Source organism: Streptomyces fulvoviolaceus (genome assembly GCF_000718165.1).
Classification (GTDB): domain Bacteria; phylum Actinomycetota; class Actinomycetes; order Streptomycetales; family Streptomycetaceae; genus Streptomyces; species Streptomyces fulvoviolaceus.
In genome coordinates, this window is sequence record NZ_JOEY01000013.1 from 115,343 (window position 1) to 199,955 (window position 84,613).

The window sequence follows — 84,613 nt, forward strand, 5'->3', positions numbered from 1 at the left end:
CACCTGGGCGATGTTGCGCACCTGGGAAGTGAGGTTCGACGCCATGAAGTTGACGTTGTCGGTGAGGTCCTTCCAGACGCCCGACACGCCCCGCACCTGAGCGCGGCCGCCCAGCTGGCCCTCGGTGCCGACCTCGCGGGCCACCCGGGTCACCTCGTCGGCGAAGGCGGAGAGCTGGTCGACCATCGTGTTCACGGTCAGCTTCAGTTCGAGCAGCTCGCCGGTCGCCTCGACCGTGACCGTGCGGGTCAGGTCACCGCGGGCCACCGCCGTGGTCACCAGGGCGATGTCACGCACCTGGGCGGTCAGCCGGGACGCCATGGTGTTGACCGCCTCGGTCACATCCCGCCAACTGCCCGACAGGCCCGTCACCTTGGCCCGCCCGCCGAGCCGTCCCTCGGTACCGACCTCGCGCGCGACCCGGGTCACCTCGCCGGTGAACAGGGACAGCTGGTCGACCATCTTGTTCACGGCCCGGCCGAGGCGCCGTAGATCACCGCGCAACTGCCGGCTGCCGTCGTGCAGGTCGACCCGTTGGGTCAGGTCGCCGCCGGCCACCGCGTCGAGCACGCGCGTCGCGTTCGCGGCCGGGGCCACCAGGGCGTCGAGCAGCTGGTTCACGTCGTTGACCCGGGAGGTCCAGCCGCCCTGGCCCGGGCTCGCCGAGAGGCGTTCGTCGAGCCGGCCGTGTCGCACCAACTCCCGCTTCACGCGCTGCACTTCCGAGTTGAAGTGCGTACTGCGGTCTATGACCTGGTTGAAGACCGCGGTCAGTTCGGCCACCAGACCGTGCCCCGTCTCGGGCACCTTCGCGAAGTCGCCGTCGCGGGCGGCGGTCATCGCGGCGAGCAGGGGACGGAGATCCGATGCTCGAATATGGGCGTCTTTGTGTCCCTCTTCGAGCACACGCGTAGCACTGTTCTCACTCATGGCGGCCCACTTCGGTAACTCGGCGCTTATGGGCGTGGCCAGTCTGTCACTCTGTCCGCATCGACTGAGGCCTATTCGTCCGAACTGCGCGGGGAGCTTGACATGGGGGCCATTCCGACGCAACGGGAGACCATCTCCCGTGCTTCTGATGCGCCTGTGCACGAGGACACGGCGTCTGTGCACGAGAACAGCCCGCCCGCCGGCGCACCCCCGCACGCCCGGGCGCACGCCACCCTCGCCGGCACCCCCCTCGCGCCGAGCGCCGCCCGCGCGCTGGCACGGGCCGCGTTCACCGAATGGGCCGAACTCGGCCTGCCCGGCACCGAGTACCTCACCGACCGGCTGGCCGACGACGCCGTGGTCGTCGTCAGCGAACTCGTCACGAACGCCGTGGTGCACGCGGGCACCGAGGTCGAGCTGGCCTGCCGGCTGGAGGCGGAGACCGGCGCGCTCGTCGTCGAGGTCCTCGACCACCATCCCTCGCGCGCCCCGCGCGACGGCGCCCCCGAACCGCCGTACGGGACACCGGAGTACGGGCGCGGGCTCCGGCTCGTCGCCGCCCTCGCCGAGTCCTGGGGCATCACCTACCGCACGGGCGCCAAGACGGTGTGGGCGCGACTGCCGGCCGAGGGGAAGGAGGTCGTCGACGGGATGCAGGCGTACGCCGGGGAGCGCGCACACGAACGCGGCCTGCGCGTCGCCTCGATACTGGCCCCCGAACCACAGCGCCCCGAGCAGGACCGGGAGTGGCTCAACCGCGGCGCCCTGTCCTTCCTCGCCGAGGCCTCCGACCTGCTCGCCGGGCAGCTCGACGAGAACCTGGTGGCCGCGCTCGCCGGACAGCTGATCGTGCCGCGGCTGGCCGACTGGTGCGCGGTGTGGCTGGAGGACGAGGTCGCGGGGCACGGCGGCTGGGGCGACGGCGCCACCTTCGGCCCCGGACCGCGGCTGGCCCGGGTGTGGCACGGCAGCGAGAACCGCATCGAGGAGCTGCGCCGGGCCCTGGAGAAGGAGCCGCCGCACCTGTCCGACGCGGAACGATCCGGGCCCGTCCCGTTCAACTGGCCCGGCGAGGCGCTGGGCCCGCGCGCGGCACACGGCTCGGCGCTCGCCTACCGGCTGACCGCCGGCGGCCGCCCGCTGGGCACCCTCGTCATCGGCCGGGCCGGGCTGCTGACCTTCCCCGACGAGATCACCGGGCTGGTCGAGGACCTCAGCCGCCGGGTGGCGCTCGCCATCGGCGCGGCCCGCCAGTACGCCCGGCAGGCCACCATCAGCGCCGTCCTGCAGCGCGGCCTGCTGCCCGGCGCGGTCGCCGAGATCCCCGGCGTGAGCAGCGCCCTGGTGTACGAACCGCGCGACAAGGGCGGTCCCAGCGGCGACTTCTACGATCTCTTCCCGGCCGGCGACGGCCGCTGGTGCTTCGCCCTCGGCGACGTCCAGGGCAAGGGCCCCGAGGCCGCCGTCGTCATCGGCCTGGCCCGGCCCTGGCTGCGGCTGCTGGCCCGCGAGGGCTACGGCGTCGGCGACGTCCTCGACCGCCTCAACCAGCTGCTCCTCGACGACGCCACGGAGGCCGCGGACGCCGCCGCCCGCGCGCTGACCGCCGCGAACGGCCGGCCCCTCGCCCCCGGCGACGGCCCGCAGACCCGCTTTCTCTCCCTCCTCTACGGCGAGCTCGCCCCCTTCGACGGCGGCGTGCGCTGCACCCTCGCCTCCGCCGGCCATCCGCTGCCGCTGCTCCTCGGGGCGGGCGGCGAGGTCCGTACGGCCGCGCATCCGCAGACCCTCCTCGGGGTCGTCGAGGACGCGACGTACACCAGCGAGACCTTCGAACTGCGCTCCGGCGACAGCCTGTTGTGCGTCACGGACGGCGTGACGGAGCGCCGTTGCGGCTCGCGCCAGTTCGACGACGAGGACGGGCTCGCCGACGCGCTGGAGGGGTGCGCGGGGCTCGACGTCGAGCTGATCGCGGAGCGGATCAAACGGCTGGTGCACGAGTTCGGGGAGGGGCCGCCGGAGGACGACCTGGCGCTGTTGGTCCTGCAGGCGGAGTGACCGCCGTGGTGCCGGCCAGGTGATCGTGCCGGTGCGGGCCGAGTGATCGTCCCGCGTGCGGGACAATGGAGGACATGCCTTCCGCACTCCCCGACGGCGAGCCCGTCCCCGACGACGGCGCACTGCCCGCGTCCGCGCTCGCCGGGGCCGCCGACCGCCCGCTCGGCTTCTACCTGCACGTTCCGTACTGCGCGACCCGCTGCGGCTACTGCGACTTCAACACCTACACGGCGACCGAGCTGCGCGGCACCGGCGGCGTCCTCGCCTCCCGCGACAACTACGCCGACACCCTGATCGACGAGATCCGGCTGGCCCGCAAGGTCCTGGGCGACGACCCGCGCCCGGTCCGCACGGTCTTCGTCGGCGGCGGCACGCCCACCCTGCTGGCCGCGGGCGATCTCGTACGGATGCTGGGGGCGATCCGCGACGAGTTCGGGCTGGCCGAGGACGCCGAGGTGACGACGGAGGCGAACCCGGAATCGGTGAATCCGGCGTACCTGGCCACCCTCCGCCAGGGCGGCTTCAACCGGATCTCCTTCGGCATGCAGAGCGCGAAGCAGCACGTGCTGCGCGTGCTGGACCGGACGCACACGCCGGGGCGGCCCGAGGCGTGCGTCGCGGAGGCCCGTGCGGCCGGGTTCGAGCACGTCAACCTCGACCTGATCTACGGCACACCGGGCGAGTCCGACGACGACTGGCGGGCGTCCCTGGAGGCCGCCCTCGGCGCCGGGCCCGACCACATCTCCGCGTACGCCCTGATCGTCGAGGAGGGCACCCAGCTGGCCCGCCGGATCCGCCGGGGCGAGGTCCCGATGACGGACGACGACGTGCACGCGGACCGGTACCTGATCGCGGAGTCGGCGATGTCGGAGGCGGGCTTCGACTGGTACGAGGTGTCCAACTGGGCCACCTCGGAAGCGGGCCGCTGCCTCCACAACGAGCTGTACTGGCGCGGCGCCGACTGGTGGGGCGCGGGACCGGGCGCGCACAGCCACGTGGGCGGCGTGCGCTGGTGGAACGTGAAGCATCCGGGGGCGTACGCGGCCGCGCTGGCGGCGGGGCGGTCGCCGGGGGCGGGGCGGGAGCTGCTGTCCGCGGAGGACCGGCGGGTGGAGCGGATCCTGCTGGAGCTGCGGTTGCGGGAGGGGGTGCCGTTGTCGCTGCTGCGGGAGGAGGGGCTTGTGGCTTCGCGCCGGGCGCTGGGGGACGGGCTGCTGGACGGCGGGCCGTACGAGGAGGGGCGCGCGGTGTTGACCCTGCGGGGGCGGTTGCTGGCGGACGCGGTGGTGCGGGACCTGGTGGACTGAGGGGCCGGCGCTGGTTTTGCGCCCCCGCCGCCCCTTCCCGTCCCGTCCCTGGGGGCTGCGCCCCCAGACCCCCGCTGTCGGCCTGGACGGCCTCGTCCTCAAACGCCGGACGGGCTGAAACAACTCAGCCTCTCCGGCGTTTGAGGAGCGGGGTCTGGGGCGGAGCCCCAGAAGGATGGGACGGGTAGGGGCGGCGGGGGCGAAAAACCAGCCCGTCAGTGCTCACCCGGCGCCGTGACGAAGTCGATCAGTTCCTCCACGCGCCCCAGCAGCTCCGGCTCCAGGTCCTTGTAGGACCCCACCCTCTTCAGGATCGCCTGCCACACCGCCCCGGTGTTCTCGGAGGGCCAGCCGAGCGCCCGGCACACGCCGGTCTTCCAGTCCTGGCCGTGCGGGACGCGGGGCCACGCCTCGATGCCCAGGGCCGACGGCTTCACCGCCTCCCAGATGTCGATGTACGGGTGACCGACGACGAGCGCGTGTTCGCTGGTCACCGCCTCGGCGATCCGGAATTCCTTGCTGCCCGGCACCAGGTGGTCCACCAGGACGCCCAGGCGCGCGTCCGGACCGGGGGCGAACTCGGCCACGATCGCCGGCAGGTCGTCCACACCCTCCAGGTACTCCACGACCACGCCCTCGATGCGCAGGTCGTCGCCCCACACCTTCTCGACGAGCTCGGCGTCGTGCCGGCCCTCGACATAGATGCGCCCGGCGCGGGCCACACGCGCGCGTGCGCCGGGGACGGCGACCGAACCGGATGCCGTACGGGTGGGACGTACCGGAGCCTGGCCGGTGGGCCGTACGAGGGTCACCACCCGGCCCTCCAGCAGGAAGCCCCGCGGCTCCAGCGGGAACACGCGGTGCTTGCCGAAGCGGTCCTCCAGGGTGACCGTGCCCGCCTCGCAGCGGATCACCGCGCCGCAGAAACCGGTCCCCGCCTCCTCGACCACCAGGCCGGGCTCCGCCGGGACCTCGGGGACGGGCTTGGGCTTCTTCCACGGCGGGGTCAGGTCCGGAGAGTACTGGCGCATTCGAACGACGATAGGAGAAGCACCCCGGCGCTCAGTGCGACACGCCGAAACGAGCCGCCAACGCGTCCCGCTGCGCCCGGACGAACGCCGCGTCCACCACCGCTCCGTGACCGGGCACGTACAGCGCGTCCTCGCCGCCCAGGTCGAGCAGCCGGTCGAGGGCGGCCGGCCAGTGCGACGGTACGGCGTCGGGGCCGGCCTGGGGATCGCCGGACTCCTCGACCAGGTCGCCGCAGAAGACGACCTCCGGGTCGCCCGGGACCAGGACCACGAGGTCGTGGCCGGTGTGGCCGGGGCCGATGTTCGCCAGCAGGACCTGCCGACCGCCGCCGAGGTCGAGCGTCCACTCGCCGGAGACGTGATGGCGGGGCCGTACCAGCGCGTCGACCGCCTCGTCGGCCACGCGCGCGTGCAGGCCGTTGCGCACCGCGTCCGCGCGCAGCTCCTCGCGCGCCTGGTGCTGGTCGAACAGCGCGTCCACGCCCACCGCGCCGTACACCTCCGTGTCCGCGAACGCAGGCGCCCCGAAGACATGGTCGAAGTGGGGATGGGTAAGCGCGAGATGGGTCACACGGTGACCGGCGAGCGCCTGCGCCTGCGTCCGCAACCGCGCGCCCTCCTCGAGACCCGACCCGGCGTCGATCAAGAGTGCCGTGTTTTCCCCGACCACCAGCCCCGCCGTGCAGTCCCACACCGGCAGCCGGCACCGCCCGACCCCGGCCGCCACCCTCTCCCACCCCAGCTCTTCCCAAGTCACCGTCATACGGCGACGCTAACGGTGACACCCTCGTACAGCACGACGTCGCAGGACCGGCCTTGCCCGGGGCGTACCCCACGGCCGTACACTGGGCCGGGGAACGCTGGCACTCGGATGTGAAGAGTGCCAGGTGAAGCACCCAGGAGACTGGGGGACGACTTCTGGAGGTGTGCGCGGATGCTGAGTGAACGCAGGCTTCAGGTGCTGCGCGCCATCGTCCAGGACTACGTCGGCACCGAGGAGCCCGTCGGCTCCAAGGCGCTGACCGAGCGGCACAGCCTCGGCGTCTCCCCGGCGACCGTCCGTAACGACATGGCCGCCCTGGAGGACGAGGGGTTCATCGCCCAGCCGCACACCAGTGCCGGGCGCATCCCCACCGACAAGGGCTACCGGCTGTTCGTCGACAAGCTGGCGGGCGTCAAGCCGATGACCGCGCCCGAGCGGCGCGCGATTCAGAACTTCCTCGACGGCGCCGTAGATCTTGATGATGTGGTGGCGCGGACCGTACGACTGCTCGCCCAGCTCACCCGGCAGGTGGCCGTCGTCCAGTACCCGTCGCTCACCCGCTCCACCGTGCGGCACGTGGAACTGCTCTCGCTCGCCCCCGCGCGCGTGATGCTCGTGCTGATCACGGACACGGGCCGGGTCGAGCAGCGCATGGTCGACTGCCCGGCGCCCTTCGGGGAGGCCTCGCTCGCCGATCTGCGGGCCCGGCTCAACAGCCGGGTCGCGGGCCGCCGTTTCGCGGACGTCCCTCAGCTCGTGGAAGACCTGCCCGAGGGCTTCGACATCGAGGACCGGGGTACCGTCACGACGGTGCTCTCCACCCTCCTGGAGACGCTCGTCGAGGAGAACGAGGAGCGGCTGATGATCGGCGGCACCGCCAATCTCACCCGCTTCGGACATGACTTTCCCCTCACGATCCGACCCGTCCTCGAGGCGCTGGAGGAGCAGGTCGTGCTCCTCAAGTTGCTTGGTGAGGCGGGGGATTCGGGCATGACGGTGCGCATCGGGCACGAGAACGCCTACGAGGGACTCAACTCCACGTCCGTCGTGTCGGTCGGCTACGGTTCGGGCGGCGAGGCAGTCGCCAAGCTCGGCGTGGTCGGACCGACCCGCATGGATTACCCGGGAACGATGGGAGCGGTACGCGCAGTGGCGAGGTACGTCGGACAGATCCTGGCGGAGTCGTAAGTGGCCACGGACTACTACGCCGTTCTCGGCGTGCGCCGCGACGCGTCGCAGGAAGAGATCAAGAAGGCCTTCCGGCGGCTCGCACGCGAGCTGCACCCGGACGTCAACCCGGATCCGAAGACCCAGGAGCGGTTCAAGGAGATCAACGCCGCTTACGAGGTGCTGTCGGACCCGCAGAAGAAGCAGGTCTACGACCTCGGTGGCGACCCCCTCTCGCAGGCGGGCGGCGCCGGTGGCGCGGGCGGCTTCGGCGCGGGCGGCTTCGGGAACTTCTCGGACATCATGGACGCGTTCTTCGGGACGGCGTCACAGCGGGGTCCGCGTTCGCGCACGCGGCGTGGCCAGGACGCGATGATCCGGCTGGAGGTCGAGCTCGACGAGGCGGCCTTCGGCACCACGAAGGACATCCAGGTCGACACGGCGATCGTCTGCACCACGTGCAGTGGTGAGGGCGCTGCGCCGGGGACCTCCGCGCAGACCTGCGACATGTGCCGCGGGCGCGGTGAGGTGTCGCAGGTGACGCGGTCCTTCCTGGGGCAGGTCATGACCTCGCGTCCGTGCCCGCAGTGCCAGGGGTTCGGGACGGTCGTTCCCACGCCGTGCCCGGAGTGTGCCGGTGACGGGCGGGTGCGGTCGCGGCGGACGCTGACCGTCAAGATCCCCGCCGGTGTCGACAACGGCACGCGGATCCAGCTCGCCGGTGAGGGTGAGGTCGGGCCCGGTGGCGGTCCCGCCGGTGACCTCTACGTCGAGATCCACGAGCTGCCGCACTCGACCTTCCAGCGGCGCGGCGACGACCTGCACTGCACGGTCACGCTCCCGATGACGGCGGCGTCCCTCGGCACGAAGGTGCCGCTGGAGACGCTGGACGGCATGGAGGAGGTCGACATCCGGCCCGGTACCCAGTCCGGGCAGTCGATTCCGCTGCACGGTCGTGGTGTCACGCATCTGCGGGGCGGGGGCCGAGGCGACCTCATCGTGCACGTCGAGGTCCAGACCCCGTCGAAGCTCGACCCCGAGCAGGAGCGGTTGCTGCGGGAGCTGGCCAAACTGCGGGGCGAGGAGCGGCCGACGGGGCAGTTCCAGCCGGGGCAGCAGGGGTTGTTCTCGCGGTTGAAGGATGCGTTCAACGGTCGCTGAGTGGGGTGGGTGGGGGTGGCTGCGGGGTTTTGTTCTCGCCCCCGCCGCCCCTTCCCGTCCCTGGGGCTGCGCCCCCAGACCCCCCTTTCGGCCTGAACGGCCTCGTCCTCAAACGCCGGACGGGCTGGATTCGCTGGTCGAAGTCCATGGATGCCGGTGGCCTATGCCAGGCGGAAGGCCGGATTCGGACTTGTTCGAGGGACGTGACAACATGCCGTCATGTCCTCCGCGCTGACCGATCTCTTCCCGTATCCGATCGTGCAGGCCCCCATGGCGGGCGGCGTCTCCGTCCCGATGCTCGCCGCCGCCGTGTCCGAGGCCGGCGGGCTGGGGTTCCTCGCCGCCGGGTACAAAACGGCCGACGGCCTGTACCAGGAGATCAAGCAGCTGCGGAGCCTGACGAGCCGCCCCTTCGGTGTGAACCTCTTCATGCCGCAGCCCGAGTACGCCGACCCCGCGACCGTGGACGTCTACGCCCACCAGCTCGCCGGCGAGGCCGCCTGGTACGAGACCGAGCTCGGCGACCCGGAGAGCGGCCGCGACGACGGCTACGAGGCCAAGCTCGCCGTCCTGCTCGACAACCCGGTGCCGGTGGTCTCCTTCCACTTCGGCGTCCCGACCCGGAACGTCCTCGACTCCCTCCGTCGCGCCGGGACCTTCACACTCGTCACCGCGACCTCCGCCGAGGAGGCCCTCGCCGTACAGCGGGCGGGCGCCGACGCGGTGATCGCGCAGGGCGTGGAGGCGGGCGGCCACCAGGGCACGCACCGGGACGTCCCGGAACACGACCGTGCCGGCATCGGACTCCTCTCGCTCATCGCCCAGGTGCGCGAGACGGTGAGCATCCCGATCGTCGCCGCCGGCGGCATCATGCGCGGCGGCCAGATCGCCGCGGTCCTCGGCGCGGGCGCGAGCGCGGCCCAGCTCGGCACCGCGTTCCTCGCCACCCCCGAGTCCGGCGCGAGCACCGTGCACAAGCAGGCGCTGACCAACCCCCTGTTCGTCCGTACGGAGTTGACGCGCGCCTTCTCCGGCCGCCCGGCCCGCGGACTGGTCAACCGCTTCATGCGCGAGCACGGTCCGTACGCGCCCGCCGCCTACCCGGAGATCCACCACCTCACCTCGCCCCTGCGCAAGGCGGCCGCGAAGGCGGGCGACGCGCAGGGCATGGCGCTGTGGGCGGGACAGGGGCACCGGATGGCACGCGAGCTGCCCGCCGGTCAGCTGGTGGAGGTGCTGGCGGCCGAACTCACCGAGGCCGCGACAGCGTTGTCGGTCAGGGGTGGGTCGCGATGACGGCCCCGGTGTTCGTCGTCGAGCACCTCGACGCGGGCGGCGGGGGACAGTATGTCCTCGACGGTCCCGAGGGGCGGCACGCGGTCTCCGTGAAGCGGCTCCAGCCCGGGGAGGAGGTCGTCCTCACCGACGGCGCCGGGCGCTACGCGGTGTGCGACGTGGTCGCCGCCGAGGGCAAGGACCGCCTGATCGTCCACCTGACCTCGGTGTCCGAGGAGGCGGAGCCCTCGCCCCGTATCACCGTCGTCCAGGCCCTCCCCAAGGGCGACCGGGGCGAGTTGGCCGTGGAAACCATGACCGAGGTCGGCGTCGACGCGATCGTGCCGTGGCAGGCCGCCCGGTGCATCACCCAGTGGAAGGGCGACCGGGGTCTGAAGGCGCTCGGCAAGTGGCGGGCGACCGCACGCGAGGCGGGCAAGCAGTCCCGCCGGGTCCGCTTTCCGGAGGTCGCGGACGCGGCAACCACCAAGCAGGTTGCGGCACTTCTCGCCAAAGCCGACTTCGCCGCCGTACTGCACTCCGACTTCGAGCACGGCAGCGAAGCCCTCGCCACCGCCGAACTCCCCGCCGAGGGTGAGATCGTGCTGGTCGTCGGCCCCGAAGGGGGCGTTTCCAAGGACGAGTTGGCGCTCTTCGAGGAGGCGGGTGCGAAGGCCTTCGTGCTGGGGCCTACGGTTTTGCGTACGTCGACCGCCGGCACCGCGGCCACCGCCCTGCTCCTCGGCCGCACGGGACGCTGGGCCTGACAGACAGCCCGACCGACAGGGAGAACACGGTGGAACTCGCCCAAGTAAGGCTCCTCGTCACCGACTTCGCCACGTGTTACCGCTTCTACGCCGAAGTCCTGGGCCTGAAGCCCCAGTCGGGGGCGACGGAGGGCCCGTACGAGAAGTTCAGCCCCACCACCGGCTCGGCGGGCATCGCCCTCCAGGACCGCGCGATGATGGCCGAGATGCTGGGCGAACTCGGTGACGCGGCCACCGGCCACCGCTCCCTGGTGGTCCTGCGCGTGGACGACCTGGACACCTATTGCGAGCAGGTCGCCGCCCGTGGCGCCACCTTCCTGCACGACCCCACCCCCATGACCGACCGCATGCGCGTCGCCCATCTCAAGGACCCGGAGGGGAACCTGGTGGAACTCCAGGAGTGGCTCCTGTTGCGGGGCTGACACCGAGAGCGCGCGGGCGGCACCGACGGCGCGCGGGTGGCCGTATGCGCCCTTCCACACGCGGCGGGTCAGTGGCAGGCTGCCCTCCATGGGGGCGTTGAGGCGGATCTGGCGTCGGCCGCGAGGGCCGCGAGTGGCGGCCGTGGCGGTGTTCGCCGTCGTGGCCGTGGGCGGGGTGGCCGCCTGTGATCCGAACGGTGCGGTCAGTTCCGCGACCGTGGCCTACACGACCGATCAGGTCGCCACCAAGGAACTGGAGCGGCAGAACGCCGACGTGCGGTGGCTGACCTGTACGGCCTCCTACGACGACGGCGGGTCCACGCCGACGTCCAGTGCGAACACCGTCGCCACCGTCGACTGCAACGGGGAGACGGACGACGGGCAGGACATCAAGGTCAAGGGCAAGATCACCCGGACCGTCAGCGGCGCCTGCGTGCGCGGGGACCTGACCGCCACGATCGGCGGCAAGCAGTGGTTCCACGTGGAGGGGCTGGGGAACTGCGACGCCACCACGCCGCCCGTCAACAACCCCGAGCCGAACGGGGACACCGTCACCGTGACCGTCACGAAGACCATCTGGTGCCAGGGCGACCCCCAGTGCTGGCCCGACGGCAAGTGACCTGCCGGGGCAAGTGATCCAAACCTCTGTGCGTGGGCGCCGCCCGTGCATAGGGTGATCGGGTGACACAGCCTGCGACGTCTGCATATCTCCGGTTTCCGCATCTGCAGGGCGAGTTGGTCGCCTTCACCGCCGAGGACGACGTGTGGCTCGTCCCGCTCGACGGCGGGCGCGCCTGGCGGGTGAGCGCCGACAACGTCCCGGTCACCCTGCCCCGCATCTCGCCCGACGGCACGACCGTCGCCTGGACCTCCACCCGCGACGGCGCCCCCGAGGTGCACATCGCCCCGGTGGACGGAGGCCCGGCCAAGAGGCTGACGCACTGGGGCAGTTCGCGTACCCAGGTACGCGGCTGGACCCCGGACGGACAGGTCCTCGCGATCAGCACCCACGGCCAGGCGAGCCTCCGCCGCAGCTGGGCGCACTCCGTCCCGCTCGACGGCGGACCGTCGACCGTCCTGCCGCACGGGCCCGTCGGCCATGTCGCCTACGGAGACCCGGGGACCGTCCTGCTCTCCGCTCCCATGGGACGCGAGGCCGCCTGGTGGAAGCGCTACCGGGGCGGTACGGCGGGCAAGTTGTGGATCGACCGAGAAGGCGACGGGGAGTTCGTACGGCTGCACGCGGACCTGGACGGGAACATCGAGTACCCGGTGTGGACGGGAGAGCGCATCGCCTTCCTGTCCGACCACGAGGGCGTCGGCGCCCTCTACTCCTCCCTCAGCGACGGCTCCGACCTCCGCCGGCACACCCCCCTCGACGGCTACTACGCCCGGCACGCCTCCGGAGACGGCACCCGTGTCGTCTACACCTCCGCCGGTGAACTCTGGGTCCTCGACGACCTCGACGGCGCCGAACCGCGCCGCCTCGACATCCGGCTCGGCGGCCAGCGCACCGACCGCCAGCCGTTCGCCGTGAACGCCACCCGCTGGTTCGGGTCCGCCGCCCCCGACCACACCGCGCGCGGCAGCGCGGTCGCCGTGCGCGGTGCGATCCACTGGGTCACCCACCGTTCGGGACCGGCCCGCGCGCTCGCCGTCGAGCCCGGTGTACGGGCCCGGCTGCCGCGCACCTTCCGCGCCGAGGGCGAGGAGTGGGTGGTGTGGGTGACGGACGCGGAGGGCGACGACGCCCTGGAGTTCGCGCCCGCCACCGGCCTCGCACCGGGCGCCACCCCCCGCCGCCTCGCCGCCGGACAGCTCGGCCGCGTCCTGGGCCTCGCCATGGCCCCCGACGGCAGCCGGGCCGCGGTCGCCGCGCACGACGGCCGCGTCCTGCTCGTCGAGCGGGAGACCGGCGAGGTGCGCGAGGTCGACCGCAGCGAGGACGGGGACGTCTCCGGGCTGACCTTCTCGCCCGACTCGGCCTGGCTCGCCTGGTCGCACCCCGGCCCGGGCCCGCTGGCCCAGCTCCGGCTCGCCAACACCACCGACCTCTCGGTCACCGAGGCGACCCCGCTCCGCTTCCAGGACTACGCCCCGGCCTTCACCCTCGACGGCAAGCACCTGGCCTTCCTCTCCAACCGTTCCTTCGACCCGGTCTACGACGAGCACGTCTTCGACCTCGCCTTCGTGGTCGGCGACCGCCCGCACCTGATCACCCTGGCCGCGACCACCCCGTCCCCCTTCGGCCCGCAGCGGCACGGCCGCCCCTTCGAGGCCCCCGACAAGGACGAGACGCCCGACAGCGAGGGCACCCCGGCCACCCGGATCGACCTCGAAGGCCTCGCCGACCGGATCGTGCCGTTCCCGGTCGAGGCCGCCCGCTACTCGAACCTGCGGGCCGCGAAGGACGGCGTCCTGTGGCTCAGGCACCCGGTGCAGGGCGTCCTCGGCTCTTCCCGGGCCACCCCGGACGACCCCGACCCCAAGACCGAGCTGGAGCGCTACGACCTCGCCCAGCAGCGCCTCGAGCACCTCGCCGCCGACGCCGACCACTTCCGTGTCAGCGGCGACGGCAAGCGCGTCCTGCTGTGGACCGACGGCCGGCTGAAGGTCGTACCGAGCGACCGGCGCGCCTCCAACGACGACGACAGCGACACCAACGTCACCATCGACCTCACCCGGGTCCGGCAGACCGTCGACCCGTCGGCCGAGTGGCGCCAGATGTACGAGGAGACCGGCCGCATCATGCGGGACCACTTCTGGCGGCCCGACATGAACGGCGTCGACTGGTCCGGCGTACTCGACCGCTACCGGCCGGTGGTCGACCGCGTCGCCACCCACGACGACCTCGTCGACCTCCTCTGGGAGGTCCAGGGCGAGCTCGGCACCTCGCACGCTTACGTCATGCCGCGCGGCGGACACGGCAGCGGGCCCCGGCAGGGCCTGCTCGGCGCCGACATCTCCCGCCATACGAACGACAGTTGGCGCATCGACCGCATCCTGCCGACCGAGACCTCCGACCCCGACGCCCGCTCCCCGCTCGCCGCACCGGGCGTCGCGGTGCGCGCCGGCGACGCGATCGTCGCGGTGGGCGGGCACCCGGTCGACCCGGTCACCGGCCCCGGACCGCTCCTCGTCGGTACGGCGGGCAAGGCCATCGAGCTGACCATCTCCCCGTCCGGCGGCGGCGACCTGCGCCACGCCGTCGTCGTCCCCATCTCCGACGAGGAGCCGCTGCGCTACCACGCCTGGGTCGCCGACCGGCGGGCCTACGTCCACGAGAAGTCCGGCGGGCGCCTCGGCTACCTCCACGTCCCCGACATGCAGGCCCCCGGCTGGGCCCAGATCCACCGTGACCTGCGCGTCGAGGTGGCCCGGGAGGGCCTCGTCGTCGACGTCCGCGAGAACCGGGGCGGCCACACCTCCCAGCTGGTCGTCGAGAAGCTGGCGCGGCGGATCGTCGGCTGGGCGCTGCCGCGCGGGATGCGGGCGTACAGCTATCCGCGGGACGCTCCGCGGGGGCCCGTGGTCGCCGTCGCGAACGAGTTCTCGGGTTCGGACGGGGACATCGTCAACGCGGCGATCAAGGCGTTGGGGATCGGCCCGGTGGTGGGTACGCGGACGTGGGGTGGGGTGATCGGGATCGACAGTCGGTACCGGTTGGTCGACGGCACGCTGATTACGCAGCCCAAGTACGCGTTCTGGCTCGAGGGTTACGAGTGGGGCGTGGAGAACCACGGGGTGGACCCGGACGTGGAGGTGGTGCAGCGGCCGCAGGATTACGCGGCGGGGAAGGACGTACAGCTGGACGAGGCGGTGCGGATAGCGCTGGAGGCGCTGGAGACCAGCCCGGCGAAAACACCGCCGACTCTGCCCACCTCGTAGGGGCGCGGGGCTGTATCGATCTGCGGCTCCGCCGCGTGGGCGTGACCAGCCACAAGGCACCTGCAGCCCGCGACGATACGATGCCCCCACACCCAACCCGGAGGGAACCACATGCCAGGGGAACCGCAGGACGACTGCCTGTTCTGCAAGATCGTCGCGGGCCAGATCCCGGCAACGATCGTGCGGGAGACAGAGACGACCATCGCGTTCCGGGACATCAATCCCCAGGCGCCCACCCACGTCCTGGTGATCCCCAAGGTGCACTACCGGGACGCCGCCTCGCTGGCCGCCGCCGAACCCGTGATCACCGCGGACGTCCTCCGCGAGGCACAGGCGGTCGCGGACGAGGACAAGCTCGAAAGCTACCGCATCGTCTTCAACACAGGCGCCGGCGCAGGCCAGACCGTCTGGCACGCCCACGCCCATGTGCTCGGCGGCCGCGGCCTCCAGTGGCCCCCCGGGTAACTCGCCGTGTCCGTACGTGAATTGGTGGTCCTCGGCACCGCCAGCCAGGTCCCGACCCGGCACCGCAACCACAACGGCTACCTGCTGCGCTGGGACGGCGAGGGCATCCTCTTCGACCCCGGCGAGGGCACGCAGCGCCAGATGCTGCGCGCCGGAGTCGCCGCGCACGACCTCAACCGGATCTGCGTCACGCACTTCCACGGCGACCACTCGCTCGGCCTCGCCGGAGTCATTCAGCGCATCAACCTCGACCGGGTCCCGCACGAGATCACCGCCCACTACCCGAAGTCGGGGCAGCGCTTCTTCGACCGGCTGCGGTACGCGACGGCGTACCGGGAGACGGTCCAGCTCGTCGAGGCGCCGGTCGCTTCCGACGGCGACCTCGCGGTGACCCCGTCGTACACGCTGGAAGCCCGGCGGCTCTCCCACCCCGTCGAGTCCTACGGCTACCGCCTCACCGAACCCGACGGCCGCCGTATGCTGCCCGACCGCCTCGCCGCGCACGGCATCAAGGGCCCGGATGTCGGCCGTATCCAACGCGAGGGCTCTCTCGGCGACGTCTCCCTCGACGACGTCAGCGAGGTGCGCCGCGGGCAGCGGTTCGCGTTCGTCATGGACACCCGGCTGTGCGACGGCGTGAACGCCCTGGCGGAGGGCTGCGACATGCTCGTCATCGAGTCGACGTTCCTCGATGAGGACGAGCAACTCGCGGTCGACCACGGCCATTTGACGGCTGGTCAGGCTGCCCGTGCCGCGCGGGACGCCGGCGTACGGCACCTCGTGCTCACCCACTTCAGCCAGCGCTACTCCGAGCCGGACGAGTTCGAGCGGCAGGCGCGGGCGGCGGGGTACGAGGGGGAGCTGACCGTCGCCCATGACCTCCTGCGGGTGCCGGTTCCGAAACGGCGATAAAACACCCGTACGATGCTGCGATGCCCCTCCCCAAAGCTGAACTGCACCTCCACATCGAAGGCACCCTGGAGCCGGAGCTCGCCTTCGAGCTCGCCGCCCGCAACGGCGTCGAGCTGCCGTACGCCGACACCGACGCGCTCCGCAAGGCGTACCAGTTCGAGGACCTCCAGTCCTTCCTGAACCTGTACTACGAGCTCATGGCCGTGCTCCGCACCGAGCGGGACTTCGAGGACCTCGCCAACGCCTATCTCGCCCGCGCCGCCGCGCAGGGCGTGCGGCACGCGGAGATCTTCTTCGACCCGCAGGCCCATATCGCCCGGGGCGTCGACATGGGCACGGTGGTGGAAGGGCTGTGGCGGGCGCTCGGCAGCAGCGACGCGAACCACGGCGTCTCCACCCAGCTGATTCTCTGCTTCCTGCGGGACGAGTCCGCCGAGTCGGCCCTGGAGACGCTGGAGGCCGCGAAGCCGTACCTCGACCGGATCGTCGGCATCGGCCTCGACTCGGCCGAGGTCGGGCACCCGCCGGTGAAGTTCCGCGAGGTGTACGAGGCCGCCGCCGCGCTCGGTCTGCGGCGCGTGGCGCACGCCGGTGAGGAGGGGCCGCCGGAGTACATCACCGAGGCGCTGGACATCCTCGGCGTCGAGCGGATCGACCACGGGCTGCGGTGCATGGAGTCCCCCGAGCTGGTCGAGCGGCTCGTCCGCGACCGCGTCCCGCTGACCCTGTGCCCGCTCTCCAACGTCCGGCTCCGCACGGTCGACGTCCTCGGCGACCACCCGCTGCCGGCCATGCTCGACGCCGGGCTGCTGTGCACGGTCAACTCCGACGACCCGGCCTACTTCGGCGGGTACGCGGGCGACAACTTCGACGCGGTGCGCTTGGCGCTGGGCCTGAGCGAGGGTCGGCTGCGGGAGCTGGCCCGGAATTCCTTCGTCGCGTCCTTCCTGGAGCACGACGAGGAGCGGCGGGCGCGGTATCTCGCCGAGGTGGAGGCGTACGAGTTCTCGTAGGTGAGAAATGATGCTGCGGGCCGGTGGGGGCTGGTCGCGCCCACGCGGCGGAGCCGCAGATCGATACAGCCCCGCGCCCCTAAAGGGGCGCGATGCCCGCCGTGTCGTAGGCGCGTTGCGTCGGGACAGCCGGGGCCTCGACGGTGATCTCGACGACCGGTTGCAGCAGGCGTCGCCCGCCGGTGTGCAGGGCGACCGCCGTCATCGGTACCGCCACCACCAGTAGGCCCACGGCGAGGACCAGGCCCATGACCGGGAAGCCGGCCTGCGCTGCCAGCAGGCTGCCGGTCAGCGGGCCCGCCGCCGTGCCGAGGGAGGACGCGGAGCCGACCAGGACCGCCCAGCGGCCGCGCGGGTCGAGGGAGGCGGCGAGGCCGATGACGTACGACAGGACGATCGGGTAGATCGTGTTCCACGCGATCTCGCCGCTCGCGAAGGTCGCCAGGTCGGTCGCGGACGCGCTGAGCGCGATGCAGGCCGAGATCAGCACCGTACCCGCGCCGATGGGCAGCGCGAGGCCGAGCCGCGGTCCGAGCGCGCCCGCGCCCACGACGCCCAGCAGTCCCGCGCCGAGCGCCACCGCGAAGACCGCGCCGACCGTGGTCTCGGAGAGGTGCGCCTGGGTGAGGCCGATGCGGCCGCTGACGCCCCAGAGGGAGTTCTGGGCGAGGGACCAGCACAACAGGGTGGCGGCGAGGACCAGCCCCGAGCGGAGGTGGGGGAGCGGGGCTGTCGTGTGCCGGGTCTGCGGGGCGGTCGTACGGACCGGGAGACGGCCCGTCAGGGGCCAGACCGCGAGAGCGGTGAGGGCGATCGCGGCCAGGGGCCGGCCGTGCCCGGCGCCGAGGTGCGGGACCGTCAGATAGACCGTGCCCGCGAGCGCGGAGACGCTCAGCAGGCCCAGGGTGGTCAACCGGTGCGGATCCTGCCGGCCGGCGATCCCGGTGGCGGCCACCGTCGTCGCCGTACCGGAGCCGAAGCCGCCGACCAGCGCGCCCGCGACGACGGCCGGGACGCAGGTGGTGAGGGCCGCGGTGCCGTAGCCGAGGACGGCGAGGGTGAGGCCGATACGGGCGAGTGTGCGGGGGCCGACGCGGTCGACGCGGGAGGCGAGCAGGAAGCCCGCCGCCGCCGAACTCAGCAGCAGCGCACTGCCGATGGCACCCGCCTGCGTGGCGGTGAGCGGAAGCCCCGAGTCGAGCCTGCCGACGGTGGTCGGGAGGAGGTACGGGGCGAGGTACCCGGCCGTGAAAAGGGCAACGAGGGGCCAGGGCGTGGTGGTGCGGGCGAACACGGGCGTTCCCAGGGCATGCGAAAGAAGCGGCTCAAAAAGGGGATTGGGCGACGACCGTCGACGGACAGGAACGCGCGGCCAATTTGTATCAAGCACGCGGTTGCAGAAAAAGAGTGGGGGGTGTGATGTGGGGCACGTTGTGTTTGGGGTGGAGGGGGTCGGGTACACGAGGCCGATTTCTATCCGCTGCGGCGCCGGCCCGTCCGGCGCGTGATGTTTTTCGCCCCCGCCGCCCCTTCCCGTCCCATCCCCGGGGGCGGAGCCCCCGGGGATGGGACGGGAAGGGGCGGCGGGGGCGAGACCAACCGACGTCAACGCCACTGCGCCGCCCCGCCGGCCGCAGGCGCCACCGCCTCGATCTTGCCCCTGATCTCCCGCATCACCGCGACGATCTGCGCCTCGTGCTCCGGCGTCAGCCGGACCACCGGTACCGAGCAGCTGATGGCGTCCTGGGCGGGGGAGTCGTAGCGCAGCGCGAAGCCGAAGCCGACGATGCCGAGGACGCCCTCCTCGCGGTCGATCGAGTAGCCGCGCGCCCGCACCTCGGTGAGGTCCTCCAGGAGGGACTCCCGGGTGGTGCGGGTGTTGGGGGTGAGTGCCTCGTACGGCCCCTCGGGCAGCTCGGCGTCGGGCCGCTCGGCCAGCAGCGCCTTGCCCAGCGCGCCCACGTGGGCCGGCAGTCGCCGTCCGACCCGGCTGATGGTCCGCAGGTACTCGTGCGACTCGCGCGTCGCCAGATACGCCACGCCCCGGCCGTCCAGACGCCCCATGTGGATCGTCTCGCCGAGCGCCTGGGACGCCTCGTCGAGATACGGGCGTACGACGCGCACACACGGGTCGGAGTCGAGGTAGCTCGTGCCGGTGAGCAGGGCGTGGATGCCGATGCCGTAGAGGGAGCCGGTGACGTCGGTGCGGACCCAGCCGCGCGTGATCAGGGTCTGGAGCAGCGCGTACATGGAGCTGCGCGGCACGCCCAGCTCGTCCGCGAGCTCCTGGAGGCGGGCCGGGCGGTCGCCGCGTGCGGCCAGTACTTCCAGCAGCTCGACCGTGCGCGCCGCGGACTTCACCTCGCGGACGCCACCCGCCTCCGGGCGGACGCCCCCTGTCTCTGACATGTGCCGATCGTAATCCGGACCGGCCGACCCATTGACGGTCGCGGTTCGCATATCTAATCTCCATCTTCATACGTAGATAACGTCTACATAGGGAGATGAACGAGGGTGAGCCTCGTAACGGACACGGCCCGGCGACTGCGGGAGGGCATGGCGAGCGGTGTGCTGTCGTTCCCGCTGACCAGCTTCCACGACGACGGCTCGCTCGACCCGGACGGCTTCCGCGCGCATGTCGCGGCCCAGATCGCCACCGCCCCCGGCGCCGTCTTCCCCGCCTGCGGGACCGGCGAGTTCTTCTCGCTGGACGAGGACGAGTACCGGCAGGTCGTGACGATCGCGGTCGAGGAGGCCGGCGGGCGCGTGCCCGTCGTCGCCGGGATCGGATACGGCTGGGCGCAGGCCGTCCGCTTCGCCCGCATCGCCGAGGAGGCCGGCGCCGACGCGCTTCTCGTGCTGCCGCACTACCTGGTCGCCGCCCCGCAGGACGGGCTGGTCGCCCAGCTGGAGCAGATCGCCTCGAGGACCCGGCTGCCGCTGATCGCCTACCAGCGCGGCCAAGTCGCCTTCACGGCAGCCTCGTTGAAGCGCATCGCCGCCATCCCCGGCGTCATCGGCCTCAAGGACGGTCACAGCGACCTCGACCGGCTGCAACGCCTCACGCTCGCCGCCCCCGAGGGCTTCCTGTTCTTCAACGGCGCCTCCACCGCCGAGGTCCAGGCCCGCGCCTACGCCACCGTCGGCATCCCCGCCTACTCCTCCGCCGTCCACGCCTTCGCCCCCGAGATCGCGAACGCCTTCTTCGGCGCGCTGAAGGACGGCGACGACGGCACGGTCGAGAAGCTGCTGCGCGACTTCTACGTCCCGCTCGTCGAACTCCGCGACCGGGTCCCCGGATACGCCGTGTCACTGGTGAAGGCGGCGGCCCGGCTGCGCGGCCGTCCGGTGGGACCCGTACGCGCCCCGCTCACCGATCCGTCGGCCGCCGACCTGGCCGACCTCAAGCTGCTGCTGTCCACCGGACTCGACCTCGTAGGAGCCTCCCTGTGAACCTCACCATCACGGACGTACGGCTGACGCCGATCCTGGTCGCCGACCCGCCGCTGCTGAACACGCAGGGCGTCCACCAGCCCTACACGCCCCGGCTGATCGTCGAGGTCGTGACGGCGGACGGGATCACGGGTGTCGGCGAGACGTACGGCGACACCAAGTACCTGGAGCTGGCGCGGCCGTTCGCCCAGAAGCTCGTCGGCCGCCAAGTGTCCGATCTGAACGGCCTGTTCGTCGTCGCGGACGAGGTGGCCGTCGACAGCTCCCGCGTCTCCGGCCAGGTCGACGTCGGTGGGCTGCGCGGCGTCCAGACCGCCGACAAGCTGCGGCTGTCCGTCGTCTCCGGCTTCGAGGTCGCCTGCCTCGACGCGCTGGGCAAGGCGCTCGGGCTGCCCGTGCACGCGCTGCTCGGCGGGAAGCTGCGGGACGCGGTCGAGTACAGCGCGTACCTCTTCTACAAGTGGGCCGACCATCCGGAGGGCGTGGCCTGCGAGAAGGACGACTGGGGTGCGGCCGTCGACCCGGCCGGGGTCGTGGAGCAGGCGCGGCTGTTCAAGGAGCGGTACGGCTTCACGTCCTTCAAGCTCAAGGGCGGTGTCTTCCCGCCGGACGAGGAGATCGCGGCCGTACGGGCGCTGGCCGAGGCGTTCCCCGGACATCCCCTCCGTCTCGACCCCAACGGCGCCTGGAGCGTGGAGACTTCGCTGAAGGTCGCCAAGGAGATCGGGGACGTCCTCGAGTACCTGGAGGACCCGGCCCTCGGTACGCCCGCCATGGCCGAGGTCTCCGCCGCCACCGACGTGCCGCTCGCCACCAACATGTGCGTGACGACCTTCGCCGAGATCAAGGAGGCGTTCACGAAGGACGCCGTCCAGGTCGTCCTCTCCGACCACCACTACTGGGGCGGGCTGCGCAACACCCAGCAACTCGCCGCGATCTGCCGCACGTTCGGCGTCGGCATCTCCATGCACTCCAACACCCACCTGGGCATTTCGCTCGCCGCCATGACCCACGTGGCGTCCACCGTCCCCAACCTCCACCACGCCTGCGACTCCCACTACCCCTGGCAGTCGGAGGACGTCCTCACCGAGCGGCTCACCTTCGAGAACGGGGCCGTGCAGGTCTCCGACGCGCCCGGCCTCGGCGTCGAACTCGACCGCGAGAAGCTGCAGTTCCTGCACCGGCGGTGGCTCGACGACGACGGTGCGCTGCGTGAGCGGGACGACGCGGCCGCCATGCGGGTCGCCGAGCCGGGGTGGGTGACGCCGGCCGTGCCTCGCTGGTAGCCGTCAGTCCCCCCACACATCCGCAACCAACAGTTGAGGAACCCCATCGGCGAGCAACCACCTCCGCGAGAGCGGCGGCGGTTTAGCCGCACAAAGGAGTGCCGCTCGTGTCTGCAGTCGTCCCCGAAATACACCCGCCCGCCGTCCAGTCCGCCATCCGCAAGATCTTCCGCCGCGTCGTCCCGCTGTTCTTCGTCATGTTCGTCGCGAACTACATGGACCGCGTCAACCTGGGCTTCGCGCAAGACGAGTTGAGGGCCGACGTCGGCCTCTCGGCCGCCGCGTTCGGCCTCGGCGCCGGCATCTTCTTCATCGCGTACGCCATCTTCGAAGTCCCCTCCAACATGCTGATGGAGCGCTTCGGGGCCAAGGTCTGGCTCACCCGGATCATGATCACCTGGGGGATCGTCGCCACCGCGATGGCCTTCGTGAACAGCGTGGAGACGTTCTACGCGCTGCGCTTCCTGCTGGGGGTGGCCGAGGCGGGCTTCTTCCCGGCCGTCATCTACTACTTCTCCCGCTGGCTTCCCGACTCCCACCGCGGCCGTGCCACCTCCATCTTCCTGATGGGCTCCGGCACGGCGACGGTGATCGTCGGCCCGATCTCGGGCGCCCTGCTCGAGATGCACGGCGTCTGGGGCCACTCCGGCTGGCAGTGGATGTTCTTCATCGAGGGCATCTTCTCCGTCGTCCTCGGCTTCGTCGTCTACCGCTTCCTCGACTCCGGTATCGAGTCGGCCACTTGGCTGACGGAGGAGGAGAAGCGGGAGCTGGTCGCGACCATCGACGCCGAGCAGGACGCGCGCCCCACCGCCGACACGCGTGTCTCCCGCTGGAAGCTGCTCGCCGATCCCCAGATGCTCCTCTTCCTGTGGATCTACTTCGCGATCAACGTCGCCCTGTACGCGGTCACCTTCTGGCTGCCCTCGATCGTGGACGACATCGGCGGGCTCAGCTCCTTCCAGGTGGGGCTGCTGACGTCGGTGCCGTGGCTGTGCGCGATCGCCGCGGTGTTCGTCAGCGGGCGGCTCTCGGACCGCATCGGCAAGCGGCGTCCGATCCTGATGGCGTTGCTCGTCCTCGGCGGCTGCGGCACCCTGCTCGCCGTGTTCGTGTCGCCGTGGGCGGGGCTGGGCGCGCTGTGCCTGGCCGCGATGGGCTTCAAGCCGGCCTCGCCGATCTTCTGGACGATCCCGCAGAGCTACCTCGATGCCAGGGCCGCGGCACCCGGGATCGCTCTGATCAACTCCATCGGCAACCTGGGCGGCTTCGTCGCTCCCACCGCCTTCGGGCTCATCGAGGACGCGACCGGTTCGACGAAGGGCGGGCTGGTCGGCCTGACCGTCGTCGGCTTCCTGGCCGCTCTCAGTGTGCTGTTCGTACGCGGCGGCGGGCGCAACGACCGGATCCGGTCACGCCCGGCGAAGGCCCCGGCGGCCGCTCCGGCACCGAAGGCGACCCCGGGCGCGGCCCGCACGGCAGGTCACGGGCCTGCGACAGCCTGACGTGACGGGCGGGTCGGACGTGAGCGCCGCCCTGTTGTCGGTGGTGTGGTGCAGACTGGCCTGATCGGCACCACGTCAGGGAGCGCACCGTGACCGCGTCCAACGCGTCCACCGGAAAGGGACCGTCGTACAAAGGAAAGGCCGGGCAGTGTCAGGCCCAGGTCGACCCCTTGGCTGCGGTGCGCGCACCGGACGACTCGCGCTGGGACGTCTATCTCACGGGCCCCGTCTTCCTCGACATCATCTTCACCGGGCTCGACTCCGCCCCGGTGCGCGGGACCGAGTCCTGGGCACGCGGGATGGGGTCGAGCCCCGGCGGTGTGGCGAACATGGCGACCGCGCTGGCCCGGCTGGGTCTGCGCACCTCACTGGCCTCGGCCTTCGGCGACGACCACTACGGCGACTACTGCTGGGACGCGCTGGAACAGGGCGAGGGCATCGACCTCTCGCCCTCCCGCAGGGTCCCCGGCTGGCACTCCCCGGTCACCGTCTCCATGGCGTACGAGGGCGAGCGCACGATGGTCTCCCACGGCCACGAGCCGCCCCCGGAAGGGCCCGCGTCCCACTACTCCCCCCACGCGCGTGCCGCCATCGCCTCTCTCACACCGGGCAAGCGCGCGCCCTGGGTCACCCAGGCCGCGAGCAGGGGCACCCGGATCTTCGCCGACGTCGGCTGGGACGACACCGGGGCGTGGGACCTGGCCGGGCTCGCCGACCTCGAACACTGCGAGGCGTTCCTGCCGAACGCGGAGGAGGCGATGCGGTACACGGGGGCCACGTGTCCCCGTGCTGCCGCACACGCCCTCACCGATCACGTACCGCTCGCCGTCGTCACCCTCGGTGCGGAGGGGGCGTACGCGGTGGACCGGCGGACGGGGGAGACGGCCGAGGTCCCCGCGATCGAGGTGGAGGCACTGGATCCGACGGGGGCGGGGGACGTCTTCGTGGCGGGCTTCGTCACGGGCACGCTCGCGGGGTGGCCGCTGGCGGACCGGCTGGCGTTCGCGGGCCTGACGGCGGCGCTGTCGGTGCAGGAGTTCGGAGGGTCCCTGTCCGCCCCCGGGTGGTCCGAGATCGGGGCGTGGTGGCGCAAGGTGCAGTCGGTGGACGGCCAGGATCCGATGGCCCTGCAGCGGTACGGGTTCCTGGCGGGGCTGGTGCCGGAGGCGGCGGCGAGACCGTGGCCGTTGCGGAGGGCGGTGCCGACGATCGGGTTCGGGCGGTCGGCGTGAGTGCGGGGGCGCCGTCCCTGAGAGCGCAGCCCCAGGAGCCTCAGCCCGCGGCGACCGTCAGCCGGACAACCCCGTCAGGCCCCGCCACCAGCACCGGCGTCCCCGCCCCGCCGAGATCCCGTACGGCAGCCAGATCCTCCGCGGAAGCCGACGCAGCCTCGGTGACAACCGCCGCCGCCTCCAACGACTTCGCCCCGGACGCCACAGCCATGGCCACCGCGGTCCGCAGAGCACTCAGCTTCAGCGAGTCGAGGGCAACGGTGCCCGCGACGTACGTACGGCCGGTCTCGTCCCGCACGGCCGCCCCCTCGGGCACACCATTGCGCGCCCGCGCGGAACGGGCCAGGGTGACGATCTTGCGGTCCTCGGGGTCAAGCGCGTTGCTGTCGGTCATGCCCTGAGCATACGAAGAACCGGACCGCTCACCCCGCCACGGGGTACATCGCCCCCCGCCGCCCCTCCGGCGACGCCAGCCACTCCAGCTTCGCCGCCGTGTTCGCCTCGTCCAGCGGCGTGTGGAGAACAACCGTCAGATCGGGCCGCGCCGGCACCTTCATCGCCGTGGACTCGACGCACAGCAGCCCGACCAGCGGATGGTCGAGCTCCTTGCGGATCACCCCGGCGTCCTGGATGTCCCGCCGCTCCCACAACGCGGTGAACTCCGAGCTCTCCGCGTGCAGCCGGGCCAGGACCTCCTGGTAGCCCTCGTCGTCCGGGCGGGCCGAGCACGCCGCCCGGAACTGGGCGACCACCGTGCACGCGTTCCGCTCCCAGCTGTGCGAGCGCGAGCGGTACAGCGGATCGGTGAAGAAGTCGACGATGCAGTTCTGCGAGTTCTCCGGACGCATCCCGAGCACCCACCCGGCGGCGTCGTTGTACATCACGCAGTTGTAGTACGTGTCCATGATGTGCGCCGGATACGGCAACCACGCGTCGATCAGCCGCCGCAGCCCCTCACAGCCGTGGTCCGCCGCCGGTTCGGGGGCCGGCGGGTTCAGCCCGGCGAGGACGTACAGATGCCGCCGCTCGGCGTTGCTGAGCCGCAGCACGCGCGCGACGGCGTCGATGACCTGCGGGGACACGGAGATGTCCCGCCCCTGCTCCAGCCACTGGTACCAGGAGGCACCCACCCCGGCGAGTACGGCGACCTCCTCGCGCCGCAGCCCGGGCGTCCGGCGCCGCGCACCGCCGTCGGGGAGACCGGCCTCGGCCGGCGAGACCCGGGCCCGCCGGCTCATCAGGAACTCGCGCAGCTCCCGCAGCCGGTGCGCCTTGCCCGCATCGGTCTCGATCACGTCCGCCACGAACTCCCCCTGTTCACCGTCCGGCCGTCGACCCGGCCCGGCGTTCCGACCGCCTGCCTGGTGGTGCCACCACCAGCACAACTTCCCGCTCCCCACGGCTATTCCGAAGCCAGCAGGCTCTTGCGCATGGCGATCGACACCGACCCCACCACACCCTCGGCCCACCCGCTCGACACCCCCCGGCTGTCGACGCGCGACAAGCTCGTCCTGTTCGTCCTGTGCGCCGCCCAGTTCATGGTCGCGCTCGACTTCTCCGTCCTGAACGTCGCTCTGCCCGTCCTCGGCCCGGACCTCGGCATGAGTCGGTCCGCCCTCCAGTGGGCGGTCACGGCGTTCGCGCTGCCGTCCGGCGGATTCCTGCTGCTCTTCGGCCGCATCGGCGACCTGTACGGCCGTAGGAAACTGTTCCTCACCGGGCTCGCCCTGTTCGGCGCGGCCTCGCTGCTCGCGACGTTCGCCTGGGACCCGGCGTCGTTCCTGACCGGACGCGCCCTGCAGGGCCTCGGCGCGGCGGCGATCGTGCCGACCGGCATGTCCCTGCTGACGACGACCTTCCCGGAGGGCCCGGCCCGCGACCGCGCTCTCGGCATCTCGGGCACCCTGCTCTCGCTCGGCTTCACGGTCGGCATGGTGGCCGGCGGCGTCCTGACCGACGTGTTCGGCTGGCGCTCCACGATGGGCCTGCTCACCCTGTTCGCCCTGATCGTCCTGCCCCTGGCCCCCGGCCTGCTCCCCGAGTCCCGCACCCCGGAACGCCCCCGCCTGGACGTGCCCGGCGCGGTCACCGTCACCGGCGGTCTGCTGTCCCTGATCTACGCCCTGTCGACGGCGGCCGACCACGGCTTCGCCCGCCCGGACGTGATCACGACCCTGATCGCGGGCCTCTCCCTCCTCGCCACCTTCGGCTACGTCGAGTCGCGCACCGCCCAGCCCCTGGTCTCCCTGCCGATGCTGCGCCGCCGCACGGTGGCGTGGGGCAACCTGGGCGGTCTGGTCACCTTCTCGATGATGTCGACGGTCGTCTTCGCGCTGACCCTGTACCTGCAGGAGGTCCTGCACCTGTCGGCCTTCGAGACGGGCCTCGTCTTCGGTGTGCAGGGCGTACTGTCCGCGGTCGCGGGCACCTACGCCCCGAAGATCATCGGCCGTATCGGCGCCCGCCGCACCCTGGTCGGCTCGCTCGTCGGCCAGGGCGCCCTGGGCGCGGCCCTGCTCGGCCTCAACACCCACACCTGGTCGGTCTGGCTCGCCACGGCCGCCGTCTCCCTGGCCAGCATGTGCCACCTCGGCGCGATCATCTCCTACGGCCTGACCGTCACCTCCGGCGTCCCTGACGAGGAACAGGGCCTGGCCACCGGCCTGGTCACCTCGACCCAGCAGGTCGGGCTCACCGTCGGCATCCCGCTGCTCGGCGTCCTGGCGACGACGTCGGGCGACCTGATGTCCGGCGTCCACACGGTCCTGGCGCTCGACTCGGCGATCGTCCTGGCGGCGGCGGTGCTGATCGCGGTGGGGCTGCGCGTCGGCCGGCCCTCAGGGACGGTCGAGGCGCAGCCGGTCGGCGCGCGGTAGACCGGCCACCACCAGGTCGTACGAGTCCTCGACGAGCTCCCGGACCAGCCGGTCCGGGAGCTCTCCGTCGACCGTCACCGTGTTCCAGTGGCGCTTGTTCATGTGGTAGCCGGGGATGATCGACCCCGGGTGCTCGCCGCGCAGCCGGATCGCGTCCTCCGGGACGCACTTCAGGTTGACCGTCAGGGGGCGGTTGTCCAGCCAGGACAGGGCGAACATCTTGCCCAGCACCTTGAAGACCGAGATCTCCGGCGAGAAGGGAAAGTCCTCCACCGCCGCGTTGAAGGACAGACAGAAGTCGCGCAGCTCCTGCGGGGTCACTCCTCTTTCGCCTCCTCGTGCGGGGAATCCGCCGGACCCACCGGCTCCACGAGCACAGTCACGATCTTGTTCCGGCGGCCTGCCGCGGCCTCCGCGGTCAGCCGCAGCGCCCGCCCGTCCGGGAGTTCCACGACGGAGGAGGCGCCGGCGATGGGCACCCGGCCCAGCGCCTTGGCGAGCAGCCCGCCGACGGTCTCCACGTCCTCGTCGTCGTACTCGTCCAGGCCGTACAGCTCGCCGAGGTCGGTGATGTCGAGGCGGGCGGTGACCCGGTGGCGGTCCTCGCCGAGGTCCTCCACGGGCGGGAGTTCACGGTCGTACTCATCGGTGATCTCGCCGACGATCTCCTCGAGGATGTCCTCGATGGTGACGATGCCGGCCGTGCCGCCGTACTCGTCGATGACGACGGCGACGTGGTTGCGGTCCTGCTGCATCTCGCGGAGCAGATCGCCGGCGTTCTTGGTGTCGGGGACGAAGGCGGCGGGCCGCATGGCCGTCGAGACGAGCTCGCTCTCCGCGTCCCGGCTGATGTGCGTCTTGCGGGCCAGGTCCTTCAGATACACGATCCCGACGATGTCGTCCTCGCTCTCACCGGAGACCGGGATGCGCGAGAAGCCGGAGCGCAGGGCGAGGGTGAGGGCCTGACGGATCGTCTTGTAGCGCTCGATGACGACGAGGTCGGTCCGCGGGACCATGACCTCCCGGACGAGCGTGTCGCCCAGCTCGAAGACCGAGTGCACCATCCGGCGCTCCTCGTCCTCGATCAGGGACTCCTTCTCCGCGAGGTCGACCAGCGCGCGCAGCTCCGCCTCGGAGGCGAAGGGGCCGCGACGGAAGCCCTTGCCGGGGGTGAGGGCGTTGCCGATGAGGATCAGCAGGGGCGGGATCGGGCCCATGATCCTCGCCAGCGGGACCAGGATGTACGCCGCCGCGGTCGCCGTGTTGAGCGGGTGCTGGCGGCCGATGGTGCGCGGGGAGACCCCGACGGCGACGTACGACACGAGGACCATGACGCCGATCGCGACCAGCAGGGCGCGGGTGGTGCCGGCGAACTCCTGCAGACAGGCGTAGGTGACGAGGGCGGCCGCCGCCATCTCACAGGCGACGCGGACCAGCAGCGCCACGTTGAGATAGCGGGTCGGGTCGGCGGCGATCTGGGCGAGCTTCGCGCTGCCGCGGCGGCCGGTGCGTACGGCCTCCTCGGCGCGGAAGCTGGAGACGCGCGCGAGGCCCGCCTCCGCGCAGGCGGCGAGCCACGCGACGACGACCAGGGCGATCGCGCCGGAGACGAGGGGGAGGCTCATGACACGGTCGGGGCCGGGGACGGGCCGGTGTGGCCCTTCTCCGCACGCCAGCCGTCCACGATGGCGGCCTGCAGACCGAACATCTCGGCCTTCTCGTCGGGCTCCTCGTGGTCGTACCCGAGGAGGTGCAGCACACCGTGGACGGCGAGCAGTTGGAGCTCCTCGTCCATGGAGTGCTGCGTCGGCGCTTCCTCACCCTGCTTCTTGGCGACCTCGGGGCACAGCACGATGTCACCGAGGAGCCCCTGCGGGGGCTCCTCGTCGTCCTTCGACGGCGGCCGCAGCTCGTCCATCGGGAAGGACATGACATCGGTCGGACCGGGCAGGTCCATCCACTGGATGTGCAACTGCTCCATGGCGTCGGCGTCCACGACGATCACCGAGAGCTCGGAGAGCGGGTGGATGCGCATCCGCGCGAGGGCGTAGCGGGCGATGTCGAGGATCGCCTGCTCGTCGACCTCGGTTCCGGACTCGTTGTTGACGTCGATCGACATGGTTGTGCTGGTCTACTTCCGCTTGTTACGGGCGCCCTTGTGGGTGCCGTTCTCCGTACCGTTCTCGCTGTCGTACTTCTCGTACGCGTCGACGATACGGCCGACCAGCTTGTGCCGTACGACATCGTGGGACGTGAGGCGCGAGAAGTGGACGTCGTCCAGGCCCTCCAGGATGTCCTGGACCTGACGCAGGCCGGACTTCGTGCCGGTCGGCAGATCGACCTGGGTGACGTCACCCGTGACGACGACCTTCGAGTCGAAGCCGAGCCTCGTCAGGAACATCTTCATCTGCTCGGCGCTCGTGTTCTGGGCCTCGTCCAGGATGATGAAGGCGTCGTTGAGGGTGTTGTGGGTCAACAGGTAGTCCTGCGTGACGTACAGCGAGTCCTCGGCCGCCACCTGGATGCAGACGGTCTCCTCCCGGCCCGCGGGCTCGATGCTGTCGATGTACCGCATCGGGCGTCCGCCGCCTCCGGCCGCGTGGTACGTGTCGCGCTTGCGGGTGAGGCGGAAGGGTTCGATGCCTTCGGGGAGGCGGATGTCGACGATGTGGGCGTCGCGGCGGTGGTGAACGTCGCGGCCCTTGGCCCTCCCTGGCGTCCGCCCCTTGGCAGCTCGGCGGCTGGCGTAGGCGACACCTCCCAGTGACTGGACCAGGGCGATGACGTCGTCACGGAGCAGGATTGAAGTCGTCGAGTACTGGATACGGCACGTGCGGTCCTTTTGAGTGACTGGGCCGCCGTCTGTGTCGAGGAGCCCCTGAAGTACGGCGAGCCGTACCTCGGCGGAGTTGTAGAGGTAGTCGTCCGGCACGAACTTGGAGTACGACTTGCTGCCGAGCAGATCCAACGTACGCAGCGCTTGCTTGAGAGGGTGCGTCAGCACGCCTCCCTCAGCGTCGCGGGATGTCGGCATACGGTTGATGTGGTAGTTGTAGCCGCCACGCGACCGCACCTTGACGCCGGGCACTGCCGTCTCCAGTGCCGAGACCAACTCCGGGTCGGCCGTGGTGAACGAAGGAGTACGGCGCCCCGAGACGCAGCCGTCGCCTAGTAGCAGCCCCAGCGCGTACGGGTCCAGCGGAACCTCACGCTCGGGGAAGCAGACCGGCGCCGTGAGCATGGGCAGCTCGTACCGGCGATAGTGCGCCGCCCGCAGGTTGCCGATCATCTCCTGGGTCTCCAGGACGCGCCATGGCTTGTCGCGGCGCTTGTCGTCGCGCGTCCTGACCGTCCACAGGTGCTCACCACAGCACAGGGTCCAGGCGCCGTCCTGGGCCGTGACGCGATAGACGTCCTTCTCGCCCTGCGGGTAGACGCCCAGTACCGGGGTCGGCTCACCATTCGAGCCGATGACCAGGTCACCGACCTGGAGGTCACCGATGGGCCGCCAACCGTCCGGGGTCAGGACGCTGGTGAAGAGCGGCATCGCGCGACCCCGCATATACGCCAGCGGCGCCACCTCAATCGTCCCCGCCGCCATCAACCGCGGAATCGAGTCAGGATCCAGCATGTCGTGCAGCGCGTCGTACAGAGGCCGCAGATACGGGTCGATCTTCTCGTACAGCGTGCCGGGCAGGAATCCCAGTCGCTCGCCGGCTTCCACCGCCGGCCGGGTCAGGATGATGCGGTTGACCTGCTTGGACTGCAGGGCCTGTACCGCCTTGGCCATGGCGAGGTAGGTCTTGCCGGTACCGGCGGGACCGATGCCGAAGACGATCGTGTGCTTGTCGATCGCGTCGACGTACCGCTTCTGGTTGAGGGTCTTGGGGCGGATCGTGCGGCCGCGCGAGGAGAGGATGTTCTGGGTGAGCACCTCGGCCGGGGTCTCCTCGCCGTCACCCTCGCCGTTTTCACTTGCTCTGAGCATGGCGATAGAGCGTTCCACTCCGTCCTCCGTCATCGGCTGCCCGGTGCGGAGCACCAGCATCATCTCGTCGAACAGGCGCTGGATGAGGGCGACCTCCGCGGCGTCGCCGACTGCGCTGATCTCATTGCCCCGGACGTGGATGTCGGCTGCCGGGAAGGCCTTTTCGATGACGCGCAGCAGGGAGTCGCCGGACCCCAGCACCGTGACCATGGGGTGCTGGGCGGGGACGGTGAACTGTGCTCTCGCCTGCCCCTGCGCGGGGGTGTGACCTGTCGGTGTCTGAGTCATGGGCCGGCGCTGTAGGCCTGCGGTTCCTCCTCGTCAGGGCCGCACAGGTGAAGGCGGCCTCGCGAGTTCCAGGGTACGACGGTGCACTGACAACGCCGTAGGCCTTTTCGGTGTCCCGGTCTTTCCTGCGTTGCGCAGGTTTCGAGGGGGAAAGGCTTCGAGCCTGAACCGGCAGGAGTGTGCTGATGCGATACCGCCGGTAACACATGGCCGGAATACCCCCTTGCCGTTCTTCACACCACGCGCATCAATGGAACCGGTAATTCCGACGGACCGTCAGATTCCAGCATCGCGCAGCGCTCCGCACCCGCTCGCGAAGACTGGCCGTTCGTCGGCGTACCTCTCCCGTCCATCCCCACATGGCAGTCCCCACCTCGGGAAGGAAACCGGAACCCATGAAAGGCAAACGGATAGGAACTGGTGCGGCACTGGCTGTCGGCACCCTCGCGGCCGCCGGGCTGGCGTTCGCACCCGCCGCTCTCGCCGTCACACCGGACACCGCGACGATCACCGCCGACTGCGGCAGCTTCGGCAGCGGCGAAGCCACCCTCACCGCCACTCAGGACGGCACCGCCGCCACCCTCACCGTCACCTCGGCGATCACCGCGCCGATCGCGCTGGCCGAGGACTCGATCTCCTCGACGCTCACCCTGGTGAACGCCGCCGGCGGCACCACCGCCTTCACCGGCACGGAGAACCCGGCCATCGCGGCGGGCGACCCCGTCACCGTCGGCCCGCTCGACGGCACCGTGGCCTCCGGCGACAGCCTGGAGGCGTACGGCGGCACGCTGCAGATCACCGTCCTCGGGATCACCGTCACCTGCACGGCGACCGGACCGCAGTCCCCGGGTCCGTTCGTGTTCGACTGAGCCGATCCCGCACTCAGGCGCCCCCGGACCGTCAACTTCCGCCGACAGGTGGAAGTTGACGGTCCATCAGATTTCCGTCGGGTTCCGCGGGTTCACAGCCTCGTCTCCATTGACTTCTCACGCAATCCCCACATCAATGCCCCCTGTCGGCGCAGACGAGCCGCTGCGCCCGCATCCCTCAGAGGGGGCCACTATGAGATCCAAGGGTTCTGGAAGCCGAAGACGCCGACTGGCCGCACTGCTCGGCGCGACCGCGCTCGCGGTCACCGCGGGGGGCGCGCTCGCCGCCCCGGCGGGAGCCGCCGCCAATGTGGACTTCGCCACGCACTGCATCCCGCCTGCCGTCGCGGGCATCCCGCCCATCGACGGCACCACCACCGCGATCATCACGGTGGACGACGCCACGCCCCAGGTCGGCGACACCGTCACCGTGACGTACACGGTGGTCACGCCCGCCGCGAGCAACCCCACCGCCATCAGCCTGCCGGCCGACATCATGACGCCGTCCGGCAAGGTCGCCCTCGGCGGAGCGCAGACCGGCGACGTGACGGTCGCCGGGCCGAAGAAGAACGACCCGGTGGCGGGCAACGCGCCGTTCCCGTCGTTCAGCATGACCGGCACCTTCACGGTCACCACCGCGGGCGCGATCACCCTCTCGCCCGGCGACTACAACATCCACACCAGCTACATCCTCGAACTGGACACCCCCTGCACGGTCACCAGCCCGCCCGCCCCGGTCTCCGAGACCATCACGGCGAGCGACGCACCCAATCCCAACACCCGTGCCATCCAGCTGGGTTCGGCCTCCGGCAACCCCGGTGACAGCGTGACCGTCACCGGCAGCAACTTCACCCCGGGTGCCACCGTCACCCTCGCCGGACGCTCCGGAACGAACCAGACCGGGGACACGGCCACCACGACCGCCGACGCCTCGGGCGCCATCAGCGGCTCGCTGACCCTCAACGACAAGACGACGACCGGCGTCGTGGCGTACGAGGGCGCGAGCTGGACCGACGACCTCGGTGCCGGCCCGGCCACCTACACCGTCATCGACAACACCCCCATCCCCGACAACGCCCAGAAGCTCACCACCACGGTGCACGCGGGCACCCTGTCCATGTCCCAGGCCGGGGACACCGTCGACCTGTCGGCGGTGGACTACGGCGAGGGCGGGGCATCGAGCGGTGATCTCAACACGGTGACCGTCCAGGACTTCCGCGGCGGACCCGCGGGCTGGTCCCTGACCGGCAAGGTCACCGACTTCACCGGTCCCGGCGCCAAGATCGATGCCGGGGCGCTCAGTTGGACCCCCGCCTGCGCCACCGAGGCGGGCAGCCCGAGCACCTGCCAGGCCGGTTCGGCGGGCACGGTCGGTTCCTCGGGAGCGACCCTCGCGTCCACCCCCAACGGCACGCTCACCGGCGGTGAGTTCACCGTGGACGCCCAACTCTCCCTGAACGTACCGGCGTTCACGCCTCCCGGCTCGTACTCCGGCGTTCTCACCCTCACGCTCAGCTGACCGTACGGGCGTCCGCACCCGCCCGTTCACCTCATCCCGCCGATGTCCGTGGGGGTCCGCACCCATGCGCAAGCTGTACGTCCTCCTGCTGGGCCTGCTGGCGAGCCTGCTCGCCGCGCCCGCACACGCCGCCGACAACGGCAGTTGGTCCGTCTACCCCATCTCCACGAAAGTCGCCACGCGCCCGTACTTCTACCTCTCTGCCGACCCCGGGCAGACCATCGAGGACAAGGTGGTCGTCGCCAACAAGACGGGGAAGCCACTGACCTTCCGGCTGTACGCGGCCGACGCCTACAACACCGCGCGCGACGGCGGGTTCGCCGTACGGACCCTCAAGGAGAAGCAGCGCGGAGTGGGAGTGTGGGCGAAGCCCGCGAAGGCCAGGGTCAAGGTTCCCGCACACGGCAAGGTCACTGTCCCCTTCACGCTCCGGGTGCCCGAGGGCGCCGAACCCGGCGACCATCCCGGCGCGTTGGTGGCGCTGGACGAGCGGATCGACCGGGGCGACGGCTCCGTCGCGCTCGGTGTGCAGCGGGCCGTCGCGGCCCGTGTCTACCTTCGGGTCGGCGGGCCCACGCTCCCGGCCGTCGCCGTCGAGGACGTCCGCGTCATCCACCACCAGCCCCTCGTCCCCGGCTTCGGCGACAGCACGGCGACGATCTCCTACACCCTGCACAACACCGGCAATGTCACCCTCGACCCGAAGGTGGAGCTGCGCGCGACGGGCCTTTTCGGCCGTACGCTCCTCGCCCGCGACCTCGCGAAGATCCCCTCCGAGCTGCTGCCCGGCCAGCGGGTGCGGCTCAGCGAGCCATGGCGGGGCGCCCCGCAGTTCGACTGGGGCGAGGTGACGCTGACGGCGAGCGCGAAGGACACCCGCGAGTCGGCGAGCGCGTCGTTCTTCGCGCTGCCGTGGCTGCTGGCGGCGGTCCTGGCCGTCGTCCTGGTGCTGGGGGTCGTGCTGCTGATCAGGGCGCGGCGGGCGCGAGCCGCGGCTAGGAGCGTGACCAGCGCGAACGACGCCCCGGCGGGGGAACCGCGGGAGGCGCTTCGCGTGTCGTCTCAAGCTCCGCGACGCTGATCCGGAGGAGTCCTGCCGGGTAGACCCGGGACTCCTCGCTCTTCTCGTCCCAACTCGCCTTGGAGAGCTCGACGAGCCAGCTCGTCTCGGAGAGCCGGAACACCTGGCGCCCGTGCTCCTCGTTGAAGAAGCCCCCGTCACGATGGCTCAGGCACAGCTCCCGGGCGCGCGCGACAGTCTGCTCGCGCCCGCCCTCCACGTGGATCTTCTTCTCGAGACGCCACTGGTGTTCGAGGCCGTAGTCCGCCTCGATGAGTACGTACCACTCACCGGACGTCCCCCCGCTCACACCGGCCCCCGTCTCAGAGCGCGTCCGGGCCGCGCTCGCCCGTCCGCACGCGTACGACGGTCTCGACGGGCAGCGCCCACACCTTGCCGTCGCCGATCTTCCCGGTCCGCGCGGCCTTGACGAGCGCGTCGATGACCGCGTCCGAGTCGGCGTCGTCGACGACGACCTCGATGCGGACCTTGGGGACCAGGTCGACCTGGTACTCGGCGCCGCGGTACACCTCGGTGTGGCCGCGCTGACGCCCGTAGCCACTGGCCTCGGTCACGGTCAGTCCGTGCACGCCCATCTCCTGGAGGGCGTTCTTGACCTCGTCGAGGCGGTACGGCTTGACGATCGCGGTGATGAGCTTCATGCCTGGCTCTTGACCTTCTGGGCGGAGGGGAGGGAGGACGCGCCGACCGGGGCACCGTGGCCCAGGACGCCGTGATCGTATGCCGTCTCGGCGTGCACCGTAAGGTCCAGGCCGGTCTGCTCCTGCTCCTCGCTCGCGCGGAAGCCCAGCGTCCTGTCGAGCAGCTTGCCGATCCCGTACGTCACCAGGAAGGCGTACGCCCCTACGGCGACCACGGCCACCAGCTGCTTGCCGAGCTGGGTGAGCCCGCCGCCGTAGAGGAGCCCCTCGGGGCCGCCGGTCATCTCCTTTGCCGCGAACACGCCGATCAGGACCGTGCCGACGATTCCGCCGACCAGGTGGACGCCGACGACGTCGAGCGAGTCGTCGTAGTTGAGCTTGAACTTCCAGCTCACGGCGTAGGAGCAGACGACACCCGCGGCGAGGCCGACGACGAGCGCGCCGAGGAGCGAGACCGAGCCGCAGGACGGGGTGATCGCGACCAGGCCCGCGACCGCGCCGGACGCCGCGCCCAGCGTGGTCGCGTGGCCGTCGCGCTTCTGCTCGACGAAGAGCCAGCCGAGCAGGCCGGTGCAGCCGGCGGCGAGGGTGTTGAGGAACGCGGCGGCGGCGAGGCCGTTGGCGCCGAGGGCCGAGCCGGCGTTGAAGCCGAACCAGCCGAACCAGAGGAGACCGGCGCCGATCATGACCATGGGGAGGTTGTGCGGGCGCATCGCGTCCTTCTTGAAGCCCAGCCGTGGGCCGAGGACCAGGCAGAGCGCGAGGCCGGAGGCGCCGGAGGTGATCTCGACGGGGAGGCCGCCCGCGAAGTCGAGTGCGCCGAGCCCGTCCAGGATCCAGCCACCCGGACCCCAGACCCAGTGGGTGACGGGAACGTATACGAGCAGGGCCCAGACCGGCACGAAGACCAGCCACGCGCCGAACTTCGCCCGGTCCGCGATCGCGCCGCTGATCAGCGCGGCTGTGATGATCGCGAAGGTGAGCTGGAAGGTGGCGAAGAGGAGGGTGGGGACGGTGCCCTGGACGCTGTCGGGGCCGAGGCCCGCCATGCCGGCGTGCTGGAGCCCGCCGATGAGCCCCCCGAAGGCGTCGTCGCCGAACGCGAGGGAGTAGCCGGCCGCCAGCCACACCACCGTGACCAGGGCGATCGACACGAAGCTCATCATCAGCATGTTGAGGACGCTCTTCGTGCGGACCATGCCGCCGTAGAACAGGGCGAGGCCCGGGGTCATCAGCAGGACCAGGGCGGTGGCGGCGAGCAGCCAGGCGGTGTCGCCGGTGTCGACGCTTGCGGCGGCGAGGATCACGGTCGTCTCCATCGAGGTGGGGGCTCGTCAGAGATTCACCGGCCCGCGTTTCCGGTTGCGCACGAGGGTGTTTCCACGAGGTTTCGTTGCGTGAGGGTTTCCGGAAGCTCACGGCGTCGCGGATGGGCGGACGCTTGTGCGGCGGGGCTCTGTGGATCAGGGAGAATGGGCGGCATGAGCGTTCGCAGCCAGTCATCCGAGCCGTCCGCGGCACCCCACCGCGCCGGCTTCGCCTGCTTCGTGGGCCGCCCCAACGCGGGCAAGTCCACCCTTACGAACGCTCTGGTCGGCCAGAAGGTGGCGATCACCGCGAACCAGCCGCAGACGACGCGGCACACGGTGCGGGGGATCGTGCACCGGCCGGACGCCCAGCTGATCCTGGTCGACACCCCTGGGCTGCACAAGCCGCGCACGCTGCTCGGCGAGCGGCTCAACGACATCGTCCGTACGACCTGGGCCGAGGTCGACGTGATCGGCTTCTGTCTGCCCGCGAACGAGAAGCTCGGTCCCGGTGACCGTTTCATCGCGAAGGAGCTGGCGTCGATCAAGAAGACGCCGAAGATCGCGATCGTCACGAAGACCGACCTGGTGGACTCGAAGACCCTGGCCGAGCAGCTGATCGCGATCGACCAGCTCGGCAAGGAGCTCGGCTTCGAGTGGGCCGAGATCGTGCCGGTGTCGGCGGTCAAGGACACGCAGGTGGACCTGCTGGCCGACCTGCTCGTACCGCTGCTGCCGGAGGGGCCGGCGCTGTACCCCGAGGGCGACCTCACCGACGAGCCCGAGCAGATCATGATCGCGGAGCTGATCCGGGAGGCCGCGCTGGAGGGTGTCCGCGACGAGCTTCCGCACTCCATCGCGGTCGTGGTGGAGGAGATGCTGCCTCGCGAGGACCGCCCCGCCGACAAGCCGCTCCTCGACATCCACGCCTTCGTCTACATCGAGCGGCCCAGCCAGAAGGGCATCATCATCGGCCCCAAGGGCAAGCGTCTGAAGGAGGTCGGGATCAAGTCGCGCAAGCAGATCGAGGCGCTGCTGGGTACGCCGGTGTTCCTGGACCTGCATGTGAAGGTGGCGAAGGACTGGCAGCGGGATCCTCGGCAGTTGCGGAAGCTTGGGTTCTGAGAGACCCCCGCTGTCGGCCTGAACGGCCTCATGGCTCGCTCAGTGACATGTCCTGCAAGCCCACCACCCGCAGCAGTTGCAGTCGCTCGTAGGACTCCGTGCCCGGGCGGGCCGTGTGGACGATCAGGAGCTGCTGGTGTTCGTGGCTGAGCAGGACCTCGCAGTCCAGTTCCAGTAGCCCCACCAGTGGATGCCGGAAGCGCTTCGTCGACGAGCGGCGCAACGCCACCTCGTGCTCGTCCCACAGACACGCGAACTCCTCGCTGGACGAAAGGAGTTCGGCCACCAGCGCGGCCGGTTCCGGGTCGTCGGGGCGGGCGGCTGTCACCGCGCGCAGGTTGGCCACCTGGGAGCGGGCGTGCTCGGCCAGGTCCTCGGGTGGGAACAACTCCCGCGCCGCCGGGTCAAGGAAGAAACGGCGGGTCAGGTTGCGCTCCCGGGGCGGGCGGGCGAACGCGTCCCCGGCCAGCGCCCTCGACATCGCGTTCTGCGCCAGGACGTCACCCATGTCGCTCACCACCTGTGCCGGGGTGTCGTGCAACCGGTCCAGGACCAGCAGCAGACCCGGACGTACGTGCGCCGACGGCGAATCGCGGCGCGGTGGCTCCTCGCCGGTCAGGTGGAACAGGTGGTCCCGTTCGTCGTCCGTCAGGCGCAGGGCGCGGGCCAGTGCCGTCAGCATCTGGCGGGACGGGCGCGGGCCCCGGGACTGTTCCAGGCGGGTGTAGTAGTCCACGGACATGCCCGCGAGCGACGCCACCTCCTCCCTCCGCAGGCCCGGTGTGCGGCGCCGGGGGCCCGACGCGAGGCCCACGTCGGACGGGTCCAGGCGGGCACGGCCACGGCGCAGGAAGTCGGCGAGTTCGGCTCGGTTCACCCCTCCAGCCTGCGGCACCCCGCCCGGCTTATCCAGGGACTGTCGATCCCCTGATCGGGAGGTCTCTCCCGCTCCCCGCGACCTCGTCCAAAGCTGGTCGCAACGAGAGGAGCAGAACATGCTGACGTTGGTGACGGGTGTGACAGGGCAGGTCGGTCGGCGCTTCGTACCGAGGCTGCTGGCACAGCGCCGGCCGGGGGAGCGGGTGCGGGTCCTGGTGCGGGACGAGGCCCGGGGAGAGCGGTTCGCCGAACTGGGCGCCGAGGTCGTGCTCGGGGACCTGCGGGACACGGAGACGCTCGGCAAGGCGGTCGCCGGAGTGGACGCGGTGGTGAACGTCGCGGCGGCCTTCCGCGGCGTGCCGGACGAGGAGGCGTGGGCCGTCAACCGGGACGCGGCCGTGGAGCTGGGCCGGGCGGCACTGGCTTCCGGCGTACGGCGTTTCGTGCAGGTCAGCACGGGGCTGGTGTACGGCCTCGGGCGTGGCCGCCCGCTGACCGAGGAGGACGAGATCCGGCCCGGCGGTGCGATGTGGGGTGCGTACGGCGAGTCGAAGGCGGCGGCCGAACGGGAACTGCTCGCGCTGGACGGCCTGGACGTCCGCGTCGCCCGGCTCCCCTTCGTCTACGGCGAGGGCGACCCGCACCTCGCCCAGTCGCTGATGTGGGCCGCGAACTGGGCGGCGGCCCAACGCCTGCAGATGGGACACCACGCGGACGTCGCCCAGGGCCTGCTGCGCATCCTGCACGCGCCGGGCATCGCCGGCCGGATCTACAACATCGCCGACGACGCCCCCGTCACGGCGGTCGAACTGCACCAGCTCAACGGGGTCGAGGTCCCCGCCGCCCTGTACGACCGCACCGATCCCGACCCGTGGTTCGTCATCACCTCCACGGACCGCATCCGCCGCGAGCTGGGCTACCGGCCGCTGTACCCCAGCGTCTACGCGGCCAGGGACGCCGGCGCACTCTGAATCAGGGCCCGGGGGCCAGTCGCCCGGCGCCATCTGCGGTGCCGGGCGAGGTCGTAGGGCGTCTGCGGCGCCATCGTGGCTGGTCGCGCAGTTCCCCGCGCCCCTAAAGAACGGCGTTGCCGCGGCCGCCGATGGCGAGCAACCCGGCGCGGGCGTGAGCGTCAGCCGCCGATGGTCAGCAACCCGGCGCGGGCGTGAGCGTCAGCCGCCGACGGCAGCAACCCGGCACGAGCATGAGCACCAGTCGCCGATGGCGAGCAACCCGGGCGCGGGCGTGGGCGCCCGGTCGCCCGCGGCGGGAAGGGGACGGGGCGGGGGGTGTCCGCCCGCAGTGGCGGGCGTCCGGTTCCGAGCACATCCCCAGCAGACAGCACCGCCCGACCGAGGACGGACACCCCCCGCCCCGGCCCCGACCCACCCACCGAACCGCAGGCGCTACGCGCACCCCCACCGAACCCGCGCAGCGCGCCGCAGGCATGACAACCTCAGCCCCCGGCCGCCACCCGCAGCGCCTCGACGAACGCCTCCAGCGCCGGCTGCGGCGGGGCCGTCTCCCGTACGGCGGCATGGATCGACCGGGTCGGCTCCGGCGCCCGAAGCTGTCGTACGACGACGTCCGGATGCCGTCCGCCCAGCCCCAGCCGCGGAATCAGGGTCACGCCCAGCCCCGCCGCCACGAACCCCTGCGCGGTGACGTAGTCCTCGCTGTCCACGACGAAGCGCGGGCGGAACCCGGCGGCCTCGCAGGCGGCGAGCTGGGCGTCCAGGCAGGGGCCGGGCCACTCGCTGCCGACCCAGGGCTCCTCGGCCAGTTCAGCCAGCTCAAGAGTCCGCCGTGTCGCCAAAGGGTGCCCCTTCGGCAGTACGGCAAGGTACGGGTCGTCGAGCAGGTGCAGCAGCCGTACGCCTTCGTGCGCCGCTGCCTGCGGCCCCACCACCAGCGCCAGATCCGCCCGGCCCTCCCGCACGTCCGGCAGCGGGTCCTCCGGGTCGATCAGCTTCAGCTCGATCTGGACGCGGGGGTGCTCCGTCCGCAGCCGGGCCACCGCGGGGGCGACCAGGGCGGCGCCGGCCGTGGCGAAGTAGCGCACGGACAGTCGGCCCGTGCGCCCGGCGAGCAGGTCGGCGAGGGCGGTCTCGGCCTCGCCGACCTGGCGGGCGATCGCGTCCGCGTGCTCGGTGAGCAACAGCCCCGCGGCCGTGGGCCGTACGCCCCGCCCCACCCGCTCCAACAGCTCGGTCCCGGCCTCCTTCTCCAGCGCCGCGACCTGCTGGCTGATCGCGGAGGGCGTGTAGCCGAGGCGGGCCGCCGCCGCGGTCACGGAGCCGCTGGACACCACGGCCCGCAGCATCTGCATGCGTCGCACATCAAGCATGTACTCCAGCTTAATGGTGCCTGCACTACTTTTCACTTGTCCTGATGAGTCGGTCCGGGCAGTGTGGAGACATGCAGCCCGCCTCCACACTCCGCATGGCCGCCCTCGCCCTCCTGTGGGGCTCAGGGTTCCTCTGGATCAAGCTCGCCCTCGACCACGGCCTCTCCCCCGCCCAGATCACCATCGTCCGCTGCGCCCTGGGCACGGCGACCCTGCTGGTCCTCGCCCGCTCGGCCGGCCAGCGGCTGCCCCGCTCGCGCGCCACCTGGGGCCATCTGGTCGTGGCCGCGCTGTTCTGCAACGCGATCCCGTTCGCCCTGTTCGCGGTGGGCGAGCAGAGCCTCGACTCCGGCATCGCGGGCGTCCTGAACGCCACAACGCCCCTGTGGTCCTTGCTGATCGGCGTGCTCCTCGGCACGGACCGCGGACTGCACCCCGTACGCCTGACCGGCCTGCTCCTCGGCTTCGCCGGTACGGTGCTGATCTTCGCCCCCTGGCACCGCTCGGGCCTGCTGACCTGGGGCGCGCTCGCCCTGCTGGCCGCCGCCGCGAGCTACGCCGTGGCCTTCGCGTACATGGCCCGCAAACTCACGGACAAGCAGGCCCCGATGGCGATGTCCGCCGCCCAGCTGCTCATGGCGACCGGCTGGACCACCCTGTCCCTCCCGGTCGCGGGCCCACTGGAGGCCGACCTCACCGCGCTCCTCGCGGTCACGGCCCTGGGCATCCTCGGCACCGGCGTGACCTTCTACCTCAACTACCGCCTGATCGCCGACGAGGGCGCGACCACTGCGGCGACGGTCGGCTACCTGCTCCCGGTCGTCTCGGTGGCGCTGGGTGCGCTGCTGTTGGACGAACAGGTCGGGATCCGGGTGCTGGTCGGCATGGCGGTCGTACTGACAGGGGTGGCGATGACGCGCCCCAGAGGGGCGCGGGGCTGTGTTCGATTTGCGGCTACCGCCGCGCGGGCGCGCTCAACCCCAACGGCGCCGCAGCCGAAGAACAACGAGCTCTACGCCCCGTAGAACAGCGTCTCGACCACAGCCCGGGCCCTGCGCGCCGTCCGCCGGTAGTCGTCCAGCATGTCCCCCACGTGCCCGGGGTCATACCCCAAGTACCGCCCCACCGCGGCGAGTTCACGCGGATCCGAGGGGAAGGTGTCGCCCGCCCGGCCCCGGACCAGCATCACCGCGTTGCGCACCCGGGTGGCCAGCACCCACGCCTCGTCGAGGATCGCGGCGTCCTCGCCGGAGATGAGCTCGGCCGCGCACGCGGCGGCGAGGCCCTCCCGGGTCCGCGTCGTCCGCAGGCCGGGCTCCACCCACCCGTGGTGCAACTGCAGCAGCTGCACGGTCCATTCGACGTCGGACAGCCCGCCGGGCCCGAGCTTGGTGTGCAGCTTCGGGTCCGCGCCGCGCGGCATCCGTTCCGACTCCATGCGGGCCTTCATGCGCCGGATCTCCCGTACGGCGTCGTCCCCGAGCCCCTCCGCCGGGTACCGCAACGGATCGATCAGCTCGATGAAACGGCTCCCCAAGTCCTCGTCCCCCGCGACGACTTCGGCCCGCAGCAGGGCCTGCGACTCCCACACCAGGGACCAGCGGCGGTAGTAGGCCTCGTAGGAGTTCAACGACCGTACGAGCGGCCCGGACTTGCCCTCCGGGCGCAGGTCGGCGTCGATGAGGAGCGGCGGGTCGGCGCTCGGGATCTGCAGCAGGCGGCGCATCTCGGAGACGACCTTGTTGGCGGCTTCGGAGGCCGCCTGCTCGGGCACGCCGTCGCGCGGTTCGTGCACGAACAGGACGTCCGCGTCGGAGCCGTAGCCGAGTTCGTGGCCGCCGAACCGGCCCATGCCGATGACGGCGAACCGGGTCGGCAGGGTGTCGCCCCAGGTGTCCCGCACCACCGCGCGCAGGGTGCCCGCGAGGGTCGCCGCCGTCAGGTCGGAGACGGCACTGCCGACCCGGTCCACCAGCGCGCCCTGGTCGGCCTCGGCCGGCTGGGCCTCGGTGCCGTAGGAGCTGACGATGTCGGTGGCGGTGATGCGGAACAGCTCGCGGCGTCGGACACCGCGCGCCGCCGTGACCGCCTGCACGGCACCCCCGGCACGGCCGACCGCGGCGAGGATCTCCTGCTCCAACTGGGCCCGCCCGCGCGGCTCCAGTCCACCGCCGTCGCCGTCCCCGAGGAGCGCCACCGCCTCGGGGGCGCGCATCAGCAGGTCGGGGGCGAGCCGGCCGGCGGACAGTACACGCGCGAGGTTCTCGGCGGCCGCGCCCTCGTCCCTCAACAGCCGTAGATACCAAGGGGTCTTGCCCAACGCGTCCGACACCTTGCGGAAGTTGAGCAGACCGGCGTCCGGGTCGGCCGAGTCGGCGAACCAACCCAGCAGTACGGGCAGCAGAGTTCGCTGGATCGCGGCCTTGCGGGTGACCCCGGACGCCAGTGCTTCCAGGTGCCTGAGGGCGGCGGCCGGATCGGCGTACCCGAGCGCGACCAGCCGTTCCCGGGCCGCCTCGAGGCTCAACCGGGCCTCGCTGGGACCGAGTTGGGCGACCGCGTCGAGCAGCGGCCGGTAGAAGAGCTTCTCGTGCAGGCGTCGTACGACGGAGGCGTGCCGTTTCCACTCGCGGTTCAGCTCGGTCACCGGTTCCGTGCGTAGGCCCAGGGAGCGGCCGAGGCGGCGCAGGTCGGCCTCGTCCTCGGGGACGAGGTGGGTGCGGCGCAGCCGGTAGAGCTGGATGCGGTGTTCCATGGAGCGCAGGAAGCGGTAGGCGTCGTCGAGCTGGACGGCATCCGTGCGGCCGACGTAGCCGCCGGCGGCGAGTGCCTGCAGCGCGTCGAGCGTGGTGCCGCTCCGGAGTGAGGCGTCGGTCCGTCCGTGCACCAACTGCAGGAGCTGTACGGCGAATTCGACGTCCCTGAGGCCACCCGGGCCGAGCTTCAGCTCGCGTTCGATCTCGGCGACCGGGATGTTCTCGACGACCCTGCGCCGCATCTTCTGCACGTCGGGGACGAAGTTCTCGCGCTCGGCGGCCTTCCAGACGAGGGGTTCGAGGGCGCTGACGTACTCCTCGCCGAGCTCGATGTCGCCGGCCACCGGGCGGGCCTTGAGCAGCGCCTGGAACTCCCAGGTCTTGGCCCAGCGCTGGTAGTAGGCGAGGTGGCTGCTGAGCGTGCGCACCAGCGGACCGTTTCTGCCCTCGGGGCGCAGGTTCGCGTCGACGGGCCAGATGGAGCCCTCGACGGTGGTCTCGGAGCAGATGCGCATCAGGTGCGAGGCGAGCTTGGTGGCGGACCTGAGGGCCTTGCCCTCGTCGGCGCCGGCGACGGCCTCGCCGACGAAGATGACGTCGACGTCGGAGACGTAGTTCAGCTCGTGGCCGCCGCACTTGCCCATCGCGATGACCGCGAGCCGGCACAGCGCCGCGTCGTCGGGCGCGGCGGCGCGGGCGATGGCGAGGGCGGCGCGCAGGGTCGCGGTGGCGAGGTCGGCGAGCTCGGCGGCGGTCTCGGCGATGTCGGTGGTGCCGCACACGTCACGGGCGGCGATGGACAGCAGGCAGCGGCGATAGGCGACGCGCAGGGAAACGGGGTCGATGGCTTCCGCCAGCCCCCGCTCGAACTCCTCCACCCCTGGGTGCAGGTCCCGCGGCTCGTACATCACGAGCGCCTGCCAGTCGCTCGGGTGCCGGGCGAGATGGTCGGCGAGCGCGGCGGACGCCCCGAGCACACCGAGCAGGCGGTCGCGCAGCGGCTTGGCCGCTATCACCGTGTCGAGCAGCTCGCGCCAGGCGCTGTGGCCGGGCTGGGCTTCGAGGAGTCGTACGAGACCGTGCAGCGCGAGGTCGGGATCGGCGGTCGCGCCCAGTGCCTCCAGGAGCACCGGGTCGTCGCGTACGGGTGCCAGCTCCGGGCTCTCCAGCAGCCGCTCGGCGGCCGAGGGATCGGTGAAGCCGTGCCGCAGCAGCCGCGAGAAGGTACTGCTCCTGCGCCCCGGCGCCGTCATCCCCGGCCTCCCGTCCGATCAAGGTCGTATGCGCTTGAGCGTAACCGGAGACCTTGGGAGAAGCGCCGGGGCGGGCGAGTGGATTCAGCGGTTCACCGTCACCGTGACCGGGCGGGACGGGTCGGTGAGCACGGTGTCGCCCGGCATGCGGTCCGGGACGGCGACGCCGTCGAAGGGCGGCAGGACGGCCGGCCCGGTCTGCCGGCCGGCGATCGGCACGACGATCCGTTGCACGGTGCCCGGCCGGACGCCGCCGGCCGCCGTGGCGTACCGGACGTCGAGGCACTGCTTCCGCAGCCGCGCCAGCACGTCCGCGACGGCCGCGCCCGGCTCGACCTCCGGGAGCACCACGTGCCGGTTCAGGGAAGGGTCGAGCCCTTCGCAGGCACGGTTGTCCGGCGGCGGCGTGGGCTGTCCGGGCCGACCCCCGTGCGGTCCGGACAGGGTGAGGCGGGTGAGGTCGTCGGCGTCGGTGTTCGTGGCGTCGACGCGGAGGGTGTCGCGGCGCAGCCACTGCAAGGGCTGCCCGTCGAGCTCGGCCGAGGTCCAGTCCGCGGTGTCGACCAGGAATCCGGTCTCGGTCGCGGGCTCGTCCTCCGGGATCACCATCCGGGGCGCCGACGCGCGCGAGGCCCGCTCCGGCTGTGGCCAGTGACGCAGCACCACGAGCAGCTTGTCGGCGGGCCGGTCGAACGGGTACGCGCGGCCATGGGGCACCGCGTAGGACCCGGCCTCGGAGACCGCCTCGCGGGAGACGCCGTAGACCTGGATGTCGCCGCGGGGACCGAGGGTGAACCTGACCGTGGAGAAGGCCGCGTCGGCTGCCGCGGTGGAGGGGGTGTCGCAGCCGGTGGCCAGCAGGGCGGCTAACAGGGGGAGGGCGCCCGCGACGAGGACTGCGGGCCGGTGCGGGTGTGGACGGGTACGCATCGGATGCCTCCGGCTTGTCCGGCAGCCCGGGTGGCTGCCTGCCTCGACAGTCCATCCGTCGGCGGCCATAGCCCATTCGTCATTTGGCGAATCCCGCGGCCGTGCGCCCGAGCGGGGCGTAGCGTCGTGTCAGGCAGCGAATCGGCCCCGGGAGGCCGACATGACCCCACCGCATACGACAGCCGAGGCCCATCTGCGGCACATGGCCGACGTCCTGGACGAGGCCCGGCAGGATCTCTCGGGCGGCGTGCCCCCGAAGTCCCTGCTCTTCGGTCTGCAACAGCTCGTCGACGCCGACTGCGCCAGCTTCTCGGAGACGGACATCCCGACCCGGCGCTCCCTCAACCAGCAGGACACCGACCCGGACGACCCGGGCGCGGAATCGGTGGACGGCTACTGGCGCTGGCGCCACCAGCATCTGCTGTGCCTCCAGGTGTCGCGGCCGCACAGCAGCCCCGAGACCACGCAGCTGACGGACTTCATGTCGGTGCGCCGGCTGACGAACCTGGCGATCTACACCGAGTTCATCGCTCCGATCAAGAGCATCGCGACCATCACCCTGCCCACCGCCCCGAACCGCACGCGCGTCTTCCAGTTCTTCCGTGAGGACCCGAAGCCGTTCACCGATCACGAGATGACCACGCTGCACCTGATGGCACCCCACGTGTACGCCATCTACCGGGAGGCCGCCGACCGCCGAAGGCCACCGGTCCGCCTCACCCACCGCGAACTCGACGTCCTGCGCTGCGTGGCCCTCGGCCTGAACACCCCGCAGATCGCCGAACAGCTCTCCGTCTCCCCCAGCACCGTCCGCAAGCATCTGGAGAACGCCTTCGGCAGACTGGGTGTGTCGAGCCGTACCGCCGCGGTGGCCCGTGTGTTCCCCGAGGCGGCGGCATCTGGAGGCTACTGATGACCGACAAGGAACCCGAGGCCCGTCTCGACCCCCGCTACAGCGACGCCGACGCCACCGCGACCCCCTGGGCCGACGCCCAGTCACTGCTCGCCGCCGCCGAGCTGTTCTGGATCTCGACGGTACGACCGGACGGGCGACCGCATGTGACACCGCTGCCCGCGGTGTGGACGCACGGGGCGCTGCACTTCTGCACCGGGCCCGAGGAGCGCAAGGCCCGCAATCTCGCGGAGAACCCGCACGTCGCGCTGACCACCGGCACCAACATCTGGGACAAGGGGTACGACCTGGTGGTGGAGGGCGAGGCGGTGCGCGTGTCCGACGAGGGCAGGCTGCGGGAGCTGGCCGCCGCGTGGGAGGCCAAGTACGGCGATTTCTGGCACTTCGAGGTACGGGAGGGGTATTTCCACCACGGTCCTGGACGCGCCGCCGTCTTCGCGGTGGCGCCGCGCACGGTTTTCGGCTTCGGTAAGGGGGAGCCGTTCAGCCAGACGCGCTGGCGGTTCGACTGACGTACGACAACGGAGTCCTACGAACAGGGGAATCAGCCATGCAGATGAGCCTCGAAGTGGTCCTGCTGCCGGTCTCGGACGTGGACCGGGCCAAGGAGTTCTACCGGGACAAGGTCGGCTTCCACGTGGACCTCGACGGCGAGGTGATGGAGGGCGTCCGGATCGTCCAGCTGACCCCGCCCGGCTCCGGCTGTTCGATCGCCCTGGCCGCCGGCCTCGAGGTCCCGACAGGGATGCCGAAGCCGGGTACTTACCACGGCCTCCAGCTGTGCGTCACGGACGCGAAGGCCGCCTACGACGAGCTCACCGCGCGGGGGCTCGACGTGAGCGAGCCGGTGCAGTTCGCCCCGCAGGACGGCGCGACCTTCATGTACTTCAAGGACCCGGACGGCAACGGCTGGGCGATCCAGGAGTACAAGCGCCGCGAGACGGAGCCGCTGCACCAGCTGCTGGCGGATCTGGCTGCCCGAGGAGAGTGAGCCCGGCGGGTCAGGTGTCCCCGCTCTGGGTGTGACGGCAGCCCTCGATGCGGCGGTACCACCACACGCGGGGACGCCACTTCCGGCGCGCGTCGACGAACGGATCCGGCAGGGTGCGGGCGAGGTAGTCGGCGTCCAGCGACGCGACCAGCCGCCCCAGCTCGGCACGGGCCCGCGGGGGCAGGTTCCGCACGGCCGTGTCGAGCGTGTCGCGGGCGTGCCGGACGTCCAGGAGAGAACAGCCCCGGCAGGAGCAGTCGTCCAGATACGGGTAACGGGGCCTGCGTCCCGGCGGGCTCAGAAAGGCCCGGTACCGCCGCAAGGCGCGATCGGTGACGCCGGGAAAGACGTAGTAGTCGCCCGAGAGTGCCTCGTACCGGTGGATCGCGAGGCTGGTACGGGCCGAGAGGCCGTGGATGCGGTCCGGGGCGGGGGTGTCCCACCCGCGCGGACGGTGGCGGAGCTGCCGGGAGGCGCGCAGCGCGCCGGGGCGCCTACGCGGCATCGCCCTTTCGGATCGAGTTCATACGGGCATTATGCCCCGCGCCCGAAAGGGGCGCGGGGCTGTGCCTGTGGCTACAGAACCGGCAGGTTCTTCCGCAGCTCGAACGCGGTGACCTCCGAGCGGTACTCCTCCCACTCCTGCCGCTTGTTGCGGAGGAAGAAGTCGAAGACGTGCTCGCCCAGCGTCTCGGCGACCAGGTCGCTGCGCTCCATCAGGGTGAGCGCCTCGCCCAGGTTCTGCGGCAGGGGCTCGATGCCCATCGCGCGGCGCTCGGCGTCGGAGAGGGCCCAGACGTCGTCCTCGGCGCCGGGCGGGAGCTCGTAGCCCTCCTCGACGCCCTTGAGGCCGGCGGCCAGGAGCATCGCGTACGCCAGGTACGGGTTGGCGCCGGAGTCGATCGAGCGGACCTCGATGCGGGCCGAGCCGGTCTTGCCGGGCTTGTACATCGGGACGCGGACCAGGGCGGAGCGGTTGTTGTGGCCCCAGCAGATGTACGAGGGGGCCTCGCCGCCGGCGCCCGCCGTGCGCTCGGAGCCGCCCCAGATGCGCTTGTAGGAGTTCACCCACTGGTTGGTGACGGCGGCGATCTCCGCCGCGTGCTTCAGCAGGCCCGCGATGAAGGAGCGGCCGACCTTGGAGAGCTGGTACTCCGCGCCCGACTCGTAGAAGGCGTTCCGGTCGCCCTCGAAGAGCGAGAGGTGCGTGTGCATGCCCGAGCCCGGGTGCTCGGAGAACGGCTTCGGCATGAAGGTCGCCTGGACGCCCTGCTCCAGCGCCACCTGCTTCATGACCAGGCGGAACGTCATGATGTTGTCGGCCGTGGACAGTGCGTCCGCGTACCTCAGATCAATTTCCTGCTGACCCGGCGCGCCCTCGTGGTGGGAGAACTCGACCGAGATGCCCATCGACTCCAGCATGGTGATCGCCTGGCGGCGGAAGTCCATGCCGATGTTCTGGGGGGTGTGGTCGAAGTAGCCGGAGTTGTCGGCGGGCGTCGGGCGCGAGCCGTCCAGCGGGCGGTCCTTCAGCAGGAAGAACTCGATCTCCGGGTGGGTGTAGAAGGTGAAGCCCAGGTCGGACGTCCGGGCCAGGGCCCGCTTCAGCACATACCTCGGGTCCGCGAAGGACGGGGAGCCGTCCGGCATGAGGATGTCGCAGAACATCCGGGCGGTGCCGGGGGCCTCCGCGCGCCACGGCAGGACCTGGAAGGTCGACGGGTCCGGCTTGGCGATCATGTCGGACTCGTATACACGGGCGAAGCCCTCGATCGCCGAGCCGTCGAAGCCGATGCCCTCGTCGAACGCCTGCTCCAGCTCGGCCGGGGCCACGGCCACGGACTTGAGGAAGCCCAGCACGTCCGTGAACCACAGCCGGACGAACCGGATGTCACGCTCCTCCAACGTCCGGAGCACGAACTCCTGCTGCTTGTCCATCTTCCGCTTCCCCATCCTTGCTGGTCAGGCCGCCTGTCTCCCTGTCCCGCAGGAGGCGGTCGGGCACCTGAGCATCACACCACAACAGCATTTCATGCGCGTTGCGCACCTTGATCGCCCGGCCGACCTCGGCGTGAACGCCTGGCGTAGGGCAGATGTACTGCTCTGCCGACCATCTTGCCTGCTCGGACCGACATCCGTAATGCCGGGCGCCCCGCAACATCGCGCGGCGGGGTTCCGCCGGTACCCGATCTTCGGCCATTCCTGTGCCCGCCCTACGAGAGACCACGCCTCCCCCACTACGATCGGCGAACCCGACCGGCACTCTTTCCCCCCTAGAAGGACACACCTCATGGGCACCGCCAACAAGAGCAGCAACGCGACACGTAAGGCGCGCATAGAGGAGATGCGGCGCGCCGAGCAGGCCCGTGAGCGCCGCAACCGGATCCTCACCATCGCCGCGAGCGTGGTCGTCGTGGCCGGTCTCGTCGCCGGTGGGGTCGTCCTCGTGCGGTCGCAGTCGGACGACGACAGCAGCACGGCGGCCGACTCCAAGAACACGGGACGCTTCGTCACGGGCAAGGACGGCGTGAAGACCTGGTCGACGAAGCTCAGCCAGACCCACGTCACCAAGACCGTGAAGTACCCGGTGGAGCCCCCGGTGGGCGGTGACCACGACAAGGTCTGGATGAACTGCAACGGCGACGTCTACACCAAGGCGATCAACAACATGAACGCCGTGCACTCGCTGGAGCACGGCGCCGTGTGGGTGACGTACACCAGCAAGGCGTCGAAGGCGGACGTCGCCGCGCTGGCGGAGAAGGTGAAGAAGACGCCGTACACGCTGATGAGCCCGGACGACAAGCAGGCGGATCCGATCATGCTCACGGCGTGGGGCAACCAGCGCACGGTGACGGGCGCGGACGACCCGAACGTCGACAAGTTCTTCGAGAAGTTCGTGCAGGGCGAGCAGACGCCCGAGCCGGGCGCGGCGTGCACGGGTGGTCTGTCGCAGTGAGGTTCGCCGGAGTCGCCGTGGCCGTGGCGGGCGTACTCGTCGCGGGCGGCGCGATCACCTATGCCGTCGCCGAGGACGGCGGCTCCCAGGGCGCCCCTTCCGCCGACTCCGCGGACGCCGGCTTCGCGCGCGACATGGCGGTGCACCACCAGCAGGCGGTCGAGATGTCGTACATCGTGCGCGACCGTACGGACGACGTGGAGGTGCGGCGCCTCGCGTACGACATCGCGCAGACGCAGGCGAACCAGCGCGGGATGCTGATCGGCTGGCTGGACCTGTGGGGGCTGCCGAAGGTGTCGGCCGATCCGCCGATGACGTGGATGGACATGGGTGACGCGCCCTCGGCCGGGGACGGGTCGCTGATGCCGGGGATGGCGACCGACAACGAGATGAAGAAGCTGGAGAAGCTGAACGGCAAACAGGCCGAGATCTTCTATCTGCAGCTGATGACGGACCATCACAAGGGCGGCATCCACATGGCCGAGGGCTGTGTCGATAAATGCACAGTCGGCGTGGAGAAACGGCTCGCGCAAGGCATGGTCGACGCGCAGCAGTCGGAGATCTCCCTGATGACGGGCATGTTGAAGGAGCGGGGCGCGAAACCGCGTTCATAGAGGGTTAACCCTCGTCCGACGCCCGTAGCGGGTTATCCCTGAAATGACCTTCATAGCGGGTTAACCCTCAAATGGCCTTGTCATTAGGTTAATTGAGCTCTTCTTGGCATGCGCATTCCCCTGGCATGAACGGTTCATCGCAAGAGTGACCACCGTCGAGTGATCCACTCGTCCACGAACCGCACAGGGGGTTCCATGAGATCCAACCGCGCCAAGGTGCGCGCCGGGGTGAGCATGGCGGCGACACTGCCGATGCTCGCGGGCGCGCTGGCGCTCGGCATACCCGCGGCGCACGCCGCGGACAACCCGGGCCGGGACACACTCGCGGGCACCAAGCCGGCATGGGCCACGACCAAGGCCGACAAGGGCGCCACGTCCGACAGCTCCCAGGTCTCCGCCCGGGTCTACCTCGCCGGTCAGGACGCGGCCGGTCTCGCCGCGTACGCGAAGGCCGTGTCCGACCCGGCCTCGGCGTCGTACGGCAAGTACCTGAGCGCCGCGCAGACGCAGGCCCGCTTCGGCGCTACGGCCGCCCAGGTGACCGCGGTGAAGTCCTGGCTGACGTCCGCCGGCCTGAAGGTCACGGACGTCACGCAGCACTATGTCGCCGTCAGCGGTGACGTGGCCGCCGCCGAGAAGGCGTTCGGCACCCAGCTGCACAACTACACCAAGGGGTCGAAGACCTACCGCGCGCCCGCCAGGGCGGCCTCCGCGCCGGACAGCCTCAACGGCGCCGTCCTGACCGTGACCGGCCTGGACAACGCGCCGCACAAGGCGAGCTCCAAGGAGCAGCTGCCGCCGCCGGACGCCGTGTTCAAGAACGCCGGGCCGTTCTCCTCGTACTACGGCTCGAACGTCGCGAGCACGCTGCCGGACGCCTATGGCGGCAAGATCCCGTACGCCGTGCAGGGCTACACGGGCAAGCAGCTGCGCGCCGCCTACGGTGCGGGCAGCTACACGGGCAAGGGGGTCCGCGTCGCCATCACCGACGCGTACGCCTCCCCGACCATCGCCTACGACGCGGCCACCTACGCGAAGAAGCACGGCGACGCGGCCTACACCAGCGGCCAGCTGCGCCAGGTCCTGCCCAAGAAGTACACGCACACCGCCGCCGACGAGTGCAACGCGGCCGGCTGGTACGGCGAGGAGACCCTCGACGTCGAGGCCGTGCACGCGGTCGCGCCGGCCGCGAGCATCACGTACGTGGGCGCCTCGTCCTGCATGGACGACGACCTGCTCGACTCGCTCGGCAAGATCGTCGACAACCACCTGGCCGACCTCGTCTCCAACTCCTGGGGCGACATCGAGGCCAACCAGACGCCGGACCTCGCGGCCGCCTACGACCAGGTCTTCCAGCTGGGCGCGGTCGAGGGCATCGGCTTCTACTTCTCCTCCGGCGACAACGGCGACGAGGTCGCCAACACCGGGACGAAGCAGGTCGACACCCCGGCCAACTCGGCGTGGGTGACGGCGGTCGGCGGCACCTCGCTGGCCGTCGGCAAGGGCGACACGTACCTGTGGGAGACCGGCTGGGGCACCGACAAGGCCGTGCTGTCCGACGACGGCAAGAGCTGGACCGACTTCCCCGGCGCGTTCACCTCGGGTGCGGGCGGCGGCACCAGTGCGACGGTCGCCGAGCCCTTCTACCAGAAGGGTGTCGTCCCGAACGCGCTCGCCACGGCCAACAGCGCCGCCGGCAACCGCGTCGTCCCGGACATCTCCGCGATCGCCGACCCGAACACCGGTTTCAAGGTCGGCCAGACGCAGACCTTCCCGGACGGGTCGCAGCAGTACAGCGAGTACCGCATCGGCGGCACCTCGCTGGCCTCTCCGGTGATCGCGGCCGTCCAGGCCCTGGCCCAGGAGGCGCGCGGCGGCAAGGCGATCGGCTTCGCCAACCCGTCGATCTACGCCAGGTACGGCTCGAAGGCCTACCACGACGTCACGGACAACCCGACGGGCTCCGGCCTGGGGGTCGCCCGCGTCGACTTCACCAACGGCTATGACGCGTCGGAGGGTCTGATCACCTCCGTCCGCTCCCTCGGCAAGGACAGCTCGCTGTCCGCGGTGAAGGGCTACGACGACGTCACCGGCGTGGGTACGCCCGCGGGCGGCTACGTCGAGTCGTACCGCCGTCGCTGAGTCCCGCTCGGCAGGTGTGCGCCCGCTCTCCCTTCGGGAGGGCGGGCGCGCTCGTATACCCGGCGGGGGTAGGGTGCCGGGCATGACCGGATCGAGGAGAGCGACGTACGGGCGGCTGCTGCTGTTCGCCGTGCTGCTCCTCGGGGTCGTGACGATGCACACGCTGGGGCATCCTTCGGAGCACGGTTCTGGGGCTCATTCGTCAGTCGCGATGCCTGAGTCGGTCGTGATGCACGAGTCGGTCGTGATGCACGAGTCGGTCGTGATGCCTGAGGGGCATGCGCCGGCGGCGAGTTCCGAGCGGCCTCCGATGGACGGCATGGACCCGTCGTCCATGTGCCTGGCGGTGCTGGGCGCCTTCACGCTCGTACTCCTGCTCTCGACGGCGCTCGGTGGCACGCGGCCGGGGCACCTCCGCCCGCCCTCTCTCACGCGCCTGCTCCGGGCCCTGTGGCCCAACCCTCCCCCTCCCAGACGCCTCCTGTCCCGTCTGTCGGTGCTGCGCATCTAGGCCTGCGCACCGGCTGTTTCGGTATGCCCTCCGCCGAGTGGGAACCTCCGCGCCGCGAGCGGTGTACCAGAAGCAGCAGATGCGTCCAGGCCTTTCACCAGCAACTCACGACGAGGTGTCCGTAAGTCATGCGTACTCCCACGCGCCGCTCCGTACTCGGCGCATCGATCGCCGTCACAGGGACGGGAATCCTGGCCGCCTGCTCCGGCTCGGGCGGCCACTCGGGCCACAGCGGCTCCACGGCAAGCACACCCCAGGGCTACGTCGATCCGGTGGGCGCGGAGGTCGCCGCCGCCGAGAAGAAGCGCACCGCCGACGGCGCGGTCCGCGAGGTCCGGCTCACCGCCGCCGCGAGCTCGCTCGACCTCGGCGAACGCACCGTCAGGTCCTGGGCGTACGGCGGTGAGCTGCCCGGCAAGGAGGTCCGCGTCACCGCCGGCGACACCCTCGCCCTCACCCTCGCCAACCACCTCCCCGACGCCACCTCCCTGCACTGGCACGGCCTCGCCCTGCGCAACGACATGGACGGCGTCCCCGGCCTCACCCAGCCCCCCGTCAAGCCCGGCGCCGAGTTCACCTACCGCTTCAAGGTGCCGCAGGCGGGCACGTACTGGTTCCACCCGCACTCGGGCGTGCAACAGGACCGCGGGCTGTACGCACCGCTGATCGTCGAGGACCCCAAGGAGCCCCTCTCGTACGACAGTGAGTGGGTGGTCGTGCTCGACGACTGGGTCGACGGAGTGGACGGGTCGACGCCGGACGCGGTGCTGAAGGAGTTGAGCGGCGGCATGGGCGGCGGTGGCGGCCACGAGGGCCACGACATGTCGGGGATGTCGATGTCCGAGGACGCCTCCCCCTCCGGCCCCTCCCGCATGCTGATGGGCGCCGAGAGCGAGCTGCTGGGCGGGGACGCCGGCGATGTCGCGTATCCGTACTACCTGGTCAACGGGCGTACGGCGAAGGCCCCTTCGGTCTTCCGCGCCCGTCCCGGGGACCGGATCCGGATCCGGTTGATCAACGCCGGTGGGGACACGGCCTTCCGGGTCGCCCTCGGCGGGCACGAGATGACGGTGACGCACACGGACGGCTTCCCGGTGCGGCACGCGAAGACGGACGCGCTGCTGCTGGGCATGGGCGAGCGGTACGACGTCCTGGTGACGGCCGGGGACGGCGTCTTCCCGCTGACCGCACTCGCCGAGGGCAAGAAGGCGTCGGCGATGGCACTGCTGCGCACCGGCGGGGGTACCGCACCCGCCGCGTCCGTGCGCCCGAAGGAACTGGACGGAAAGCTCCTGACGGCGGACAAGCTGAGGGCGGCGGAGTCCGTGACACTCCCGTCGAAGGAACCGGACCGGACGATCCGGATCCGGCTGACCGGCGGTATGGCCAAGTACAACTGGGCGTTCGACAAGAAGCCGTACACCGCCCGGCAGCGGCACCCGGTGCGGGCCGGTGAGCGGGTCCGGCTCGAGTTCTCCAACTCGACGACCATGTGGCACCCCCTCCACCTCCACGGCCACACCTTCGGCCTGGCCAACGTGCTGGGAGGCCCGCGCAAGGACACGGCGATCGTGCTGCCCAACGGCACGCTCACGGTCGACTTCGACGCCGACAATCCAGGGCTGTGGATGATCCACTGCCACAACGTCTATCACTCGGAGGCAGGAATGATGACGGTGCTGGGTTACCGGAGCTGAGGGCGCAGGGTGCGGGGCGTGGGGTGCCCCGCACCCCGCACCACCCATCGCGTCGCTCTGACGATTACACTGAGCCCGTGCCTGACTTGAACTTCTGGTCGATCTATCAGCACGGCTTCGCACGCGTCGCCGCATGTACGGGTCACACCGTCATCGCGGACCCGCATGCCAACGCCGAAGCTGTCCTGCGCCACGCGCGCCGATGCGCCGAGGAGGGTGTCGCCGTCGCCGTCTTCCCGGAGATGGGGCTGTGCGGCTACTCGATCGAGGACCTGCTGCTGCAGGACGCGTTGCTCGATCAGGTCGAGGAGGCGCTCCAGGAGGTGGTGGCCGGGTCGGCGGACCTGCTGCCGCTCCTGGTCGTCGGTGCCCCGCTGCGCCACCGCAACCGGATCTACAACTGCGCGGTGATCGTGCACCGCGGCCGCGTCCTCGGTGCCGTGCCCAAGTCGTATCCCCCGAACTACCGGGAGTTCTACGAGCGTCGGCAGATCGCCGACGGCGCCGACGAGCGCGGCGGGTCGATCCGCGTCGGCGGGGAGGCCGTGCCGTTCGGCGTGGATCTGCTGTTCGCGGCCCAGGACGTCCCCGGGCTCGTGCTGCACGCCGAGATCTGCGAGGACATGTGGGTGCCGGTGCCGCCCAGCGCCGAGGCGGCCCTCGCCGGTGCGACCCTCCTCGTCAATCTCTCCGGCAGCCCGATCACGGTCGGGCGGGCCGAGGACCGCAAGCTGCTGTGCCGCTCGGCGTCCACCCGCTGCCTCGCCGCGTACGTCTACGCGGCGGCCGGCCTCGGCGAGTCGACCACCGACCTGTCCTGGGACGGCCAGGCCATGGTCTTCGAGAACGGCACACTGCTGGCCGAGACCGAGCGGTTCCCGCTCGGCGACGAGTACGCGATCGCCGACGTGGACCTCGACCTGCTGCGGCAGGAGCGGCAGCGGATGGGCACGTTCGACGACAACCGCCGTACGCACCGCGGGCGGACCGACGACTTCCGGACGGTCGGGTTCGAGCTCGATCCGCCGCTCACCGACCTGGGGCTGCGCCGGCGCCTGGAGCGCTTCCCGTTCGTGCCGGCCGACGCCGAGCGTCTCGCCCTGGACTGCTACGAGGCGTACAACATCCAGGTCGAGGGCCTCCAGCAGCGACTGGCGGCGATCGGCGGCCCGAAGGTGGTCATCGGGGTGTCCGGCGGCCTCGACTCCACGCACGCGCTGATCGTCGCCGCCCGCGCGATGGACCGCGCGGGCCGACCGCGCAGCGACATCCTGGCCTGGACGCTGCCCGGCTTCGCCACCAGCGACCACACCAAGGACAACGCCCACGCGCTGATGCGTGCGATCGGCGTCACCGCGGCCGAGCTGGACATCACGCCGACCGCGCGGCTGATGCTGAAGGAGATGGGCCACCCGTTCGCGTCCGGCGAGCCTGTGTACGACGTCACCTTCGAGAACGTGCAGGCGGGCCTGCGCACCGACTACCTGTTCCGGCTCGCCAACCAGCGCGGCGGCATCGTGCTCGGCACCGGTGACCTGTCGGAGCTGGCGCTCGGCTGGTCCACGTACGGCGTGGGCGACCAGATGAGCCACTACAACGTCAACTCCGGTGTGCCGAAGACGCTGATCCAGCACCTGATCCGGTGGGTCATCAGCAGCGGCCAGTTCGACGAGGAGACCGGCAAGATCCTCGCCGCGATCCTCGACACGGAGATCAGCCCGGAGCTGGTGCCGGGCGAGGAGATGCAGTCCACCGAGTCCAAGATCGGGCCGTACGCGCTGCACGACTTCACGCTGTTCCATGTGCTGCGGTACGGGTTCCGGCCGTCGAAGATCGCGTTCCTGGCGTGGCATGCGTGGCACGACGTGGAGGGCGGCGCCTGGCCGCCGGGGTTCCCCGAGGCCAAGCGGGTGGCGTACGAGCTGCCGGAGATCCGGCGCTGGCTGGAGGTCTTCTGCCGTCGGTTCTTCGCGTTCGCGCAGTTCAAGCGGTCGGCGATGCCGAACGGGCCGAAGGTGTCGGCCGGGGGTTCACTCTCGCCGCGCGGTGACTGGCGGGCGCCGTCCGACAGCTCGGCGACCGCGTGGCTGCGGGATCTTGCCCGCTTCGACATGTAGCTGCGGGTGAGTGGGGGTGCGCGTCCCTGCGGGCTGCCGCCCCCAGACCCCCGATGTCGGCCTGAACGGCCTCGTCCTCAAACGCCGGACGGGCTGAAATACACCGGCCGGCGAAAACTCAGCCCCTCCGGCAAATCCAGCCCCTCCGGCGTTTGAGGAGCGGGGTCTGGGGCGGAGCCCCAGAAGGATGGGACGGGTAGGGGCGGCGGGGGCGAAAACATCACGCGCCGGACGGGCTTGAATTACCTGGACCGGCATCGACAAGTCACCGCGTGACGGATCCCCACCACCCGAGATCCCCACCCCCCGAGATCCCCCTCACCCGCACCTCAGGACCGCACCGCCTCCGCATGCTCCGGCAGGTGCGCCGCGACCAGACGCTCCCGCCCGGCCGGTACGACGACTCGCCGCCGGTCGACCATGGCCGCGACCCCCGCGACGCCCAGCCCCAGCACCGCGAGCACCGCGCCCGCAACCGCCGGAGACGTAACCCCGAACCCCGCGGCCAGCGCCAGCCCACCGATCCACGCGCCCCCGGCATTCGCCAGGTTGAACGCGGCCTGGTTGGCCGAGGAGGCCAGGGACGGGCCCGCCGAAGCCTTCTCCATCACCATCATCTGCAGCGGCGACCCGGTCACGAACGCGGCCATACCCAGCAGCACCACGGCGACCGCCGCGCTCCACTCCGCGCGCATCAGCAGCGGGAACAGCGCCAGGACCGCGACCAGAGACGCCAGCCCCCCGAACAGCGTCCCCCGCAGCGAGTGGTCCGCCAGCCGGCCGCCCGCCAGGTTGCCCACCGTCGCACCGACCCCGAACAGCGCCAGCAGCAACGTCACGCTGCCGTCGGCGTACCCGGCGGCGTCCGTGAGCATCGGTGTGATGTAGCTGTACGCGGAGAACAGGGCACCGAAGCCCGCGACCGTCGTGCCGAGTGCCAGCCAGACGGGAAGGGAGCGAAGCGCCGCCAGCTCCCCGCGCAGGCCCACGGCCGGCGCGTGCGCGTGGTCGTGCGGGATCAGCAGCGCCAACGACGCTATCGCCGCCAGCCCGATCGCGCTGACGCCGAGGAACGTCGCCCGCCAGCCCAGGTGCTGCCCCATGAGCGTGGCGACGGGTACGCCCGCGATGTTGGCGACGGTCAGCCCCAGGAACATCAGGGAGACGGACCGAGCCTTGCGCTCCGGCGCCACCATCGTCGTAGCGACAACGGCTCCCACGCCGAAGAACGCACCGTGCGGCAGGCCGCTGACGAAGCGGGCCGCGAGCAGCCAGTGGTAGTCGGGGGCGAAGGCGGACAGCGCGTTGCCCGCGATGAAGAGTGCCATCAGGCCGATGAGGACCGTCCGGCGGGACATGCGCGCGGTGACCGCGGCGAGCAGCGGGGCGCCGATCACCACGCCCAGCGCGTACGCGGAGACGAGGTGACCGGCCTCGGGGATCGAGATGTGCAGGTCAGCCGCAACATCGGGCAGCAGCCCCATCATCACGAATTCGGTTGTGCCGATACCAAAAGCGCCGACGGCCAGAGCGAGCAGGGCCAGGGGCATGAAGGGGCCGAGCCTTTCAGGGGAGAGCGGAGTTCCGTAACCAAGCTTAAGTTCAGTTACGGAACAAAGACTCCCAGCCCCAGGATTCCCAGGGGTTACGACGAGGTGGCGAGGTTCACACGGGCAGCCACCGGCAGATGGTCGCTCCCGGTCTCGGGCAGCGTCCAGGAGCTCACCGGCTCGATGCCCTGGACCATGATCTGGTCGATCCGCGCCATCGGGAACGAGGCCGGCCAGCTGAAGCCGAAGCCGCTGCCCGCCGCGCCCTGGGTGGAGCGCATCTGGGCGGTGACGGCGTTGAGCGCGCGGTCGTTCATGGTGCCGTTCAGGTCGCCGAGCAGGATCTTCCTGGGGAGCTTCTCGTCGGCGATGGCCTCACCGAGCGCGTTGGCGCTCTTGTCGCGCTGGCGGGCGGTGAACCCGGCCTCCAGCTTCACCCGCACGGACGGCAGGTGGGCGACGTACACCGCGACCTGCCCGGCCGGGGTGGTCACCGTGGCGCGCATGGCCCGGGTCCAGCCCAGCTTGATGTCGACGGACTTGACGCCGGTCATGGGGTACTTGCTCCACAGCCCGACCGTGCCCTCGACCGAGTGGTACTTGTACGTCGACGCCAGCGCCTTCTCGTACACGGGAACCGCCGAGGCGGTGAGCTCCTCCAGGGCCACCACGTCCGCGCCGGAGGCGGCCACGTCCTTGGCGGTGCCGGAGGGGTCGGCGTTGTCGGCGTTGACGTTGTGCGTGGCCACCGTGAGGTCGCCGCCGCTGGAGGCCTTGTCGGAGATGAGGCCGCCGAAGAGGTTCAGCCACACGATCGCCGGGAGCAGCACCGCGATCAACGCGGTCGCGGACCTGCGCACCAGCGCCAGCACGAGCAGCACCGGGACGAGGAGGCCCAGCCAGGGCAGGAAGGTCTCCGTGAGGCTGCCGAGGTTGCCGATCCGGTTCGGGATCCGCGCGTGCAGCAGCATCACCAGCGCGAGGATCACGGCGACCGCGGCGAGGAAGATGCCGCGCCGCCAGATCCGCGGGTCGCCTCTCCACCCGGCGACGAGGCGGTTCATCAGGCGCCGGAACCGGGCTCCCCGGCGCTCGGGCCCCGAGCCTCCGTTGTCCGTCTCCGTCATGTACGCCTGCTGCGCCATACCGTCGCCTCACTACCTGCCGTGCACACCGTTCACCCGTGTCCGAGGACCCGTCCTACGACCCTAGGGGATGATCGGCCCCGATCTCGTCGTCCCATGACGACCGTACGGGGGCGATGACGTACAAGTCGGCGCGGCGGGTTCCGGGCGCGGCCGGAGAAAGCGCCCTCTGTGACGAAACACGCACAGTCGAGCCGGACGTACGCACAGTCGCGCTAGGGCGAAGGCGAGCTGACGGGTCGTAGGCCTGCGAGGACCGCGTCGACGAGCTGCTCCGACAGGCCCTCGGGCAGGTCGGCGTCCGGGTTCATGACGGTACGGAAGAGCATGGGGCCGACGAACATGTCGTTCAGCAGCTCGATGTCGATGTCCGTGCGCAGTTCGCCGTTCTCCTGGCCGCGGCGCAGGATGTCGATCTGGAGCCGGCGCCGCGGCGCGATGACGGTCGTGTGGTACGCCGCCCAGACCTTCGGGCTGCTCTTCATCTGGGCGAAGACGTTGTGCAGGAGCGCGGAGGAACGGGTCACCAGGCCGCGCCTGCGCAGCTGTTCGAGGAGTGCCACGAGGTCGTCGCGCATGGACGTGCCGGGGAGTTCGGGGTCCGGCGGCTCGGCCTGGCGCACGACGTCGACGAAGAGCGCCTCCTTGCCGTTCCAGCGGCGGTAGATGGTGGCCTTGCCGACGCCGGCGGTGCGGGCGATGCGCTCGATGGACAACTCGGCGAGCGGCACGCCCTCCTCCAGGAGCTTCACCACCCCCTCGACGATGGCGCGCTCCACGGCCTCGCTGCGGGGGCGGCCCCGCGCGGGGCCCTCCTGCCGGGGCTCGCTGTCGGCGAGGCTGTTCACGTCGTTCCGTCCCTTCCGTGGCCTGAGGCTTGTGGCCTGAGGTGATTCTCCCCCGGGTACGGCGGCTACTCGGCCGCCACCAACTCCTGCTCCTCCTTGCCCTGCTGAGGGGCCGACACCTTCCCCGGCAGGAACAGCGCGACGACGACCGCCCCGATCACCGCGACACCCGCTCCGCACAGCGCGGTGACGTGCATCGCGTGCAGGAAGGCGTCGTTGGCCGGGCCGATGAGCGCCCTGCCTTCGGGGCCCAGCTTCGCGGCGACGCCGAGGGTCGCCTCGATGGACTCGCCCGCGGTGTGCCTGAGGCCCACGGGCAGCAGGCCGAGCTTGTCCTCGATGCCGGTGCGGTACGCCGCGGACAGCACCGATCCCAGTACGGCGATGCCGAGCGCCCCGCCGACCTGGCGGAAGGTGTTGCTGAGGGCGGAGGCGGAACCGGCCTTCTCACGCGGCAGGGCCTGCATGATGACGACGCTGACCGGCGTCATGATGTGCGCCATGCCGGTGCCCATGAGGAAGAAGACGACCTCCAGGACCCAGATCGGCGTGTCCGCCTCGAACCCGGCGAACGCGGCCAGCATCGCGGCGATGAGCAGCATGCCCGCGGTGGTCGTGGCCCGGTTCCCGAAGCGGTCGACGAGCAGCCGGGCCCGCGGCGCGAAGATCATCTGGGCGGCGGCCAGCGGCAGCATCAACAGGCCGGTCTGCAGTGGCGAGTAGCCGCGCACGCTCTGGGTGTAGAAGACCGAGAAGAAGGTCACGCCCATCAGCGCGAAGAAGACCAGCGCGATGGCGGCGATCGCGGCCGAGAAGACCTTGCTCTTGAAGTACGTGACGTCGACGGACGGATGGTCGCTGCGCTTCTCGAACACCACGAACGCGACGAGTACGGCGAGACCGGCGCCGATGGTCGCGAGGACCTGCGGGTCGGTGAAGTCGGCGAGCTGGCCGCCCTTGATGATGCCGTAGACGAGCAGGACGAGGCCGACGACGGACAGTACGACGCCGACGGGGTCGATCCGGCCCGGGTTCGGGTCACGGGAGTCGGGCACCAGCCACAGCATCAGCGCGAGGGCGATCAGCACGATCGGCACGTTGATGAGGAAGACAGAGCCCCACCAGAAGTGGTCGAGCAGGACGCCGCCGGTGATGGGCCCGATGGCGATGGCGAGGCCGACGCCGCCCGCCCAGATGCCGATGGCCTTGGGCTGCTCCTCGCGCTCGAAGACGTTCATGAGGACGGCGAGGGTGGCCGGCATCACGAAGGCGGCGCCGAGGCCCATCACCGCGCGGAAGGTGATCAGCTCGCCGGGCGAGCCCGAGGAGGCGGCCAGCGCGGAGCCGATGCCGAACACGACGAGGCCGCCGAGCAGGACCCGCTTGCGGCCGAGCCGGTCGCCGAGCAGGCCGGCGGTGAACAGGAGGCCCGCGAAGACCAGGGTGTAGGCGTTGATCGCCCATTCCAGCTCGCTCTGGGTGGCGCCCAGGCCCGTCGGGGCGGGGGTCGAGATCGTCTTGATCGCGACGTTCAGGATCGAGTTGTCGAGCACCACGATCAGCAGGCTCAGCATCAGTACGCCGAGGATCGCCCAGCGGCGCCGGTGCACCGCCTCCGGTATGCGGGATTCAGGGACTGCGGTAGTCATACGGTCGAGCCTAAGCCTATTTCGATACGGCACCGTCTCGTATCGTAAATCTTTTACCCGCCTCTTACGTGCCGCTCCTCCGTGCCGTGTCGATCACAGGGGGCTCCCCTAGCCCTCTCTGGCACGAGGTGCCACCATGGAGGTGATCCGGGGACGCCGTAAGGGTGCCTCGAGATGACTGAAGGAGCCGTTGCAATGACGCAGCTTTCGGCTGCCCAGACCGGTCAGCACGGTCAGAACACCACCTCCGACGGCAGCAAGGCGCTGTACGGAGGCAAGGGCACACGCCGTATCACCGTCCGCGACATCGCCCTCGCCAAGGAGCGGGGCGAGAAGTGGCCCATGCTCACGGCCTACGACTCGATGACCGCGTCCGTCTTCGACGAGTCCGGGATCCCCGTGATGCTCGTCGGCGACTCGGCGGGCAACTGCCACCTCGGGTACGAGACCACCGTGCCCGTCACCCTCGACGAGATGACGATGCTGTCGGCGGCCGTGGTGCGTGGCACGTCCCGCGCCCTGATCGTCGCCGACCTGCCCTTCGGGTCCTACCAGGAGGGGCCGGTGCAGGCGCTGCGCTCGGCGACCCGGCTGGTGAAGGAGGCCGGGGTCGGGGCGGTGAAGCTGGAGGGCGGCGAGCGTTCGCACGATCAGATCCGGCTGCTGGTGGAGTCCGGGATCCCGGTCATGGCGCACATCGGGCTGACCCCGCAGTCCGTCAACGCGATGGGCTATCGCGTGCAGGGGCGGGGCGAGGAAGCCGCCCAGCAGCTGCTGCGGGACGCGAAGGCCGTGCAGGACGCGGGGGCGTTCGCGGTGGTGCTGGAGCTGGTTCCGGCGGAGCTGGCGGCGGAGGTGACGCGTGTCCTCCACATCCCGACGGTCGGCATCGGCGCCGGAGCGGAGACGGATGCGCAGGTGCTGGTATGGACCGACATGCTCGGTCTTACCGGCGGGCGGGTCCCCAAGTTCGTGAAGCAGTACGCGAATCTGCGTGAGGTGATGGGGAGCGCGGCGAAGGCGTTCGCGGAGGATGTCGTCGGCGGGACGTTCCCGCTCGAGGAGCACTCCGTCCACTAGAGCCACAGTGGCACCAAGGCGGCCCGCCGATCTTCCCCCGTCGGCGGGCTGCTGCCATTTTTTCTCGCCCCCGCCGCCCCTACCCGTCCCATCCTGGGGGCTGCCGCCCCCAGACCCCCGCTTCGGCCTGAACGGCCTCGTCCTCAAACGCCGGACAGGCTAAAAATTCAGCCCCTCCGGCGTTTGAGGAGCGGGGGTCCAGGGGGCAGAGCCCCCTGGGGATGGGACGGGTAGGGGCGGCGGGGGCGAGGAACGCATGTCGGGGGTCTGTCGGTGGGTGTCGGCGGGCTGTCGGTGGTTTGTCGGTGGCCCCTGACACCGTCATCGGCATGACGCGAATCGACAACAACCCCAACGGCGGGAGCATCGCCGTATCCGTGCGGGGGCTGGTCAAGCACTACGGCGAGACCAAGGCGCTGGACGGCGTCGACCTGGACGTGCGTGAGGGCACCGTGATGGGTGTGCTCGGGCCGAACGGGGCCGGCAAGACCACCCTCGTACGGATACTGTCCACCCTCCTCGTCCCCGACGCCGGGCAGGCGACCGTCGCCGGCTACGACGTCGTACGGCAGCCGCGGCAGCTCAGGCGGGTCATCGGGCTCACCGGGCAGTACGCCTCCGTCGACGAGAAGCTCCCCGGCTGGGAGAACCTCTACATGATCGGGCGGCTGCTCGACCTGCCCCGCAAGGACGCCCGCGCAAGGGCCGACGAACTGCTGGAGCGGTTCTCGCTCACCGACGCGGCCAAGCGCCCGGCGAGCACGTACTCCGGCGGTATGCGGCGCCGGCTCGACCTCGCCGCGTCGATGATCGGGCACCCCGCTGTCCTCTTCCTGGACGAGCCCACCACCGGCCTGGACCCCCGCACCCGCAACGAGGTGTGGGACGAGGTCAAGCGGATGGTCGGGGAGGGGGTCACCGTCCTGCTCACCACGCAGTACATGGAGGAGGCCGAGCAGCTCGCCTCCGAGCTGACCGTCGTGGACCGCGGCCAGGTCATCGCGAACGGCGCCATCGAGGAGCTGAAGGCGAAGGTCGGCGGCCGCGCCCTGCGGGTCCGCCCGGCCGACCCCATGCAGCTGCGGCCGCTCGCCGCCGCGCTCGACGAGCTGGGCATCACCGGGCTCGCCACCACGACGGTGGACGCCGCCCGGGGCGACGTACTCGTGCCGATCCTCAGCGACGAACAGCTGACCGCCGTGGTCAACGCGGTCACCGCGCGCGGCATCACGCTCTCCTCCATCACCACCGAACTGCCCAGCCTGGACGAGGTGTTCCTGTCGCTCACCGGCCACCGTGCCAGTGCCCCGCAGGACGCCACGCCCGCCGACACCCGCGAGGAGGTCGCCGTATGAGCGCCGCCACTGCCACCGTCACCGCCGACGCCCGCATCCCGCTGCGCGGTCATCTGCGCCACACCGGTGCCCTCGTCCGCCGCAACCTGCTGTGGATCCGGCAGGACCCGGAGTCGATGTTCGACGCCATCCTCTTTCCGGTCATCTTCACCCTGCTGTTCGTGTACGTCTTCGGCGGCTCCATCGGGCAGTCGCTCGGCGGCGGACAGGAGGCGTACGTGCAGTACGTCGTGCCGGGCCTGATGGCCATGATGGGCATGAACATGGCTCAGGGCGTCGGCACCGGCTTCAACACGGACTTCAACTCCGGTGTCATGGACCGCTTCCGGTCCCTGCCGATCGGCCGCGGCTCGGTGCTGTTCGCGAAGATCGCGGTCGAGGTGCTGCGGATGCTGTTCGCGACCGTGATCCTGATGATCGTCGGTGTCCTCGTGGGCTTCGACATCACCAACTGGGCCGGTCTGCTTGCCTCCGTGGGGCTGTCCGCGGTGTTCGGCTCGGCGCTGATGTGGGTGTTCCTCACGCTCGGCGTGATCATGAAGAGCGCGCAGTCCGTGCAGGCGATGGGCTTCCTGGTGCTGATGCCGCTGCAGTTCGGCTCGTCGATCTTCGCGCCGACCCAGTCGATGCCGGGCTGGTTGCAGGCGTTCACCGACTACAACCCGCTCTCCGCGCTCGCGGACTCGGCCCGCGGCCTGATGGTGGGCGGCCCGGTGGCACACGACCTGTGGCTGACCCTCGGCTGGTCGGCGGCGATCACGGCGGTGATGGCGCCGGTCGCCATCCACAAGTTCCGCACCAAGAACTGACCCCGGCCGGCCTACGACACGTCGGTCCGCGTCAGACCAGGGCGGCGGCCTCCTCCACGGAGAGGCCGCCGCCTTCCGTGTACGCGGCCTCGTACGCCTCGTCGCCGAGTACCGCGCGCAGGGCCCGCTTGGCCCTGGTGTACATCTCGCGCTCGACGGTCGTCGCGACATGGCCGGGCGGCAGCTGCGCGTCCCCGGCGCCGACGCACCGGGCGCCGTCGCGGGCGCGGCTGCCGCCGTCGAGGGCGGCGAGGGCGACCGCGGCGATGTGCAGGTACATGGTGCGCATGTGGGGGGCGATGGCCTGGGACAGCGGGTCCTGGGCCTTCTCCAGTGCCCGGCGGGCCTTGTCCAGGCACTCCTCGTGGCGGCCGTCGACCGCCTCCAGCCAGGCCTCCGAGCCGAGGATGAAGGCGTCGAAGATGACGAAGTGGGAGATGGCGAACTGCTCGCGCAGCAGCCGGAGTTGCTCGCGCGCCTCGAGGATGCGGCCGGTCAGACCGAGCCGGGCGGCGAGGAACATCCGGGCGGCGGGCATCGCCTCGTTGCTGCCCCCACCGTCCTGCCGGTCGATCACCCCGCGCAGCAGGAGTTCGCCGCGCTCCGCCTCTCCGGTCTCCAGCAGGGCGCTGCCCAGACGGGCGCTCAGCACCGCCACCTGGGCACGGGCGCCGAGCCGTTCGGCCCGCTCGATCGCCGCCTCGTAGTCGGCGACGGCCGCCTCCCACTCGCCCTTGCGTTCGTCGGCCTCGGCGCGTGCGGCGAGGGCGTCGGCGGTGCCCCACAGGTCCTCGAGGCGCTCGTAGATCTCCAGCGACTCCTCGGCGTCGCGGGTGGCGTCGCCCGCCCAGTCGCTGCGGTTGGCGAGGATGTTGGCGCGCATCTGGAGGGAGGCGGCGAGCTCCCACTCGTAGCCGGGCGTGCTGCGGCAGGTGTCCACGGTGGCGTCGATGACGGTGCGCAGCCGCTCCATGTTCCCGGTGAGCATGACGGCGAAGAACCACAGGTAGCCGGGGCTGCGGCAGGTCTGCGGCATGCCGGGCTCATAGGTCTCGGTGATGGCGCGCAGTTTCGCCTGCGCCTGCGGGGTCTGCCAGGCGTCCAACTCGGTGTCCATGGAGGCGAGATGGACGAGGTGGAGGTCGCGCCGGGCCTCTTCGAGGAGCTCGCCGGTCCACGGGGGCGGGCCGTCCGTGCAGCGTTCCCACACCGGTTCGGCGCGGCGGACGGGCTCAGCGAAGGGGTCAGGGCCGAGGGCCATGACCTCGCGGGACCAGTTGCGGGACTCGATGCGCAGGTCACGCATCTGCCAGTACCGGGCCAGCGACAGGATCAGACACAGCCCTTCCTGCTCGTCACGCTCGGCGACGGCCCGGCGCAGGGCGGTGCGGAGGTTCTCGTACTCGCGCTCCAGCAGTTCGATGGCGGCGAGCTGGCCGGGGCCGCGCAGCAACGGGTCGGTGGCGCGGGCGAGTTCGCGGTAGTACGTCAGATGCGCGCGCTCGGTCTCCGTACGCCGCCCCGCCTCGTCGAGCCGCTCGCCCGCGTACTCGGCGACGGTTTCGAGGAGCCGGTAGCGCATCGCGCCGTCGCCCGAAGGGGCCGCCACCACAAGGGACTTGTCGACCAGCGAGCCGAGCGCGTCCAGGACGGCCGGCCCGCACACGGCCTCGGCGGCGGCGAGGTCACAGCCGCCGGCGAAGACGGACAGGCGTGGCAGCACGTCCCGTTCGCCTTCGTCCAACAGCTCCCAGGACCAGTCGACGACGGCTCTCAGCGTCTGCTGACGCGGCAGAACGGTACGGCTGCCGGAGGTGAGCAGCCGGAAGCGGTCGTCGAGCCGGTCGGCGATCTGACGTGGCGTCAACATCCGTAGCCGGGCGGCCGCGAGCTCGATGGCGAGCGGCAGACCGTCGAGCCGCCGGCAGATCTCGGCACAGGCCTCGGGGTCGTCCTCGACCCGGAAGCCGGGACGGGCAGCGGCACCGCGGTCGGCGAGCAGCCGCAGGGCGACCGGCTCGGGCAGCGGCTCCACCGGTCGCAGCAACTCCCCCGGTACGCCCAGGGGTTCACGGCTGGTGGCCAGCACCGTCAGCCCCGGGCAGCGCTCCAGCAGCTCCTCGACGAGCCGGGCGGCCGCGTCCACGACATGCTCGCAGTTGTCGAGGACGATCAGCATCCGCCGCCTGCCGCAGTGCTCGGCGAGCCGCTCGACGGGATCGTCGTGCCGCTCGGTCCCGGCCCGCAGCGCCTCCGCCCCGGCGCCGTACAGCACGGTCTCGCGCGCTCCGACGGCGGTCAGCACGGCCTCCGGTACAGCCTCGGGGTCGTCGACGGGCGCGAGCTCGGCCAGCCACACCCCGCCCCGGACCGCGTCCCGCACGGTCTCCGCGGCCTCCTGCGACAACCGCGTCTTCCCGGCCCCACCAGGCCCGAGCAGCGTCACGAGCCGGGCCGCGGCGAGGTCGCCCCGGATGGTCTCGATGTCGGCCTCGCGTCCGACGAAGGAGGTGAGACGGGCGCGGAGGTTGCCCGGCGGGGTGGGGAGGGGGTCGGCGGCGGGAGTGGGGGCGGCGGATCCGAGGGCCGCGTCGGCGGGGACGCCCGTCCCGTCACCTGAGGGGCCGCGATCGCTCGCCGACCCGGGCGGCGGGGCGGACTCGCCCGTGCCGGGGACTGCAGTGCCCGCCCCGGAGGCGCCGGGCGTCCCGGCGGTCCGGGAGTCCGAGTCCTGCCGCCACCCGCCCGCGCCGACGCCGGGCCGCGGGTCGAGGCCGCCGGGCCGTGCGGCCTCCTGTGCCCCGCTCCTCCCCCACTGCCGCTGCCACTGCCCGTCCGCAGCCCCGCCGCCGCCCCGTCCGGCCGCACCCGGCGTCTGCGGATGGAGCAACTCCCCGTGCAGCGCCCTCAGTTCCGGCCCCGGGTCCGCCCCGAGCTGCTCCGCCAGCAGCTGTCGTACGTCCTCGTAGGCGGCCAGGGCCTCCGCCGTGCGGCCCGCGTCGCGCAGGGCGCGCAGGCGCAGGGTCTGGAGGGACTCGTCCAGGGGGTGGCTGTCGCACAGGGCGGTCAGTTCGGGCAGGGACTGCTCGGCGTGGCCGAGGGCGAGGGCGGCGGTGTGGCGGGCCCGCAGCGCGTCGAGGCGCCTGGTCTCCCAGCGGGCCGCCTCGGCGGTGCGGTCGGGGAGGTCGGCGAGGGCGGGCCCGCGCCACAGGGCAAGGGCGTCGTCGAGGACGCCGGCCGCCTTGGCCGGGTCGCCGTCGGCCAGGGCGCGCGTGCCGTCGCCGGCCAGCCGCTCGAAACGGTGCAGATCGATGTCGTCCGGCGCGGCGGTCAGCCGGTAGCCGCCGTCCACCGAGGCGACCGCGTCCGCGCCGAGCGCCCGGCGCAGCCGGCCCACCAGCGCCTGCAGCGCACCCGTCGCGTCGGCGGGCGGATCCGCGTCCCACACCTCGTCCACCAGGACGCTCGCCGGAACGGTGCGGCCGGGGCGCAGGGCGAGAACGGTCAGCAGGGCACGCAGCCGCGCGCCGCCGACCGGGACGGACGTACCGTCGGGACGGAGTACCTGGGTGGTGCCGAGGATGCGATAGCGCACGGGGTCCATTGTCTCTGGTGGCGTAGGGGCCGGTCACGGGGTTCCCGGGGCAGGGGTGTCGGCTGATCAGCTCCTGCTCAGCGTGGCCAGCAGGGCGGCGAGGGCGCCGTCCGGGAGGCCCTCGGTCTCCGCGCCCTGGGCGGCCCCCTCATGGGAGATCCCGCAGGCCTCGCGGACGGCGTACGACAGCCACGAGTCGGTGTCCGGGACCTCCAGGGTGGCCACGACGCCCGCGTCGGACCGCTCGCGTCCGCCGCCGAACCACTTCGGGCACTCGTCCACCGACCGCAGCCACCGTCGCCCGGGCACCGGCTCCCACGTGCCCGGTCCGTTCTCACCGTACGCCTGGGTCACGACCTGGAGGCACCGCACCCGGCCGCGGACCTCGGGCAGCCTGCCGCCGTGCGTCTCGACGGTGAGAAGGCCGACGCGACGGATCCGGTCCCCCGGCCCCACCCCTTCGGGCAGCCCGACGACGAGGCCGCTCTCCTCGCGCAGCACCCGCCCCGACCCCTCGTCGCCCCGCACCTCGTCCACCGGCCCTGCGATCTTCGTGAGCTGGTCGTGCCAGCCGCCGCCCAACACGTCGTCCGCGTCGCTGAACAGCAGCGGCCAGCTCACCTCGTCCCCCACCGAGAACGGCGTACCGCAGCACTCCATCTGCCAGTCCGCGTAGAACACATGCCAAAGCCCCATGGGACCACCTTCCATGGAACCCACGCCCCATCGCGAGACGTTTTCCCCGTACGCCCGGTACCGTCGGGCAGTCCCACCGCGCGCACGCACCGTCCAGGGAGCCCCATGACCACCGCGACCAGCCGCCGCAGCGACCGGCGTATCAGCCCCGTCTTCATCGGGATCCTCGCGGTCACGGCGGTGACGGGCTGGGCCACCTGGACCGGCTTTGCCGAGAAGCCCGGTGTGGCCGTGTTCCTGTTCGTGACGGCCGCGTGGATCGTCTCCCTCTGCCTGCACGAGTACGCGCACGCCCGCACGGCCCTGCACAGCGGTGACATCACCGTGGGATCGAAGGGCTACCTGAGCCTCAATCCTCTCGCCTACACCCACGCCCTACTGAGCATCGTGCTCCCGGTGATCTTCGTGATCATGGGGGGCATCGGTCTGCCGGGCGGTGCCGTCTTCATCGAACGGGGCCGGATCCGGGGCCGCTGGCGGCACAGCCTGATCTCCGCGGCGGGCCCGCTGACGAACGTCCTGTTCGCGGTCGTCTGCACGGCGCCGTTCTGGCTGGACGCGCTCGACGGGGTGCCGGCCGACTTCCGGTTCGCGCTGGCGTTCCTGGCGTTGCTCCAGGTCACGGCCGCGCTGCTGAACTTCCTGCCCGTGCCCGGCCTGGACGGCTACGGGGTCATCGAGCCCTGGCTGTCGTACAACGTCAAGCGCCAGGTGGAGCCGTTCGCGCCGTTCGGCCTGCTGTTCGTGTTCGCGCTGCTGTTCGTGCCGCAGATCAACAGCGCGTTCTTCGACGTCATCGACTCGGTACTGAGCAGCCTGGGGATCAGCGACTTCGAGACGTACTGCGGCCAGGACCTCTACCGCTTCTGGCAGAGCTCGAACGAGTTCTGCTCCGTCAGCCCGTGACGGACTTCCGATCCTTCTCGCGCTTCACGTAGTACCAGCACATGTTGGACGAGAGGCCCGCGAGCAGCACCCACACGATCCCCAGCAGGTTGCCCTGGACGAAGGAGACGACCGCCGCGGCCACGGCCAGGAGGCAGACGACGAGGGCGTAGAGGGCGAGGCGGGGCATGGGGGCGGTTCTCCTGTCGGGGGACACTGCTTGCACTACCGGTACTGCTCTGCGCCGACCAGTGTCCCCCATCCTCCTGCCCGACTCACACGTCGGTGACCCGCAGGCCCGCGTGCGCCTTGTACCGCCGGTTGACCGAGATCAGGTTGGCGACCAGCGACTCCACCTGGTGCGCGTTGCGCAGCCGCCCGGCGAAGACACCGCGCATGCCGGGGATACGGCCGGCCAGCGCCTGCACGATCTCGACGTCGGCGCGCTCCTCGCCCAGCACCATCACATCGGTGTCGATCTCCTCGATCTGCGGGTCCTGGAGAAGGACGGCCGACAGGTGGTGGAAGGCGGCGGCGACCCGCGAGTCCGGCAGCAGGACGGCGGCCTGCTCGGCGGCGCTGCCCTCCTCCGGCTTCAGCGCGTACGCGCCCTTCTTGTCGAAGCCGAGCGGGTTCACGCAGTCGACCACGAGCTTGCCCGCGAGCTCCTCGCGCAGGGACTCCAGCGTCTTGCCGTGACCGTCCCACGGGACGGCGACGATCACGATGTCGCTGCGGCGCGCGGTCTCGGCGTTGTCGGCACCCTCGACGCCGTACCCGAGTTCGTCGGCGGCGGCCTGGGCGCGGTCGGCGGCCCGCGAGCCGATGATCACCTTCTGGCCGGCCCTGGCGAGCCGGTAGGCGAGCCCCTTGCCCTGCGGGCCGGTCCCGCCGAGCACACCCACGACGAGCCCGGAGACGTCGGGGAGGTCCCACGGGTCCTTGGCGGGGGCCTTCGCGGGGGTCTGTGCAGCACTGTCGGTAGAGGTCATGGGCCGACTTTACGTCCGCCCCGCCCACCGCAATCGCTCAGGTGAGCCGCGTCACGGGCACCCGCCGGAAGACGATCCGCTCGTAGGCGCCGAAGTCCCCGGTCTCGTAGAGGAGTCCGACGGTGGCGGGGTCGATCCGGACGAGGTCGGAGTAGGCGGCGGGCAGGCCGTCGGCCGTGAAGGCCGGGCGCCAGGTGCGGCCGCCGTCGGTGGAGGTGCGGATCGTCATCAGGGCGCGGCCGCGGGGAAAGGCGGGGCCGGAGAAGAGGAGCAGGTCGGGGTCGCGGAGCTGCAGGAGGCTGCCCTGGCAGACGGGGCCGTCGAGGCCGGCCTGCGGGCGGAAGCGGGTGTGGAGGGTCCTGCCGCCGTCCTCGGAGTGGGCGTCGGCGCGGTTGCCGGGCGAGGGGGAGCTGCTTCGGGTGTTGAAGTAGACGCGCCCGTCGGGGAGTTCGGCGGCGGCGGTCTCGTTGACGTTGACGTAGCCGTCGGTGTTCTCGTCGACGTAGCCGATCGACCAGGTCGCGCCCCGATCGTCACTGATCAGGCAGTGGCCGCTGTTGTACTTGGCCTCGTTGCCGATGTCCGTGCCGGTGGGCGGGAGGGTGTGGTTGGCGGGGACGACGACCCGGCCGGTGCTCAGCTGGACGGCATGCCCGGGGGTGGTGGCGTACCAGCGCCAGCCCGCCTTCCGCACCGACTCGGTGATCTCCCGGGGGCTCGACCAGGTGACGCCGTCGTCGTCGCTGTGCTGCACCCAGACCCGGCGCCCGTCGGCGTCCGCCACCTCGCCGCGCAGGATGGCGTCCTCGGAGGCGGTGGCGGCGGAACGGATGTGGACGAGCAGGATCCGGCCGGTGTCGAGGACGACGGGGGCGGGGTTGCCGGCGAGGTGAACTCCGTTGCTGGCGGCGACCTTCAGCGGCCCCCACGTCCTTCCCCCGTCCACCGACCGCTTCACGACGATGTCGATGTGCCCCCAGTCCCGCCCGGAGCCGACCCGCCCTTCGCAGAAGGCGAGGAGGGTCCCGGCGCGGGTGACGACGACAGCGGGGATCCGGAAACTCGCGTAGCCCTCGCGGCCGGCGTGGAAGGGGACGGTGGCGGCTGTCGACATGGGCGGACACCTCCTGGGCAATTGGGCAACTGGGCAACTGGGCAACTGGGCAACTGGATCAGCCACTCCCTGGCCAAGTGGATCAGCCACTCCCTGACCGAATGGCTCATCCACTCGCTGGACAAGTGGCTCGACCACTTACCCAAGTCGAGCGAATTCGGGGTGAACTGCGGGTCGCAAACACCCGATTACGGCAGGATGCAGCCACATGGATGCCGTACGGGTCGCGTTGCTGCGCGAAGTGCTCGCCGGAACCGAGTGGTTGGGGGCAACGCGCCGCTTCGCCGGCGCCCTGCGCGGGTCGGTGGTCTCCCACGGCGGCGGACTGCTGCTCGTGGGCACGACGGAGTACGAGCCCTGGCACCTGGCCGCCCACCTGGTGGACGAGGCCGCGTGGTCCGGAACACCGGAACTGGCCCCGACTCTCGTACGGCATGACGCCCGGCCCTCGGACCCCGCGCATCTGTCGGTCGGCCTGGGCCGGCTCGCGGCGGCGCGCCGGGGCGAGACCCTCCTCGTGGTCTCCCCATGGGGGTCCCCCCGCTCGATCGAATTCGAGAGTGAGGGCGGACCGGGCGCTCCACTTCTGGAACGGGTGCACGACGCCCGCCGCGCCGGAGCGACGGTCCTCTCCCTCGGCCCCGACGAGGGCGAACTCGTCACAATGGCCCATGAGTCGCTCGCCGTGCCGGAGGGCACGGACCTGGACCTGGACACGGTGCAGCACCTGGTGAGCGCGGCGGCCGGGGAGAACGCCGTCCCGACTCCGCGGGGCCGGCGACGCCTCCGGGACCGGCTGTCGGGGCTCGCCGAGCACCTGACGGCCCCGCCGCCCGCGCGCTGGTAGGTCCGCACCCGTCCCCATCCCCCCAATCCCCCACCCCTCCGCGCCGCGAAAAGCAGTTGCCCCTCGCACGGGCTTCCCCCGACCATGACCGGTCGTGACCGACGACGCCCCCGAACCCCCCTCCGGCCTCCGCACCCTCCTCCCCGACCTGGCCCCGTGGCGGGCGTCCCGGGACTTCCGGCGGCTCTGGTTCTCGGGGCTGATCTCGAACTTCGGGAGTTTCCTCACCTTCGTGGCGCTGCCGGTCCAGCTCAAGGAGCTGACCGGGTCGGCCGCGGCGGTGGGGGCGATCGGGGCCGTGGAGCTGGTGCCGTTGGTGGTGTTCGGGCTGTACGGCGGGGCGCTCGCGGACGCGTGGGACAAGCGGAAGCTGATCGTGTGGACGGAGGCGGGTCAGGGCCTGCTGAGCGCGGCGCTGCTGCTCAACGCTCTCCTCCCCCACCCCGCCGTCTGGCCGCTGTACGTCGTCGCCGCCCTGTCCTCCGCCCTGGTCTCCGTGCAGCGCCCGGCGCTCGACTCCCTCTGGCCCCGGATCGTGGCCCACGACCACCTCCCGGCGGCGTCCGCGCTCAACTCCCTGCGCTGGACGGTCGGCGGGGTCGCGGGCCCGGCGCTGGCAGGCGTGGTCGTCGCCTACGCGGGGCTCGGCTGGGCGTACGGCGCCGACCTGCTCACCTTCGTGGTCTCCGTGCTCCTCACCGTCCGCATCGCCGCCTCCCCCGCCTCCCACGAGGCGGCGAAGCCGTCGCTCAAGGCGATCGTCGAGGGTGCCCGGTACGCGTGGAGCCGCAAGGAACTCCTCGGCACCTACGCGGTCGACCTGGCCGCGATGTTCCTGGCGATGCCGCTGGCCGTACTGCCGTTCCTGGCGGACGAGTTGGACGCGGAGTGGTCGCTGGGTCTGATGTACGCGTCAGTCCCCGCCGGTTCCCTGCTGGTGAGCCTGACGAGCGGCTGGACCTCACGGATCCACCGCCACGGCCGGATGGTCGTGCTGTCCGCCGCGCTGTGGGGCCTGGCCATCGCGGGCGCCGGGCTGGTCGGCAACATATGGCTGGTGCTGCTGTTCCTGACCCTGGCCGGCGGCTGCGACATGGTCAGCGGGATCTTCCGCGGGGCGATGTGGAACCAGACGATCCCGGACGAGCTGCGGGGCCGGCTCGCCGGGATCGAGCTGCTGTCGTACTCGGTGGGACCGACGGTCGGCCAGGTCCGGTCGGGCGGTTTCGCGGCCTGGCTGGGGGTGCGGACCTCGGTCTGGTCGGGCGGTCTGCTGTGCGCGGGAGCCGTAGGACTCCTGGCACTCTGCCTGCCGAAGCTGATGACGTACGACGTCCGCACGAACGAGCACGCGGTACGGCTGCGCGGTCAGCGAACGGCAGCCGCACCCGCGGGCGCCTGATCAGTCGTCGTCGGTGGCGCCCCCCGCCGGGGCGTCGTGCCACTTGGGGTCGTTCTCCCACTCGAGGTTGCGCTCACGGGCCGTCGCCATCGCGTGCTCGGCCTCCTTGCGGGTGGCATACGGCCCGAAGCGGTCCTTGGCCGGGCACTCCGGCCCCTCCTCGACCTTCTTGTGCTCCAGGCAGTAGTACCACTCGCCGGGCTTCCCGACCGTGCGCTTCTTGAACAGGGGCATGACCGGCTCCTCTCGCCACCGACATGTTGCCCCATCGCCGCTGGTTAGACTCGCTGGCATGTCTGGCCAGTCGCTGCTCGTGCCGGGGGAACTGTCCCCCACCCGTCCCGTGCCCGGAAACATCCGGCGTCCCGAGTACGTCGGCAAGCCCGCGCCGACGCCGTACACCGGTCCGGAGGTGCAGACGCCCGAGACGATCGAGGCGATGCGCGTCGCGGGCCGGATCGCCGCGCGGGCGATGGCGGAGGCGGCGAAGCTCATCGCGCCCGGGGTGACCACGGACGAGTTGGACAAGGCGGCGCACGACTACATGTGCGACCACGGCGCCTACCCCTCGACGCTCGGCTACCGCAGCTTCCCGAAGTCCCTGTGCACGTCCGTCAACGAGGTCATCTGCCACGGCATCCCGGACACCACGGTGCTGCGCGACGGCGACATCATCAACCTCGACGTGACGGCGTACATCGGCGGGGTGCACGGCGACAACAACGCGACGTACCTGGTGGGCGACGTCGACGAGGAGAGCCGCCTGCTGGTGGAGCGCACCCGCGAGTCCCTCAGCCGCGCGATCAAGGCGGTGAAGCCGGGCCGCCAGATCAACATCATCGGCCGGGTCATCGAGTCGTACGCCAAGCGCTTCGGCTACGGAGTCGTCCGCGACTTCACGGGCCACGGCATCAACTCCTCCTTCCACTCGGGCCTGATCATCCCGCACTACGACAGCCCGCACGCGACGACGGTCATCCAGCCCGGCATGACCTTCACGATCGAGCCGATGCTGACGCTCGGGACGCACGAGTACGACATGTGGGACGACGGCTGGACGGTCGTGACGAAGGACCGCAGGCGCACGGCGCAGTTCGAGCACACGCTGGTGGTGACGGAGACGGGAGCGGAGATCCTGACGCTGCCGTAGCGCCACCCCCACTCGCCTTGGCCCGCCCTCTTCGGAGGGCGGGCCTTTTTCATGCCTGATCCATGGGTGCTTGATCGGGATGCGGGGTAGGCTTTTTACCGACAGCCTGTCGGAAACGTTGCCGACAGGGAGTCGACAAGGCATTGACTTAGGTAAGCCTAACCATAGAAAATCTGGCCCATGGACTCGTTCTCGACACTCATCCGCACCGCCTCCCACGAGCAGCACGTGGAGGCGGAGACCTCGACGTTCATGAGCGACCTGCTCGGCGGCAGGCTCGGCGTCGACGCGTACGCGCGCTACACCGAGCAGCTCTGGTTCGTCTACGAGGCGCTGGAGGCCGGGGCCGAGAAGCTGGCGTCGGATCCGGTGGCCGGGCCCTTCATCCAGCCCGAGCTGTTCCGGCTGACGGCGCTGGAGCGGGACCTGGCGCATCTGCGCGGCCCGGGCTGGCAGGCGGGAGTGTCCGCGCTGCCCGCGACGCGGGCCTACGCCGATCGCGTCCGCGAGTGCGCCGAGGAGTGGCCGGCGGGTTACATCGCCCACCACTACACGCGCTACCTCGGCGATCTCTCCGGCGGCCAGATCATCCGCGACAAGGCGGAGAAGACCTGGGGCTTCGAGAAGAAGGGCGACGGCGTCCGCTTCTACGTCTTCGAGGAGATCACCAACCCCGCCGCCTTCAAGCGGGGTTACCGGGAGCTGCTGGACGCGGTCCGCGCGGACGACCTGGAGAAGCAGCGGATCGTGGCGGAGTGCAAGAAGGCGTTCGCGCTGAACACGGGGGTCTTCCGGGCGCTGGGTGAGGAGTTTCCCCTGAGCGCCTGAGCGCTCCGCTGGTCATGCGGTTCGGTTGCCGCGGGCCGGTGGGGGCTGGTCGCGCAGTCCGCTCCGCGCCCGACCTCGCCAGGTTCCGCTCAGCGTTCCGGCTGACGTTCCAGGACGACCCGGCCACCGATCTCGACCCAGCCTCCCGGCTGCGGAGCCGTCAAGATCTGCGAACCCGCGCCCTGGGTGATGTTCAGGGCGCGGCCCAGTTCCGCCGTCAGCTGGAGGGCCGCCGCGCCGGTCGCCTCGTCCTCCTCGACGCCGTCGCCCCGACCGGGGAAGCCGCGGGCCCGGATCCGGCCGGCGGCCTCGTCCTCCCACGCCCAGGCGTAGATCCACTCCCCCGGCGGCGGCACGGTCAGGTCGTCCACCTCGGCGGCGGTGGCGTACTGCCGGAACGTCCGCGGCGCCGGCCACTCCGCCCGCGCCTCGATCCAGCTGAACTCGCCGTCCAGGCGGGCGCCCACGATGCCGGCGGGCGTGACGAGTTCGGGGACGTCGAGGAGCCAGGCGGCGCCGACGCAGGGGTAGCCGGCGAACGCCAGCCGTACGGAGGGTGTGTAGATGTCGATGACGCCGCGCTCGGGGTCGTCGACGAACACGGTCTCGCTGAAGCCGAGCTTGGCGGCGAAGTCCTGGCGCTCGACAGGGTCCGGCATTGCCGATCCCTCTCGGATGACGCCGAGTTCGTTGCCGTAGCCGCCGTTCGGCGCGCAGAAGACGCGCAGTACGTCGTAGTCAGTCACGGGGTGAATTGAAGCATCCGGTGTTTTCGCCCCCGCCGCCCCTTCCCATTCCCGTCCCTGGGGGCTGCCGCCCCCAGACCCCCGCTGTCGGCCCTGAAGGGGCCTCGTCCTCAAACGCCGGACGACTCCGCCGTACGGCGCCTCCGCATCGCGAACACCACGCCCGCGCCCGCCGCCACAGTCGCCGCGGCCGCCGTGCCGAGGGCGGCGACCGGTATGTCGGAGCCGGTGGCGGCCAGGCCGCCCGTCACCCCGCCGGTCGTCGAACCCGTCGTACCCCCGGACGTGCCGCCCGAAGTCGAACCGCCCGTGGAGGCCGACTCGTCGTCGGTCGGGAGTTTCGCGTCGTCGCTCAGCGCCACCGCCAGATCCACCGTGTCCAGCTCGGTGCCCGAGGTGTAGAACCCGCCGAAGGCCTCCGCACCCGCCGCCGTCAGCGTGGCGGAGACATCGTCGACCGTGATGACGTCGTCCGACGCCGTCAGGTCGGACTTCGCCGCCTTCAGGTCGGCCAGGACCACGTCCTGCGTCTTCGCACCCAGGCTGGTCACGTCGGCGGTCAGTTCGCCGGAGCCCTCGTCGAGGCTCACGCGGACATCGCTCAGCGTGAGGTCGAGGCCGTAACCGCCGTCCTCCCCCTCGCCCTCGTGCCCCTTGAAGTTCACCGCACCCTCGAAGGCCGCCGACAGCGTGTCCGCGTCGGTGTCGTACTCCCCCGTCGCGTCCACGAAGGTGAAGATCCCGTTGTCCGCGGCCTGCGAGGCACCGTCCGACGCCGTGATCTCACCGTTCGCCACACTGCCCACGACGTACGAACGGAAGGACTCCTTCACGCCCCATCCCAGCGTGCCGTCGGCTACGTCCCCCGCGGCGGCCGCGTCCGAGGTCGTCGCGGACGGAGTCGGACTCGTGCTCTCCGGCGCCGAGGTCGTCGGCGTGGCTGTCGGCGTCGGGCTCGCTGTGTCCGTCTTCGTCGCGGTGGGCGTCGGAGACGTCGACTCCGTGGCCGTCGGGCTCGGCGATGCCGACGCCGCGGGCTTCACCACGGTCAGCGGATCCCCTGCCGCCCCCTCGTAGCTGTCACTCCCGAAGACGTCCGCCGCCTCCTTCGTCAGCGTGGTCGTCATGTCCGTCATCGCCTGCGTCACGGTGACGTCGGCGAGCGGCACGTCCTGCGTGGTCGTACCGGACTTCGTGACGTCCGCGGTGACCTCGGCGGCCGCGCTGTCGAACTTCACGTCGGACAGGGTGATGTCGAAGCCGTGCAGCTTGGACACGATCTGCAGGCTGCCCTTGAAGCCGAGGTCGACGGTGTGGGCGGTGGAGTCGTAGGTGCCGGCGCCCTCCGTGAAGGTGAACGCACCGTTGTCCGCGGCCTGCGAGGCACCGTCGGTCGCGGTGAAGCCACCGGCCGCGACACCGGTCACATACGTGCGGTACGACTGCTTGATGCCCCAGGTCAACTCGTACCCGGTGAGCGGGACTTCGGCCGCCGAGGCGGTACTCGCACCGACGGTGGCGAGCGCGGTGGCACCCAGCGCGGCGGCCGTGGCGACAGCGGCGGCGAGGGCGACGGGACGGCGTCTGCGCGGAGTGGCAGGCATGGTCGGGGGTTCTCCTTGAGATGGATGGGAAGTCCGCCGAGACAGAACACGGCGGACGCGGTAGGTGGGGGTGTCAGTCCTCAGCCGGACCGGTACGGCGCCTGCGGACGACGTAGACCGCGAAGGCCGCTGCCACCAGCAGCAGGGACCCGGCCGCAAGGCCGATGGACAAAGCGGAATCGTCGTCACCGCTCGCGCTCGCGACCGGTTCCGTCGACGGATCGGGGGACGGCGACGGCGTCGCACTCGCCGTGGGGGTACTGCCCAGGTCGGGCAGAGCGGGCAGTTCGGCGTCGTCGGTGGTGGCGACGGCCAGGGACACCGGGTCCATCTCGGTGCCCGCCTGGTACATCCCGCCGAAGGCCTTCGCACCGGAAGCGGTGAGCTTCGCGGGCGCCTCGGTGACCTTCGCCAGGCCGTCCTTCGCCTTCAGCGCCTTCGCCGCGAACGTGACCAGCGGAACCTTCTTGCCCGTGAAGTCGGCGCTCACGACATCGGCGTAGAGCGTGCCCTTGCCGTCCTCGACGGCGACGCGGACGGAACTCAGCTTCAGATCGAGCCCGTTCGAGCCGGTGAAGCGGACGGCGCCCTTGAACGACGCCGACAGGTCACCGCTCTTCAACGTGCCCGAGCCGTCGGCGAAGCGGAACAGCGCACCGCCGTCCTCGGCCCCCGCCGACACCGCCCACTCGCCCTTGGCGATGTCCCCGGTGACGTACTCGCGGAAGGTCCGACGCACACCCCAGTCGACGGCACCGTCCTCGATCGAGCCGCCCGAAGTCTCCTTCTTCGCCGCGGACTTGGAAGCCGAAGGCGAGGGCGAACCGGACGGCGTGGCCGCCGCGGCCTCCACGTCGGCCGACAGACTCACCGGATCCAGCGCGGTCCCCGCCGTGTAGTACCCGGCGAAGGACTTCGCCCCCTGCGCGGTGAGCGTGGCGGGCAGGCTGTTGAGGACGACCGCGGTGCCGCCGCCCTTCATGTCGATCCCGCCGAGGGAGAGGTTGGCGAAAGGCACCTGACTGGACGTCGTGACCGCCCCGGTGTCCTTCGCCTTGCTGGTGACGTCCACGTAGAGCGTTCCGGAGGAGCCGGAGATGCGGACGGTGGGGCGGCTGATCGTGAGGTCGAGCTGGTAGGCGCCGGCGTCGGTCTTGTGGCCGACGAAGTGGACCCCGCCGGAGAAGGAGGCGTTGAAGGCGCCCGTGTCGCCGTCGTACGCACCCGTCGCCGAGTGGAAGCGGAAGGTGCTGGCGCCGACGGTGGCGGCGCCGCCCGTCAGGGAGTAACTCCCGTTCGCGATGGGCCCGGTGACATAGCTCTGGAAGGACGACTTGATGCCCCAGTCGAGCCGGCCGCCCTGCACGGTGCGGCTCGCGGCGTGTGCGGCGGTCGCCGGGAGCAGGGCTACCAGGACGGCCGCGCAGAGCACGGTGAGCGCCACGGTCACGGCGGTGACCAGGGTGCGAAGGCGTGCGGGCATGGGTGTTCCTCCGGATCGACTGCCGGTAGCGAGCGAAGGTAAGGCTAACCTAAGCTTCGCTGAGCAGGAACGATGGATTCAGCAGCAGGACCCAGGCCTCAGGCCCCAGGACCGAAGGGAACGGACAGAACAGTGCGACCCATGCGCACACGACTGGCGGGCGCACTGCTGGCGGTGCTCGCCCTGACGGCGACGACGGCCTGCGGAGGCGCGACGGCGGCGGCTCCCGCGAAGAGGTCCACCGCGACAACGACCGCCAACCGCGTCGAGCCCCTCGCGGACACCTCCACGCCGAAACTCCCCGTCACCGTGAACTCGGCCGACGGCAGGAAAGTGACCGTCAGGACGACCGACCGCATCGTCCCCCTCTCCGGCAGCCTCAGCGAGATCGTCTTCACGCTCGGGCTCGGGGACCGGGTCGTCGCCCGGGACATCACCGCCACCTTCGCGCAGGCGGCGAAGCTGCCCGTCGTCACCCGCAACCACGACGTGTCGGCCGAGAGCGTGCTGTCGCTCAAGCCCGACCTGGTGCTCGCCGAGACCACGACCGGCCCGGACGAGGCGATGGACCAGATCCGTGCCGCGGGCATCCCGATCGTCGTGGTCGACCCGGCGCAGGGACTCGACGACGTGGGCCCGCGCACCCAGAAGGTGGCCGACGCACTCGGCGTGCCGACGGCCGGCAAGGAGCTCACCGCGCGCTCGGAGCAGCGAATAGCCGCCGTGCGCAAGGACGTTCCCGAGGAGAACCCCAAGCCCCGCGTCGCCTTCCTCTACCTCCGCGGCTCCGCCTCCGTCTACCTCATCGGCGGGAAGGGCTCCGGCGCCACCTCGCTCATCGAGGCGGCCGGCGGCATCGACGCCGGGGCCGAGTCGGGGCTGACGAAGGACTTCACGACCATCACCAGCGAGGCGCTCGTGAAGGCGGCTCCGGACGCGATTCTCGTCATGACCAAGGGACTTGAGTCCGTGGACGGCATCGACGGCCTGGTGAGGATCCCGGGGGTCGCCCAGACCCCGGCCGGGATGAACCGCCGGGTCGTCTCGATCGAGGACGGTGCGCTGCTGAGCTACGGGCCGCGCACCGACCAGGTACTGAAGTCGGTCGTGGAGCAGCTGTACAAGGGGGATGCGGCGTGACCGTACTGGAAGAGACCCAGCAGGACACCGCACCCGAAACCCCGCCGCGCAGACGCCACACCACCACCTGGCTGCTGACCGTCGGACTGGTCGTCGCCCTCCTTGTCCTCGTCCCGGTCGCGGCCGGCGTCGGCGCCTATCCGATCCCGGTCGGTGACGTGCTCGCATCCGTGCAGCACAAAGTCGGGTTCGGCGGAACGGAGTTGGACCGGGTCGCCGAGTCGGTGCTGTGGAACGTCCGCTTCCCTCGGATCGTCCTCGCGCTGCTCATCGGGGCCTCGCTGGGCTGTGCCGGGGCGCTGATGCAGGGCGTGTTCGGCAATCCGCTCGCCGAGCCGGGGGTCATCGGCATCTCCTCGGGCGCGGCGGTCGGCGCGGTGGGCGCGATCGCGCTCGGCATCAATGTCTTCGGCAACTGGACGGTCACCGTCTTCGCCTTCGTGGCCGGGCTCGCCACGGTTCTGCTGGTGTACGTGATGTCGCGCTCCGGCGGCCGTACGGAGGTGGTGACGCTGATCCTCACGGGCATCGCGGTGAACGCCTTCGCGGGTGCGGTGATCGGGCTGTTCCTGTTCTTCGCGGACACCGCGGCCATCCAGCAGATCACCTTCTGGCAGTTGGGCTCGCTCGCGCAGGCGACGTGGCCGAAGGTGCTGGCGGTGTTGCCGTGTGCGGTGCTGGGGCTCGTCGTCGCGCCGTTGTACTCCCGTCGGCTGGATCTGCTGGCGCTGGGCGAGCGGCCGGCGCGGCATCTCGGCGTGGATGTGGAGCGGCTGCGGATCCTGCTGGTGCTCGTCATCGCGCTACTGACCGCTGCGGCGGTGAGCGTCTCCGGGATCATCAGCTTCGTCGGCCTCGTGGTGCCGCATCTGCTCCGCATGGCGGCGGGTCCTGGGCATCGCTTCTTGGTTCCGGGCAGTGCGCTGCTGGGTGCGGTGGTGCTGCTTGCAGCGGATCTGGCGGCTCGGACGATTGCCGCGCCTGCGGAGTTGCCGCTGGGTGTGCTTACCGCCCTGCTGGGGAGCCCGTTCTTCTTCTGGTTGCTGCGTAGGACTCGGCGCCGGCAAGGGGGGTGGGCGTAGGGGTTGTACGCCGTCTGCGGGTGGGTGGGGGCTGGTCGCGCAGTTCCCCGCGCCCCTTAGGGGGCTGCAGTCGCCCCCCGCTACCAGCCCAGCCCCTGCCGCCTCAGCCCTTCAGCCCCTCGCCTCACCTCGCCCCCTCACCTCACCTCACCCCCTCGCCTCACCTCACCCCCTCGCC

At 71.2% G+C, this 84,613-nt stretch carries 75 protein-coding genes (1 of these 75 only partly in view); 42 read left to right on the forward strand and 33 right to left on the reverse strand.

Annotated elements, in window-relative coordinates; all coding sequences use genetic code 11:
• Positions 1 to 930, reverse strand: partial view of a HAMP domain-containing protein gene (locus tag IG08_RS0115880; protein ID WP_030601716.1) — the 5' end (the start) only. The gene continues 3,201 nt to the left of window position 1, outside the view; 930 of the gene's 4,131 nt are visible here — the first part of the coding sequence; the start codon lies at positions 928 to 930; its stop codon lies beyond the left edge, outside the window.
• A 102-nt stretch (positions 931 to 1,032) separates the two neighbouring features.
• On the opposite strand from IG08_RS0115880, the gene IG08_RS0115885 reads away from it, so the two are divergent.
• Positions 1,033 to 2,988, forward strand: coding sequence for an ATP-binding SpoIIE family protein phosphatase (locus tag IG08_RS0115885; RefSeq protein WP_030601718.1), 1,956 nt, complete (start codon positions 1,033 to 1,035; stop codon positions 2,986 to 2,988).
• 74 nt (positions 2,989 to 3,062) lie between these two features.
• Positions 3,063 to 4,295: a radical SAM family heme chaperone HemW gene (gene hemW / locus IG08_RS0115890; RefSeq protein WP_030601719.1), complete on the forward strand. Its 1,233-nt coding sequence runs from the start codon at positions 3,063 to 3,065 to the stop codon at positions 4,293 to 4,295.
• A gap of 215 nt (positions 4,296 to 4,510) precedes the next feature.
• Here hemW and IG08_RS0115895 read toward each other — a convergent pair whose 3' ends face one another.
• Together IG08_RS0115895 and IG08_RS0115900 are read right to left on the reverse strand one after the other, a co-directional pair.
• The gene (locus IG08_RS0115895) at positions 4,511 to 5,326 is read right to left on the reverse strand and encodes a DUF3097 domain-containing protein (protein ID WP_030601720.1); all 816 of its coding nucleotides are present in this window, start codon (positions 5,324 to 5,326) and stop codon (positions 4,511 to 4,513) included.
• Positions 5,327 to 5,357: 31 nt separating this feature from the next.
• Complete coding sequence (locus tag IG08_RS0115900) at positions 5,358 to 6,089, reverse strand: MBL fold metallo-hydrolase (protein ID WP_030601722.1); 732 nt, start codon at positions 6,087 to 6,089, stop codon at positions 5,358 to 5,360.
• Between the two features lie 171 nt (positions 6,090 to 6,260).
• Between IG08_RS0115900 and hrcA the strand changes: the two genes are divergently transcribed.
• The 10 genes from hrcA to IG08_RS0115950 all read left to right on the forward strand — a co-directional run bounded on the left by hrcA (position 6,261) and on the right by IG08_RS0115950 (position 17,159).
• Positions 6,261 to 7,277 (forward strand): heat-inducible transcriptional repressor HrcA, encoded by a 1,017-nt coding sequence (gene hrcA / locus IG08_RS0115905; protein WP_030601725.1) that lies wholly within the window; start codon positions 6,261 to 6,263, stop codon positions 7,275 to 7,277.
• Positions 7,278 to 8,417: a molecular chaperone DnaJ gene (gene dnaJ / locus IG08_RS0115910; RefSeq protein ID WP_030601727.1), complete on the forward strand. Its 1,140-nt coding sequence runs from the start codon at positions 7,278 to 7,280 to the stop codon at positions 8,415 to 8,417.
• Between the two features lie 219 nt (positions 8,418 to 8,636).
• Positions 8,637 to 9,713, forward strand: a complete 1,077-nt coding sequence (locus tag IG08_RS0115915) for a nitronate monooxygenase (protein ID WP_030601729.1) — start codon at positions 8,637 to 8,639, stop codon at positions 9,711 to 9,713.
• A complete protein-coding gene (locus tag IG08_RS0115920) occupies positions 9,710 to 10,459 on the forward strand; it encodes a 16S rRNA (uracil(1498)-N(3))-methyltransferase (RefSeq protein WP_030601732.1) in 750 nt (249 codons plus the stop codon). The genes IG08_RS0115915 and IG08_RS0115920 overlap by 4 nt, the downstream gene beginning before the upstream one ends.
• A 29-nt stretch (positions 10,460 to 10,488) precedes the next feature.
• Positions 10,489 to 10,881 (forward strand): VOC family protein, encoded by a 393-nt coding sequence (locus IG08_RS0115925; RefSeq protein WP_030601734.1) that lies wholly within the window; start codon positions 10,489 to 10,491, stop codon positions 10,879 to 10,881.
• Positions 10,882 to 10,969: 88 nt separating this feature from the next.
• Positions 10,970 to 11,500, forward strand: coding sequence for a hypothetical protein (locus tag IG08_RS0115930; protein ID WP_078655608.1), 531 nt, complete (start codon positions 10,970 to 10,972; stop codon positions 11,498 to 11,500).
• A gap of 62 nt (positions 11,501 to 11,562) precedes the next feature.
• A complete protein-coding gene (locus IG08_RS0115935; protein ID WP_030601738.1) occupies positions 11,563 to 14,769 on the forward strand; it encodes a S41 family peptidase in 3,207 nt (1,068 codons plus the stop codon).
• A 111-nt stretch (positions 14,770 to 14,880) separates the two neighbouring features.
• On the forward strand, positions 14,881 to 15,234 hold the full coding sequence (locus IG08_RS0115940) for a histidine triad nucleotide-binding protein (protein WP_030601741.1): 354 nt from the start codon (positions 14,881 to 14,883) through the stop codon (positions 15,232 to 15,234).
• Positions 15,235 to 15,240: 6 nt separating this feature from the next.
• Complete coding sequence (locus IG08_RS0115945) at positions 15,241 to 16,146, forward strand: ribonuclease Z (protein WP_030601744.1); 906 nt, start codon at positions 15,241 to 15,243, stop codon at positions 16,144 to 16,146.
• A 20-nt stretch (positions 16,147 to 16,166) separates the two neighbouring features.
• On the forward strand, positions 16,167 to 17,159 hold the full coding sequence (locus IG08_RS0115950; RefSeq protein ID WP_030601747.1) for an adenosine deaminase: 993 nt from the start codon (positions 16,167 to 16,169) through the stop codon (positions 17,157 to 17,159).
• A 79-nt stretch (positions 17,160 to 17,238) separates the two neighbouring features.
• On the opposite strand, the gene IG08_RS0115955 is transcribed toward IG08_RS0115950, so the two are convergent.
• Together IG08_RS0115955 and IG08_RS0115960 are read right to left on the reverse strand one after the other, a co-directional pair.
• On the reverse strand, positions 17,239 to 18,453 hold the full coding sequence (locus tag IG08_RS0115955; protein ID WP_030601750.1) for an MFS transporter: 1,215 nt from the start codon (positions 18,451 to 18,453) through the stop codon (positions 17,239 to 17,241).
• A 311-nt stretch (positions 18,454 to 18,764) separates the two neighbouring features.
• A complete protein-coding gene (locus IG08_RS0115960) occupies positions 18,765 to 19,568 on the reverse strand; it encodes an IclR family transcriptional regulator (RefSeq protein ID WP_030601752.1) in 804 nt (267 codons plus the stop codon).
• Between the two features lie 105 nt (positions 19,569 to 19,673).
• Here IG08_RS0115960 and IG08_RS0115965 point away from each other — a divergent pair, with 105 nt between their 5' ends.
• The 4 genes from IG08_RS0115965 (at position 19,674) to IG08_RS0115980 (ending at position 24,635) form a co-directional block, all read left to right on the forward strand.
• Positions 19,674 to 20,612: a 5-dehydro-4-deoxyglucarate dehydratase gene (locus IG08_RS0115965; protein ID WP_030601755.1), complete on the forward strand. Its 939-nt coding sequence runs from the start codon at positions 19,674 to 19,676 to the stop codon at positions 20,610 to 20,612.
• Positions 20,609 to 21,898 (forward strand): glucarate dehydratase family protein, encoded by a 1,290-nt coding sequence (locus IG08_RS0115970; RefSeq protein ID WP_030601758.1) that lies wholly within the window; start codon positions 20,609 to 20,611, stop codon positions 21,896 to 21,898. Before IG08_RS0115965 ends, IG08_RS0115970 begins: the two co-directional genes overlap by 4 nt.
• 128 nt (positions 21,899 to 22,026) lie before the next feature.
• Positions 22,027 to 23,403, forward strand: coding sequence for an MFS transporter (locus tag IG08_RS0115975; RefSeq protein WP_030601761.1), 1,377 nt, complete (start codon positions 22,027 to 22,029; stop codon positions 23,401 to 23,403).
• 89 nt (positions 23,404 to 23,492) lie between these two features.
• On the forward strand, positions 23,493 to 24,635 hold the full coding sequence (locus IG08_RS0115980; RefSeq protein WP_030601764.1) for a carbohydrate kinase family protein: 1,143 nt from the start codon (positions 23,493 to 23,495) through the stop codon (positions 24,633 to 24,635).
• Between the two features lie 40 nt (positions 24,636 to 24,675).
• On the opposite strand, the gene IG08_RS0115985 is transcribed toward IG08_RS0115980, so the two are convergent.
• Entirely contained in the window at positions 24,676 to 25,029 is a 354-nt protein-coding gene (locus IG08_RS0115985; protein ID WP_030601778.1) for a hypothetical protein, read from the reverse strand.
• Between the two features lie 28 nt (positions 25,030 to 25,057).
• Complete coding sequence (locus IG08_RS0115990) at positions 25,058 to 25,930, reverse strand: helix-turn-helix transcriptional regulator (protein ID WP_043454413.1); 873 nt, start codon at positions 25,928 to 25,930, stop codon at positions 25,058 to 25,060.
• Positions 25,931 to 26,065: 135 nt separating this feature from the next.
• Here IG08_RS0115990 and IG08_RS0115995 point away from each other — a divergent pair, with 135 nt between their 5' ends.
• Positions 26,066 to 27,511, forward strand: a complete 1,446-nt coding sequence (locus IG08_RS0115995) for an MFS transporter (RefSeq protein ID WP_030601785.1) — start codon at positions 26,066 to 26,068, stop codon at positions 27,509 to 27,511.
• On the opposite strand, the gene IG08_RS0116000 is transcribed toward IG08_RS0115995, so the two are convergent.
• Genes IG08_RS0116000 through IG08_RS0116015 form a run of 4 tightly spaced genes read right to left on the reverse strand, consistent with a single transcriptional unit; the run spans position 27,473 to position 31,787 of the window.
• Positions 27,473 to 27,832, reverse strand: a complete 360-nt coding sequence (locus tag IG08_RS0116000) for an MmcQ/YjbR family DNA-binding protein (RefSeq protein ID WP_030601789.1) — start codon at positions 27,830 to 27,832, stop codon at positions 27,473 to 27,475. The genes IG08_RS0115995 and IG08_RS0116000 overlap by 39 nt on opposite strands.
• Positions 27,829 to 29,136 carry a hemolysin family protein gene (locus tag IG08_RS0116005; RefSeq protein WP_030601791.1) on the reverse strand — a complete coding sequence of 436 codons (1,308 nt, stop codon included), beginning with the start codon at positions 29,134 to 29,136 and terminating at the stop codon, positions 27,829 to 27,831. Before IG08_RS0116005 ends, IG08_RS0116000 begins: the two co-directional genes overlap by 4 nt.
• Positions 29,133 to 29,630 carry an rRNA maturation RNase YbeY gene (gene ybeY / locus IG08_RS0116010; protein ID WP_030601794.1) on the reverse strand — a complete coding sequence of 166 codons (498 nt, stop codon included), beginning with the start codon at positions 29,628 to 29,630 and terminating at the stop codon, positions 29,133 to 29,135. The genes IG08_RS0116005 and ybeY overlap by 4 nt, the downstream gene beginning before the upstream one ends.
• Positions 29,631 to 29,642: 12 nt before the next feature.
• Positions 29,643 to 31,787, reverse strand: a complete 2,145-nt coding sequence (locus IG08_RS0116015) for a PhoH family protein (protein WP_030601798.1) — start codon at positions 31,785 to 31,787, stop codon at positions 29,643 to 29,645.
• Between the two features lie 395 nt (positions 31,788 to 32,182).
• Between IG08_RS0116015 and IG08_RS0116020 the strand changes: the two genes are divergently transcribed.
• From IG08_RS0116020 to IG08_RS0116030, 3 genes are all read left to right on the forward strand, one after another.
• Entirely contained in the window at positions 32,183 to 32,656 is a 474-nt protein-coding gene (locus IG08_RS0116020; RefSeq protein ID WP_030601801.1) for a hypothetical protein, read from the forward strand.
• 193 nt (positions 32,657 to 32,849) lie between these two features.
• Positions 32,850 to 34,175, forward strand: coding sequence for a WxL domain-containing protein (locus IG08_RS0116025; RefSeq protein ID WP_030601804.1), 1,326 nt, complete (start codon positions 32,850 to 32,852; stop codon positions 34,173 to 34,175).
• 64 nt (positions 34,176 to 34,239) lie between these two features.
• Positions 34,240 to 35,256 (forward strand): WxL protein peptidoglycan domain-containing protein, encoded by a 1,017-nt coding sequence (locus IG08_RS0116030; RefSeq protein WP_030601807.1) that lies wholly within the window; start codon positions 34,240 to 34,242, stop codon positions 35,254 to 35,256.
• Here the strand turns inward: IG08_RS0116030 and IG08_RS0116035 are convergent.
• The 3 genes from IG08_RS0116035 to IG08_RS0116045 are packed head-to-tail and all read right to left on the reverse strand — an operon-like array spanning position 35,171 to position 37,216.
• On the reverse strand, positions 35,171 to 35,545 hold the full coding sequence (locus tag IG08_RS0116035; protein ID WP_030601810.1) for a hypothetical protein: 375 nt from the start codon (positions 35,543 to 35,545) through the stop codon (positions 35,171 to 35,173). The two genes, IG08_RS0116030 and IG08_RS0116035, sit on opposite strands and share 86 nt — an antisense overlap.
• Before the next feature lie 13 nt (positions 35,546 to 35,558).
• Positions 35,559 to 35,897 (reverse strand): P-II family nitrogen regulator, encoded by a 339-nt coding sequence (locus IG08_RS0116040; protein WP_030601813.1) that lies wholly within the window; start codon positions 35,895 to 35,897, stop codon positions 35,559 to 35,561.
• Positions 35,894 to 37,216 (reverse strand): ammonium transporter, encoded by a 1,323-nt coding sequence (locus IG08_RS0116045; protein ID WP_030601815.1) that lies wholly within the window; start codon positions 37,214 to 37,216, stop codon positions 35,894 to 35,896. Before IG08_RS0116045 ends, IG08_RS0116040 begins: the two co-directional genes overlap by 4 nt.
• 162 nt (positions 37,217 to 37,378) lie before the next feature.
• Between IG08_RS0116045 and era the strand changes: the two genes are divergently transcribed.
• Positions 37,379 to 38,329 (forward strand): GTPase Era, encoded by a 951-nt coding sequence (gene era / locus IG08_RS0116050; protein ID WP_043454397.1) that lies wholly within the window; start codon positions 37,379 to 37,381, stop codon positions 38,327 to 38,329.
• Positions 38,330 to 38,357: 28 nt separating this feature from the next.
• Here the strand turns inward: era and IG08_RS0116055 are convergent, their stop codons facing one another.
• Positions 38,358 to 39,206 (reverse strand): helix-turn-helix transcriptional regulator, encoded by an 849-nt coding sequence (locus IG08_RS0116055; RefSeq protein ID WP_030601822.1) that lies wholly within the window; start codon positions 39,204 to 39,206, stop codon positions 38,358 to 38,360.
• A 118-nt stretch (positions 39,207 to 39,324) separates the two neighbouring features.
• Here IG08_RS0116055 and IG08_RS0116060 point away from each other — a divergent pair, with 118 nt between their 5' ends.
• The gene (locus IG08_RS0116060; protein ID WP_030601825.1) at positions 39,325 to 40,179 is read left to right on the forward strand and encodes an NAD-dependent epimerase/dehydratase family protein; all 855 of its coding nucleotides are present in this window, start codon (positions 39,325 to 39,327) and stop codon (positions 40,177 to 40,179) included.
• A 485-nt stretch (positions 40,180 to 40,664) separates the two neighbouring features.
• Here IG08_RS0116060 and IG08_RS0116065 read toward each other — a convergent pair whose 3' ends face one another.
• Positions 40,665 to 41,555 carry a LysR family transcriptional regulator gene (locus tag IG08_RS0116065; RefSeq protein ID WP_030601827.1) on the reverse strand — a complete coding sequence of 297 codons (891 nt, stop codon included), beginning with the start codon at positions 41,553 to 41,555 and terminating at the stop codon, positions 40,665 to 40,667.
• A 71-nt stretch (positions 41,556 to 41,626) separates the two neighbouring features.
• Here IG08_RS0116065 and IG08_RS0116070 point away from each other — a divergent pair, with 71 nt between their 5' ends.
• Positions 41,627 to 42,580: a DMT family transporter gene (locus IG08_RS0116070; protein ID WP_043454399.1), complete on the forward strand. Its 954-nt coding sequence runs from the start codon at positions 41,627 to 41,629 to the stop codon at positions 42,578 to 42,580.
• Here IG08_RS0116070 and IG08_RS0116075 read toward each other — a convergent pair.
• A complete protein-coding gene (locus tag IG08_RS0116075) occupies positions 42,568 to 45,564 on the reverse strand; it encodes a bifunctional [glutamine synthetase] adenylyltransferase/[glutamine synthetase]-adenylyl-L-tyrosine phosphorylase (protein ID WP_030601832.1) in 2,997 nt (998 codons plus the stop codon). The two genes, IG08_RS0116070 and IG08_RS0116075, sit on opposite strands and share 13 nt — an antisense overlap.
• 84 nt (positions 45,565 to 45,648) lie before the next feature.
• Positions 45,649 to 46,494 carry a hypothetical protein gene (locus IG08_RS0116080; RefSeq protein ID WP_052424714.1) on the reverse strand — a complete coding sequence of 282 codons (846 nt, stop codon included), beginning with the start codon at positions 46,492 to 46,494 and terminating at the stop codon, positions 45,649 to 45,651.
• 160 nt (positions 46,495 to 46,654) lie between these two features.
• On the opposite strand from IG08_RS0116080, the gene IG08_RS0116085 reads away from it, so the two are divergent.
• The 3 genes from IG08_RS0116085 to IG08_RS0116095 are packed head-to-tail and all read left to right on the forward strand — an operon-like array spanning position 46,655 to position 48,398.
• Positions 46,655 to 47,407 carry a helix-turn-helix domain-containing protein gene (locus IG08_RS0116085; protein ID WP_030601838.1) on the forward strand — a complete coding sequence of 251 codons (753 nt, stop codon included), beginning with the start codon at positions 46,655 to 46,657 and terminating at the stop codon, positions 47,405 to 47,407.
• On the forward strand, positions 47,407 to 47,919 hold the full coding sequence (locus IG08_RS0116090) for a pyridoxamine 5'-phosphate oxidase family protein (protein ID WP_030601841.1): 513 nt from the start codon (positions 47,407 to 47,409) through the stop codon (positions 47,917 to 47,919). Before IG08_RS0116085 ends, IG08_RS0116090 begins: the two co-directional genes overlap by 1 nt.
• Positions 47,920 to 47,957: 38 nt before the next feature.
• Entirely contained in the window at positions 47,958 to 48,398 is a 441-nt protein-coding gene (locus tag IG08_RS0116095) for a VOC family protein (protein ID WP_030601844.1), read from the forward strand.
• 10 nt (positions 48,399 to 48,408) lie between these two features.
• Here the strand turns inward: IG08_RS0116095 and IG08_RS0116100 are convergent, their stop codons facing one another.
• Both IG08_RS0116100 and glnA read right to left on the reverse strand, forming a co-directional pair.
• Entirely contained in the window at positions 48,409 to 48,903 is a 495-nt protein-coding gene (locus IG08_RS0116100) for a hypothetical protein (RefSeq protein ID WP_030601847.1), read from the reverse strand.
• Positions 48,904 to 48,974: 71 nt separating this feature from the next.
• Positions 48,975 to 50,336 (reverse strand): type I glutamate--ammonia ligase, encoded by a 1,362-nt coding sequence (glnA, locus tag IG08_RS0116105; RefSeq protein WP_030601850.1) that lies wholly within the window; start codon positions 50,334 to 50,336, stop codon positions 48,975 to 48,977.
• Positions 50,337 to 50,688: 352 nt separating this feature from the next.
• On the opposite strand from glnA, the gene IG08_RS0116110 reads away from it, so the two are divergent.
• The 6 genes from IG08_RS0116110 to IG08_RS0116135 all read left to right on the forward strand — a co-directional run bounded on the left by IG08_RS0116110 (position 50,689) and on the right by IG08_RS0116135 (position 58,435).
• Positions 50,689 to 51,354: a DUF3105 domain-containing protein gene (locus tag IG08_RS0116110; RefSeq protein WP_030601852.1), complete on the forward strand. Its 666-nt coding sequence runs from the start codon at positions 50,689 to 50,691 to the stop codon at positions 51,352 to 51,354.
• On the forward strand, positions 51,351 to 51,968 hold the full coding sequence (locus tag IG08_RS0116115; protein WP_030601855.1) for a DUF305 domain-containing protein: 618 nt from the start codon (positions 51,351 to 51,353) through the stop codon (positions 51,966 to 51,968). The genes IG08_RS0116110 and IG08_RS0116115 overlap by 4 nt, the downstream gene beginning before the upstream one ends.
• A gap of 195 nt (positions 51,969 to 52,163) precedes the next feature.
• Positions 52,164 to 54,110, forward strand: a complete 1,947-nt coding sequence (locus IG08_RS0116120; protein WP_030601858.1) for a S53 family peptidase — start codon at positions 52,164 to 52,166, stop codon at positions 54,108 to 54,110.
• Between the two features lie 82 nt (positions 54,111 to 54,192).
• Complete coding sequence (locus IG08_RS0116125; RefSeq protein WP_030601861.1) at positions 54,193 to 54,621, forward strand: DUF6153 family protein; 429 nt, start codon at positions 54,193 to 54,195, stop codon at positions 54,619 to 54,621.
• A gap of 128 nt (positions 54,622 to 54,749) precedes the next feature.
• Positions 54,750 to 56,318: a multicopper oxidase family protein gene (locus IG08_RS0116130; protein ID WP_030601864.1), complete on the forward strand. Its 1,569-nt coding sequence runs from the start codon at positions 54,750 to 54,752 to the stop codon at positions 56,316 to 56,318.
• A gap of 86 nt (positions 56,319 to 56,404) precedes the next feature.
• Positions 56,405 to 58,435, forward strand: a complete 2,031-nt coding sequence (locus IG08_RS0116135) for an NAD(+) synthase (RefSeq protein ID WP_030601867.1) — start codon at positions 56,405 to 56,407, stop codon at positions 58,433 to 58,435.
• 329 nt (positions 58,436 to 58,764) lie between these two features.
• Here the strand turns inward: IG08_RS0116135 and IG08_RS0116140 are convergent, their stop codons facing one another.
• The 4 genes from IG08_RS0116140 to IG08_RS0116155 form a co-directional block, all read right to left on the reverse strand.
• Positions 58,765 to 59,985 carry an MFS transporter gene (locus tag IG08_RS0116140; RefSeq protein WP_030601868.1) on the reverse strand — a complete coding sequence of 407 codons (1,221 nt, stop codon included), beginning with the start codon at positions 59,983 to 59,985 and terminating at the stop codon, positions 58,765 to 58,767.
• Positions 59,986 to 60,080: 95 nt separating this feature from the next.
• The gene (locus IG08_RS0116145; RefSeq protein ID WP_390898645.1) at positions 60,081 to 61,049 is read right to left on the reverse strand and encodes an endonuclease/exonuclease/phosphatase family protein; all 969 of its coding nucleotides are present in this window, start codon (positions 61,047 to 61,049) and stop codon (positions 60,081 to 60,083) included.
• Between the two features lie 296 nt (positions 61,050 to 61,345).
• Positions 61,346 to 61,978 carry a TetR/AcrR family transcriptional regulator gene (locus tag IG08_RS0116150; RefSeq protein ID WP_030601874.1) on the reverse strand — a complete coding sequence of 211 codons (633 nt, stop codon included), beginning with the start codon at positions 61,976 to 61,978 and terminating at the stop codon, positions 61,346 to 61,348.
• A 65-nt stretch (positions 61,979 to 62,043) separates the two neighbouring features.
• Positions 62,044 to 63,627 (reverse strand): MFS transporter, encoded by a 1,584-nt coding sequence (locus tag IG08_RS0116155; RefSeq protein WP_052424716.1) that lies wholly within the window; start codon positions 63,625 to 63,627, stop codon positions 62,044 to 62,046.
• Positions 63,628 to 63,822: 195 nt separating this feature from the next.
• Between IG08_RS0116155 and panB the strand changes: the two genes are divergently transcribed.
• The 3 genes from panB (at position 63,823) to IG08_RS0116170 (ending at position 66,871) form a co-directional block, all read left to right on the forward strand.
• Positions 63,823 to 64,707 (forward strand): 3-methyl-2-oxobutanoate hydroxymethyltransferase, encoded by an 885-nt coding sequence (gene panB, locus IG08_RS0116160; RefSeq protein ID WP_030601879.1) that lies wholly within the window; start codon positions 63,823 to 63,825, stop codon positions 64,705 to 64,707.
• 329 nt (positions 64,708 to 65,036) lie between these two features.
• The gene (locus IG08_RS0116165; protein ID WP_030601882.1) at positions 65,037 to 66,062 is read left to right on the forward strand and encodes an ATP-binding cassette domain-containing protein; all 1,026 of its coding nucleotides are present in this window, start codon (positions 65,037 to 65,039) and stop codon (positions 66,060 to 66,062) included.
• Positions 66,059 to 66,871, forward strand: a complete 813-nt coding sequence (locus IG08_RS0116170; RefSeq protein WP_030601886.1) for an ABC transporter permease — start codon at positions 66,059 to 66,061, stop codon at positions 66,869 to 66,871. The genes IG08_RS0116165 and IG08_RS0116170 overlap by 4 nt, the downstream gene beginning before the upstream one ends.
• Before the next feature lie 31 nt (positions 66,872 to 66,902).
• On the opposite strand, the gene IG08_RS0116175 is transcribed toward IG08_RS0116170, so the two are convergent.
• Positions 66,903 to 70,475, reverse strand: coding sequence for an AfsR/SARP family transcriptional regulator (locus IG08_RS0116175; protein ID WP_030601890.1), 3,573 nt, complete (start codon positions 70,473 to 70,475; stop codon positions 66,903 to 66,905).
• A gap of 57 nt (positions 70,476 to 70,532) precedes the next feature.
• Entirely contained in the window at positions 70,533 to 71,162 is a 630-nt protein-coding gene (locus IG08_RS0116180; RefSeq protein ID WP_030601891.1) for a DUF6578 domain-containing protein, read from the reverse strand.
• A 105-nt stretch (positions 71,163 to 71,267) separates the two neighbouring features.
• Between IG08_RS0116180 and IG08_RS0116185 the strand changes: the two genes are divergently transcribed.
• Positions 71,268 to 72,068, forward strand: a complete 801-nt coding sequence (locus tag IG08_RS0116185) for a site-2 protease family protein (protein ID WP_030601895.1) — start codon at positions 71,268 to 71,270, stop codon at positions 72,066 to 72,068.
• On the opposite strand, the gene IG08_RS0116190 is transcribed toward IG08_RS0116185, so the two are convergent.
• From IG08_RS0116190 to IG08_RS0116200, 3 genes are all read right to left on the reverse strand, one after another.
• On the reverse strand, positions 72,058 to 72,237 hold the full coding sequence (locus tag IG08_RS0116190) for a hypothetical protein (RefSeq protein WP_030601897.1): 180 nt from the start codon (positions 72,235 to 72,237) through the stop codon (positions 72,058 to 72,060). The genes IG08_RS0116185 and IG08_RS0116190 overlap by 11 nt on opposite strands.
• A gap of 85 nt (positions 72,238 to 72,322) precedes the next feature.
• Positions 72,323 to 73,039, reverse strand: a complete 717-nt coding sequence (gene npdG, locus IG08_RS0116195; RefSeq protein ID WP_030601900.1) for an NADPH-dependent F420 reductase — start codon at positions 73,037 to 73,039, stop codon at positions 72,323 to 72,325.
• 37 nt (positions 73,040 to 73,076) lie between these two features.
• A complete protein-coding gene (locus tag IG08_RS0116200) occupies positions 73,077 to 74,153 on the reverse strand; it encodes a sialidase family protein (RefSeq protein WP_030601903.1) in 1,077 nt (358 codons plus the stop codon).
• 208 nt (positions 74,154 to 74,361) lie between these two features.
• Here IG08_RS0116200 and IG08_RS0116205 point away from each other — a divergent pair, with 208 nt between their 5' ends.
• Positions 74,362 to 75,000: a hypothetical protein gene (locus IG08_RS0116205; protein WP_030601907.1), complete on the forward strand. Its 639-nt coding sequence runs from the start codon at positions 74,362 to 74,364 to the stop codon at positions 74,998 to 75,000.
• A 94-nt stretch (positions 75,001 to 75,094) separates the two neighbouring features.
• A complete protein-coding gene (locus tag IG08_RS0116210) occupies positions 75,095 to 76,402 on the forward strand; it encodes an MFS transporter (protein WP_030601910.1) in 1,308 nt (435 codons plus the stop codon).
• Here IG08_RS0116210 and IG08_RS0116215 read toward each other — a convergent pair whose 3' ends face one another.
• Positions 76,403 to 76,636 carry a hypothetical protein gene (locus IG08_RS0116215; protein ID WP_030601912.1) on the reverse strand — a complete coding sequence of 78 codons (234 nt, stop codon included), beginning with the start codon at positions 76,634 to 76,636 and terminating at the stop codon, positions 76,403 to 76,405.
• A 58-nt stretch (positions 76,637 to 76,694) separates the two neighbouring features.
• Here IG08_RS0116215 and map point away from each other — a divergent pair, with 58 nt between their 5' ends.
• Positions 76,695 to 77,552, forward strand: coding sequence for a type I methionyl aminopeptidase (map, locus tag IG08_RS0116220; protein ID WP_030601916.1), 858 nt, complete (start codon positions 76,695 to 76,697; stop codon positions 77,550 to 77,552).
• A 180-nt stretch (positions 77,553 to 77,732) separates the two neighbouring features.
• Positions 77,733 to 78,380 carry a biliverdin-producing heme oxygenase gene (locus IG08_RS0116225; protein ID WP_030601920.1) on the forward strand — a complete coding sequence of 216 codons (648 nt, stop codon included), beginning with the start codon at positions 77,733 to 77,735 and terminating at the stop codon, positions 78,378 to 78,380.
• Positions 78,381 to 78,469: 89 nt separating this feature from the next.
• Here the strand turns inward: IG08_RS0116225 and IG08_RS0116230 are convergent, their stop codons facing one another.
• From IG08_RS0116230 to IG08_RS0116240, 3 genes are all read right to left on the reverse strand, one after another.
• Positions 78,470 to 79,126 carry a PhzF family phenazine biosynthesis protein gene (locus tag IG08_RS0116230; RefSeq protein ID WP_030601923.1) on the reverse strand — a complete coding sequence of 219 codons (657 nt, stop codon included), beginning with the start codon at positions 79,124 to 79,126 and terminating at the stop codon, positions 78,470 to 78,472.
• Between the two features lie 110 nt (positions 79,127 to 79,236).
• Positions 79,237 to 80,730, reverse strand: a complete 1,494-nt coding sequence (locus IG08_RS0116235) for an HtaA domain-containing protein (RefSeq protein ID WP_030601925.1) — start codon at positions 80,728 to 80,730, stop codon at positions 79,237 to 79,239.
• A gap of 73 nt (positions 80,731 to 80,803) precedes the next feature.
• Positions 80,804 to 82,213 carry an HtaA domain-containing protein gene (locus IG08_RS0116240; protein WP_030601928.1) on the reverse strand — a complete coding sequence of 470 codons (1,410 nt, stop codon included), beginning with the start codon at positions 82,211 to 82,213 and terminating at the stop codon, positions 80,804 to 80,806.
• 141 nt (positions 82,214 to 82,354) lie between these two features.
• On the opposite strand from IG08_RS0116240, the gene IG08_RS0116245 reads away from it, so the two are divergent.
• On the forward strand, positions 82,355 to 83,353 hold the full coding sequence (locus IG08_RS0116245) for a heme/hemin ABC transporter substrate-binding protein (RefSeq protein WP_030601929.1): 999 nt from the start codon (positions 82,355 to 82,357) through the stop codon (positions 83,351 to 83,353).
• The gene (locus IG08_RS0116250) at positions 83,350 to 84,435 is read left to right on the forward strand and encodes a FecCD family ABC transporter permease (RefSeq protein ID WP_030601931.1); all 1,086 of its coding nucleotides are present in this window, start codon (positions 83,350 to 83,352) and stop codon (positions 84,433 to 84,435) included. The genes IG08_RS0116245 and IG08_RS0116250 overlap by 4 nt, the downstream gene beginning before the upstream one ends.
• Positions 84,436 to 84,613: the final 178 nt, after the last annotated feature.

Bases quoted from the DNA above. Each gene is read 5' to 3' on its own strand.
- IG08_RS0115885 (WP_030601718.1), top strand. From the start codon at position 1,033: ATGGGGGCCATTCCGACGCAACGGGAGACCATCTCCCGTGCTTCTGAT.
- hemW (WP_030601719.1), top strand. From the start codon at position 3,063: ATGCCTTCCGCACTCCCCGACGGCGAGCCCGTCCCCGACGACGGCGCA.
- IG08_RS0115895 (WP_030601720.1), bottom strand. From the start codon at position 5,326: ATGCGCCAGTACTCTCCGGACCTGACCCCGCCGTGGAAGAAGCCCAAG.
- IG08_RS0115900 (WP_030601722.1), bottom strand. From the start codon at position 6,089: ATGACGGTGACTTGGGAAGAGCTGGGGTGGGAGAGGGTGGCGGCCGGG.
- hrcA (WP_030601725.1), top strand. From the start codon at position 6,261: ATGCTGAGTGAACGCAGGCTTCAGGTGCTGCGCGCCATCGTCCAGGAC.
- IG08_RS0115915 (WP_030601729.1), top strand. From the start codon at position 8,637: ATGTCCTCCGCGCTGACCGATCTCTTCCCGTATCCGATCGTGCAGGCC.
- IG08_RS0115920 (WP_030601732.1), top strand. From the start codon at position 9,710: ATGACGGCCCCGGTGTTCGTCGTCGAGCACCTCGACGCGGGCGGCGGG.
- IG08_RS0115930 (WP_078655608.1), top strand. From the start codon at position 10,970: ATGGGGGCGTTGAGGCGGATCTGGCGTCGGCCGCGAGGGCCGCGAGTG.
- IG08_RS0115940 (WP_030601741.1), top strand. From the start codon at position 14,881: ATGCCAGGGGAACCGCAGGACGACTGCCTGTTCTGCAAGATCGTCGCG.
- IG08_RS0115950 (WP_030601747.1), top strand. From the start codon at position 16,167: ATGCCCCTCCCCAAAGCTGAACTGCACCTCCACATCGAAGGCACCCTG.
- IG08_RS0115960 (WP_030601752.1), bottom strand. From the start codon at position 19,568: ATGTCAGAGACAGGGGGCGTCCGCCCGGAGGCGGGTGGCGTCCGCGAG.
- IG08_RS0115985 (WP_030601778.1), bottom strand. From the start codon at position 25,029: ATGACCGACAGCAACGCGCTTGACCCCGAGGACCGCAAGATCGTCACC.
- IG08_RS0115995 (WP_030601785.1), top strand. From the start codon at position 26,066: ATGGCGATCGACACCGACCCCACCACACCCTCGGCCCACCCGCTCGAC.
- IG08_RS0116005 (WP_030601791.1), bottom strand. From the start codon at position 29,136: ATGAGCCTCCCCCTCGTCTCCGGCGCGATCGCCCTGGTCGTCGTCGCG.
- ybeY (WP_030601794.1), bottom strand. From the start codon at position 29,630: ATGTCGATCGACGTCAACAACGAGTCCGGAACCGAGGTCGACGAGCAG.
- IG08_RS0116015 (WP_030601798.1), bottom strand. From the start codon at position 31,787: ATGACTCAGACACCGACAGGTCACACCCCCGCGCAGGGGCAGGCGAGA.
- IG08_RS0116020 (WP_030601801.1), top strand. From the start codon at position 32,183: ATGAAAGGCAAACGGATAGGAACTGGTGCGGCACTGGCTGTCGGCACC.
- IG08_RS0116025 (WP_030601804.1), top strand. From the start codon at position 32,850: ATGAGATCCAAGGGTTCTGGAAGCCGAAGACGCCGACTGGCCGCACTG.
- IG08_RS0116030 (WP_030601807.1), top strand. From the start codon at position 34,240: ATGCGCAAGCTGTACGTCCTCCTGCTGGGCCTGCTGGCGAGCCTGCTC.
- IG08_RS0116040 (WP_030601813.1), bottom strand. From the start codon at position 35,897: ATGAAGCTCATCACCGCGATCGTCAAGCCGTACCGCCTCGACGAGGTC.
- IG08_RS0116045 (WP_030601815.1), bottom strand. From the start codon at position 37,216: ATGGAGACGACCGTGATCCTCGCCGCCGCAAGCGTCGACACCGGCGAC.
- era (WP_043454397.1), top strand. From the start codon at position 37,379: ATGAGCGTTCGCAGCCAGTCATCCGAGCCGTCCGCGGCACCCCACCGC.
- IG08_RS0116060 (WP_030601825.1), top strand. From the start codon at position 39,325: ATGCTGACGTTGGTGACGGGTGTGACAGGGCAGGTCGGTCGGCGCTTC.
- IG08_RS0116065 (WP_030601827.1), bottom strand. From the start codon at position 41,555: ATGCTTGATGTGCGACGCATGCAGATGCTGCGGGCCGTGGTGTCCAGC.
- IG08_RS0116070 (WP_043454399.1), top strand. From the start codon at position 41,627: ATGCAGCCCGCCTCCACACTCCGCATGGCCGCCCTCGCCCTCCTGTGG.
- IG08_RS0116075 (WP_030601832.1), bottom strand. From the start codon at position 45,564: ATGACGGCGCCGGGGCGCAGGAGCAGTACCTTCTCGCGGCTGCTGCGG.
- IG08_RS0116080 (WP_052424714.1), bottom strand. From the start codon at position 46,494: ATGCGTACCCGTCCACACCCGCACCGGCCCGCAGTCCTCGTCGCGGGC.
- IG08_RS0116085 (WP_030601838.1), top strand. From the start codon at position 46,655: ATGACCCCACCGCATACGACAGCCGAGGCCCATCTGCGGCACATGGCC.
- IG08_RS0116090 (WP_030601841.1), top strand. From the start codon at position 47,407: ATGACCGACAAGGAACCCGAGGCCCGTCTCGACCCCCGCTACAGCGAC.
- IG08_RS0116095 (WP_030601844.1), top strand. From the start codon at position 47,958: ATGCAGATGAGCCTCGAAGTGGTCCTGCTGCCGGTCTCGGACGTGGAC.
- IG08_RS0116100 (WP_030601847.1), bottom strand. From the start codon at position 48,903: ATGCCGCGTAGGCGCCCCGGCGCGCTGCGCGCCTCCCGGCAGCTCCGC.
- glnA (WP_030601850.1), bottom strand. From the start codon at position 50,336: ATGGACAAGCAGCAGGAGTTCGTGCTCCGGACGTTGGAGGAGCGTGAC.
- IG08_RS0116110 (WP_030601852.1), top strand. From the start codon at position 50,689: ATGGGCACCGCCAACAAGAGCAGCAACGCGACACGTAAGGCGCGCATA.
- IG08_RS0116120 (WP_030601858.1), top strand. From the start codon at position 52,164: ATGAGATCCAACCGCGCCAAGGTGCGCGCCGGGGTGAGCATGGCGGCG.
- IG08_RS0116125 (WP_030601861.1), top strand. From the start codon at position 54,193: ATGACCGGATCGAGGAGAGCGACGTACGGGCGGCTGCTGCTGTTCGCC.
- IG08_RS0116130 (WP_030601864.1), top strand. From the start codon at position 54,750: ATGCGTACTCCCACGCGCCGCTCCGTACTCGGCGCATCGATCGCCGTC.
- IG08_RS0116140 (WP_030601868.1), bottom strand. From the start codon at position 59,985: ATGCCCCTGGCCCTGCTCGCTCTGGCCGTCGGCGCTTTTGGTATCGGC.
- IG08_RS0116145 (WP_390898645.1), bottom strand. From the start codon at position 61,049: ATGAACCGCCTCGTCGCCGGGTGGAGAGGCGACCCGCGGATCTGGCGG.
- IG08_RS0116155 (WP_052424716.1), bottom strand. From the start codon at position 63,627: ATGACTACCGCAGTCCCTGAATCCCGCATACCGGAGGCGGTGCACCGG.
- panB (WP_030601879.1), top strand. From the start codon at position 63,823: ATGACGCAGCTTTCGGCTGCCCAGACCGGTCAGCACGGTCAGAACACC.
- IG08_RS0116165 (WP_030601882.1), top strand. From the start codon at position 65,037: ATGACGCGAATCGACAACAACCCCAACGGCGGGAGCATCGCCGTATCC.
- IG08_RS0116170 (WP_030601886.1), top strand. From the start codon at position 66,059: ATGAGCGCCGCCACTGCCACCGTCACCGCCGACGCCCGCATCCCGCTG.
- IG08_RS0116175 (WP_030601890.1), bottom strand. From the start codon at position 70,475: ATGGACCCCGTGCGCTATCGCATCCTCGGCACCACCCAGGTACTCCGT.
- IG08_RS0116180 (WP_030601891.1), bottom strand. From the start codon at position 71,162: ATGGGGCTTTGGCATGTGTTCTACGCGGACTGGCAGATGGAGTGCTGC.
- IG08_RS0116185 (WP_030601895.1), top strand. From the start codon at position 71,268: ATGACCACCGCGACCAGCCGCCGCAGCGACCGGCGTATCAGCCCCGTC.
- IG08_RS0116190 (WP_030601897.1), bottom strand. From the start codon at position 72,237: ATGCCCCGCCTCGCCCTCTACGCCCTCGTCGTCTGCCTCCTGGCCGTG.
- npdG (WP_030601900.1), bottom strand. From the start codon at position 73,039: ATGACCTCTACCGACAGTGCTGCACAGACCCCCGCGAAGGCCCCCGCC.
- IG08_RS0116200 (WP_030601903.1), bottom strand. From the start codon at position 74,153: ATGTCGACAGCCGCCACCGTCCCCTTCCACGCCGGCCGCGAGGGCTAC.
- IG08_RS0116205 (WP_030601907.1), top strand. From the start codon at position 74,362: ATGGATGCCGTACGGGTCGCGTTGCTGCGCGAAGTGCTCGCCGGAACC.
- IG08_RS0116215 (WP_030601912.1), bottom strand. From the start codon at position 76,636: ATGCCCCTGTTCAAGAAGCGCACGGTCGGGAAGCCCGGCGAGTGGTAC.
- map (WP_030601916.1), top strand. From the start codon at position 76,695: ATGTCTGGCCAGTCGCTGCTCGTGCCGGGGGAACTGTCCCCCACCCGT.
- IG08_RS0116225 (WP_030601920.1), top strand. From the start codon at position 77,733: ATGGACTCGTTCTCGACACTCATCCGCACCGCCTCCCACGAGCAGCAC.
- IG08_RS0116235 (WP_030601925.1), bottom strand. From the start codon at position 80,730: ATGCCTGCCACTCCGCGCAGACGCCGTCCCGTCGCCCTCGCCGCCGCT.
- IG08_RS0116240 (WP_030601928.1), bottom strand. From the start codon at position 82,213: ATGCCCGCACGCCTTCGCACCCTGGTCACCGCCGTGACCGTGGCGCTC.
- IG08_RS0116245 (WP_030601929.1), top strand. From the start codon at position 82,355: ATGCGCACACGACTGGCGGGCGCACTGCTGGCGGTGCTCGCCCTGACG.